We start from the raw sequence: 109667 nt of genomic DNA, 5'->3' as shown, positions 1-109667 counted from the left end.
CGCAGCGGCTCGCCGGTTTCATCCGCCACCAGCGGCCGGTCGCCATCGCCGTCGGCAGAAACGATGGCATCCAATCCATGTTCCGGTGCCCAGCCTTTCATGAGGCGGATCGTCTCGGCCGAGACCGCTTCGGTATCCACCGGAATGAAGCTTTCGGAGCGGCCGAGCGGCACGACGCGCGCACCGTAATGGGCAAGAACCTCACCAAAGAGATCGCGCGCGACCGTGCTGTGCTGATAGACGCCGACGGTGAGGCCGGCAAGGCTGCCTGATGGCAGCAGCCCCTTGTTGCGTTCCAGGAACAGCGCCTCTGTCTCCACCGTGCGATTTTCTGCGGTGGCTGGCGCTTCGTCGAGCACGGAATCGCCGATCGCCAGGGCTTCCTCGCTGATCGCCACCTCGTCACGCTTGTCGATCTCGCCGTCCGGCCGGTAGAATTTGATGCCGTTGCGGTCGGCGGGGATATGCGAGCCGGTGATCATCAGCGAGGCCGCTTTCAGCTGAAGCCCGTAAAGCGCGAGCGCCGGCGTCGGCAAGGTGCCGCAGTCGATCGGTGTCAGGCCTGCACGCTTCAAGGCACCGATGCAGGTGGCGGAGATGACCGGGCTCGATGCGCGAAAATCGCGGCCGACGAGGACGGGATCGCCTGATTTGGCCCGGCCGCTCTTCAGCAGATAGCGGGCAAAGGCCGTGGCATAGAGAGCGGATGCCCGTCCGATGAGGTCTGCGGATAGGCCGCGAAGGCCGCTGGTGCCGAATTTCAAGCTGCTCACAGGCAATCTCCCTTGCAATGATCGGGCTGTTATGGAGCAAGCTGCGCCGACGATCAACTGATCGCGAGCAGTTGCCGGCGAGGGCCGGTAGCACTGGTTTTGCCTTGTCTGCGACCCCAGATAGGTAACAGCTGCTGCGAAAAGGATGTGGTTCCGCCGCAGAGTGGATAGGAGTTTATCATGACTGTTTTCGGCAGGATCGTGCCCGGATGTGTTCTCGCACTCGCCTTGCTGGCGCAGGCGGATTTTGCGGCTGCCGCTTCGAATTCCCCGAAGATCGTCATTCCGCCGCGCAGCACGAATTCCGTCATCTGCGATTCCCGTGGCTGCTTCGGCTTCGGGGAGCGGCAGTTTTACACCCGCCCCGGCCAGCCACTTCCGATTACGCCGCCCTATACGGGAGGCGTGAACCGCTACGACGCTCCGCGAATTCAAATTCCGCCGCGTGAAACCTATACGCCGCCGAGGACGGTCTATCCTTCGCCGGCCCAGCAGCGCACGCGGCATCAAACATGGTGCGCTGAGCGCTACCGGACGTATAATCCCGGCACCGACCTCTATTCCACGATCAATCGCGGCTTCCAGCCGTGCCGCGCGCCCTTCGACTGACGGTTCACAGGCGCAAGCGTCGTTTTAGCTTTCCAGTGATGCGCGATCGGTATGGCCGAGATCGCGTTCCGGGTCGATGACATCGCGCACCCGCCGCTTCAGCTCCTTCGGCCCGGGGAAGCCCCCGTCGCGCTTGCGCTCCCAGAGGAGCTCGCCATCGATGCGGATTTCGAAGACGCCGCCGGTGCCCGGTATCAGCGCCACTTCGCCGAGACTGTCGGTAAAGGTCTGCAAGAGCTCCTGCGCCATCCATCCGGAGCGCAATAGCCAGTTGCATTGGGTGCAATAGAGAATGGTGATCCTGGGCTTGTCGCTCATCACAGAGTCCTCGTTGTTTGCTGACATTTATGCTCAACTTTAGCTGGCTGCAAGCTATACCCTTGCCTCTCCCGTCGCCTCATGCTCATCTCTCCCGGTAACATGTTCGGGATCATCGCAATGCGCGTCGCCATTATCGAGAATATGAAGAATACCCCGCTCGGCGCTCTCGGCATCGCGCTCGAAGAGGCGAAGGCTGAGATCGAATGGTTCCGGCCATGGAACGGCGAAGCGCTGCCCAGGGATACGGTGTCCCATGATGCGATTGCCGTGCTCGGCGGCGAGCAGAGCGCCCGCGACGATCACACCCATCCTTATCTGCCCGAACTGGCGCAGCTCATGCGTCGCTTCGAAAGCGAGGACAAGGCCGTGCTTGGTATTTGCCTCGGCAGCCAGATTCTCGCGCGCGCCTATGAGGCGGAAAATCTTCTCGGCACTGCCCATGAATTCGGCTGGAAGACAGTGGGCGTTACCAACGAAGGCAAGGCGGATCCCCTGCTCGCCGGTGTCGGCGACGACTTCACCATCTTTGAATGGCATTCCGACACCTTTACCTTACCGGCCGGCGCCACGCGCCTCGCGACCAACGGCGTGACACGGAACCAGGCCTTCCGCATCGGCCGCGCGACCTATGGCACGCAGTTCCACTTCGAAGCCAACGCCGCCGTGGTCGACCGCTGGCGCGACGAATTCAAGGCGGTTATCGAGCGCAAGGAGCCCGGCTGGCTGGAGAATTATCCGGAGCTTGTCGCCAAGCACGCTGCCGCGGCCGAGACGGCCGGTCTTGCCATCGCGCGGGCCTGGGTGCGCACGATAGAAGCACAAATGGAGTTTCAGCAGGTCGCGGAAGCCTAAGGATTTCGGCGGCATACATCAGAGCCGGATGATTTTAGGTCTGTTCGACCTAAAATCTGAATCCGCTCTAGAATCAAAGAAGTAGAGCGTGATGTCGTCCGAAAACCGCCTACACTTTTCGGCATCACGCTCTAATTACGCGCTGCCGGCAGATGGGTCGTGATGCGCCGTGCAAGCAGATTTTGAAATGGGAGGAGATGACATCATGAGCACGCTGGAACTTCCTTGCGACGGCAGCTGCCGTTGTGGGCAGGTGCGGTTGAAGATCAATGCCAAGCCCTTGCTGACCATGGCCTGCCATTGCACAGGCTGCCAGCGCATGACCGCCGGCCCCTATTCGCTGAGCGCCGCCATTCCCACGGAGGGTTTCGAGGTGACGGAAGGCGAGCCTGTCATCGGCGGCCTGCACGGCGATGTCATCCATCACTATTTCTGCCCGCATTGCATGAGCTGGCTGTTCACGAAGCTGGACGGCGTCGACTGGTTCGTCAATGTCCGCGCCACCATGCTTAACGACGTCAGCTGGTTTACGCCCTTCATGGAGACCTGGACGAGCGAAAAGCTGCCCTGGGTGACGACGCCGGCCAAGCACAGCTATGCAGCACTCCCGGCGATGGAGGAGTATGAGGGACTGATCGGGGAATATATGGGGCAGGGGTGATCAGCCGCCCCTGGTTCGTGTCAGAATTGTCTGTATTTCGCCAAAGGGAGGCCGTGTTTTTCGACGTAGGCGTTTGCTTCCGCAATCGCTTGCTCGTTTTCTTCAAGCCACAAACGTTCGCGTTCGACTCTGCTGTCGCGAGTCGTTTCATCTTTCGCAGAGCATGAGGGGTCGGGTTTCTTATCCCTCACTCGTCCCCCATCTTCAGCGCGGCGATAAACGCTTCCTGCGGGATTTCGACCTTGCCGAACTGCCGCATGCGCTTCTTGCCTTCTTTCTGCTTGTCGAGCAGCTTGCGCTTGCGGGTAGCGTCGCCGCCGTAGCACTTGGCCGTCACGTCCTTGCGCAGCGCCTTCACCGTCTCGCGCGCGATGATGCGCCCGCCGATGGCGGCCTGGATCGGGATCTGGAACATGTGCTGCGGGATCAGGTCCTTCAGCTTCTCGCACATGACGCGGCCGCGTTTTTCGGCGGCGGAGCGGTGCACGAGCATGGACAGCGCATCCACCGGCTCGGCATTGACGAGGATCGACATCTTGACGAGATCGCTCTCGCGATAGTCGGTCAGGCTGTAGTCGAAGGAGGCATAGCCCTTGGAGATCGACTTCAGGCGGTCGTAGAAGTCGAAGACGACTTCGTTGAGCGGCAGATCGTAGGTGATCATGGCGCGATTGCCGACATAGGTCAGCTCGGTCTGGACGCCGCGGCGGTCCTGGCAGAGCTTCAGGATCGAGCCGAGATAATCGTCCGGAGTCAGGATCGTCGCCTTGATCCACGGCTCGCGGAATTCGGAAATCTTGACGACGTCGGGCATGTCGGCCGGATTGTGCAGCTCGATTTCGGTGCCGTCGGTCATGGTCAGCTGATAGACGACGGAGGGAGCCGTCGCGATCAGGTCGAGATTGAATTCGCGCTCCAGGCGTTCCTGGATGATTTCCAGGTGCAGCAGGCCGAGGAAGCCGCAGCGGAAGCCGAAGCCGAGAGCGGCGGACGATTCCATTTCGAAGGAGAAGCTGGCGTCATTGAGGCGCAGCTTGCCCATGGCCGAGCGCAGGTCTTCGAAATCGGCGGCATCGACCGGGAAGAGGCCGCAGAACACGACGGGCTGAGCCGGCTTGAAGCCCGGCAGCGCCTGGGCGGTCGGGCGCTTGTCCTCGGTGATGGTATCGCCGACGCGGGTATCGGCCACTTCCTTGATCGAGGCGGTGATGAAGCCGATCTCGCCGGGGCCGAGGCTGTCGACGGCGACCATCTTCGGCGTGAGAACGCCGACACGCTCGATCTGGTACTTCGCGTCCGTGCCCATCATGCGGATGGTCTGGCCCTTGGTCAGCGTGCCGTCGATGATGCGCACGAGAACCATGACGCCGAGATAGGTGTCGTACCAGCTGTCGACCAGCAGCGCCTTCAGCGGTGCCTTTTCGCCGCCCGCGCTCTTCGGCGCCGGCAGCCTGTTGACGATGGCTTCCAGCACGTCGGGAATACCGAGGCCGGTCTTGGCCGAGATCAGCACGGCGTCGGAGGCGTCGATGCCGATCACTTCCTCGATCTGATCCTTGATGCGGTCGGGTTCGGCCGCCGGCAGATCGATCTTGTTGAGGACGGTGACGAGCTCGTGATTATTGTCGATCGCCTGATAGACGTTGGCAAGCGTCTGGGCTTCCACGCCCTGCGACGCGTCGACGACAAGCAGTGATCCCTCGCAGGCCGACAGCGAGCGCGAGACTTCATAGGCGAAGTCGACGTGTCCGGGCGTGTCGATCAGGTTGAGGATATAGGTCTCGCCATTGTTGGCCTTGTAGTGCAGGCGCACCGTCTGGGCCTTGATGGTGATGCCGCGTTCGCGCTCGATCTCCATATTGTCCAACACCTGCTCCGACATCTCGCGTTCGGCAAGGCCGCCCGTCGTCTGGATCAGGCGGTCGGCCAGCGTCGATTTGCCGTGGTCGATATGGGCCACGATCGAGAAGTTGCGGATATGCGAAAGCGGAGTGGTGGAATTGGTGCTCATGCGCGCCATATAGCAGCGCCGCCCCGCGCCGCAAAGCGGAAAAGCAAGGCTTTGGCGGCTATCTTCACGTTATGTTAGCCTTTTCCGGCCGGCCATCGATGAACGTCAACGCATACTTGATTCCATCATGTAATCGTGTATTTCTCATATAGTAGAATATCGGGATGCGAGGCACATAATGGCGGATGACGATCTGGAACTGGCGATCGGCGCGCGCATCAAGGAGTTGCGGATCGCCCGCGGCTTGACGCTGGATGAGCTCGCTAACGCCTCGGCCGTCAGCCGCGCGATGATCTCGCGCATCGAGCGCGCGGAGGCGAGCCCGACGGCCTCATTGCTGTCGCGGCTTTGCGCGGCGCTCGGCCTTTCGCTTTCCGCCTTTTTCGCCGAGGAGGACGAGGAGGTGTCGCCACTTGCCCGCCGCGATCAGCAGGCGATCTGGCGCGATCCGGGATCCGGCTATGTCAGACGCGCGGTGTCGCCACCGGCAACTGAATCGAAAATCGACGTCGTCGAAGTCATCTTCCCGGCTGGTGCGCGCGTCATCTTCCCGCCGAACACCGCAAGCCTCGGCATGACGCAGCATGTCTGGCTGTTCGAAGGCGAGATGGAGGTGACGCACCGCGATGTCACCCATCGTCTGATGCCTGGCGATTGTCTTTTCATGGGCGTCGGTGATGGCCACGCTTTCCATAATCCCGGCGAGGGTTCGGCGCGCTACAGCGTCATCCTCGATCGCGGCCGTTCGTAGCTATCCAAGGACCTTTTCATGCCCGACATTCTTCTTCTCTCCGCCACCGATGCTCGTGCCGCCCTGCCGGATCTTTGCGATGTGCTTGCCGATTGCGTCAATGGCGGCGCTTCCGTCGGTTTCATGCAGCCTTATGGGCCTGCCGATGCGGTGCCTTACTGGCAGAGTGTTGCTGAAAGCGTCGAAAGCGGCGCGACGCTGCTTCTGGTCGCTGTCATCGAGGGTAAGGTGGTCGGGACAGTGCAGGTGGGCGCAGCGCAGATGCCGAACCAGCCGCATCGCGGCGATCTGAAAAAGCTGCTGGTGCACAGGTCCGCCCGGGGGACGGGCCTTGCCCGTCTCCTGATGGAGGCGGCGGAGCGCGAAGCGATCAGCGTCGGCAAGACCTTGCTCGTACTCGATACCGCGACCGGCAGTGATGCGGAGGCGATCTATCCGCGTCTCGGCTGGCAACGCGTCGGCGTCGTGCCGGATTATGCCATGTGGCCGGAGGGCGGGTTTTGCGACACGACCTTCTTCTACAAGCGCATCGCCGCCTGAAGGGGACCGCTCAGGCAGAGAAGGCCGCAATGGCCTGCCTTAATGTCGAGCCCGATGTCCATTGCATCGCTTTCCAGCCGACTTGCCGCGCGGCCTCGATATTGACCTCCACGTCGTCGATGAAGCCGATTTCGCCGGCAGCAAGCCCCACTCGCTCCGTCGCCAGCCGGAAGAATTCGGCGGCGGGCTTCTGATGGCCGAAGGCGGCCGAATAGAAAATGCCGTCGAAGCGCGAGGAGAGCCCGAGTGTCTCCATCAGATAGGCGGCGCGCATATGCTCCTGGTTGGTCGCAAGGAACATCTTCGTTCCGCCGGCACGCAGTGTGGCGAGATCTTCGAGTAGGCCGTGATCAAGGCGAGAATCGTTTTCGAACCAATAATCGATCAGGGTTCGGGCGCTGAGATGGGGCGCGATTTCGCTGAGAACCTCCGCTAGCCTCGGTTCGAGCGCATCGCGGCCAATGACGATGTCAGGCCAATAGGTTTTGAAGAACGCCTCCTGAAGTACATCTAGCGGCAGGCCGAGATCGCGTTCCAGATGAGTGAAAAGCGGCAGCCCGTCGCTCGGCCGGCCGTGCACCAGGACGCCGTCGACATCGACCATCAGGAGTTTCATGCTGTGCCCTCGGTTCATCGGATGCAGGAAGGTGCGGTCGTTTGCAGCGACGTTCAAGACCGCATCCCGCCCTTTTTTCTCCGGCGCGATGCATGTAAGCCTTCGTGTCATCAGGATAACCAAGCCGATAACGGAGGAGGCGACGATGCGGGTCATTTACTCTGAGGATCATAAGCTCAGGGATGCCAAGACCGAGCTGCATGACGGCCAGCTCGTCACGCCCTTCGAAGCGCCTTTCCGCGCAGAGTGGATCCTTGCCGCCGTCAGGGAGGCCGGCTTTGCCGATGTCGTCGCTCCCGAAATCCATGGGCTGGAGACGGCGCGCAAGGTCCACGATCCGGCCTATCTCGATTTCCTCGGCATGGTCTGGGAACGCTGGGTCGCCGCCGGGTACAAGGGCGAGGCCATCGCCAATTCCTTTCCCGTCCGGCGCACCAGCCAGCGCGTGCCTGACAATATCGTCGGCATGATCGGCCATTATGCCAACGCCGCCGATACCTCGATCACCAAGGGGTCCTATGAGGCGGCGCTCGCCTCCATGCGCTGTGCTCTGACGGGGGCCGACTGGCTCCACGCCGGTAATCGTTTCGCTTTCGCGCTTTGCCGTCCGCCCGGCCATCACGCAGGCTTCGATCTCTTCGGCGGCTATTGCTTCATCAACAATGCCGGCGTTGCCGCACAGCGCCTGCGCGATCATGGCGCGGCGAGGGTTGCCGTGCTCGATGTCGATTTCCATCACGGCAACGGCACACAGGACATATTCTACAGGCGGGGCGATGTCTTCACCGCCTCGCTGCATGGCGATCCCATCCATGCCTTTCCCTATTTCCTCGGCCATGCCGACGAAGAGGGTGAGGGCGATGGACTTGGGACCAACCGCAATTACCCCATGCCGCGCGGCACGCCTTGGGAGATCTGGTCGGCAGCGCTCGACGATGCGCTTTCCCGCATCAAGGCGTTCGGTGCGGAGGCGATCGTGCTCTCGCTCGGCGTCGACACGTTCGAGCGCGACCCGATCTCCTTCTTCAAACTGACCTCGCAGGATTTCATTCGCATGGGCGAGCGCGTCGCCGCCGCGGGACTGCCTGTTCTCGTCTGCATGGAGGGCGGTTACGGCGTGCCCGAGATCGGCCTCAACGTCGCCAATGTGCTGAAAGGCCTCGAAGCCTGAGACGGTCTTGCATCAAAACGCCTGATCGCAGCATGAAAAGTTTGAATTTGCCAGCAAACGGCCGGGCTTCTACAAACGCCGCCTGATTGGGGGAGGTCATGGACCAGAAGCTTGTCGAAAGCGGATCGGATGGCGGCGCGGCGCTGATGCCGCATCCGGATGTTGCGCCATCAACCGGCAGCATTGCCGCCGGCGTGCTGATGTGCGTCATGTCGATGGCGTCAATCCAGTTCGGCTCGGCCCTGTCCTCCCCGATCATCAATGCCTATGGGCCGGTCGGCGCGACATGGCTGCGGCTCGTCTTCGCGTCGGCCGCACTGGCGATCATCGTCCGTCCAAAGATCATGAGCTACAGCCGCTCGCAATGGCTCGGCGTACTGGCGCTCGGCACCGTCTCGGCGCTGATGACGACCTCCTTCTTTTCGGCGATTTCGCGCATTCCGTTGGGTCTTGCCGTCGCCATCGAATTTCTCGGGCCTTTGCTGGTCGCAACCCTCGGCTTCGGGTTCAGCCGTCAGCTTCTCTGGCCGGTCTTTGCCGCCATCGGCGTCCTGCTGTTGGCCTATGATGGCGAGGAGTGGGTCGGCAATCTCCCCGGCATCCTCTTTGCCATCGGCGCGGGGGCAGGGTGGGCCTGCTATATCCTGCTGACGAAGAAGGTCGGCAATGCCTTTCAGGGTCTCGAAGGACTTTCCATGTCGCTGCTGGTTGCAGCGGTCGTCTCCACGCCCTTCGGCTATGCCTCCGCTGTTCCCAACCTGACGGCTTTCGGTCTCCTCGAAATAGCCGGACTGGCGCTGCTCGTTCCGCTCCTTCCTTATGTGCTGGAAATGGTGGCGCTCCGGCGCATGCCGACCTCATCCTTCGGCATTCTCATGAGTCTCGAACCCGCCATCGGCGCCTTCGCCGGCTTTATCATCCTGTCGCAACCGATGACGCCATCGCAGATGTTCGGGACGGCGCTTGTGGTGTCTGCCAGCATCGGGGCGACGGTGTTCGCTACGAAGGGTTGATTGGCGGCTGGAGGGGTGTCGTCTAGCACCCTGTTTTGAGTTTGCTGGGCATGCGTGCACCCCATGAGCGCAAAACCGAGATGATCGCCCATCAACCCTGCCGAGCCTGACCATTCGCTGCGCACTTCGGATCGATCATATCCTCTGCCGACCCGCGGGCTTTGTTTTCTCCCATGATTCTCGCCAGAATATAGAAGCCATGCTCGCCGTCCGGCAATGTCGAGCCGAAGACGCCGACCACGACGTTTTCCATATTGGAGCGGGCTCCATCCACGCCGTCCGCGACAAGTTTCAGCGGGTTCAAGTTCGAAAGGTCGTCGGTCGCCTGGAATGTCGCCCACCAGCCGGCCTTGGTCTTCAAGCTGGTAAACCCGACGCTGCCGATCTCTGTGGCATGGGCCTTCAACAGAGCGCGAAAGCGGGGCGTCTCGCATCCCATGTGAATATGCAGCCGGTCCTGAGTGCGCCAATTGGCGGCATTTATCGCCAGTGCGAAATTCCGCGGCGAATCCTTCCAGGCGGGCAATCCAAGTCCGTCGGCTCGCTCTTTCCACGCCGCATCGAAATAATTCGGGGCGCCCGCCGCAAGAAGGCGGGGGTCCTCGATCCCTGGCACATCGGCGAGCGGCGCAAGAATGGTTCGCTCCTTGTCGGCCGGCTCGCGAAGAACGGCGTAGGAAGATAGCGGACCTTCCGCACGGACGACTTTGAGGCACGGATAGGGCGACCCCGTCAGGGCAGAGTTGACCTCGCAGGCTCTAACGACCAGCCCCAAAGCAGAGCGGCTGGCGAATGAGCTCATGACGACGACGGCGATAACGAGGGAAACAGAGAGAACGACGAGCCGGTGCTTCATGTGCGATGTCGATTTCCTACTGGGGAGCAAATCATTCCCGAAACCTGCCTTTCATGACACCTTACCCTATCGCGCACATTGATATTTCCAGAAGTGCCGGCTGGCAAAACAGAAAATGTTGAACTTGTAATCGCGAATGGACCGCCTGCGGCGCAGCTTGCCGTGACGATGGCACAGAGGTCGGCAGCATCGGGCCGCGCGAGGTGCTCTAAACGGTCTTCCTCGCGGGATCATCCAGTGCCGGATTGTAGAAGAGCGAGAGCGTCAAGCTCTTGGCGATGCGTTCGGCGGTTGCCATGAACCAGTCCTTTGCTTCCGCCGACGGTGCGATATCGGCAAGCGTCTGCGAGAAAAGCGCCAGCCATTCCGGAAAAAGCTCAGCCGCCATGCCTTCGACGCCGAGATGCGCCTGAACCGGCTTGCCGCCATAGGCACCGTTCTTGAAGGCGACCGACGACCAGAAGCGCTTCATCTTTTCCATATGGTCCGGCCAGCGCCCGGCGAGACGTCCATCGAATACCGGCCCTAACCGGGAATGCGCCTGAACGCGCCCATAGAATGTATCGACCAGCCTGTCGATGAAGGCGGCATCGATGCCCATGCGAGCCATCTCCACCTCGGCCTTTTCGCGGATGCCGGCAAGATGCGCGGCGCGAGCCTGTAGTTCCTGTTCCATCATCGTCTCTAGGTGCGCCGACGGAATATCGCGGCGACCAGCTTTCGCTCCCCTATGTATGCAATTCGCTGTCATAACCAAGCCGTCATGCAAGCGTTGCGGCATTCTGTCAAAATCATCTCACGATTTGCCACCGATTTTTGCCGCAGGCCGCGAATTCTCCGACACGATTTACGCCTCTCATGGCGCCTCCGCGCTTGACCCGCGCCGTCACCCAATTTAGATTTAGAATAATTCTAAATTTATGGGGTTGCTCCGATGCTGTTAGGCTTATTCCGCCCGTCGAAACGTTCCTTCACCTCTCTGTCCGAGCAGGAGATCCTCGCCATCGCCATCGCCGCCGAAGAGGATGATTCGCGCATCTATCTCGCCTATGCCGATATTCTGCGTCCCAATTTTCCCGAGTCGGCCAAGGTCTTCGAGGATATGGCCGAGGTCGAGGATACCCATCGCAAGACATTGATCGACATGCATCGCCAGCGTTTCGGCGAGCGTATCCCGCTCATCCGGCGCGAGCATGTTCGAGGATTTTACGAGCGCAAGCCGGATTGGCTGCGCAAGAACCTCTCGCTCGATGCCATGCGCGATGAAGCCGAGGCGATGGAGCAGCAGGCCTATCATTTCTATGTCGAAGCCGCCAAGCAGGTTTCCGATGCCTCGACGCGGCAGCTTCTCGGCGACCTGGCGCTGGCCGAGCAGGGCCATGAAGACGTTGCCCGCATGCTTGGAGACAAGCATACGCCGGAGACGGTCAAACAAGAGGAAGACGCGCAGGCGCGCCGCCAGTTCGTGCTGACCTATGTGCAGCCGGGCCTTGCCGGCCTCATGGATGGCTCCGTTTCGACCTTGGCGCCGATCTTTGCCGCCGCCTTCGCCACGCAGCAGACATGGCAGACCTTTCTCGTCGGTCTTTCGGCGTCCGTCGGTGCCGGCATCTCCATGGGTTTCACCGAGGCGGCGCATGACGACGGCAAGATCTCCGGCCGCGGCTCGCCGATCAAGCGTGGCCTTGCCTGCGGCATCATGACCGCGCTTGGCGGTCTCGGCCATGCGCTTCCCTATCTCATCCCGCATTTCTGGACCGCGACGATCACGGCTGCCGTCGTCGTCTTCTTCGAGCTTTGGGCCATCGCCTTCATCCAGAACAGATATATGGAGACGCCGTTCCTGCGCGCGGCCTTCCAGGTCGTGCTTGGCGGCTCGCTCGTGCTCGGCGCCGGCATTCTGATCGGAAATGGGTGAGGCATGGGCGATGTTTTGTCTCCCGGGTAGGGAGAAGATAGTCCATCATCACGAAATGTTAAAATCCGGAACGCCTTCCGCCGCCGCCGGTTAGCAACACGAGGCCGCTCTTGGCCTCGTCTGCAAACCAAAGGAGATGATCCAATGGCAAACCAAGGTGGAACCCACGAGCAGCATGTGAAGGCTGGCCAGCAGAGCCACAAGCGCATGGACAACGACAACACCAGGAATGCTTCGTCCACCAGCTCCCGCGAGCAGCACTCTGGCGGCTCCCGGGGCGGCACCCACGAGCAACACGTCAAAGCGGGCCAGCAGAGCCATAAGAACAATTGACGTTCGTGGTGACGACCAATTCGTCCTTATCGCAGAGTAAGGAGCGTTCTTGCCACATGATGAAAAGCGAAAGGCCGGTCCGATGGGCCGGCCTTCCTGCATGACGAAAATTGCTTTTGCGCTTATTTGACGGCGCCGACCAGAACGTCGTTGCCATTCTCGATGGTAACCCAGCGCCCGGCATTGAAGCTCGCTTGACGCTTCAGGTAGGAATAGGGGGTCTTGTTCCAGACCTTGATCTGGTCCTCAAGGTTGTCGAGGATATAATCGCCCTGCTTGGTACGCAACGTCAGCACCGCATGGCCCTCGCCATCCGGCTTGCGCACCACTGTCATCAGCAGGTTCGAGGCGGAAATGCCGCTCTGGATCAGGAGCTTGCGCTTCAGCAAGGCAAAATCCTCGCAATCGCCGGCGGTCTTCGGATATTCCCAATATTCTTCCTGGCCGTAGACTTCCATGTCCGTTGCCGGCTGGACGGTCTTGTTGACGCGGAGGTTGATCTGGGTGACCAGAGCCCAGGCGGCGGCGTTCATGTCGGCGGGGCCGGCATTGCGGGTCGGGCCGCATTCGTCGGTATGCCTCTGGCAGAAATCGTAGTGCCCGATCGGCTGGGAGGTCACGTTGCCAACCGTCATCGAAACGCTCTGCTGAGGCGCCGGCACCGCCGACGACGACATCGCAACTATAGCAGCGAAGGCAATCAATACGCCCTTAATACGCACGCCCACTGTCCTTGTATCGTCCCTGCATTTGTTAACAAATTGTTAATGTAGGGGGGCGTGGGAAGTCAATCGTTACTTAAGTGTTAACGGCGGAACCGGCTCACATGGTTAATTTCGGCACAATCCAGAGGATAGTTGCCACAATTCCATGCCTCTTATGATTTTGGGCGCGTGCGCGGAAATAGCCCCGGCAGCGAGGCGCGCCTGCGGCAATTCGCTCGTATCTACTTGTTATTATGGCGTATTATGCAGAGCCAATGCCTCGGCGACATCAAGCATGCGCTCCAGATCCTGGGGACGCGACAGGCGATGGTCGCCATCGCGCACAAGCGTTAACACCACATCGTCTGCCGGCAGGTGCTCGACGAGCTTTAACGAATGCGCGAAGGGAACGTCGGCATCCTGCATGCCCTGCAATATGTGCACCGGGCAGCCGGTCTCGACGATGCCGGTCAGCACGCGATTGGCGCGGCCGTCCTCGATAAGGGCGCGGGTGAAGATGTTCGGCTCGGGGCTGTATTCCGAAGGCTCCTCGAAATAGCCGCGTTCCTCCAGCGATTGCCGTTCGACATCGGAAAGATTGGGTTCGATGAGATCGACGGTAAAGTCGGGGGCGGGCGCGATCAGCACAAGGCCCGCAACGGGAACCGCCTTTTTCCGTTTGCGCAATTCCTGGATGACCCGGAGCGCGATCCAGCCGCCCATCGACGAACCGACAAGAACGATCTTCTTCGGCTTGGTATGGTCGATGACGGCAAGCGCCTCTTCCAGCCAGCGCGAAATCGTGCCGTTGGTGAACTTGCCGCCGGATTGGCCATGGCCGGAATAGTCGAAGCGGATGCAGCCGAGCCCGAGCCGCGCCGCCAGCGCATCCAGCTCCACCGCCTTGGCGCCGCTCATGTCGGATCGATAGCCGGACAGCCAGACGAAGCTGACGTTCCTGGCGCCCTTGCCGGCACCGCGTTGGACGACGGCGATCTGGCGCTCGTTCTCGCCCGTGCCGACGGGAAGGAAGGTCGGTTGAATGGCTGTGGCTGTCTCGGACATGAAAAGCTCCCGGATTTTCTGCCCTATAGAACAGATTCGCGTTTGCGTGACCCGAAAAATCCTCGATCTTTGCGCAAGGGTTTCTATATTATCCGGGAGCGATACTGTGTCCTTGGCGCATCTTGGGCCGCGCGACATTCTATTGACATGCAGGAGGTGCTTTTTTCCTGCTGTCATGCTATTGACTTCAACACAGCTTTTACGACATTTCCGTCAGTTGCGCCGACGGGGAGCGAGAGGCTGCAGCTATCCGAAACAATTCGTGGAGAATACGACCATTCGCAGACCCTTTAAAACCGATGCGCCCGTAAAGGACGGGCCACGTTCCAACAGGGAAATCCGCATTCCCAAAGTTCAGCTCATTGCAGCTGACGGCGCGAATATGGGTATCGTCGCGACGGACCAGGCATTGAGAATGGCAGAGGAGGCCGGTCTCGATCTGGTAGAGATTTCCCCCAATGCTGAACCGCCTGTGTGCAAGATCCTCGACCTGGGCAAGCTGAAATACGCGAACCAGAAGAAGGCTGCCGAGGCGCGCAAGAAGCAGAAGATCGTCGAAGTCAAAGAAATCAAGATGCGCCCGAACATCGACACCCATGATTATGAGGTGAAGATGAAGGCGATCGGCCGTTTCTTCGAAGAAGGCGACAAGGTGAAGGTGACCTTGAAGTTCCGTGGCCGCGAAATGGCTCACCAGGAACTCGGCATGAAGCTTCTTCAGCAAGTCAAGGAAGACACGCTCGAGATTGCCAAGGTGGAAGCCGAGCCCAAGCTCGAAGGCCGCCAGATGATGATGGTGCTTGCGCCGAAGTGAGGCGCAGGTCGGAGTAAGAGGTCGGAGCCGTCCATTGGGCGGCTTTTTCCTTTTTCGGTCTGGTTGCGCATTGTCATCGATCTGAAAAGATTCACGCGCTCGGCCCGTTGCACTTCAAGGCAAGTGCGGTTATAAGCGCGCGTCCGAACTGACCGGCAGGGCATGCCGTGGCAGTTCAGAATGCTGGCGGAGCGGTTCGTCACCGTATCCGCAGTTCAACAACAAACGCTCCGGCACCTTGTTGCAGCCCGGCCTGTCCGGATCTGTGGGAAGGGCTTTTAAACAAAGCGCGCCAGGAAGCATCGAAGGAGTAGCAAAATGCCCAAGATGAAGACGAAGTCCTCTGCCAAGAAGCGGTTCAAGATCACCGCATCCGGCAAGGTCAAGGCAGCCGCTGCTGGCAAGCGCCACGGCATGATCAAGCGTAGCAACAAGTTCATTCGCGATGCCCGCGGCACCATGGTTCTCGCAGAACCGGATGGCCGTAAGGTTATCAAGAACTACTTGCCGAACGGTCTCTAAGACTATTCGTAACGCTATAGACTAAGGAGATCATGATATGGCACGCGTAAAAAGAGGCGTTACCGCCCACGCCAAGCACAAGAAGGTTCTGAAGGCAGCCAAGGGCTTCTACGGCCGCCGCAAGAACACCATCCGTACCGCCAAGGCCGCCGTCGACCGTTCCAAGCAGTACGCTTACCGCGACCGCAAGGTCAACAAGCGCAACTTCCGCGCCCTCTGGATCCAGCGCATCAACGCTGCCGTCCGTGAACATGGCCTGACCTACGGCCGCTTCATCGACGGCCTGACGAAGGCTGGCATCGAAGTCGACCGCAAGGTCCTCTCCGACATGGCGATCCATGAGCCGGAAGCCTTCGGTGCACTCGTAGTAGCCTCCAAGAAGGCTCTCGAATACCTTAAGGAAGCAGGCACGAAGAACGAGTTCGAGGCTACTGTCGGCTAAGGCCCGCCTTCGAGACATTTTTGTGTCAAATTTGTGAAACCCGCGCTTGTGTAACCAGCGCGGGTTTTGTATTTTTCAGAATACAATCGATTTGCAATGATCACCTTGGGGCTTCCCGGTATCGGGGCAGGTGAAGTTGTTGACCAGACAACGAAATTAAATTCCATACCCAATCTCAATGGCAAGGATATCGAGACCTTGCTGACCGTGCTGGTGAACGGATCGAGGCGGGTCGAACGCGTTTCTCTCTCGTCATGCGGAGCGTGGATCAAGCGATACGGCACGGAAAAGCCGTCGACTTGGCGCCATTTGCAGGCCATGTTTTCGCGCATCGTCCCGATCGCTTTCCTGCGTCCTTGCGCCTATTTGTCTCCACGGCAAATGGCGGAGCGGGAAAGGCGGCGCATCGTCCTGTTCAAGGAGCGAGGTATTGCCGTTCCGGACGTTCTTTATGCCTCGAATGGCGCGATCGTGCTTGCCGACGCAGGCATGACGGTGCAGCAGCGCCTATGGCAATTGAGGGATGGCGATCCCGCCGCCCATGATGATCTCATGGTCGTCTGCGCCGCGGAGCTTGGCCGGCTGCATGCCAAAGGCCTTTGCCACGGCCGGCCCTATCCGCGTGACATGTTCTTCGTCGGCGACCGGCTCGGCTTCATGGATTTCGAGGAAGACCCGCAGACTGTCATGCCGCTCGAGGTGGCGCAGGCCCGTGACGTCTGGCTGCTCTTTCTGCAGATCGCCACCGGCGCCCGCTTTGGCCTGCAAACGCAGAACAGGGCCTATGAAGCCTGGTTCGAGCACGCGCCGGCGGCCGCGCGTGTCGAGCTTCAGCGCATGATTCGCTTTCTTGGCGGTTTTTTGTTCCTTGCCCGGTTGATTGGCCGCGTGCACATGGGTAGTGATCTCCAGCGCTTCATCGTTGCCACAAGCTTTCTGATGCATGCGTTCACCAATTATTCCGTGGACTGAGTGCCCGATGGCCGTGGTCCGCAAGGCAGGACCAGATGACGGAACTTGTAACGCTTGAAACCCAACTCATGGCCGAAGTGGCGGCTGCGACCGACGAGCAGTCGATCGAGGCCGTCAGGGTCGCCGCGCTCGGCAAGAAGGGCTCGGTTTCGGAACTGTTGAAGACGCTGGGCTCGATGTCGCCGGAAGAACGGCAGACGCGAGGCGCTGCGATCAACGCGCTGAAGAATTCCGTCACCGACGCGATCAATGAACGCAAGGGCGCGCTACGCGACGCGGCGATCGAGGCGAAGCTGAAGGCCGAGACCGTCGATGTCAGCTTGCCGGTCCGCTCCTCGCCGGCCGAACGCGGCCGCATTCACCCGATCAGCCAGATCGTCGACGAAATCACCGCCATCTTCGGCGATATGGGCTTCTCGATCGCTGAAGGTCCCGATGTCGAGACCGATTACTATAATTTCACGGCGCTGAACTTCCCCGAGGGACATCCGGCCCGCGAAATGCACGACACCTTCTTCTTCCAGCCGGATGAAAAGGGTGAGCGCAAGGTGCTGCGCACGCACACCTCGCCGGTGCAGATCCGCACCATGGAAGCGCAAAAGCCGCCGATCCGCATCATCATCCCCGGCAAGACCTACCGCCAGGATTCGGACGCCACGCACTCGCCGATGTTCCATCAAGTCGAAGGCCTCGTCATCGACAAGACGGCAAATGTCGCCAATATCCGCTGGGTGTTGGAGGAATTCTGCAAGACTTTCTTCGAGGTCGACAATGTGACGATGCGCTTCCGCCCGTCCTTCTTCCCGTTCACGGAGCCCTCTTTCGAGGTCGATATCCAGTGCGACCGTTCCGGCCCGATCGTCAAGTTCGGCGAAGGCACCGACTGGATGGAAATCCTCGGCTGCGGCATGGTGCATCCGAATGTGCTGCGCCATGGCGGCCTCGATCCGGACGAATACCAGGGCTTTGCCTGGGGCATGGGCCTCGACCGCATCGCCATGCTGAAATACGGCATGCCCGACCTGCGCGACTTCTTCAACGCCGATGTCCGCTGGATGAACCACTATGGCTTCCGCCCGCTCGATATGCCGACTTTGTTCGGCGGTCTGAGCGCGTAAGGAAGGGATAAAGCACATGAAATTCACACTCTCCTGGCTGAAAGAGCATCTGGAAACCGACGCCACGCTCGACGAGATCTGCGCACGCCTGACACAGATCGGGCTGGAAGTAGAGGAGGTCGACGACAAGGCGGCGTTCAAGCCCTTCGTCATCGCCAAGGTTCTCTCGGCCGAAAAGCATCCGCAGGCCGATCGCCTGAAGGTGCTGATGGTCGATACAGGCAGCGGCGCGCCGGTTCAGGTCGTCTGCGGCGCGCCGAATGCGCGTGCCGGCCTCGTCGGCGCCTTCGCGGCTCCCGGCACCTATGTCCCTGGCATCGACGTGACGCTCGCCATTGGCAACATCCGCGGCGTCGAGAGCCGCGGCATGATGTGCTCGGAAAAGGAACTCGAAATTTCCGACAGCCATGACGGCATCATCGACTTGCCCGAAGATGCGCCCATCGGCACCAGCTTTGCCGCCTATGCCGGGCTTGACGATCCGATGATCGAGATCAACCTGACGCCGAACCGCCCGGATTGCACCGGCGTTTACGGCATTGCCCGCGATCTCGCCGCGTCCGGCCTCGGCACGCTGAAGCCGCGCAGCACGCCGCCCTTTGCCGTTGCTGGCGAAACGACGACCGAGCTCAAGATCGATCTGGACGATGCGCGCCTTTGCCCCGGCTTTGCGCTGCGCCTCGTGCGCGGCGTCAAGAACGGCCCGAGCCCGAAATGGATGCAGCAGCGGCTGCTCGCCATCGGCCTGCGCCCGATCAGCGCGCTGGTCGATATCACCAACTACATGACCTTCGATCAGGGCCGGCCGATGCACGTCTTCGACGCCGCCAAGGTCAAGGGCAATCTGGTCGTGCGCCGCGCCAGGGACGGCGAAACCGTGCTGGCGCTGGATGAGCGCGAATACAAGCTCAACCCCAGCAATGTCGTCATCTCCGATGACAACGGCGTCGAGTCGATCGGCGGCATCATGGGCGGTGAGCATTCCGGCTGTGACGCGAACACCACGGACGTGCTGATCGAGTCGGCCCTCTGGGATCCGATGAACATCGCCAAGAGCGGCCGCGGCCTCGGCATCATCACCGATGCGCGCTATCGTTTCGAGCGCGGCGTCGATCCGGAATATATGGTCCCCGGCCTTGAGCGCACCACGGAGCTGGTGCTTGCCTCCTGCGGCGGCACGGCTGCCAGGGCGCGCGTCGAAGGCTACAAGGGTTATGAGCCTAAGGTCGTCGATTTCCCGCTGTCGGAAGTCAAGCGCCTGACCGGCCTCGAAGTCTCGGCCGATGAGAGCAAATCCATCCTGGCGAAGCTCGGCTTCTCGGTCTCCGGTTCGGGCGAGCGCATTTCTGTCACCGTTCCCTCCTGGCGTCCGGATGTCGACGGCAAGGCCGATCTCGTCGAAGAAATCATGCGCATCCATGGCGTCGACAACATCAAGCCGCAGCCGCTCACAAGCCATGCCGCCGTCAACGGCAAGATCCTGACGACGCTGCAGATCCGCACGCGCACGGCCAAGCGCGCGCTTGCCTCCCGCGGCATGCTGGAAGCCGTCACCTGGTCCTTCATCTCCGAAGATCAGGCCAAGCTCTTCGGCGGCGGCTCCAATGCGCTGAAGCTCGCCAACCCGATCGCATCAGACATGTCCGACATGCGTCCTTCGCTGCTGCCGGGCCTGCTGTCGGCGGCGCAGCGCAATGCCGACAAGGGCTACGGCGACGTCGCGATCTTCGAAGTCTCCGGCACCTATGAGAACGACACGCCCGAGGGCCAGCGTCGTGTTGCCGGCGGCATCCGCCGCGGCACGGCAACGCTCGCCGGTGCCGGCCGTATGTGGTCGAACGCCGCCAAGGGTGGCGGTAAGCCGGTCGATGTCTTCGATGCCAAGGCCGACGCATTGGCGGTGATGGAAGCTTGCGGCCTGCCGATGGGCAATATCCAGATCGAGCAGGGTGGTCCCGCCTGGTATCATCCGGGCCGTTCCGGCACCATCAAGATGGGTCCGAAGGTCGTGCTCGGCTATTTCGGCGAATTCCATCCGAAGACGCTGGAAGCGCTCGACGTGTCAGGCGCTCTTGCCGGCTTCGAAGTCTATATCGATGCCATGCCCGAGCCGAAGAAGAAGGCGACCCGCACCAAGCCGGCGCTGGAGCTTTCTCCTTTCCAGGCCGTCAAGCGCGACTTCGCCTTCGTGGTCGATAAGTCGGTGGAAGCCGGCGCCATCATCCGCGCCGCCGTCGGCGCCGACCGCAAGCTGGTAACCGGCGTCAACGTCTTCGACATCTTCGAGGGCGCGTCGCTCGGCGAAGGCAAGAAGTCGATCGCCATCGAGGTGCAAATCCAACCGGCCGAGCGCACGCTGACCGATGAGGATTTCGAGGCGCTGACGCAGAAGATCGTTGCCAATGTGACGAAGTCGACGGGCGGGGTGCTGAGAGCGTAATCGGTCGCTGCCGAGTTCGCGGAGAGCTCGGCACCCCCCTCTGTCGCTATCGCGACATCTCCCCCACAAGCAGGGCAATCACATATGAAATGAGGTCGTTGCTGCGCATTCCTTCTCCCCTCTGGGAGAAGGTGCCGTCAGGCGGATGAGGGGGGCCAAGAGCGGGAAAGTCCATGCATTTAAAGCGGCCGGCCCCCTCATCCGACCCTTCGGGCCACCTTCTCCCCGAGGGGAGAAGGAACGGCGCCAGAGGGGGGTATCAAAGTCTCGACATACGCGGTGTAGCATCATCTACCGATGCAGATGATAAACCTTGTTCACCACACTCCAGCGCCCATCGATCTTCACCAGTGACAGATAGTCCGAAAACCGCATCCCGGCGAATTCGTCGACGACCTTGACGCTTGCGGCATCGCCTTCGATGTCGATCAGCTCGATCTCCATCAGCGGTATCGTGCCGGGCGGGGCGCTGCCTTGCTCGACGATGGCGGCAATGAATTCATCCCGCGTCATCCATTCCACCGCGCCCTGATAATTGCCGATGATATCGGCCCGCGGATGGAACGCCTTGCGCAGCGCCGGCTCGTTCGCGAATGCCATGCCATCGACATAGAGATGAACAACCGCACGGATTGCCTGCTCTTCCGACATCTCGTCATTCCTCGTTTGAGTATCCGATAAACTATCACAGGTGGGTCTGGCTCGCAAAACTCGCGGCTGAAGTCGACCTATTCCACGAAAACCCGCACGCTCGCCGCGCGTCCCGCCGCATCGATGACGGTCAACGTCGAATATCCCGCACCGTCGGGCGTCCACTGGTTGGTACGGCGGCGCGACATGTCGGGCAGCGGCTTGCCGTTGGCGAGCCAGCGGAACGGCGCCCGTCCGCCCTGCAGCTTCAGCGCCAGCGGCGCGATCTGGTCATTGCCGCTGCTTGCGCCGAGATCGACGCGGGCCCCTTCCGGCGGATAGACGATCTGCGGCGCCGGCTCGCGGCTGGAGGCGGCCAGCAGCCCGGCGGCGGTGACGGAAAAGCGCCGCTGGCTGATCGGCAGCTCGGTCGGCGCGATGCGCACGGCGCCCATGGGAGCCGAAGGGAAGGGGGTTATGGCAACGCCCGATTTGGCGAAAGCCTCGAACAGGATGGGAGCGGCCGAAACATAACCCGCCAGCCCCGGCACGGCGCCATTGTCCGGCCGCCCGACCCAGACGCCGAGCACATGCGCGCCGTCATAGCCGATCGACCACGCATCGCGGTTGCCGTAGCTGGTACCGGTCTTGTAGGCGATGCCGAGCTGCTTGCTGCCGCGCGGCGCGATGATATCGGAGAGAATATCGGTGATGTTCCATACCGCGATCGGCTCCATCAACGGTTCGCCGTCGATCGGTCCCGGCTGATCTTGTATGCCATCGCCGATCCGCATCGCCTTGCCGCGATTGGCGAGCCCGGCATAGAGCTGCACGAGGTCCTTCAGCGTCACGCCGACGCCGCCAAGGCCGATGGCTAGACCAGGCGCTTCGTTCGGCGGCAGCTTCGGCTTCACCTCGGCGCTGCGGAAGCGCACCAGCAGCCGCGTCGGGCCGACGGCATCGAGCAGGCGCACGGCCGGCACGTTGAGCGAAAGCTGCAGCGCCTGGCGGACGCTGACGTCGCCTTGATAGGTCATGTCGAAATTGCGCGGGCGGTAGCCGTAGAAATCGGCGGGGCGGTCCTCGATGATTGTTTCCTGCGCCACATAGCCCTGCTCGAAAGCGAGGCCGTAGATGAAGGGCTTCAGCGTCGAGCCGGGCGAGCGCAGCACGCGGGTCATGTCGACCCAGCCGGCGCGGGAGGAATCAAAATAATTGGCCGAGCCGACTTCGCCGATGATCTCGCCGGTTTTGGCATCAGCCATGATCATGGCGACCGATACTTTCGGCCCGAGCCGGATTGCCGCCGCATCCGCTACGGCCTCCAAGCCCTGCTGCACATCGCGCCGCAGCGTTGTCTTGTGCTGGATGATGCCGGGCTGCTTCCGGAGCGCCAGTTCGGCCAGATGCGCGGCATAGGCCGGCAGCTGCCGCCGCTGTGCCGGAATAGGAGACAGCGAAGCCCGTTCCGCTTCCCCTTCGCCGATCACTGTAGCAACGGCTGCGCGCTCGAGCACGCGATGGCGGGCGGCCTGGGCGGCGGCGAGGTTGCGGTCCGGCCGTCGCCTTTCCGGCAGCTGCGGCAGGGCGACGAGCAGGCCCGCCTGCGCGACCGTCAGGTGCTTCGGCTCCTTGCCGAAATAGGCAAGGCTCGCAGCGCGCACGCCTTCCAGATTGCCGCCATAGGGTGCATGTGTGAGATAGAGATCGAGGATCTCTTCCTTGGTCAACCGCCGCTCGATCTGGATGGCGCGAACGACCTGCAGAAGTTTTGCCGTCAGGGATCGTTCGCTGCGCGGTTCGATCAGGCGTGCCACCTGCATGGAGAGCGTCGAACCGCCTGAGACGATGCGGCCATGCGTGACGAGCTGCAGGAAGGCACGGCCGATCGCCATCGGGTCGATGCCGTGATGATCGTAGAAGCGCCGGTCCTCATAAGCGACCAGCATGTGCAGATATTGCGGATCGACATCGGCAACGCTGGTCTTCAGCCGCCAGCGCCCCTCGGGCGTGGCGAAGGCGCGCAGAAGATCGCCATTGGCGTCGAGCACTTCGGCAGAGACCACACGAGCATTATCCAGCGGCGGCGGATAGGCGTGGTCTGCAGCTTCCAGGCCGAAGACCAGAGCCACCGCCGTCAAGACGGTGGCTCCAAAGCCGATCGCAATTTTCCACCGCGCCTTCATGGCTGTTTCTTACTGCTGGGCGCCCAGCACCTCCATGCGGCCCATCGCCGTGCGGGCCGAGAACTGCGGACGATACATGTCCTCGACGCTTGCCGCCGGATGATCGTAGACGCCGGGGGTCACGGCACGCACGACATAGGCGAAGGTCAGGTCACGATCGGCGCCGGAGTTCTGGTCGAAGGCTGCGACGAAGCGGTCGTTGCGGAATTCGACATGAGCGGGCTGAATTTCGCTGAGCCAGTCGAAGTTCGAAAGCTGGGCGCTGTTGACGATGCTCGGATTGTCGATCTCGAAGCCGGCGGGCAGCAGATCGGTCACGAGCAGGCGTTGCGGCCAGTCATTGTCCTCGGTCACATGCAGCACGACGACATAGCGCTCGTTCTGCTGCGCCTGGCTGACATTCGCCTCTTCGCCATCGAGCGTGTAGTACTTGCGCTCGATCTTGAAGCCGCTGCCGCCGGCCGGCAGCGGCGCAACCGGAGCCGCGACAGTGGTCACGGCAGCCGACAGCGGCTGGCGGGTGGTGTTGGTGACGGTCAGCGGATGGCCCATCAGCGCATCGCCCGACATCTGGGCCATGTAGGTGCCACTATGGGCAGCGCCGTTGACGTCGAGCGTCAGGCCATCATCGCCGTTCTGCAGGGCGCGGGCGGCGAGAAGCATCCAGGTCTGTTCCTGCGTGCTGGTATATTTCTTGGTCTGCCAATCCTTGGCGACGACGCTTGCGAGCTCGGGAATGATCGGCGGCACCGGGCGGCTTTCGGCGGCAAGCGCCAGCACGGCGGCACCGTCGCGCAGCGACGAACCGTAATCCGAGCGGACGAAGCTGACCTTGGTGACCGCCGCCTTCTGCGACATCTGCAACGAGTCCACGAAGATGTTGCGCGAGCGCTGTGCATCCCCATAGAGCGCGAGAGCCGCGGCCAGGTGCGCCTTGGAGAGCGGCGTCGGGAAGTCGTTCAGCATCGTGTCGGCGTAGTAGCGCAGATCGCTGATCGAGGCCTTCTTGTTGCGCGCCAGCACATAGAGCGCATAGGCGATCTCGTTGCCGTTGTCCTTGACGTTGGTATTGGCGCTCAGCGCATTCTGGAGGTTTTCCAGCGCCTGCACCATGGCCTGATCCGGCACGTTGTATTTCTGCTCGCGAGCGCGGGTCAGGAAGTCGGTCACATAGGCGTCGAGCCAGAGGTCGCCCGAGCCGGGGCTCCAGAGGCCGAAACTGCCGCTCGAGGACTGGTAGGACATTTCGCGATAGATGGCATCCTGCACGCGCTTGCGGATCTCGGTATCATCGGCAAGCCCGTTTTTGATCGCCATGTCGCTGAAATAGAGCAGCGGCAACGCGCTGCTCGCCGTCTGTTCCGCGCAGCCGTAGGGATAGCGGCTGAGGCTCATCAGCAGCGCCGGCACGTCGAAGGCGCTGGAGCGGCTGACATTGACGCTGACCGAGGCGCCGGGCAGCACGCTGTCGGCGAGAAGGTCTGAATTGACGGTCAGGCTCTTGCCGGGCGCGAGCGCGATGACACGCCGTTCGGTGACCGGCAGCTGCGCCGGGCGAACGGGGATATCGACCGATTGATCGAGCGACATGCCAGAGGCATTCGACAGCTTGATCGAAACCGTGCCGTCGCCCGGCTGCCCACCGGTCAGCGGCAGCGTGATGTTGTATTTGCCACCGGCCTGCAGGTTGACCTTCTGCTGGGTGGCGCTCGCATCCACGGTCACGGCGCTGTTGCCCGTGACGGCGAGCGTGTATTCGCCGGCGGGAGCGTCTGTGTTGGCGACGTCGAGACGCAGGTTGGCGTTGTCCCCGGGGGCCAGGAACTTCGGCAGGCTTGCGGTGACGACGACCGGATCACGGATGATCACGTCCTGCGTCGCGTGGCCGACGCCGGCCTTCGACCAGGCAACGGCCATCAGGCGTGCCGTGCCGTTGAACTGCGGAATGTCGAAGCTGACATTGGCCTTGCCATTGGCATCGAGCTTGATCGGACCGGAGAAGAAGGCGATCAGCTTTTCCTTCGGCGGGCTTGCCTGCAAGGCCGCCTGTCCGCCGTCGCCGCCGGTGCGCAGCTTGCCGGTTGCGCCGAGCGAGCCATCGATCAAGCGACCGTAGATGTCGCGGATTTCAAGGCCGAGCTGGCGCTGGCCATAATACCAGTCATCCGGCGCTGGCGGCTGGTAGCGGGTCAGATTGAGAATGCCGACATCGACGGCGGCGATGGTGACATAGGCGTCCTCGTTGGCGCCTGCGCCGGCGACCTGCAGGCCGATATCAAGCGGCTGGCGCGGCAGCGTCTTCTGCTGTGCGTCGATCTTGACCTGCAGCTTGCGCTCGCCGGGATCGACCGGCGCCCATTTGATGCCGATGGCGCGCATCGGCATGCGGCTTTCCTGCGCTTCGCCGGGACGGAACAGTGTGGCCGTCAAGTATGTGCCGGCGCCCCAGTCGGCGGTCACCGGAACATCCACTTCGCCGCCATTGGCGCCGATATCGGCATTGGTGACCGAGATCAGGGTTTCGGAGCCGGCCGTCACCATCAGCTGGCCGGCATAGCGCGAGGTCACCTTGAGCTTGGCGGTATCGCCGACACGGTAGCTTTCCTTGTCGAGCGCGATTTCAAGCGCATCCGGCGTTTCCGTCGAGGTAGAGGCGACATACCAGCCGGCATTGAACTCGATGCTGGATTCCGGGCCGTTCGCATCGGCGGTGGATACTTCGAGACGGTAGCGGCCCCAGGTGACGGGCATGGAAATCGCCGCGCCATCGGTCGTGGCATTGACTGTGCCGACTGCCACCTGCTTGGTGGACATGATCGGCTCGAACTTCCAGCTGCTGCCGTCGCGGTACCATTGATAATTGCGCTCGACGCTCAGCAGCTTCCAGGTCAGGCCCTGCATCGCCTGCTTCTGGCCGTTGGCGTCGACGGCGATGACGTGGAAATTGCCGACGGTATTTTCGCCGAGATCACCGTCGAATTCCGGCTTGATGCCGATGCGCGGCCCATCCGCCTTGACGGGCAGCGTCAGCGAACGCTCGACGGCGCGGCCGCCGGCTTCCTGCATGCGCACCGTGATATTGGCGTTCAGGAGCTGTGTGGTCGAAGGCGTGTCGTTGATCGTGACGTTGAAGGTGGTCTTGCCGTTTTCGTCGAGCGCCTGCAGGTCTTCGAGCGGCACTTGCGTGCTTTCGGCCTTGCTGTCGCCGCTGCCGCTGTCCTCGTCGTCATTGTTTGCGTTTGCCTTGCCGGCACCCTCGTCGGCGAGGCCGAACTGATAGCCCTTATAGGCGTCGCTCTGGCGCGTCGGCTTCAGCGTCACTTCGCCTTCCAGATTGAGGCCGGCGGCCGGCGCACCATAGAGGTAGCGTCCGTCGACATTGACCGGCGTCGGCTGGCCGACTTCGATTTCCTTGGCGTCGCTCTTCATGTCGAATTCGATGCGATCCGGCACGAAGTCGTCGACGAGGAAGGTCTGCGAGCCGATGGAGGAGCCCTTCGGGTCGGTATAGATATTCATCGTCCAGGTGCCGCGCATCGAGGTCTGCTGCAGCGGCAGGTCGACATTGTAGCCGCCGAGCTTGCCGCCGTCGGTGATGATGCGGCGATCCTCGACGCCATCCGGGCGCAGGAAGACGAAGGTGAGCGGCAAGTTTTCGACTGCCGTCGAGCTGACGTCGCGGGCAAGTGCGGAGGCATGCACCGTCTCGCCGGCGCGGTAGATACCGCGTTCCGTCCAGGTCAGCAGGTCGATGGCGCCCGGCGCGGTTCTGCCTGATACCCCGCGGTCGGAAAGATCAAAGCCGGCGCGCGTCATGTCGAGGAAGACATAATCCTGATCGCCGTTCTCAGCGGTGATGACGGCCGGCGTCATGCCCGCCGTGCCGCGCATCAGGCCGGCGCTGAAGGTGGCGCGGCCATTGTCGTCCGTCTTCGCCGTGCCGAGGATTTCATTGTTCTTGGCGAGAAGTTGCAGCTGGATACCGGCGAGCGGCTTGGCGCTGCCGAGCGAGCGGGCGAAAACATTCAGTCCGTCGGTGCCGGCATAAGTGGTGACGCCGATATCGGAAACCATGAACCACTGCGTCGCCTGCGGGTCCCACTCATGGCCGCCGCTGTCGGGCGCGACCGCCGTCAGCACATAGACGCCGGGCTTGCGCTTGGGCAGCACCTCGTCCACCGGGAAGCTGGTCGCGACTTCCCTGTTGAGTTCCTGCTTGATCTCGATCGAACCCTGCCAGACCAGCTCGCCATTGGTGTCCTGGACGGTTTGGGCGCTGTAGCTGTCCATCTGCGTCAGGAATTGCGAGCCGTTCAGCAGCTGCGGGATATTGCGGTCGCCGATGCGGTAGAGCTTGAGATTGGCCGTATTGGCGTTGACCGAAACGATCGGAATGCCGCGGCGTGCCGTTGAGGGCAATACGAAATTGTCGCCCGTAAAGCGCAGCGAAGCCGTGCGATCCTTGACATAGACATCGACATTGACCTGCGAGGCGAGGTTTTCCTCCACGGAGGAGGGCAGGCCGGCGCGCAGCGAAATGCGGTAATGCTGGCCGAATTCCAGGCCTTCGACGCAGATCTGGTTGTCCTTGGCATCGACGCCCTTCGGTGCTGCCCCATTGACGGTGACGAAGGGGGTATAGTCGGCGCCGCTCTTCACCAGCTTTTCGGAGAACTGCACGCAGGCGCGCGGCGAGGCATTGTCGTTGTCGAGCGTATTGCCTGTCACGCGGAAGCCCTGGCGTGCCAGAAGATCGTTATAAGCCGCCTGGACGGCGGCCGAGCTGACGAGATTGAGGCTCGCCTTGTAGGCGTTAAGTGCGGGGCGATAGTTCTGCGCATTCTTCAGCGCCTCGGCAAGCACGGCCAGCGAATCGGCGCGGCTACTCGTCGTGCGGGTCAGCTGATAGCCGTTGAGCGCGGCATAGGCGGCGCGCGTGGCGACGGAGGTGTCGTTCGCAATCGTGTTGGCGGCGCGCGCCAGCTCGATCCACAGATCGCCATTGTCGGGATTGAGCGAAAGCGCGCCCTGGAAGGCGTTCAGGGCATCGTTGACGTTGCCGGAGGTCAGCTCGATACGGCCGAGCGCGATCAGGCTTTCGACGCCCTGGCCTTTCAGCTCATTGCCGAGCGTCAGCGTGCTTTTCGCGTCGCGCGCGCTCTGGACGAAATTGTCGGAAAGGAAGGAAAGCGCAGGCGCCGCGCCGATATCCGGTTCGCTGGTGGCAGCCGTCTCGACGATCTTGCCGGCGATCGCGCCGGGGAAGCTGTTCAGCTGGTTGAAGTCCGACTTCATGAAGCACCACTTCACCTTGGGATTGTAGGTGAAGGCCTTGCAGGACTTATCGCCGATGCAGGAGGCGGAGCACTGGTCCAGCGTCACGTTCTGCTCGGTGCGCAGATCGAAACCGAAGTAATCGCCGTCCTTCGTGGTCACCACCTGGCGCTTGACGTCGGCGGCGGCCGAAGGGTTCAGAGAGGCGAAAGTGGCGAGAAGAAAAGCAGAGAAGCCGAGAAACGCGCGCTTAGACATAGGTCCCCCCAACGCTGTCCGTTTTTGATGGCGGCAATCTTCAAATTTCGAACCCGTTTGTCAACCGAGCGTCGAGCTACTGCTTGAGCTTCGCGCCTATGACGATCAACCTAGAAGTTTGAAAAAGCCTGCAATTCAGGCGATTCACATGTTCGGCAGCCCTTCGTTGATGCTTCATTTTTCTTTTCGGTTCCAAAATGACACCGGCCTCGATGGCCGATGTCTTCGCCTGGGCAGGAAAGGCAGCCCGTTTGTCATATGTTCGTCATCGCCAGGGAGGCATCGGTATACCGCTTGCCGGCGACCGTTTCGGGCGAGATGATGCCGCCGAGTTCCTTCAGCTCCTGCGGCGACAGCGCGATATCGGCAGCCGCCGCATTCTGCTCGAGATGGTGCAGCTTGCGCGCGCCGGGGATCGGCACGATATCCTCGCCCTGATGCAGCACCCATGCGAGCGCCAGTTGTGCGGCCGTGACGCTCCTTTCCTCGGCAAGCGCCTGCAGTCTCGCAACCAATGCCGTATTGGCATCGAAGTTTTCGCTCTGGAAGCGCGGCAGCGAGCGGCGGAAGTCATCGGCGGCCAGATCGTCCGTCTTGTGGATCGCACCGGTCAGGAAACCGCGGCCGAGCGGGCTGTAGGGCACGAAGCCGATGCCGAGCTCGCGGCAGGTGGCAAGCACATCTTCTTCCGGATCGCGGCTCCACAGCGAATATTCGCTCTGCAGGGCGGCGATCGGATGCACGGCATGGGCGCGGCGGATGGTGGCGGAACCAGCTTCGGAAAGGCCGAGCGCCCGTACCTTGCCCTCTCTCACCAGTTCTGCCATGGCGCCGACCGTGTCTTCGATCGGCACGTTCGGATCGACGCGATGCTGGTAGAAAAGGTCGATGACATCGGTGCCGAGCCGTTTCAGCGAAGCTTCGGCGACTTCCTTCACATGTTTGGGCCGGCTATCGACGCCGATCATGGCGGCCGGACCGGATTTCGTATGGTCGAGCTTGAAGCCGAATTTGGTGGCGATGACCACGCGGTCGCGAACCGGCTTCAGCACGCGGCCGAGCAGCTCCTCGTTGGTAAAGGGGCCATAGGTTTCGGCGGTATCGAAAAAGGTGACGCCGAGTTCGACGGCGCGATGGAGCGTCTTGATGGATTCGGCCTCGTCGGCGGCGCCGTAGGCAAAGCTCATGCCCATGCAGCCGAGCCCAACGGCGGAAACGGTGAGATCCTTACCAAGCCTGCGGGTTTTCATGGTGTGTTCCTCTTGAGACGTATGGGAGCGGCAGTGGTCGAAGCCCGCTGCCTGCACGCTCAAGTTAAGGTTCTGGATAATGAATGAAAATCCATGCAAATCCTAACGGGCTGTTCTATAATTTAGATCAATGAACAGAACGCAACTCTCCCAACTCACGGTTTTTGCCGCCGTTGCCGCCCATCGCAGCTTCCGCGCTGCCGGCAAGGAACTGTCGATCGCACCTTCCGCGGTCAGCCATGCCGTCTCCAGCCTCGAGGAAAGCCTCGGCGTGCGGCTGCTTGCCCGCACCACGCGCAGCGTGCTGCCGACCGAGGAGGGCCAGGCGTTGCTTCAAAGGCTGGCGCCGGCCCTGGAGGAAATCGATATCGCGCTGGAGGATACGCTCGCGACCCGTGGCCGCCCGGCGGGCACGCTGCGCATCACCGCCCCGCGCTTTGCCTCGGATCTGCTGATGGCGCCGCGGCTCGGCGATTTCCTCAACACCTATCCCGACATCACGCTGGAGATCGCCAACGAGGACGGCTTCAGCGATATCGTCAAGGAGGGCTTTGACGCCGGCATCCGGCTGGAGGAGAGCATCGAGGGCGACATGATCGCGGTAAAGGTCTCGCCTGACATCCGCACGGTCATTGCCGGCTCCCCGGCCTATTTCGAGAAGAACCCGAAGCCGCTGCATCCGCGCGATCTCGTTCATCATCGCTGCATCAAGCGGCGATTTACCGATGGCTCGATCTATCGCTGGGAATTCGAGAAGGATGGCCACGAGCTGGTCGTTGCCATCGATGGACCCTTGATCGTGATCGAGGATCGGCTCGGGGTTCTCGCGGCCGTCAACGGTGCCGGCCTTGCCTACCTGTTCGATATCCGCGTGCAGCAGGAACTGGCCGAGGGCAAGCTCATCCGCGTGCTCGAGGACTGGTGCCCGCCCTATCCCGGCTTCTGCATCTACTATCCGAGCCGTCGGCAGATGCGCCCGGCGCTCAGAGCCTTCATCGATTTCTTCAAATATACCGGGCCTTAGACCGTTCGAAATTGCGTTGGAACAAGCAATGCACGACTGCTGACAGAAATCGGGTGGCGGCGATGCCATAACTCGTCTCGACTGATCGGATGGTTTCAGAAAGGGATTGCCGCGATGAGAAAACCGGGATCGATGAAGGGGCTTGAGGATCTCGGCCGTGTCCGGCTGTCGAAGAATTTCTTCTTTCGGGATTTCCTGCATTCGGAAATATCAGATTTCTATCGCATTCCCAATATCCCCGAAGACCCCGATCTCGCGATCGAGACGGGCCGCAGGCTCTGCGAGGAATTGCTGGAGCCGCTGGAGGCAACCTTTGGCCGGCTACATATCCGCTCCGGCTATCGCTCGCCCGAGGTCAACGCCTTCGGCAACAAGAACGGGCTGAACTGCTCGACCAATCCCCACACTGCAGCGCACCATATCTGGGACATGCGTGATCTCGACGGCTGCATGGGCGCGGCCGTCTGCATCGTCGTGCCCTGGCTGATCGACCACCACGGTCATGAAGGCGACTGGCAGAAGCTCGCCTGGTGGATCCACGATCATCTGCCCTATGCGTCGCTCTGCTTCTTCCCGAAGCTATGGGCCTTCAATATCCAGTGGCACGAGCGGCCGATGCGAACCATCCAGAGCTATGTCAGCCCACGCGGCATGCTGACCAAGCCGGGCATGGCCAATTGGGAGGGCGATCATTCCGCCCATTATGAGAGTTTCCCGAAGCTCAGAAGTTGATGCGATAGCGAATATGCCCGTCACTCTCGACGTAGCTGTCATAGAGCTTGCGGGCGGTCGCATTGCCTTCTTCGGTGTGCCAGTAAAGACGAGCCCAGCCGTTCTTCTTGCAGAGCGCGACGAGATCGTCCAGAAGCGCCCGGCCGACGCCGCGGCCCCTGGCGCTTTCATCAACGAACAGGTCTTCCAGATAGCAGTCGGGTGCGCGCACCCAGGTGCCCTCATGCGTGATGCAGAGCGTGAAGCCCTTCATTTCACCGTCGACCTCGGCCACGCGCATGAAGATGGCCGACGCCGGATCGAAGACCCGGCGCCATGTCGCATCGGTGATGTCGGACGCGATGGTGACGCCGTAGAAGGCCAGATATCCGTTCCATAGCGCGCGCCAGCGCGCCTCGTCTTCGGGCCTGGCATCTCGGATTGTCACGGTCATAGGCCCATCCTTGTTTATTTGGCCTCTATCTATTCGCCGGCTGCGTCGAGCAGGCGCATGGCGTCATCGGAAAGCGAAAGCTTCGCCGAATTGATTAGCGCGTCGAGCTGGCTGAGGCTAGTCGCGCTGGCGATCGGAGCCGTGACGCCCCGCTTGCGCAACAGCCAGGCAAGCGCGATCTCGGCGGGTTTCGCGCCGGTTTCGGCGGCAACCTTGTCGAGCGCTGCGAGAATGCGCAGGCCCTTGTCGTCGAGATAGGCGGCAACCCGGTTCTCGCGTGCCCGTCCCTCGGTATCGGCCTTGGTGCGGTACTTGCCAGTCAGGAAGCCGGCTGCGAGGCTGAAATAGGTGATGACGCCGATCTCTTGCCTGACGCAGAGGTCCGCCAGCGGTCCCTCGAAGCTGTCGCGGGCATAAAGATTATATTCGGGCTGCAGCACGTCGTAGCGCGGCAGTCCCGCCTTGGCGGCGGCATCGAGCGACGCCTGCAGCTGCGTCGCATCGAGGTTCGAGCAGCCGACATGGCGGATCTTGCCCTGTTCCTTCAGCTTGGCATAGGCGGCGAGCGATTCCTCATGCGGCGTCTCGGGGTCCGGCCAGTGCGACAGGTAAAGGTCGATGTGATCGGTCTGCAGCCGCTTCAGCGAGGCCTCGGCCGCCTCGATGATATAGCCGGCCTCGAGGCCCTTCTTGTCCGGACCCATCTCCGATCCGACCTTGGTGATGATGATGGCTTTGTCGCGCGAAACGCGGCCCTGTTTCAGCCATTTGCCGATGATCTCTTCGGAATCGCCGCCCTTGTTGCCGGGGACCCAGCTGGAATAGACATCGGCGGTGTCGATCGTGTTGAAGCCGGCGTCGAAGAAGGCGTCGAGCAGTGCGTAGGAGGTTTTCTCATCGGCCGTCCAGCCGAAGACGTTGCCGCCGAACACGATGGGGGCGACAAACAGATCGGTTCGTCCAAGCTTGCGCATGTCCATGATATCTCTCCAAATCACTTGAGGGGCAGGTCGGCGAGCGGGCGCCGGCGCGAAGGGATAAGGCAAGGCTAGCGGCCTTTCGCGATGAACGCCACAAACGATTTCTTTATTCCGCCGCCGAACGCCGATAGTGGCTTGGCGGCAGCGCGTTGTATTTCGACCAGACGCGGCGCATGTGCCGCGGCGATGCAAAGCCGGATTTCTCCGCCACGCCCTCCATGTCCAGCCGCGAATTGGCGAGCACGTCGCGCGCCAGCGTGACCCGCATCAGGTTGACATAGGCCGTGACAGACAGGCCGGCATGCTCCTGGAACAGCCGGGAAATATGGCGCGCGCTCATCGCGCCGATGCCGGAAAGCTCGGAGAGCGACCAGCCATGGGCGGGATCGGCCATGATTGCATCCTGAACACGATGGATAGCGGGGTGCACATGGTTGCGGCCGCTGAGCCAGGGGGAAAGCTGCGGCTCGGCGCCCGTCCTTCGCATGTAGACCACCATGTGCCGGGCAATCGTCAGCGCCGTCACCGGCGAAGTCAGCTTGGAGGCGAGATGCAGCATCAGGTCTGTGCCTGTGGTGATGCCGGCGCTCGAATAGCGGTCCCGGTCTTCGACATAGAGCCGGTTGTCGAGAACCCTTGCCGTCGGCGCATGTTCCCGAACTTCGTCGAGGCAGGCGGCATGCGTGGTGCAGGCATAGCCGTCCATCAACCCGGCGCGGGCGGCGAGCACGGCGCCGGAGCAGATGGTGACGAGAGTGATGCCCGGCCGGATCGCACCTCTCAGCCAGCTCGCAAGCTTGGCAAGTTCCGGTTCGATATCCTCGGCATCGTCGGGCGGCGTGATGCTGCCGGACAGGATGACATAGGCGCCGTCGGGAATGTGATCGGGCAATGGCTTTAGATCGGCAAGCATCAGCCCGACCGAAGTCGTCTGCGCTGACTGGGCAGCGATAAACTGATAATCGAACAGGACGTCGTCCTGTTCGATATTGGCGCGGCGCAATACCTCCACCGGTCCGGCCACGTCCATCAGCAGCGTATAGGGCGGCAGAAGCACGTAAACGGGAATGGTCCGCCGATGGAGGCGTCGGTCGCTTTGCGTCATGCGGCACTCCGGATCGATGCGCCGGCAAGCGCCTCTTCGACGGTCGCAATGCGGGCGAAGCGGCCAGACAGCACCAGCTCGCTGCGCTTCTTGATATCATCGGCGCTGAAGACCGTGCCCGAGGCATGCGTCATCGGGAAGGTCAGCGTCGCCTCTGTGACGTAGTCGACCTCATAGTCGAGATCGGATGCGTGCCGGGTGGTCGTCTCGCAGCATTGTTCCGTGCGGATACCCGAAACGATCACCCTGCGGATGCCGTTTGCCACCAGCCAGACATCGAGGCCGGAGCCGACGAGCGCCGAATGGCGACGCTTGTGAAATACGGCATCGGCCTCCAGCGAGATTTCATCGAGCTTGCGAACGAAGCCATTCTTGAGGCTGAAATGCGCGTCGCTATCCTCGACATGGAAAATCTGTACGACGGGAATTCCCTTTGCCTTGGCGCCGTCGATCAGAGCCTGCAGGCGGTTGGTGAAAACAGGCAGGTCGTCCGTTTGCCAATAGGGACGCTGGCGAAAGGATTCCTGGACGTCGATGACGAGCAATGCGGTATTAGCGTGGGACATTTTCGTATCTCCTGTGCTTGAAGGATAGCCGAGATTAGGCATCGTTTTAAAGCTCCGAAAGCCATCTGACAGACAGAAAGAGGACAAATACGGACATGCTGCGGAGGTTGTCGTGCCGCCGCGTTCGCGCCTACGCGCCGTCTCTGGCGTTGCGCCTTCGGCAAGGGCCGAATAAGGTTGGCGCCGGTTTCGTCCAGAGCGGAACGCCCCCGTTTCGCTTGCCCCACCATGTTCACCAAGGATCCCGCCGGAGGGCCATGTCGCGATCATCGTCATGCGCCCCTCTGCTTCGGGACGATGTTTCAGGAGAGAGATCATGCTGCGTTTCGGAATTCTGTCGACGGCGAAGATCGGCCGCGATCTGGTCGTGCCTGCCATTCAGGATGCGGAAAACTGCGTCGTTACGGCAATCGCCAGCCGTGATCTCGCCCGTGCCCGGCAGATGGCCGACCGTTTCTCCGTGCCGCATGCCTTCGGCTCCTATGAGGAGATGCTCGCCTCCGATACCATCGACGCCGTCTACATTCCCCTGCCGACCTCCCAGCATGTCGAATGGACGATCAAGGCCGCCGAGGCCGGCAAGCATGTGCTCTGTGAAAAGCCGATCGCGCTCAAGGCGGAAGAGATCGACAGCCTGATCGCCGCCCGCGACCGCAACAAGGTTCTGGTGACGGAAGCCTATATGGTCACCTATGCGCCGGTCTGGCGGAAGGTTCGCTCGTTGCTCGCCGATGGCGCCATCGGCCGCTTGCGCCACATCCAGGGCGCCTTCACTTATTTCAACCGCGATGCGGGCAACATGCGCAATATTCCGGAACTCGGCGGCGGCGGTCTGCCCGATATCGGTGTCTATCCGACGATCAGCACCCGTTTCGTCACCGGCCGCGAACCCCTGCGCATCCAGGCGGTGACGGAGCGTGACCCGGAATTCGGCACCGACATCTACTCCAGCGTCAAGGCAGACTTCGGCGACTTCGAGCTCACTTTCTATATCTCGACGCAGATGGCCAACCGGCAGGTCATGGTCTTCCATGGCACCGAGGGCTTCATCGAGGTGAAGTCGCCCTTCAATGCCGATCGCTATGGCGCGGAAGAGCTGGAACTGACCAATCGCGGCCATTCGGAATCGCAGATCTTCCGTTTCCCCGACAGCCGCCAGTACAGGCGCGAGGCGGAGGCTTTCGCCTCGGCCGCGCTCGGTCAAGGTGCGGAGGTCGTATCGCTGGAAAGCTCGAAGCTCAACCAGAAGGTCATCGACGCCATCTATCGCGCCAGCGAGAAAGATGGCTGGGAGCCGGTCTGATAGAATTTAAGGGTTTTGCCGGTGGCGGAAGACGAAGCGTGAATAGCCGAAGAAGCTGAACGCCGTTGCCGCCGCCGAAGCAAGCGTCAAAGCGATGATCGGTCGCAGCGCCGGCTCGGCCATCAGCAACGAGCTGAACAGAGCATAGTTCAAGAGGGCCGAGGTCAGGCCGACCGAACCGTAGCGGAAGCCTTCCGCCGCCAGCGAGCGTTCGGATCGGCCGAAGGTGAAGTTACGGTTGATGAACCAGGTGGCAAGCAGCGCACTCGGGATCGAGACCGCCCGGCCGACGAAGGGGCCGAAGGGCGTAAACCACAGCAACAGATGCAACACGCCGGCATCGACGACAAAGCCGACGCCGCCGGCGATCAGGAAGCGAAACAGCTTCTTCATGCAGCCTTGGCCCTTTTCTTCCGGCTTGCCGGCTTTTCGAGCTCGGCCATGTAGACCGTCCGATCGTCGCCGTTTTCGCGGGAAGCCGGCTTGGCGAGACTCATATAGTGGATGCGCAGCTGTTCCGCGCGGGCGCGGGCGAGCGAATCGAGGATCAAGCCGGCCGTGAACAGCATGAAGGCGATCATCGTCAGCGCCACGGAAAGCACCCAGGTCGGCATGCGCGTCACCAGCCCGGTTTCGAAATATTCGACAAGGACCGGAATGCCGAAACCGACGCTGAGCTCCATGGCGACGGCGCTCAGGATGCCGAAGAAGGCGAAGGGCCGCGTTTCCTTCATCAGCATCGCGAACATCCAGAGAATCTTGCCGCCGTCACGAAAGGTGGAAAGCTTGGAGTGTGAGCCTTCCGGCCGCCGGCCGTAGTCGAGTTCCAGTTCGCTGACGGGCAGCTTCAGCCGCGATGCATGCACCGACATTTCGGTCTCGATCTCGAAGCCGCCTGACACGGCCGGGAAACTTTTGACGAAGCGGCGTGAGAAGGCCCGGTAGCCGGAGAAGATATCGGTGAAATCGGCACCGAAAATGGTGCGATAGAGCCAGTTGAAGATGCGGTTGCCGAAGGCATGACCCTGCCGTCCGGCATCGCTATGGACGTTGCGGCGGGTGCCGACGACCATGTCGGATCCCTCGGTCAGCAGCGTGCGGATCAGCTCTTCGGAGTCCTCGGGCGCGTAGGTGCCGTCGCCATCGGCCATAAGATAGATATCAGCCTCGATGTCGGCGAACATGCGCCGCACCACATGCCCCTTGCCCTGCCGGCGCTCGCGCACCACGGTCGCGCCCGCGAGCATGGCGTGCAGCGCTGTGCCATCGGTCGAATTGTTGTCGTAGACGTAGACCGTCGCCCGCGGCAGCGCCTTGCGGAAACCGCGCACGACGTCGCCGATCGTCGCAGCTTCGTTGTAGCAGGGCAGAAGAACGGCGATGCTCAGCTTCTCATTCCACATGGTCTTGGCCGGTTGTTCCTACGCATAAAATCAAGTTGAGGCCTGATGGACGATCCGGACGAGAGCTTATCCCGCTGGCTGTTAATAAGACCCTATGGCTGCGCAATAAAAATGGCGGGATCCCGGCTCTGCGAAAAACATTATCGTGATGAATTCGGCGGCCCACAGGCGCTTTACTGTTTTTTGATGCGCAGCCACTAGCGTATGGCCTCGAATATAATTCCAACTGGGGTTCATCGATATGGCGCAAAGCTTGGCAATGCCGCCCGAGGCAGCCGGAGCGGCGGAGAAGACGGCGTCGCGATACTGGTCTCATCCTGCCTTGGTCGCGTTCATCTATGCCGTCGTCGTCATCATCGCGCAGCTCGTCATTCATCGTAACCTCACGGACTATGTCGGCCCGGACAATGACGACGCCATGCGTCTTGTCGAAGTGCGCGACTTTCTCGCCGGTCAGGGTTGGTTCGACATGATGCAATATCGTCTCGGCCTCGAAGGCGGGACGCTGATGCATTGGTCGCGCTTCATCGATCTGCCGATCGCAAGCCTCATCCTTTTCTTCCGGATCTTCTTTTCGCCGGAAGGCGCCGAAGCGGCGGCACTGACCGTCTGGCCGCTCATGCTCATCCTGCCGTTGATGTTCTTCATGGGCCTTGCAGGCCGCCGCATCGCCGGCGCGGAAGGCATGCATTTCTCGCTGATCCTGACCTCGCTGTTCGTGGTCATCTCGCCGCGCTTCGTGCCGGGCTCCATCGATCACGACAATGTCCAGCTCGGCCTTGTCGCCCTCACTGTCGCCATGCTGGTCGATGAGAGCTATCGGCCGCGCAACTTTGCCATCGCCGCCATCGCCCTTGCCATCCAGCTCGGCATCGGCGCGGAGACGACGCCCTTTGTCGCCGTCGCCTGCATGTCGGTCGCCTGTTTGTGGACCTGGAAGGGTGAAGACTTCGCACCTGCTGCCAAGGCCTTTGTCCTGACGCTGACGATTGCCGTCAGCGCGGCCTTTTTCTCGCTGGTGCCGCCGCGCCTCTATTCGACCGTTACCTGCGACAATCTCTCGCTTGGCTTCTACGGCATCACCAGCGCCGGCTGCGTCGGGCTTCTCCTATCGGCGCTCTTTGCCAGCCGTCTGTCGCGGCCGTGGCGCATTGCGGTCTTGCTGGCCAATGGGACGTTCGTGTTTGCCACCACCGTTGCGCTCGCGCCGCAATGCCTGCGCAATCCGCTTGCCGATCTGGATCCGATGTTGGTGGATGTCTGGCTGAGCAAGGTGACCGAGGCACAGTCGATCCTTTCGATGGCCCGCCGCGAGCCGGATACGCTCGGCGCCTTCTATGCGACGGGCTTCCTGGCGATGGTCGTTTGTGCATTCCGCATCCTGCGAGGCAATCGATCAGGCCTGCACGCAGTGTTGATGGCTCTGGTCGCCGTCAATTGGGTGATCGCGCTTGTGCAGGTGCGCGGCGCGGAATTCGCCAACCTGCTGGCCATCCCACCTTTGGCCCTATTGATCGCTGAATTCAGGCGCAATTACATGGCCGATACGAAAAACCTGCGATCGGCCTTGCTCTACGTGGTTGCGGCTCTCGTCTCCGTCCCAGCCGTTTGGGCCATCGGGGGTGCGCTTGCCAGCAAGCGTCTCAGCAACAGCCTTCTCGTCGCAGAGCGCGCCAAGGCCGAGGAGACTGCCGATTGCGCTTCCAAGGCGGCATTGGCGCCGATCTCCAGCCTGGAACCCGGCGTGATCGTATCGGCTTCCAACATGGGCGCGCCGCTGCTTCGCTTCGCGCCGCATCGGGCTCTCTCCGGCCCTTATCATCGCGATCAGGCCGGGATGCTGGCCGAGCTGCATATCGCCCTTGCGGAACCGCGGCAGGCGGAGGCGCTTCTGCGCGAGGCGAAGGTAACCCTGCTTGCTTTCTGCAAGAACGATCCGCAGGTGGAACTGCTGTCGGAGATGAAGTCGAAAGGGCTCTATGCTCAGCTCGGCGCAGGCCATGTGCCGGCCTATCTGGAGCCGATCCCGGCCCCGGCAGATGCGGCGGTTCGCTTCTTCCGTTTCAAGCCGCGGGAGTGACCTGGAGCATGTCGCGCGGCGTTGGGCGGCGATAGTGACAGACGCGACATCGGGAACGTGAAGCGCGAGGCGCGAATCTGAAAGATAGCCACGCGCCTCAGGCGCGGCGTTGCTCCATCATGTCCGCCGTAATCAGAAAGCCGATGAAGCCTAGATTGTAGCCGCCGAGCGCGATGAACAGTGTCGTCAGCGGTGGCGGAACGATTGATATCGCGACCGTCGCCATGAAGGCGATGCTCACCAATGCCACGCCGAGCAGCGCGCCGATCGTCGTGCGCTGCAGGCCGGCGGCAATACCGATGATCGTGGCGGTCGCGAATATCATCGCTCCATATCCTCTTTACCAAGAACCTGTTTGCACAGGTTTACGCATGGATGGCTAAAAAAGGCTTTGCCAGCAGGGTTAACGTTTCATGAAGCGATAGGCTCCGCGCCCTTTATGGGACATGCAAAGGAGGCGGCAGTACCTTAAATATGCGCACAATCCGTTCCTTCGATCGATTCAGACTTAAGGAGTACGCACCAGGCTCCGCATTTACCGCGGCATCGGGTAGAAGGAGGACATGAGCAGCTTTTTTGAGAATGATTCGCCTTCGAACCTGACGGAATATTCCGTCTCGGAATTGTCCGGATCGATCAAGCGCACGGTCGAAAATGCGTTCGACCAGGTGCGCGTGCGCGGGGAAATCTCCGGCTATCGCGGGCCGCATTCCTCGGGCCACGCCTATTTCTCGCTGAAGGATGACCGCTCCCGCATCGACGCGGTGATCTGGAAAGGCACATTTTCCAAGCTGAAATTCCGTCCCGAGGAGGGGATGGAAGTCATCGCGACCGGCAAGGTGACGACCTTCCCGGGCTCGTCGAAATACCAGATCGTCATCGAGACCCTGGAGCCCGCCGGCGCGGGCGCCCTGATGGCGCTCCTCGAGGAGCGCAAGCGCAAGCTCGGCGCCGAAGGCCTCTTCGATCCCGAGCGCAAGCGCCGGCTCCCCTTCATGCCTGATGTGATCGGCGTTGTCACCTCGCCGACCGGCGCCGTCATCCGCGATATCCTGCACCGCATCTCCGATCGTTTCCCCGTGCATGTGCTGGTCTGGCCGGTAAAGGTGCAGGGGGAGGGTTCCGGCGACGAGGTAGCGAACGCCATTCGCGGCTTCAATGAATTCGCACCCGGTGGGCCGATCCCGCGCCCCGACGTGCTGATCGTCGCGCGCGGTGGCGGCAGTCTCGAGGATCTGTGGAGCTTCAATGACGAGGCCGTCGTCCGCGCTGCCGCCGCCAGCGACATCCCGCTGATCTCGGCCGTCGGCCACGAGACCGATTGGACGCTGATTGATTATGCCGCCGACGTGCGCGCGCCGACGCCGACGGGTGCCGCCGAAATGGCCGTGCCGGTCAAGGCCGAACTGGAGGCGCAGCTTGCAAGTTTTGCCGCCCGGCTGCAGGGCGGAATGACGAGACAGATGGATCAGCGGCGGCAGGCGGTGCGCGCGCTGCTACGCGCCCTGCCTTCGCTCGATCAGATCCTGGCCCTGCCGCGCCGCCGCTTCGACGAGGCTGCCGCCGGTCTCGGCCGTGGGTTGGAGCTGAACACGCTGAACAAGCGCCGCTCCTTCGAGCGCATGGCCTCGCAGCTGCGGCCGGATATCCTGTCGAATCGGATCGCGGAGCGCCGTCAGCAATTGGGCGAACGGATGACCCGCGCCGAGCGGACCATCGAGCGTATGCTCGACCGTTCCCGCGCCCGCATCGAACGGGCCGATGCCGTCTTTGCCACACTGCCATCACGCCTCGAGGCGCAGACAGGCCGCGCCCGGGATCGCCTCGGCAATCTCGTCCGTCACGCCGATACCGCCATCCGCCATCAGCTGGCCCGCGCCCGCAGCGAGCTGGTGGCGCAGGAGCGCATCCTGCAGTCGCTCTCCTACAAGAATGTCCTGAAGCGCGGCTACGCCGTCGTGCGCGACGAAGACGATCGTCCGGTTTCGCTGGCGGCGGCGCTTTCGACGGGTGCTGCGATCTCGATCGAATTCACGGATGGCCGCATCGGCGCCGTCACCGGCGATGATGCCGCGCCGCCGTATTCGACCACGTCATCATCAGGCGCTCCGCCTGCAAAGAAGCGCGCGACCAAGCCGACTGAGCCTGCCGCTCCGCCGAAACAGGGAAGCCTTTTCTGATGCGCATCCTGCTGGTGCTGGCCCATCCGCTGGAGGATAGCTTCGCCGCCGCCGTAGCGAAGCTTGCGCAGGAAACGCTTGCTGCCGGCGGGCACGAGGTTGACCTGCTCGATCTCTATCGCGAGGGCTTCGATCCCTGTCTTTCAGAGGCCGAGCGGCGCGGTTATTTCGACCAACCCTATGATACGTCCGGCGTCGATGCCATCGTCTCGCGCCTGCGGGCGGCCGACGGGCTGATCCTGGTCTTTCCGCAATGGTGGTTTAATTTTCCAGCCATTCTCAAAGGCTTTTTCGATCGCGCTTTTGCGCCCGGTGTTGCCTTTGCCCACGATCCGGCCGGCGGGCGCATCGTGCCGCAACTCACCAATATCCGCCTGTTTTGGGCGCTGACAACAACCGGCTCGCCCTGGTGGATCGTGCATCTCTATATGGGCAATCCGGTGCGGCGCCTGCTGAAACGCGGCATCGCCGCCTTTTGCGCCAAGCGGCTGAATTTTCGCATGCTGGCGCTGCACGACATGGACCGCGTCACCGAAGCCGGACGCAAGGCGCATCTCGCCCGCATCAGGAAAGCCCTGACGACGATCTGAGCTCGGGCATTCTGTCAAAAAAATGCCGCGGCAAGAGTACCGCGGCACGATAGCGTCGAAATGTCCGGGCGTCCCTACGCCCACTCGCCCTTGCGCATGACGGGCACGCGCGAACCATCCGCATTAATGCCATTGATATCGACCTTGTCGGAGCCGATCATCCAGTCGATGTGGATCAGGCTGGAATTGCCGCCCTGTGCCTTGATCTGTTCCTGGCTGAGCGTGGCTCCATTGACGAAGCACTTGGAATAGCACTGGCCGAGCGCGATATGGCACGAGGCATTTTCGTCGAAGAGCGTGTTGTAGAACAGGATGCCGCTCGCCGAAATCGGCGAGGAATGCGGTACCAGCGCCACTTCGCCGAGTCGGCGCGCACCTTCGTCGGTGTCGAGCACCTTGTTCAGCACTTCCTCGCCACGCGTCGCCTTGGCCTCGATGATCCGGCCGCCTTCGAAGCGCACCTGGATATTGTCGATCAGCGTGCCCTGATGCGATAGCGGCTTCGTCGACGAGACATGGCCTTCGACGCGCAGCGCATGCGGCGTGGTGAAGACCTCTTCCGTCGGAATGTTCGGATTGCAGGTGATGCCGTTCTTGGCCGTCGAGGCGCCGCCATGCCATTCATGGCCGTCCGCCAGGCCGACGGTCAGATCGGTGCCCGGTCCCTGAAAGTGCAGGGCGGCGAAGCGCTGACCGTTCATCCATGCCGAGCGCTTGTGCAGGGTGGCATTGTGCTCGGCCCATGCCGCGATCGGATCTTCGACATCGACGCGCGAGGCAGAGAAGATCGCCTTGGCGAGCTTGGCGACGGCGATTGCTTCCGGATCGTTCGGGAAGACCAGCTTCGCCCAGGAGGCGTTCGGATAGGAGACGATGTTCCAGTTGGTGTCGAAGTTCGAGATCTTTTCCAGCGCCGGCTTGTAGGCGGCAGAATTGGCGCGGTTTGCGCGCGCCACCTTGTTCGGGTCCTGATTGGACAGCAGCATCGGATTGTCGCCGGCAATGGCAAGACGCGCCGTGTTGTTGGAGAAGGCCTTGGCCATGCCCTCGTAAAGCCATGTCGCTGCGCGGTCGAAGCTCACGTCCTGGCCGTATTCATAGCGGGCAAGCGTCGTCTCTTCGTCCGAATAGAAGGTGGAGACGAGACCGGCGCCGGCCTTGTAGGCCTCGCGCGTGATCAGCCGCACCAGCGGCATCGCCGCGACAGGCGCCGTCATGAGCAGATCCTGACCGGCCTGCAGCTGCAACCCGACCCTTACGGCTACTTCCGCAAGCTTTTCCAGCTTGGCGTGATCGACGGGATGATGGTTGGGGGAGGCTGATGTCATGACGAAACCTGCTTGGCTGATATCGAAAGAATGGTCAGAAGACTTAGACCGGTTTGCTGCGAAATTGAAGGCGGTTTGTCCGACTTTGGGAAATCATCAGGCAATCAGCGACGCGGCCTTGGCCTTGAGCGCGGTCAAGGCATCCTGCGGGTTCAACCGCACCTGCAGGCCACGCTGGCCACCGTTGATATAGACATAGGTCTCGGTCATCGCCTGCGCCTCGATCGCCGTCGGAACGATCTTCTTCTGGCCGAAGGGGCTGATGCCACCGACATGATAGCCCGTCAGGCGCTCTGCATCGACGGGCTTCATCATGGCCGCCGACTTGCCGCCGAAGGCTGCGGCGAGCTTCTTCATGCTGACTTCGTGGTCGGAGGGGACGACGGCGCAGACCGGCTTGCCGTCCACCTCCGCCATCAGCGTCTTCAGCACGCGATGCGGCTCTTCGCCGAGTGCTTCCGCCGCCTGCAGGCCGACACGCTCCGCATTCGGATCGTAGTCATAGGCATGCACCGTGAAGGCGACTTTCGCCTGGGTCAGCACTTGCGTCGCGCGGGTCGTTTTTGACATGGACTTATCTCTAGGCGGCCTTGCCGAATGCTGCCGCATAAATATCGGGCTTGAATCCAACCAGCAATTTGCCGTCTGCCTCCAGCACCGGACGCTTTATCATCGAGGGCTGCGCCAGCATCAGCGCAATGGCCTTGTCCTTCGAAAGGTCAATTCGATCCGCTTCCGGCAGAGCCTTGAAGGTGGTGCCGGCGCGGTTGAGCACGACTTCCCATCCCGCTTCCTTCGTCCAGCGCTCCAGATGATCCCTGTCGATGCCGACGGCCTTGTAGTCGTGGAAATCATAGGCGATGCCGTGGCCCTCGAGCCAGGTCCGGGCCTTCTTCATCGTGTCGCAGTTCTTGATGCCGTAAATGGTGATCGTCATGTCGAATCCGTCTCTTGCTGTCCGGTAGGGCATAGCACGCGAATGAAGCGCGGTGAAAGCCGGCCGGGTGGCCAGGCCGTTCCCTCGTCCATTGCATAGATCAGTCTTCCAGCGTTCCCGGCTTGCGGGTGACGGAGCTTGGCTTATCGGAGCCGATCTTCATCAAATCGCCGCGACGCCGCACCAGCCGGTCGGAGACGCGGGTCACGATCAGGCCTGCCTGCGGCGCGCGGACATCGATGGTTCCATCCGGCATGCCGGGCGCGGTGATGATGGTCGCCAGCAGATCGCCTTCTGCGACCCGCTCGCCGATATTGCGATGGAAAAGCACGGTGCCGGCCTGCGGTGCGCGGATCATCTCCACATTGTCGAGCGGCACGGCCGGGCCATCGAACGCGCCGGGCCTCACGCTTTCATCCTGCACTGCGCCGCGCGCGGCCAGGAAGCGCCAGAGCCCCGCGGCATCTTCCTTTGCCATCTCCGGATAGACGTCGCGCGTGCCGCGCAATTCGACCGTCACCGAAAGCTTGCCCGGCAGCCTCGCCTTCTTTCCCCCGGGTACTTCGTATTTCCAGGCGAAGCTCACAGCCTCCTCGAAGGCCGAGCTTTCGCCATCCGACAACAAAACGGCATCCATCCTCAATACCGCGGCAAGATCGGAAGCCTCGGGCCAGAAGGCCTCGTCGATATAGGCATATTGCAGGGATTCGTCGTCGCAATGGAGATCGATCACCAGATCGGCGCCGAGTGCCATGTGGATCAGCTGGCGCTTCAGCCGGTCGACAGCGGGATAGCGTTCCAGGTTTTCGATGAGGAGATCACGGTCGCGGACCGAAATCAGCGGGAAATCGCGGTTGAAATTGGTGCGTGAGCCCAGGTCGAAACGGCCCTGCATCTCGCCGAAGTGCGATTGTGCCGCGCCGATCGGGTTGGCATGCGGTACGACGACGATATCGCTCAGAATGGTGCCTGCCGCTTCCGCCTGCCGCAGGCGCTCGCAGAGGAAATGCACCAAGGCCGTGCCCGGCAGTTCGCCGGCATGCAACGCCGCCTGAATATAGATCTTCGGCGCATCGCCCTTGCTGCCGGCAAAATGGAGAACCGGCAGCCGCCAGGCGATCCCGGGAGTGTCGCCTTCGATGACGATTTCGGTGACGTTCATGGGCGGGCCTCCTGCTGGTCATGATGAGAGACGCATACCAAGCCTTGACTGCGGACCGCAACCGTTTGTCGTTGCGCGCCGGAATCAGGATTGTGGCGAACGGCGAAAAATGGCTTCAGTGGTTGCGGTTTCCGCGCAGGCAGAAGCTCAGGATCAGGCCGAGCAGGACCGCGCCGACCCCGAAGGAGAAGGGCGCGGCATAACCCAGATGATCGGCAAAAAGGCCCGCGATCGGTCCGGTCGAGCCGAGCGACACATCGAGAAAGATCGAATAGAGCCCGAGCGCGACGCCGCGGTTCTGCGGCGGGATGCGCTCCATCGCTTCGTTTCCGAGTGCCGGAAAGACAGGCGCGAAGCCGGCGCCCGCCAGCGCCGCGCCGATGATGGCAACGGTCGGGGAGGGCGCAAGGGCAAGCGCCACCAGGCCGACGATCTCGATGACAAGGGAGATGCGCACCAGCGGCAGGCCGCCGAAACGTGCGACTGCCTGCGCAAGGCCGAGGCGTACGCCCATGAAGGCAAGGCCGAAAGCACTAAGGGCGAACGAGGCGCCTTCCCAGTTGCGGCTATGAAAAAACAGCGCGACGAAGGCCATGACGACACCGAAGCCGCTGGAGGCGAGGGCAAGGGCGACGCCATATGGCGCCACGCGGCTCAAGACCTGGCCGGTACCGATGCCCTTTTCCTTCACGCCCGGAACGGGCGGACGAGTCTGTGCCAGCAAGAACCCGGCGACGGCAAGGACGATGGTGACGACGCCGATGGTGAAGAAGCCGTATTGGCCCTGCAACCATGCACCGAAAGGTGCGGCGAGCGCAATGCCTCCATAGGTGGCGATGCCGTTCCACGAGATGATGCGGACGGTTTCGCGCGATCCCATCAAACCGATCGCCCAGGTGATCGCCGCGGTGCTCACCCAGCTTTCGCCGATGCCGAGCGCCAGCCGCCCGGCAAGCAGAAGGGCAAGGCTCGCCGTAGGCACATGGACCGCAAATGTGGAGGCGATCGTCAATGCGCCTGACAGGCCGTAGGCAAGGAAGCCGAGAAAGACCGAACGGCGCGGCCCGTATTGATCGCAGAGCCGCCCGACCTGGGCACGGCTGACGATGGTCGCCACATATTGCGTGCTGACGGCGATGCCGGCCCAGACGACGCCGAAGCCGAGGCCACTGTCGACATAGGTGGGCAGAACCGCGAGCGGAAGGCCGATGGCGGCATAGCCGAAGAATGTCAGTGCGACGATCGACAGAAGGGATAGGGTCGAGGCGGACCGGATGGTCTGGGAGGCAGTGTTCACGGGATATCGCCTGCGGACATCGATAACGATGTCCATGCTGTTTGCCACGAAGGAACGGGGTTCGGTATCGGATAGCCATGACGGTGGCAGCCGGAGGCCGTGCATCGCCACGGACAATCGGTATCAGGCAAAGGCGGGCATGGTCAACGAATTGCTGCCTTGCAGCAAAAGCCATTGACGGGATGAATTGAGTGTGCGTGGGAGCTGAAGCCGAGCATTGCGAAAGCGGGGCCGGTTTTGCAGGCCCCGCTTGAAAGGCCTTACATCGTCAAGACGACACTGGCCGTCGTTCGTCCCGCCTCAAGATCGGCATGAGCTCTCGCCGCATCCTTCAGCTCGTATTCGGCGCCGATCGGGTTGACCAGTCCGGCCTGCAGCGCCGCCATCAGCGCGGTCGTGCCTTGGCGATAGAGCTCTGGATCGTTGGCATAGGTCAATACGCTCGGGCGAGATAGGCCGATCGCGCGGGGAGCGGTCAGCTCCTCTATCTGGATCGGCGGAATGGGGCCGGCCGCCTGACCGAGGCTTGCGACCATTCCGAAAGGACGGACGGCGGCAAAGGTCTGCGACAGCATGGTGCCGCCGATGCCGTCGATGGCGAGATGCACGCCTCGGCGATCGGCAATGCGGCGCGTTTCCACGACCCAATCCTCGGCTGTGTGCAGGAGAACCACATCGGCTCCGGCCTCGTAGGCGAAGCCAACCTTGGCTTCGGAACCGACCGTCGCAATGACGTTCGCGCCGATCCGCTTGGCAAGGCGCGTGACGAGCTGGCCGAGGCCGCCCGCTCCCGCGTGAACCAGCACCCATTCGCCTGCTTTCACGGGATAGACCTTTTGGAGCACCATATGCGCCGTCAGTCCGCGCAGCATGGTGCTGCCGGCGACGCGCTCGCTGACGCCATCGGGCAATTTCACCAGACGGGCGGCCGATAACGTGCGCACCTCGGCATAGCTGCCGAGCGGATGGCCGATATAGGCGACGCGGTCGCCCGCCTTCAGCTCGTTGACGCCGGGACCGAGGGCCTCGACGATGCCGGCGCCTTCGAAGCCGAGCACGCTCTGACCGGGCGGCAGCGGGTAGAGCCCGGAACGGACATAGATGTCGACGAAGTTGACGCCGGAAATGCTCTGGCGGATCCGGACCTGGCCGGGACCCGGCTCGGTGGCGGGGAGATCGACGACTTTCATGGCCTCGGGTCCGCCCGGGCCGGTAATGGCAATCGCTAGGGGCATGCTGAAGTCTCCTTTCGGGAGATCTTTGACCATAAACATCGACCTGAATAAATTCGGTATGAACTCACCGCATCTGTGCAATAATGCACCGATGATCGACTGGCAGGACCTTCTTCACTTTGCCGCCCTCGCGCGAACCGGCTCGCTTTCCGCAGCGGCGCGGGAGCTTGGCGTGGATCACGCAACGGTTGGCCGCCGCATTGCCGCACTGGAGCGTTCGCTCGATCTGCGCCTGATCGACCGGCGGCCGCGTACCTCGCCGCTGACGGCCGACGGCCGCGCCATTGCCGAACTGGTGGCGGGGATGGTGGAGAATGTCGAAGCGATCAGGCGCTATTCAAAGAGCGCCGTCGCCGGGCTTTCCGCGGCGGTCAAGGTCAGCGCGCCGCCGTCGATCGCGGCCCATCTTCTTGCCCCGAAGGCGGTTCTCTTCCGCGAAGAGCATCCGGACATTACCCTGACGATTGCCGGCGTCACCCGCCGCGCCGCGCTCAACTACGGGGAGGCCGATATCGCCGTGCGCATGACGCGGCCGGAGGAGAGCGATCTCCTGGTTCGGCGTATCGGCGTCATTCGCTTCGGCCTCTACGCCATTCCGGCCGTGGCGCAAAAGCCCGAGGCGGATTGGGTCTTCATCGGTTACGACGCGGCAATGGAGCATCTGACGCAGCAGACCTGGCTTCGAAGCCTGCTGGAAGGCCGCCCGATCGTGTTTCGCGCCACCGATGTTTTCGGACAGCTGGAGGCCGCCCGCGCCGGCCTCGGCGTCGTGGCGCTTCCAACCTTTTTGGGCGACAGCGAAGTGGAGCTGACGCGCCTGCCGGCGGCGGTTCCCTCCCCCACACGGGACCTCTGGCTGGTCACTTATCCTGATCTGCGCCGGTCGCCGGCCATCCGCGCGGTGATGGATTTCGTCAGCGACATCGTCGGCGGAAGCTGTCCGTTGCGCAGCGCGGAGGCGGCTGCGTAAGACCGGTTACGACCTGTATTTTCCTGTTGCAGCCCGGCGGCGAATCTCTATCCATGGGTGGATGGGCCATACCTATAGTCGGTGACCGATGACGAAGCTGGGCAGTTGGTTCGTGGTGGATAGGGCGGATCTCGTCGCGGGCGTATCGGTCGCCGGACTGATGTTGCCGGAAGCGGTCGCTTATGCCGGTATTGCCGGTCTGCCGCCGCATCGGGCCATTCTCGCCGGCATTGCCGGATGTCTCGTCTATGCCCTATTCGGCCGCAGCCGCTTTGCGATCGTCTCCCCCACATCCTCCTCGGCCGCCATTCTCGCCGCAACGTTGGCGGTGGTTCCGGGCGATGCCACGGTCAAGGCGGGCCTTGCCACGGTTGCCGTGGCGCTTGCCGGCATTCTGTTCGCCGTTGCCGGCGCATTGCGCCTTGGCGGCATCACCGGCTTTATTTCACGGCCCGTGCTGCGCGGCTTCGCGCTGGGACTGGCAATCACCATCATCCTGCATCAGCTGCCGATCCTGGTCGGCGTGCCCGTGCAGGGTTCGAACATTCTCACCTACACCGCAGCACTCTTCGGCGCGGCCCTGCAATGGAATCCGATCAGCGTTGCCGTCGGCATCGTCGCACTGGCGGCATTGCTGCTGCTGAAGCGGCTGCCGGGCATTCCCGGCGCTTTTCTCGTGCTTGCCGCGGGCATCCTCGCCTCCTACCTCTTTGGCCTGGAGGGCCATGGCGTCAAGCTGGTCGGGGCAATCGAGATCCTGCCGCAATGGCCGTCGCTGCCGGATGCGGGCTGGGCCGCCTATTCGCGCCTGGTGCAGTTCACGGTACCTCTCGTGCTCATCCTCTTTGCCGAATCCTGGGGCACGATGCGGGCTCTGGCGCTGCGCTACGGCGAGACGCTGGAGATCAACCGCGAGCTTGGCGCGCTCGGTGCCGCGAACATTGCCAGCGCCATCGTCCAGGGCATGCCGGTCGGCGCGGGATTTTCGGCCGGCTTCGCCAGCGAGGCAGCGGGGGCGAAGACGCGGGCGACCACCGTCTTCGCGGCGATCGGCCTTGCGATCCTGATTGCCTGCGCCGGGCCGCTCGTTGCGCTTCTGCCCGAGCCGGTGCTGGCCGCCGTCGTGATCGCGGCCCTGACCCATGCGCTCGACCCCAGCCCGATCCTGCGTCTGCGCCGTCTCCATCGCGATTTTTACGTGGCGTTGGGCGCTGCTGTCGGCGTGCTGGCTTTCGGCGTCCTCAACGGCATGCTGCTGGCGATCGCCCTTTCGCTCGCGGCGATGATGCACCGCCTGGCTTCGCCGCATGTCGCTCGCCTCGGCCGGCTGAACGACAGTCATGACTTCATCGATGTCGGCAGGCATGACGATGCCTCCGAAATACCCGGTATTGCCATCTGGCGCCCCGGAGAAACCCTGTTTTTCGGCAATGCCGATACGATCTTCAGCGAGATCCTGTCGGGCAGCCGCGGCGAAACCGGCTTGCAGGCGGTTATCCTCAGCCTGGAGGAGAGTTCCGATATCGACAGCACCGCGATGGACGCCCTGATGGAGTTCGACGGCGTCATGCAGCGCAGGGGTCTACGCGTCCAGTTTGCCCGCGTGCATGACCGCGTCCGCGATCTCATGACGGCCGCCGGTGTTGCCGACGTCGAGCACCGCTGCAGCTTCAGCGTCGACGATGCCGTGACGGCTGTGATGAATGGCAATCAGCCGAAGGCTTGAACATGCCGCTCAGTCGCGCAGCGTCCAATAGCAAAGGTGCTGATGGATTGAGTGACCCTGCAGGCTGTTGATGAGGACGAAGTCTTTCGCAGTCCAGCTCACCGGTTCCTCAAGCACGATGTCGGGAACGAGCCGGCCTTGATAGAGCAGCGTCATATGCGGTTCGACAGGCTTTTCTTTCGCCGGTGTAATCCCGGTGAGTCGCATGGCATCGACCAATTCTTGGTAGATCGCCTTGAGTTCGGCGTTCCCATCCTTGTTCCATAGAACAAGTGCGCGATTATCGCCATTGCCGAAACTGACGGCCCGATCGAAAACCACGGGGCAGGATGGCTTCCTAACCCTCGAGGCTGCTTCCATAGCCGCAAACGCCGCCTCCTCCGGCAGGCAGCGAAACGAGCCGATCGTGTAGAGCGTTACATGGAGGAGATCAGCGCTTCGTGGCTTCGCGAAAAAACGGTATTGCCGATGGAAGTTGCCTGCAAGCTTATGGCTCCGTGCGGCAGTTACCGGATCGGGAAGGATTGCAAAATAGAGTTCGCTGATTGGTCCTCGATCGCTTGATGGCTGCGTGCCGCCATGCGACCCTCCGCCGAGATTGAGCGAGAGCTGCCCGTTGCTCTTCTTCATGGGATCGCTACAAAGCCGTACCGCTTTGCCTCCTCCTGTGTTTGGACCGCAAGGGCAATTGCCAAATCAAGAACAGATCATGAACATTTGCGCCGATGGAGCTTTTCGGCCGTAAGCTTCTCAAAAAACGATCGAATAAAAGGCCGGCTTGATCCGTTCATTCCAGGTTCGGGCTTTCGCGCCCATTCTCACCAACAAGGAATGACAGCCATGTTCACCAGATCAGTCTTTTCGGCCATTTTTCTCGCTCTCATCGGCCTTGGCATCCCTTCTTGCTCCACCACGGGCAACAGCGGTTCCGGCAGCGGCATGACACAGAATTCCGCTCCGACCGGCGGCGGATACTGACACCTGCCTGCAATTGTCTCACGCTCGCTCCGCTGTCGCCAAAACGGTGGCAATTGCCGATCTTTGCAAGAATCGGGTTGAATTCGACGGTCCCGAGGACGATTTTCATAGCAAGTGGAAACACAGGAGCTTGCGTCATGAATGAGAGAACGCAGAACTATCTGATCTTCGAAACCGCCGGCGGCTTTTGCGGTATCGCGTGGAGCGATGTCGGCGTCCTGCGCTTTCAATTACCGACGAAGGATGCTGCAGCCACCGAACGCCTGCTGTTGCGTCGCCTGTCGAATGCGCAGCCCGGCACGCCGACGCCGGAGGTTGCGGAGGCGGTCGCCAAGGTGAAGCGTTATTTCGCGGGCGAGGAGATCGACTTTTCGGGCGTCACGCTCGACCTCGGCGAACAGGATGCGTTTTTCAGGCAGATCTATGACGCTGCCCGGCAGGTCGGTTGGGGTCATACCACCACTTACGGAACGCTCGCCAAGCAGCTTGGCGCGGGGCCGGAGGCCGCGCGCGATGTCGGCCAGGCCATGGCCAAGAACCCGGTGGCGCTGATCATCCCCTGCCACCGCGTTCTGGCGGCCGGCGGCAAGATCGGCGGTTTTTCGGCGCCTGGCGGTTCGAATGCCAAGGCGCGCATGCTGGAGCTGGAAGGCGTTCAGCTCGCGCCACCAAAGCCGGTGCAGCAGTCGCTCGGGTTTTAAGCGACCGAGCCGGACGAAAGGTTTCACCTGTTCGCTCTATTCTTCCGATGCCCGGCGGGCGCGGGAAAACAGCAGCGTATTCTTTTCGTTCAAGCGGATCGGCTTGGGATCGTGATAGCCAGCCTTTTCGGCGACACGGATCGAGGCCCTGTTATCGGGCGAGATCAGACAGACGCTGCGATCAAATCGCGGCTGCTCGTCGAGCCAGGCAAGGGCGGCGGCGAGCGCCTCCGTGGCAAAGCCCTTGCCGTGCGCCCACGCCGACAATGCCCAGCCGGCCTCGGGAATACCCTTGATCGGCGGCTCCATCACCCGATGAAAATCGGCAAAACCGAGATCGCCGGCATATCGGCCCGACGATTTCTCGCGGATTGCCCAATAGCCATGTCCCAGCAGTGGCCACAGGCCATGATAGTGCAGCATCCGCATCCATGACTCCCTGGAAGTGGATACGACATTGCCGAAAATATGCTTCACGACGAGAGGATCGCTCCACATGCCGGCAAGCGGTTCGAAGTCATCGACCGTATGCCCCGTAAGAATGAGCCGTTCCGTTTCCAATCGCGGCGGGGAGAGCGTGGGTTTCATTCAGGGTCACTCTTTGGGTCTGGCGTCGGGAAATCTGCTGCAGGCGTCCGGCGAGGACCTTGCGCCTTTGGGTTTAATTTTATTCATACCCGAAATCCCACAAAGCGTAGTGACCGGATCGCGGCCCTCCCGTCGCGTCATGCCGCTTGTTCCAATGTTTTCTTCCGCCATAGAATTGTGAAGGCGAGACCATGGTTGACGAGCAGCAATGGCACGTAAAGCGCGGGTATATAAATGGCGGCGCCAAAGAGGCCGGGATTTCCGATTCTCGTTATGCCCAAGTAATAGGCGTTCAGAAGATCCATGGTTCCCCAGATATTGAATATCCAGACAATTGGAACGGCGATCGGCCACCGCCAGGAAAGTGCGGCCATTGAAACAAGCGCAAGAACGGCTGCGATGAGGTCGCCCCATCCAACTTGATTGGCGAAATCCGAACTCAACTCCGGCGATACGAATCCGGATACCAGAAAGTTCATCCCCAAAAACCTGAACGCATGGAAAGCCGCGAGAAGTCTCAGCGCCTCATAGCGCGGCATGGTACCAACCGCTGGCCAAACATAGACGTAAGCCACCACCGAACTTGTCAGAAAGGCGCCGGCGACGCTGAGAACGAATGGAAGATTGAAGTCCGGTGGCATACTCGGATTCCCTTATGTTTGTGGATATGTTTCGATATCTGCGGGTGCTTAAGGGTTAGCCGCGAGCAAGCGGAGCGGCCAAAGCGGGCCGATTGCGATGTATTCGTGGTCCATGAGATCTTGCCTGGCTAAGGGCAGGTCCTCCATGATTGCTTGCGCCTCTGCGACATCCCTGCAATCCAGCAGGAAGATGGCTCCGCGCCCGTCGCCCCGCGAATACCATTCGCGAATCTTCCCACTTAAATAGAGCAGCACCGTTTGCTGGATTTCAGCGGGCATGACGGTCATGACTTGTTCACGTGTGACGCCCGCCTTCACAGTAAGGATGGCCATTACACCGGTGGTTGTGGGTGAGATGGCCTGTGTCTGGGCAGGGGTTGGATGGGTCATGGAAGCAGCTCCTGTGAGAGTGGGTCAGGAAGGCGCTACAAATCGTTTTTACGGTCTCGTTTCGGCGACGTCCTGATTGACAGCTCAAACATAAGCCCGCTTTTCACGAGCGACTATTCTCGATAATGTCGACGAGTTATGAAGCAGAACTTCACAGTCAGGCAGGGGGCCCTCGATGGCGTCGAGGCCTTTCTGAGTGTTGCCCAGCACCGCAGTTTTCGCAAAGCGGCTGCGGCGCTCGGGGTAACGCCTTCGGCAATCAGCCAGGCGGTGCGGGCGCTTGAGGCGCGTATCGGCGCGGCACTTTTCATCCGCACGACACGCAGCGTCAGCCTGAGCGAGGCCGGCGAGCGATTTCACGCGCGTGCAAAGCCCGCTTTCGAGGAGCTCATCGCCGCAAGCCATGGCGCGCGCGACCTTGGGCAGCGGCCCGCCGGACTATTGCGCCTCACGGTGCCGCAGGCGGTGGTGCCGATCCTGCTGGAGCCGCTGATCGCATCTTTTTGCCAAGCCTATCCCGAGATCGAGGTGGAGATCGCCGCAAGCGCGGACCTGGTCGATATTGCCGCCGAAGGGTTTGATGCCGGCGTCCGGTTCGGCCAGTTCATCGCCGCGGACATGGTTGCGGTTCGGCTGACCCCGCCCTTTCCCTTCGTGGTCGTCGGCAACCCCGAATATCTGCGCCGGCAGGGAAGACCCGAGCGTATCGACGATCTGCGTCAGCATGCCTGCTTGCGAATGCGCCGCTCAAACGGGTCGATTGCGCCTTGGTCCTTTGTTGACAGCAACAAGTCGATCGAAGCGATCGTCTCAGGCCCGCTGATCGCCCACGATTTTCCCACCATTCTTGGTGCGGCCGCGGAGGATATGGGGCTCGCGCAGGTGCCCGAGCCGATCGCCGCCCGCCTGATCAAAGAGGGCAAGCTCGTGCGTGTTCTGGAGCCATTCGCACCCATGGCCCCCGGCATGTTTCTCTATTATCCCAGCCGCCATCAAATGATGCCGAAATTGCGAGCCTTCGTCGACCACATCAAGCACCGCAAACCGTAAGGCTGCGCGTATCGAGAAGGAAGACGTCATGCAATATTCGGTGTCTTCCCGGATGGAAGGCAGCGCAGTTGCCCGCATTCCCACCCGATCATCTGGATAGGTTCTAACGCTTTGTTATTACCTTGCTTTGGAACTAAAGGTCGTGCGAGATCGTTTATCTTGAACTTTGATACGACACTAACGTCGTACCCGGCCGGCTGGGATAAGCGGCGCTCTTGAGGAGTATCTCATCATGAAGATTTCGTCCGGATTTCGTTCAGTCGCAGTTGCCGCCATCGCCGCCGCGGGAATTGGCTTTGCCAGCGCCGCGCATGCCGATAGCGGCACGATCCGTTTTGCTGTCTACAAGGCGGCCTTTTTCGTGGGTGGTTCCGGAGGCGAGGGCACATTGACCTTCCACGGCCGACGCTATCCCGTCACGATCGGCGGCATCTCCGGCGGCCTCGCCTTCGGTGCCTCCAAGACCTATTTCAGTGGTACGGTTCGCCACATTCGCCGCGCCCAGGATGTCAGCGGCGTCTACGGTGCAGCGGGCGGCGGCGGCGCCGTCGGCAAAGGCGCCCAGATGATCGTCATGACCAATGACAAGGGCGCCCAGCTCGAGCTCACAGGCCGGCAGGTCGGCCTGCAGGTCAATGCCGATATCAGCGGCATGAGCATCAGGGTGAAGTAAGGGCTACTCCGGCGGTCATTCCCCGGATGGGCCCGATTTGCTGAATTGGCGATCGGGCACGTCCGGGATTCATGCCGGCCGATAGATCTGCGCCACCACGCCGCCCGGGAAGGCCTTCGAGTCTGTCAGCTTGAGAGGCATCGGCGCGGCAAGTTCCGAGAATAGCGGCAGGCCTTTGCCCAGCGCCACGGGGTCCACGCCGAGCACAAATCGGTCGACCAGCTTCTCAGCGATCGGGCTGCGGGCGAAGCTGACCCCGCCATGGGCGATGATCGGCTCGCCCCCTTGGGCTTTCAACTTCGCGACTTCTTCCGTCAGGTCACCGCTCACCACATAGGCTGCCGCCCAACTGTCTGCGCCGGGTTGCCGCTCGGCAGATTGGGGGCTCCCCCGCATGGGCGCGGGCTTCATTAAGCGCTGCCGTCGGGTACACGCTCTTCAGGATTGCCGGTCCCTGTCGCGAGCAGGGCGCTCGGCGTCGTGCACGGAATCGACTGGATGGCGCGCGAAATTGGTTTTGACGCAACTATGAGAAAATCACGGGCCGACGAGTTCTGTGCCGTGACACGACGACACTATTTTCAGATCGCAGCATTCGACCGACATTGATCGGCTCCCTCACAAGCGGCGGACGCGGGAGGTGAGCGAGGAACCCAAGATTTCTGGCTTACGGAAGCAGCGCCAGAGCGATCCGATCGGCGGCAGCCACGACGATCAGCGCGATCGCCAACGCCGGCCAGCCGACATAGTTCAGAATCAAGGCCGCGCCCGCAAAGAATCCGGCTTCAAGCATCAGTCGTCCGGCCGGTCCGATTTCGTATCTCCGCTTTGGGGAGAGGAACCTACCCCAGACGACGGCGCCCGCCGCGCAGAATACTATTCCCAACAGTGCTTGCACCACCAATGGCACTGCCAGATGCGCGGCCAATGCGGCAAGTGACGCAAGGATACAAAGTTCAAGGGCAAACCTTATGCCAAGCGCGATCGCTTTCATTGTTCCCCCATGTCGGTCAAACGATTGTTCATAGTCTGCCGGGTGGCAGATGGCATCATCATATCCGCGATCCCGCAGATCACTTTGTGGCAACACCTAAGTCCCGGGTAGCTGGCTTCGTCATTCGTTCTCTGCCCTAAGCTTCGGCAAACTCGATCAATGGGCGCATGTTCTCCCTTCCTTCGCAGCGCGATATTCGACACCCGGCGATTCCCTCGCTGCCTCCATCATGCTCCTTGCAGGACGACCGGCCCAGTCATGAGTTTCAATCGGATTCCGAGGCGTCTCCAATGATCCACGGGCAGGCATAATAGTCTTCGATGCGGTCGATGACGCGGCCGGCGACATGGACGCGAACCGGCCACGCGACTTCCCACCGATCGCCTCTCTGGAAGAGCACGAAGAGGACAGGCTCTCCGTCGATCGCCCCGAGCTCCATGGTCCACCTCTCTGGGTTTCGCTCGTATTCGGCGAAATAGATGGAGTTCGTAAGCAGGCCGTCGAAACAGTCGGCGACCCGCAACCGAGCATCGGCGCTGGTCAGGCCCCGCACGCCATCCCAGTCATGGCGATTGAAGAGGTCAACATAGCGCTGCAAGAGCTGCGCGGTGTCAGGATCAAGCGGATGGTTCGGCTCGCCGGTAGGTTCTGCGGGCAAGCCGGCGAGCTTCGCCCGTCCACGGGAGAGCGCGGATTTGACGCCGCCAACCGTCGAGTCCACGAGTTCCGCAGTCTCCTCCAGCGAATAGTCGAACACATCCTTCAGGAGCACGCAGGCGCGTTCCTTGGGCGGCAGGTGGCCGACCAGCCGTTCGATGGCGCGATGTGCATCGGTCGTCGCGGGCTCCGCAGCAACGACGCCGATGTCGTCCGAATAGGCGCTCTCCGCGCGCTCGCGCGCATTGCGCCGCCTCAGAAAGTCGATGCAGCGATTGTGAGCGATGCGAAATAACCAGGGTTTCAGCCTGTGGGCGTCATCGAGGGTCTCGATCTTCGTGTAGGCCTCGAACAGTGTCTCCTGCATGAGATCCTCACCGTCGAGCCGTGAGCCGGTCATGCGGGCGCAGTAGCGATGCAGTTGAGCGCGGGTGTCCGATACCGTCTCCAGGAAGGCTCGATACCGCGCGTCGAATAGGCCGATCGGTCGTTCGGGCATGTCCTTCACCTGCCACATCTTAGCGCCATTGAGGATGGGTGAGGACCATGAAGGCGGACGAGCTCATGGTCAACGTCTTCAAATACGTGCTTGCCCTCGCCGACCATCTTGGGGATCGCCCAAATTCGGCACTCATCGACAGGGCCTGCGGTGTGCAGGGTCGGATCGAGGCTGGAGATCCTGTCCTTTGCGATGTTGCCGCCCGGAGGTTGTTTGGTCTTTGCGAGCTCGGCTGCCAGGCCGCCCTTTATCAACGGCGCGTTCCACGCCATCGCCTTGAGCATCCGGGAGGCGATGAGCTTCTTCGTGCCACCGAGGCGAGTTGCGTATCTGCCACCTTTCGTCCCCGGAGGCGAGACCAAGCTGGTCACTTTCAATTTGCGAGTCATGCGACCTCCTGACTATCACTGCGTGTTGCCGCGGTTGCCGTCAGGCCGAGTTTGGGGCGAACCCATTGTGCAAACCGCTCTATCGCGTCGTCGGCTTCGGGAGCGCGGCCGGCCATCATCTGGAACGAGTGCAGCATCCCCGGAAATACATCCAAGCGCACCTCGACACCGGCGGCCTTCGCACGGCCGGCGAGCGCCCGGCTGTCGTCGAGAAGGCTTTCGTCTTCGCCCGCTTGCAAATAGATCGGCGGCAGGCCCTCGAGATCGGCAAAGATTGGGCTGACGAATGGATGTCGGGCATCGGTCCCTGCGAGCACTTGCGATGCCAGCATATCCACGGTCGCCTTCTGGAAGAAGGCATCCTTCTTGCGGTTAGCTTCGTAAGAGAGCCCGCTCGCCGACAGATCATGCCAGCCAGAGATACTGAGGATCGCGGCCGGCAGCGGACGTCCCGCATCACGCAGTTTCATAGCGGCCGCAATGATCAGGCCTGCGCCGGCGGAATCGCCTGCACCTATAGTGTGCTTCGGTTCGATACCCTGCTCGGCCAGCCACTCGAACGCGGCCACGGCCTGCTCGATTTGACGCGGAAACTTGCTCTGAAACGAGTAGTCGTAAGTGGCGAGCAAAGCGTGACAGCCAATCGCCTTGGCGAGGTGAGCGACCATCTTGCGATGGGTCCAGATCGATCCGCCAACATAGCCGCCGCCATGCAGGTAAAGCATGACCCGGTCTTTGGCCGCCAGTTTTGGCTGAATCCACAGCGCGGTTTTGTCGCCGAGATTCGTTTCGACGTAATCGACGCCGCCCGGTTCTGCCGTCAAAACAGACCACTCGGAGACTTCCGGCGGCAATTCTCGACCGCTGCCCCAAGCCTCCGCAAGCGTTTCGTAGTGTATCTTGTTCGCTGAGCTCTGTTTGCTGTTCATTGCCACGCTCCAATTCGTTGAGGGGGGCGATACCGAGGAACGACCGCCCATGAACAGCTAAGACGGACGGGTCCAGCAAAAGGATACGCCGCCGGCGGATGCGACGCCTCAACGATGGCGGGTACCCCGAGCTTGGGTGCAAGCCTGGAAGGCTGGCCTGCGCGGATTCGCGGACTGAACATCGCCGCTTCAAGCGATCGCAGCGCGGCTTCCGACCGGATTGCGGCAGGCGTCGCCGGCGACCTGCCGGGCGTCAGTCGCGCGATATGGACAGCCCCGCGAGAAGCGGAGCGTACGCGGCGAGCCTGCGGGATACGAACTCCGTGAAGAGCCGGACGCGCTTCGTCTTGCGTGTCTCCCCCTGTGTGAGAAGCCAGAGCGTTCCGTACATGTGCAGGTCGGTGCCCGGCACCCTCACCAGTAGGGGGTCGGCATCTCCGACGAAGCACGGCAGTGTCGTGATCCCGAGCCCTTGCCGTACAGCCGCGATCTCTGCCGCGGCGTCCGTGACCCTGAAGGGAACCCCCGTGGTACGAATCTCACCCTCGCTGGCCCAATCCGGAATGCCATGCATGCTTATCACGATCCACCGGATGGGATCAGACGCGCCCGCACGCCATGCGGCCAGTCGATCGCGAGACATGTAGACGCCGCCGAACAGCTCCGGTCCCTTCAAGCCGTGAAGATTGAGCGGCAGGGTTTTGCGGTCGTAGACGACGCGGATCGCGACGTCGGCTTCTCGGTTGGTCAGATTTGCCAGCTCCCCGGACGATAGGATTTCCATCTCGATATCCGGATGCAGACGCGCGAAATCGGCGAAGTCCGGCATGAGCAAGTGTGTCGCGAGGATCGGTGTCAATGTCACCCGCAGAAGCCCGCGCACGCTCTGGTCGCGCCCGAAGACGCGCGCCTCCAGCTGGTGCGACGACGCTTCCATTTGGTTCGCGAGCTCAAGGACCTCCTCGCCCGCGGCTGTCAGGCGGTAGCCCGAAGGCAGCTTTTCGAACATCTGCGCCCCGAGGCGGTCCTCGAGCTGTGCGATGCGTCGCAGCACGGTCGAGTGGTTCACTCCGAGGCGCTCGGCGGCAGCCCGCACTGAGCCTCCGCGCGCCACGGCAAGAAAGTAGCGAATGTCATCCCAGTCGATCATGGTGCAATCCGGCACCACACGGTGCGCTTTCCAAAGCCGGCATCTAACGCATCGTACAGCAGTACAGGCAGTCTTCATAGCTTATGTCGACAAGCGTGGCCCCAATTCCCAACAGCGAACACCGATCGTCACGGCCGGCGTCAGTCGTCCAGCCGGATGGATTTTGCACCACCCATGTGCGCGCTTTCGCACTGAACAACTGATGCCGGCGGACCCATTTCGAGGGTCTCGGGGACATCCCCGAACGACCAAAGGCGGAGCCTGGAAGGAGAAGTCATGGGAAAGCTAGACGGTAAAGTTGCAGTCATTACGGGTGGATCGAGCGGTATGGCGCTCGCGAGCGCCAAGCGGTTCGTTGAAGAAGGCGCCTATGTTTTCATCACGGGCCGGAGACAGGAGGCGCTGGACGAGGCCGTTAAGCTGATCGGCCGGAACGTGACCGGCGTGCGCGGCGACGCGGCCAATCTCGACGACCTCGACCGTCTGTTCGATACGGTCAAGCGGGAAAAGGGCAAGATCGACGTCCTATATGCAAGCGCCGGCACGGGCGAAGCCGTCCCACTGGGCGAGATTACCGAGCAGTATTTCGACGCGACCTTCGGCCTGAATACGCGCGGCACGCTGTTCACGGTGCAAAAGGCGTTGCCGCTGTTCAAAGATGGCGGATCGATCTTCATGACCGGATCAGTTGCTTCGGTGAAAGGTTTTCCTGGTTACAGCGTATATGCGGCGAGCAAGGCGGCGTTGCACGCATTCGCACGCGGATGGCTCAACGAGCTGAAGGGCAGGAATATCCGGGTGAACGTGCTGCACCCCGGGCCTATCGCCACGCCGATGCAGGACCAAGTCCTCACCGAGGAGGCGAAGCGGATGTTCGAATCCCTGATCCCGCGGGGAAAGATGGGTCGTCCTGAGGAAATTGCGGCGGTCGCACTGTTTCTTGCTTCAGACGATTCGAGCTTCGTGAATGGGGTGGAGTTGTCTGTCGACGGCGGCTTCTCGGCTATCTGAAAAATCGCGCCGGATCGCGGGAAGCGGCTGACCGGCGGCAACCAGAGTGTCCGTGGTGAAACGACTTCCGTGCTGAACGGTCCGCCCGGCTCGCGGAAGTCGTTCACGGCAGGACGTCCACGCAAAGGTCGCCACACAGCGGAACGGATAACCCAGCGCCGTTGAAGGCCGGGGAATCAATATCTGCACGGATTGGAGAAGTATTATGATCTATGCAATTGTAGGATTCGGCAAGATAGGCCAGGCCCTCGCCCACGCCTTCGCCCGTAAAAACATCGAAGTGGCCGTCGCGAGCCGCCGACCGCCCGAGGCGCTAGCGCCGCAGGCTCGGGCGATTGGACCCACGGTCGTCGCCAAGTCGCTGCGGGATGCACTCGAGGCCGACACAATCATCCTGGCGGTCCCGTTCGGGGAGCATCGCGAGGTTGCGAAGGCGCTGCCGAGCTGGAAAGGCAAGACAGTCATCGACGCGACGAACGCGTTTCCGGTGCCTGAGGAGCTGGACGGCCTCCCGTCCTCCGCCTTCGCCGCGAAGGCGTTCACCGGCGCCAAGCTCGTGAAAGGGTTCAACCATCTGATTGCGGCCACCCTGGCTGCCGATCCGATCGTCGAGAGCGGTCACCGGGTCGTCTTTCTGTCGAGCGACGACGAGTACGCGACCGCTCCCGTGGCGGCATTAGCCAAACAACTCGGGTTCGCACCGGTCGAGCTGGGAAAGCTCAATGAGGGTGGCGCGCTGGTGCACGCGCGCGGCCGCACTTGGGGCCAGCTCATCTTCCAGGATCTGTTCAAGAAGGAGCAGTAATCGAAGGCGTATAGGCGCTGTTCGTAGAGCGGCAAGACACTCGGCGGAGCCCAGATCCCCAGGTCGCTAGAACCTATCGGTTGCTATCGATGGCCTGGGATTCGCCCGGGTGTCTTCTGCTATCCGCTACTACTCCACGGTACGCCTCGTCATTCCCACTCGATTGTCCTAAATCTAGTTAGACCATTGATATAGCCTAGTTTTTTTATTCGTTGCCGCGCAAAAAGCCGACCCATGGACCGTCAAAACGTTACAGTTTTGATTTCAAAGGGAAAAATAGCACGAAAACTTTTTGTGCGGTTTCGGCATCTATCGAAGTTGATCGCCTTTCCGGAGCCGCTGACCGGCCAAAGACGCCCCTCAGGGGAGAGGGGGCCTGCGTTCCGTGGCACTGGCCCGCAACCCTCAGAATATGATAGCCCGCGGCAACCGGAGAAGGGAATCTGTGTTCTCAAACTAGCATCGACTGCTGGGCGGAGATGCCCGCAATAGCGCCTTGCCATGATGCCGTGGTGACCGAGGGCATGAGGGGGTTGGCGAGGTCGCCGGCGGCGTAGATGCCGGGCATGCTGGTTTCGCGGCGCTCGTCCGCCTTGAGAGCAATGCCAAGGGGTGTATCGACCGTGGCGAGGCCCAGTGATTCATGCAGGCTTGCGGACGGCTTGTTGCGCGGATGCGCGAACAGGATGTCGACAGTGACATCGGGGCCGGTATTGAGCTTGACGGTGGCATTATGGCCCCCATGACGGGCGATCTCGGTGATCCGGCCATCGACGACAGGTATGTTGCGGCGCGCCACATCGGCCCGGATATCGGGCGGGATGTCGTGACCATCGGCAAAGACCGTCAACCTGTCGGTCCAATCGTGGAACAGCCTGACCTGATTGTGCGACTGCGGGCCGGACCAGACGAGGCCCCAATGCTGGCCAGCGACTTCAAAGCCGTCGCAATAGGGACAGGGCACGATGGACGTGCCCCAGCCTTCGGCAAAGCCCGTCACGTCGGGCATCTGGTCGGCGACGCCATAGCTCAGGATCAGGCGGCGCGCCTTAAGGCTTTTGCCATCGCCAGTGAGGACGGAGAAATCGTCGATGGCGCCGGAGACGCTGTCGGCCCGGGCACTGACCAGCCTGATCGTGGGATAACGCGCCAGCTGCTGCCGCGCCTCTGCCAGGATGTCCAGCGGTGGCTTGTGATCGTGGCCAAGCAGGCCATGCGAGTGGCCGGCGAAGCGATTGCGCGGCAGGCCGGTATCGAGAACGGTGACCTTGCGGCGGGCACGGCCGAGCTGCAGAGCGGCTGCGAGGCCGGCAAAGCTGCCGCCGATGATGATGACGTCATCCATGTGGATGGGGAAACTTGATTTAGAGGACATGGTTAAAACCCACCCATTGGCTTGCGCATTTTGGATACTATATGGTATCGTAATTCAAGAATAACGATACTGTCAAGGACTGGAATTGTCGTGACCGAAAATAGCCAGGGCCGGCGCGGCCGGCCCGCCAACGAGGCGCTTGGCCAAACCATAGTCGACGCCGCGGGCGAACTCTTTGCGGAACTGGGTTTCCAAGCAACAACATTGGACAAGGTCGCCCAGCGAGCGAAGATATCCAAGCTCAGCATTTATCGGCACTTCGAGAACAAGGAGGCCCTGTTTGGCGCGGCGTTTGCGGCCCGCTGCCATCAGTTAATACCACAGGCCCTTTTTGAAGGTGTCGACGGTTCGGCAGAAGGTCAGCTCATGGCAGTGGGATCATCACTGCTTCGCACGCTGTTGCGCCCGGACGTCCGCAATGTCGAAGCCATGGTCATGGCCGACGTCACGAGTCAAAAGTCGCTGAGCAAGCTCCATTACGAAGCCGGCCCCGCCCATATCATAGCCCAAATCGAGGCCCTGTTGCGTCAGTTGCACGCGAAGGCGGTTCTGAACGTGCCCGATCCTCTCCGGTCTGCCCGCTTGTTTGCCGCGCTTTTTAAAGGCTCCGATCTCCTGATTATCGCACGCTTCGATGAGGCGAGAGCAGAGGACGACAACGAAATCGAATCCTACTGCCGGTCGGCCGTCGCCATGTTCATCGCCGCGCACGGTGGCAGCGACCACGCGGGCGGATAGGCATTTGATTGCTCCAGGCAGCTTGGCCGGGACCGTCGTCCAGGCGCGTCGCCATATTGGGCCGGCGCGCGCTGCCGAGCTTGCACAGATCGCGGCACCTCATCTTTCTCTCAACGATAAAAAGACGCTCGCATCTACCGCGGTCCAAGCTCCCGCCTGGATGAGGTCGACGCTTCTCCCCATCGCAGATTCGGCAGCAGTCGGGACAACATTTGATAGGTGATGCGACGGTGCCATCCGACGATATGTGATCAGGTCCGGAACATCGATCGGTACCGCAGCCAAAGCTGAAACTATGTATGTCGATAACTAAAGTACCGTCAGCGCGGAAATGTCATGCCACGGCGAATTTTCGTTATATATTTCAAAGCGTTGACACGCAAAAAAAGTACCGTCAAACCCTAAAAACGAATGACGGTACTTTTTAGAATGCTCTGTCGGATACGAAAACACCGTCAAAAGTACCGTCAGAATGATCTGCTACAAGCTGCGAGCCGCGCCAGGTGCTCCGCTAAGCTTAACGATTTCAATGACTTGATAGATTTATCAATCTCATTGATAATGTGCCCTGAATTACTCCCACTCAATCGTGCCGGGCGGCTTCGATGTCACGTCGTAGACCACGCGGTTGATGCCGCGGACTTCGTTGATGATGCGGGTCGCGGCGCGGCCGAGGAATTCCATGTCGTAGTGATAGAAATCGGCCGTCATGCCGTCGACGGAAGTCACGGCGCGCAGTGCACAGACGAATTCGTAGGTGCGGCCGTCGCCCATAACGCCGACGGTCTGGACCGGCAGAAGCACGGCGAATGCCTGCCAGATGGCGTCGTAGAGGCCAGCCTTACGAATTTCGTCAAGATAGATGGCGTCTGCCTCGCGCAGGATCTCCAACTTCTCGCGGGTGATGCCGCCGGGGCAGCGAATGGCAAGGCCCGGACCGGGGAAGGGGTGGCGGCCGATGAAGCTGTCGGGCAGGCCGAGCTCCTTGCCGAGCGCGCGCACTTCGTCCTTGAACAGTTCGCGCAGCGGCTCGACGAGCTGCATCTTCATGCGCTCCGGCAAGCCGCCGACATTGTGGTGCGATTTGATGGTGACCGAGGGACCGCCCGTGAAGGAAACGCTCTCGATAACGTCGGGATAGAGCGTCCCCTGGCCGAGGAAATCGGCGCCGCCGAGCTTCTTGGCTTCCTCTTCGAAGGTCTCGATGAAGAGGCGGCCGATGATCTTGCGCTTGGTTTCGGGGTCGGAAACACCCTCCAGCTCGCCGATGAAGCGGTCGGAGGCATCGACATGCAGGAGATGCAGATTGTAGTGCTCGCGGAACATGGCAACGACACCCGCCGCCTCGTCCTTGCGCATCAGGCCGTGGTCGACGAGGATGCAGGTCAGCTGGTCGCCGACGGCTTCGTGGATCAGCAGCGCGGCAACCGAGGAATCGACGCCGCCGGAGAGTGCGCAGATGACGCGCTTGTCGCCCACCTGATCGCGGATCGCCTGAACCGCCTTGGCGCGATAGGCCGACATCGACCAGTCGCCCTTGATGCCGGCGATGTTGTGAATGAAGTTGCCGATCAGCTTGGCGCCGTCGGGCGTATGCACCACTTCCGGATGGAACTGCACGCCGTAATATTTGCGCTTCTCGTCGGCGATGAAGGCGTAAGGCGCGTTCGAGGAGGTGGCAACCACTTCGAAGCCCTCGGGCAGCGCGGTCACGCGATCGCCATGGCTCATCCACACCTGATGGCGCGAACCGTTCGACCACAGGCCTTCGAAGAGGGCGCAATCCTTGTCAACTTCCAGGAAGGCGCGGCCGAATTCGCGGTGATGTCCGCTTTCGACCTTGCCGCCGAGCTGCATGCACATGGTCTGCTGGCCGTAGCAGATGCCGAAGACCGGGATGCCGCTGTCGAAGACGATCTGCGGCGCCCGGGGCGAGCCTCCATCCACGGTCGAGGCCGGGCTGCCGGAGAGGATCACGGCCTTCGGCTGCAGCCGCTTGAAGCCGGCTTCGGCGGATTGGAAGGGAACGATTTCGCAGTAGACGCCCGCTTCGCGCACGCGGCGTGCGATAAGCTGCGTCACCTGGCTGCCAAAATCGACGATGAGAACGGTGTCTGGATGTGCTGTCTGGGTCATGGCGAGCCTTTAATGAAAAGCGCTTTCCCTGGCAATCGGGCAAATCACGCAAGAGCCGATTTTATTGTCCCGATTGTCCTCGATTCCTGTCGTTTCCAGCCTTTTAGAACCAGAATACGCCGTCTTCCAGCGCGGTAAACAGCCCGTCAACGGCGTAGGACAGTTTACGGTCTATGACGTGCAGATATTCCGTCCAGTCGGAAATGTGCTGCAGCTCGACCTGGCCGTCGGAAATGCCCCGCAGGCCGATCAGCGGCAGGCTGTAGATCTGGCAGGCGCGCAGCACCGCGAAGGTTTCCATATCGACCATGTCGGTGCCGATGCGCTCATAGGCTTCCGTGCCGGAGACGATATTGGCGCCCGTCGAAAGGCTGCCCTCTGCCATAGTCGGGATGCGCAACGGCAGCTCGATCGTCGCGGGCAGGTCGAGAAAGGGCGTGCGGCCTTTTTCGAAGCCGAGCGGGGAGGCATCCATGTCGCGGTAGGAAACGGAGGTGACCTGATAGACTTCCGTTTGTTCCAGCTTGGCGGAGCCGGCTGAGCCGAGCGAAACCACGAGATCGGGCAGGTCGCCCTGTGCCTCGAGCTGCGCAAAGGCGCGGGTGAGCGCGATGGCCGCCTCGACCGGGCCGACGCCTGTCATCAGCGGATCGATGCGCGAGCGCAGGAAGGGGCCGTATTCGGCCTCGGCCGCCATGACGAACAGGATCGATTTGCCCGATACCCGCTTCAATTCGAATTTCATCCGCTAATTCCCTCTCTGCCCCGGATGACCATCATCGTTCCTGTCATCGAGGCAATCAGTTTGGCCGGTCCGTCGCCGATGGCGTAGCCGCGGCCGTCGGCGACGATGATCGTCGTGCCGGGCTTGGTGACGTCGCCGCGGAACAGGAAGCGCTCGCCGCGCCCCGGCGACATCAGGTTGACCTTGAATTCGATGGTAAGGATGGATGCTGAAGGGTCGATGACGCTGTAGGCGGCAAAGCCGCAGGCCGAATCCAGCGCCGCGGCAATGATGCCGGCGTGCAGGATGCCGTGCTGCTGCGTCAGCTTCACATCGAACGGCAGCTCGATTTCCACCGTGCCATGTTCGACGCGCGTCAGTTCCGCGCCGATCGTCGCCATCGCCGCCTGCCGCTCGAAGCTCGTTCGGATGCGGGTTCGAAAATCGCCGCTGGTCACCGTGTCATCTGGCCCTGTCATGCCGTCCCCTTTCGCGGGTGCGAAATTGGCATGGAGAGGCCGTTTGGACAAGGGTTATCCGGTGGAAAAGCGGAAGCGTCCCGGCCTGCCTTGCCGACATCGAATTTCCACGATCGGATCACCATGCTATCCCAAGCAATGAAGCTTATCGCGAGGGCTTAGATGACGACGATCCTGCAATCGGTAACGGCCTACGAGACCTGGATGCGGGCGCAGCTCGGCGCAGATCTTGTGGAAGGGGGGCTGGCGAAAAAGCACAAGCTGATGAAGGGCGACAGCTTCTCTTTCCTGCGCGGCACCTATTGGCGCTGGGCCGAGACCATCCTCGACATTTATCCCGACCTCAAGAATGCCCCGCAGCTACTGGCGATCGGCGATACGCATCTCGAAAATTTCGGCACCTGGCGCGATGATGAGGGAAGGCTCGTCTGGGGCGCCAATGATTTCGACGAGGCGGCCGTCATGCCCTATGCGCTCGATCTCGTGCGTCTTGCGGTGAGCGCGATCATGGCGGGCGGTCAAGACGGACCGACGCCGCGCATCGTCGCCGACAGCATTCTGGCAGGCTATCGCCGCGGCTTGCGGCAGCCGTCTCCCGTCGTTCTCGAGCGCGATTACAAATGGCTGCGCAACGCCGTGCTGCTGCCCAATGCCGAGCGCAAGGCTTTCTGGGAAAAATATCGCAGCCTGCCGCCGGCGACCGATCCCGTGGCGGATCGCTATCTCAAGGCGCTACACAAGGCATTGCCGGATCCGGTGACAGCATTCGAGCCGAAGCCGCGTCTGGCCGGTACCGGCAGTCTCGGTCGTCCGCGCTTCGTCGCCTATATCGATTGGCGTGGCGGGCCGGTATTGCGTGAGGTCAAAGCCTTGCTGCAATCCGGCTGGTCGCTGAAGCACGACCCGTCAGACAAGACGATCCGCACGGGGATCATCGCCGGTGGACGGGCGCGTTCGCCCGATCCGCGTTATCAGGTCGCCGGAACCCTATTGGTGCGCCGCCTGTCGCCCAACAGCCGCAAGATCGAAGTCGACGGCGATGCGCAGGTGCTGCTGTCGCCCGACATGCTGGATTTGATGGGCTTCGAGATCGCCAATTGTCACGCCAACGATGCTTCGCTCATCCCAGGCATTCTTGCCGATCTCGATGCTCGAAGATCTGATTGGCTGCGCGCGGCGGCCAAGGCGGCCACCGTCGCGGTCAGTGCGGAACAAGCCGAATTTGCCAGGAAGGGCTGATCCGGCCAGGAGATCGATCAATGCCCGGCGGCTTCCCGGATCAGGCGGGCGATCGTATCGGGATGCGAGATCAGTGAGAGATGGCCGGCCTTCACTTCGATGGTCTTGGCGCCCATGCGCTTGGCCATGAAGCGCTCCAGATCCGGATTGATCGTCCTGTCTTCGGTGGAAACAGCGTACCAGCTTGGCTTGCTGCGCCATGCGGCCTGGGTGGTCTTGCCCGTCAGCAAGGCCTTTTGGAAGGGCTCCTGCACAGCGTAAAGCACCTCTGCCTTGGCTTTGGGCAGGTCGCCGGCGAAGTCGCGCAGGAAAGCTTCCTCGGTCAGCCGCCCTTCATCGCCATCGAAGACGATGCCAGCCGAGGCGGGCGGGGTCGGATATGTCTTGGCGAGCGCCGTATAATCCTCGCCGGCATCCGGTGCGCGGGCCGCGACATAGACGAGCGCGGAAACCTTCGGATGCACGCCGGCTTCGGTAACGAGCATGCCGGAGAAGGAATGGCCGACGAGAACGGTCGGGCCGTCCTGGCGATCGAGAACACGCTGCACTGATGCGACCGCTTCGGGAAGGGTCGTCAACGGGTTCTGCACCGCCGTGCAGTTCAGCCCCTTGGCTTGCAGCCGGGCAATGACCTCGGTCCAGCAGGAGCCGTCTGCGAAAAGTCCATGTGCAAGGACGACGTTGCGGGCCTTCAATGGTGCAGACTTGGCCGCACCTGAGGCCGGAGCCAGGTTGCTGGCGGCCATGCCGCGCGCGGAAATGAGGGAGGCGGCGGCGCCGGCAACAATGGCGGTCGAGAAATTCCGTCTGGTCATCATCATCATCGTGATCCTTATGGTGTTGAGGATAAATGGGCAGCAGAAAGCCATCCGCGCCGAATGTCGGAACGGTGAAGCTTCTGAAATCTTGTATGTCTTAGTGCGGCATCTGACCGAACAAGCGGATCAAATATGACCGATCCTGTATTCCGGTTCAGCGTCGAGATTACCTTGTGTATGCAAAAGCGAGGCTGCTGATTGCTTTTGTATTCTAACTGGCGTTTTTAGTCAATAATTGGATGCGTAACGGTTGCGTGATTGCCTATCTGTATGCAGAAATAATGGGCGGGGGATGTTTTTGCATACAAGCCTTGGTCAGTCCCGGAGTGCTGGGAGTGATGGATGGGTTAGCGTGACGCGGCTGAAGAACGCGAGTTATTGTCCGACCGTATTCGTAGCGTGAAGCCATCATGCAGGTCATCGCGGAGGGAGACGGAGAAATGGCGTCGCGGCGCATGCGGGCGCATATGCTGAATGCGGCGACGGCGTTGCGGCGTTTCATCGAAGCCGGCAAGCTTGCCTAGGCCAGGTCAGCCAACGATCAGCTGCGGGCGATGCGCACGATGTGCTGGTCCCAGGCGACATTGCTGTGCTCGCCGAGGAAATCGCCACCATAGGAGGAAACGGCAAAGCCATGGCGGGCTGGCGCGATGCCGGCCGCATCCACAATGCGTTCCACCTTCAGCACTTTGCCGGTCTTCGCGTCCAGCGTCACCGAGGTCCCTTCGATCGGCGACGTGACGCCGACGAGGTTTTCAGCGCGATTGACGGCGATAGCGCCGACATAATTGCTGAGCGCCCGGGTCGTCTCATCGGGCAGGGTGACGAAGGTCAGGTCCTCGCCCCTCGCGAAATGGCCAACGAGCGGCGGCAGGTCGTTGCGACGGCCCTCATACTGGCAGGCAAACCAGACCCGGCCGCTGGCATCGATGTCGACATGACGGGTCGAGACCTGGGCATATTGCGGCGGCAGGATATGTTTCTCGATCAGCCGACCGGTGGCCGCGTCGATCAGCGTCAGAGACGGTTCCATATGGTCGAGGTTGAGCTTGGTGCGTCCGAAATCCGGATGCGTCTCGATGCCGCCATTGGCGACGATCAGGAACCGGCCATCGTCCGAAACCGTCATGTCGTGCGGGCCGACGCCATAGGTCTCGTACTCGCCGATGCGGGCAAAGCGATTGCTGCTGTCATAGAGCCCGATGATGCCGCGATTAGTGTCGAAATCATTTTCGCTGGCATAGAGCAGCTTGCCGCTGGGCGAAAACGTGCCATGCCCGTAGAAGTGCCGGCCCTCTTTGGCTGATATGACGACCGGCTCGGCCTTGTTCCAGGGATCGAAGATCATCGCATAGGTGCCGGGCCGGCGCGCGAAGGCGACGGTCTTGCCGCTGGCCTTCGAAAAGGCCATGCCATGGGCGCGCGCGGGCAGGGCGACCTGATCGATGATACGGCCCTGTTCGGTCACCGTCGCCACGGCAAAGGAGCCGTCGGCGGCGCGGATGCCGGAGGCATAGACCGCGTCGGCCCGCTCCAGTGCCATCAAGGCACTGGGCTTGAGCGCCGCGAGGAAGGTCAGCCCCGCCGCCTTGACGAAAGCTCTCCGATCGATGAGGCCGCTGCGCATCGCGCTCAGTCTCCATCTGCGAAGGAGAAGCCGGCCGAAAGGCCGATGGCGCCGCCGTAGTCATCGCTGAAGCTGGTGGCGAGGTCGCGGCTGACGGAGAGCAGCTTGTCGATCTTGGCGCGCTCCGCATCGTTGCCGATGGCCGCCTCGATATCCGGATTGATCGTTGTCGCCGTCGTCGCAAGCTCGTTCAGGAGGGCGTCGATCTTGGTGGCGACGGCGCGCTTGTCTGATGGCAGCAGGCTTGCCATGTCGGCCTTTTCCCAGAGCGTCTTCAAGCCTTCGATATTGCCTGATAACGAGGTCCAGGTGTTGGCCGAGCGCCAGTAGATCGCCATCTTCGGCCGTGCTGCCGCCGGGTCGCCCTTATAGAAGGTTTCCAGCCGCTGGTCGCGGACATTGGCAGCTCCATGTACGAGGATGCCCAGCAACGCCGTCACGGCCTCCTTGTTGTCCATGAAGTCATCGCTGGACTTGCCGGGAAACTTCCAGGATTTCTGCACGCCGTCGGCAGCATCCCATTCGTCGGCGATTTCCTTGGCCGTGTTTTCGATATTGCCGGCAACTGCCGTGCCATAGCGGCAACGGAAGCTCTGCTTGTCCTTGCCGAGAACGTCGGAACCGTTGCCGAAGAGCACATATTCCAGCGCCGTCATGCTCATGAGCGCCACGCTCTTGCCGGCGACGGCCTCGACGGTCGTATCCTGCTCGTTCGCTTTGGCGATCAGCGCCTGCACCTGCTTGAGGCCGACCCCCTTGCGGTCGGGGTAGAAGAGGATGTGTTCGAAGCGGTTCTTCTCGATGACGGGGCCGGTATCGACGATCTCGATGCGCGACCAGCTTTTCACCGTATCACCGAAGGCTGATTTGGCACTGGTGAGCGTCGCGTCCGTGGGGTCGGCACAAAGCGCCTTCATTGCCGCCGTCAGCTTCGATGCGGAGCCGTGCATGGCGCGATAGCCAGGGCGGATGACGTCGTCCACCGTCTTCTGCAGGGTGGCCGGCACCGCCGCTTCGTTCAGGCCAGCGCCATTGGTCGCCGTGTCCTCGGCATGGGCAGGCAGGGCCGCAACGGTAAGCAGAAGGGTGGCGGCGAGGCGTTTCCAGTGGCGCATCAAAGAGACTCCAGAAAGTTGATGAGGGCTTGCCGATCGTCCTTCGAAAGACCGGCGAATGCATTGCGGGCTTTTTCCGCCTCTCCTCCATGCCAGAGGATGGCTTCGGTCAGTGTGCCGGCGCGGCCATCATGCAGATAAGCTTGCCGGCCGCTCACCGTCTGCGTCAGGCCTATACCCCAGAGCGGCGGCGTGCGCCAATCGCGACCGGATGCCACGCCCACCTGCTGCCCATCGGAAAGGCCTTCACCCATGTCATGCAGCAGGAAATCGGAATAAGGCCAGATCAGTTGGAAGGCCTGCGGAGAGTCCTTGCCATCGCTGCCCTTGAGATTGTCGCGGGTCACGAATTTCGGCGTGTGGCAGGCCGCACAGCCGGAGCGGTAGAATATCTCCTTGCCGTGCAGCACATCGGGAAAGCTCGCCTTGCGGCGGGCCGGCACGGCGAGATTTTCGGAATAGAAGGTGACGAGCGGAAGGACCGGATCCGGCGCTTCCGTATCGCCCAGCCGCTTCTGCACGCCGTTCGGCATGGCGAGGCAGCGCGGTTCCCTGGACGTGCAATCGCCATAGGCGTTCGGCCGGTCCGGCGTCGAAATGCCGATATCGGCCGAGAAGGCATCCGCAACCTGGTCGCGCACGGTGGCGTTCTGGGCCTTCCAGCCAAAACGGCCGAGCGCGATCTCGCCAGTACGGTGATCGCGGACGATGGCGGGGCGGCCGCGAATGCCGGTGCCTTTCTTGTCGTCCGGGTCGGCATTGGCAAGGATGTCGGCATCCGCAATGGCCTCGATCAGGCCGAGGCCGATCATCGGCGGTGCGATGCGCGCCGAAATCGTCGTCGTCGGGTCGAGCGGCCCATCGGCCAGGTCGCTCACACCGTATGTCGGCTTGCGCAAGGTTACGGTCTCACCGCCCGCAAGCGTCACGGTCTCCACGCTATAGCTGACCGTCACCTTGCCTTCGGCGGCAAGCCCGGGCACGGCGAGATCCTGCAGTTGCGCCCCATAGGTGGAGTCCGGAAAATTCAGCGCATGGAAATCCCTGATCGCCTGCCCCTCTTCCGGCATGACGGCGGTCCGTGCCAGGCGCAGGACCATCGAGGTCGCGGCCGTTGCGGCGACATCGGGCGGATGGCCGCGCCCGTCACGGACGTGACAGCTCTGGCAGGAACGGGCGTTGAACAGCGGTCCCAGCCCGTCGGAAGCCTGCGTCGAAGAGGGAGCCGAAACCCAGAGCTTGCGGAAGAGGGCGTTGCCGAGATGGAAATCCTGTCCGCGCTCCGAGCTCAGATTGGCCGAGGGCTGCGAGAAGATATCGCGGCCGACGGGATCGATCGAGGTCAGCGCGCCGCCCTGCATCGCCTCATAGGGTTCGGCCTTTGAGAAATCCGCGGTCGCGCGGGTCACGTCGTGTACCCGCTTCAGCTGTTCGGCGGAAAGATCGGTACGAACAGTCGGAAAGTCGAGAATACCGGCAGCGGCCAGGGTGATCGAAAAAACCAAAAAACCCGCGGCTAGGGCGGGCAGCAGGGCGCGGTTGGCCGGGATGTTTGTCATGAGTATCGGGGTGGCAGCGCCGTGTGGCGCTGCCACCATCCCTTATTACTTCTTGAAGACGGCGTTAGGATTGTCCAGGCTGTCCGAACCTTCAAGCTTGATCGTGCCGAGATCGAGTGCGGCAATGACGCGCTGAATGCTCTTCGTCTGATCGAGCAGGCCGTCGATAGCCTTCTGAACCGTGGCGTTGCCTTCCTTGTTGCCCTCGCCGATCATCTGGTCGTATTTTTCGACCGTCTCGCCGCGATGCACCAGCGCCTTCATGGCGGCGAGCGTCGTGTCGAGCTTGCCTTCCATTTCCTTGTCGAGTGCTGGATCCTTGGCCTTGACCAGATCGTGCAGCGACGGACCCTTCATCTTGGTGCCGTCGGCGCGAGTGTAATTGCCGGTATAGGCCGCAGCGATGCCCACGGCGTCGCCATTGTGTTCGTTATAGGTATTGTCGGAGAAGCAATCCTGCTCTTCTTCCGGATCGTGCAGCAGCAGGCCGAGCTTCATGCGCTCGCCGGCAAGCTCGCCATACGAGAGCGAGCCCATGCCGGTCAGGATGGCGGTGAGGCCAGCCTTCGGATCGGCTTCGAGATGCTTGGTCGCTTCGCCTTCCGGCGTCCACTTTTCAGTCATGTCCTGCAGATCCGCAACGAGCAGCGTCGAGGCGGACTTCAGATATTCGGCGCGGCGGTCGCAATTGCCATGCGTGCAATTCTTCAGGTCATAGTCGGTTGCCGGGCGTTCGCCGGCGCCCGGTCTGGTGCCGTGCAGGTCCTGACCCCAGAGCAGGAATTCGATGGCGTGGTAGCCGGTCGCGACGTTGGCCTCGACACCGCCAGCCTGATGCAGCGTGCCCGACAGGAATTCCGGCGTCAGATGCGAAGCGTCGACATCCTTGCCGTTGATCTTGATCGTCTTGTTAGCGATGACGTTGGCGACATAGAGCGCGTTCTCGTCGCTTTCCGTGCCGTAGGAGGCGTCGACATAGTCGATCAGGCCTTCATCCAGCGGCCAGGAATTCACCTTGCCTTCCCAGTCGTCGACGATCGGGTTGCCGAAGCGATAGACTTCCGTCTGTGCGTAGGGAGCGCGAGCCTTGATCCAGGCCGCGCGCGCCGTCTTCAGCGTCTTGTCGCTCGGGTTGGCAAGCAGGGCATCGATCGCCTTGTCGAGCGTCTTCGCAGTCGTCAGCGAGTCCTGATATTTGGCATGAGCAAGCTCGGCATAGTGCTTGAGAACGGCAGCCGGTTCAGGGGCGGCGGCAAGGGCGGGCGGGCCGGACGCAACGGTTGTGGCAACGGCCACCGCGAGCACGGCGCCAAAATTGATCTTAAATTTCATGTTCCTCTCCTGGTGACGGCGGGGGCACCGTCAAAAACTTGGCGTTTTGTGTCATGTATGAAAAATAAACTTGTGTCAAACGCTCTAGTTTAGAACGGTTTTAAGGCTGGCGCTGATGAATATCGGCCCTGAGAGTGGGATCGAGCGTCGAAAAAGCAGAATCCGCCCGGCGTCGGTCACGGGCGAATTGATTTAGCCTTATCCCTTCCGCTTCAGGCGGCAGAAGAAGAAGCCGTCCGTATCGGTGGAGGCAGGTGTCAGCGTGATGGTTCGGCCGTCCGAGGATAGCGGCTGCGGCGTCTCCCTGCCGAACAGCTTTTCCCAGGAACTCAGGGCTTCGACGACCTCGAAATCCGGATTGAGGCTGGCAAAACGGTTAGCCTGCGCTTCGTTTTCTTCCGGCAGGACCGAACAGGTGACGTAAAGGAGAGCTCCACCGGGGCGGACGAATTCGCTGGCCTGGGTCAGAGCTTCCTGCTGCTGGCTGGTTCGCTCGTCAAGGTTCTTCTGCGTCAGCCGCCATTTCGTGTCGGGACGACGGCGCCATGTGCCCGTACCGGTGCAGGGGGCATCGACGAGAACCTTGTCGAACTTGGCGCGCAGCGCCAGCAAGGCATTGCGTTCGTCATGGACCTGAACGTTGCGGGTTCCGGCCCGCTTCAGCCGCTCGATGATCGGCGCCAGCCGTCGGCGATCGCTGTCATAGGCGTGGACCTGACCCTTGTTGTGCATGGCGGCCGACATGGCGAGCGTCTTTCCGCCGCCGCCGGCGCAATAATCGAGCACCTGATCGCCTTCCTCGGGCAGGACCAGATCGGCGACGATCTGCGAGCCCTCGTCCTGCACCTCGAACCAGCCCTTCTGGAAGGAAAGCTCGGCGGTGACATTCGGCAGGCGCGATGCGCCTTCACCAGCGGGAATGCGGATGCCGAAACGGGCGATCTTCGATGCCTGCGCGCCTGCTCGTTCCAGCGCCTTCACGACCTTGGCGCGATCCGCCTTCAGGGCGTTGGCGCGAAGGTCGAGTGTGGGACGTTCGGAAAGAGCCTGCGCCTCGGAGAGCCAGTCATCGCCGAATGCGTGCTGGAATGAGGTCTCGACCCATTCGGGAATATCGCCCTGGATGTGAAGCGGAGCGTCTTCGAGCTTGCGGGCGGCAAAGGCCGCCAGCGCCTCGGCACTCGGCGCTTCGGGGGCAAATTTATCGCCGTCGAGTTCTGTGGCCAGCGTCTCGGGGGTCAGTCCCCATTGGCGAAAAAGCACGGCATGGGCAAGTGCCGAGGGGCTGTCGTCACCCATCAGCCAGGCATGGGAGAGCCGCATGCGCAGAGCGTCGTAGACGATGTTGCCGATCGCGGCCCTGTCGCCGGAACCGGCGAAGCGATGGGCAAGGCCCCAATCCTTCAGGGCGTCAGCCACCGGTCGCTTGCGCGCTTCGATATCGGCAAGAACTTCGATGGCCCCCTGCAATCGGCCGCCCAGACGCATTCACACTCTCCTGCTCGCGCACCGCCCCGAACTCAGCGGAGTTTACCGGGAAGCGTTGCGCCCTATCAAAATCGCTGACGCCTCATCAATCCGCGCGAAGAATACACATGGCGGCGGATTATTGAGACGTCCCAACCGCGTCGTAGCCGCGATTGACGGAGAGAGCAAGCGTCGCGCCGAAATGCCTGATGGTTCCGGCTTGATCGAGCGATTACTTCGAGGCGACGACGTCGTAGCAAACCTTGGCGGTGCCGGAGGCAACCATGCCGATATTCTGTGCTGCGGCGCGCGAGAGATCGAGAACGCGGCCGTGAATGAAGGGTCCGCGGTCATTGATGCGAACGACGACGCTACGACCGTTGTGCTTGTTGGTGACCCGCAGGCGCGTGCCGAAAGCAAGCGAGCGATGGGCTGCAGTAAGATTTCCGGAACTCATGCGTTCCCCGGAAGCAGTTTTGGAGCTTCCGCCATACCAGGAAGCGCCCCCGCATCCGGCGGATGCAGATGCCGGTGTCGAAACGACAGCAATGGAGGCAGATATAGTTGCGGCGATTGCCAAAGAACGTGCGATTTTCTTCAAACCAATTTTTCCCTCAAGCTATTGAACTTGCGCCCTGGGTAGGCGGCGGGGGCTTAAATCCGGCCAAAAATGGCGAAAAAGTGCCTCTTTCAATCACGGAATATTACATGGTGTAACATTTGCGGATCAAAGCAAATACCAGGACTATTCGGGGACTTTGCTTGGTTCTGGAAAAAACCTAATAAAATCAGTTAAAAATGGAACGATTTTTCTCGCGGTCATGCTGCATCGCGAAAGATCACGAAAATCGGAAAAATAATTTTCCGGCTTTGCCATAATTGCTGCCGCATTTGTGCAATTTTAGAGGTCGTTAACCATAAATGCGGAGTAAATTGAACTAGCCAAGCCGGCTAAGTAGGAATTTTCGTGCGATTTTCTCTGTGCGGAGAGCGGCAGTTTAGCCGCGCCAGCGTCCGGACGACCAGAGTTCGGCAAGCGACATGCGGTATTCCGGATAGCGGAAGGCGAAGCCGAGTGAACGCAACTTCTTGTTCGAAACGCGCTTGTTCTCGCCATAGAAGGAGCGCGCCATCGGCGTCAGCTCGGCTGTCTCGAAAGCCTGCTCCGGCGGCGGCTCGACACCCATGAGCCGGGCGGCCTCGGCAATCACATCCTGCGGCGGCGCCGGCTCGTCGTCGGTGACATTATATATGCCGCCGACCTTGCGATCGGACAGGAAGCGGGCGCAGGCGCCGATATCCTCGACGCGGATACGGTTGAACACCTGGTTCGCCTTGATCAGCCGCCGCGCCGTACCCTTTTCCAGATTGCAGAAGGCATTGCGGCCGGGGCCGTAGATGCCGGAAAGCCTGAGCACGGCGACGGGAAGATCGAGCCTGATGCCGGCGCGCAGCCAGCCATCTTCCGCCTCGACGCGCTCGACGGAGCGGTCCGCGATCGGATGCAGCGAGGTCTGCTCGCTGACCCAGGCGCCCTTGTGATCGCCATAGACGCCGACGGTCGAGAGATAGCAGATCCATTCCAGCTTCGGCATCAGCGCTTTGAGATTGAGCTGCGCCAGCCGCAGCAGCGGATCGCCCGCTTTCCCCGGCGCGATCGATTGCACCAGATGCGTCGCTGTGGTCATTGTCTCAGCCAGAGCGGGGTCGAGCGTCTCCCCGTCGAAGACAAAGGCCTCGATGCCTTCCTTCGTCAGCAGCTCCGCCTTGTCGGCGGAGCGGGTCGTACCTGTGATGCGAATGCCGGAGCCGGCGAAAGCCTTGGCGATCGCCGTTCCGGAATAGCCGCAGCCGAAAATCATCACATGCATCATAGAACTCCAGCCAATGTCCATTCCGCGCGAACCTCTTCGTCCGCCTCGTCATCTCTTTCTGCCGCAAATGCACGGAACTCGCCAGCCGTCATCAGCTGCGATAAGGCCCAGACGGCCATTCCGCGCACGACGGGCGAGGGATCCGCGGCCAATTCGCGACATCTTTCTATAAAGGCGCGCTCGCCGGAATTGCCGGCCGCGATGAGGACATTGCGGATGAACCGGTCGCGGCCGATGCGCTTGACCGGCGAGCCGCTGAAGAATGCGCGGAATGCCACGTCGTCGAGATCAAGAAGGAAGGCGATCGATGGCTCCTTCAGGTCTTCCCGTGCCACCAGCTTCATTTCCGAGGCGGCGCTTGCGAACTTGTTCCATGGACAGGCGGCAAGACAATCGTCGCAGCCATAGATGCGGTTGCCGATCAATGGTCGAAGCTGCGGATCGATCGGCCCCTTGTGCTCGATGGTCAGATAGGAAATGCAGCGGCGCGCATCGAGCTGGTAGGGCGCAGGGAAGGCGGCGGTTGGACAGACGTCGAGGCAGGCCCGGCAGGAGCCGCAATGGTCGATCTCGGGCTGATCCGACTCGAGATCGGCCGTGGTGAACATCGAGCCGAGGAACAGCCAGGAGCCGAAGGCGCGGCTGACGAGATTGGTGTGCTTGCCCTGCCAGCCGAGACCGGCCGTGGCCGCCAGCGGCTTCTCCATGACCGGCGCGGTATCGACGAAGACCTTGACGTCCTCCTTCGAGCGCGCGGCAAAGCGGGTGGCGATTTCCTTCAGCCGTCCCTTGATGATGTCATGATAGTCGCGGTTTCGCGCGTAGACGGAGATCGCAGCCTTGTCCTTTTTCTCCAGGATGCCGCGCGGATCTTCATCAGGCCCATAGTTGAGGCCGAAGACGACAATGGAGCGCGTCTCGCTCCAGAGCACGCGCGGATCGCTACGCCTTTCGCGCGTCTCCTCCATCCAGCCCATGGTGCCGTGATGGCCCTTGTCGAGAAACTGGCCGAGCCGGACAGCGGCCTCGGGAATGGCGTCCGGTTTGGTGATGCGACAGAGATCGAAGCCTTGGGCGCGCGCTTCCTCCCGCAGGAAAGCCGTCAACGTGCTTCTGCGCTTGTCCGCTTTTTCCGTTTCGCAATCATCGGGCATACTGGGCCCTCGTCATAGCAATTCCAGGAAAAGTGCGTTAGCGGGTTTCTATTCGGAATCGCGTGAAAAAAGTGATCTAGAAATCCAGATCGGCGTAGTGCGAAACCGGAGTGACACCGCGCACGCGCTCCGCCAGGATCGGTCGGAAGGACGGGCGCGACTTCAGACGCTGATACCATTCCTTGGCGATCGGCGATTCCGTCCAGTCGATTTCACCCAAATAATCTAGCACGGAAACCGAGGCTGCGGCGGCAAGATCGGCATAGCTGAGCCGCTCGCCGGCGAGCCACTGACGGGAGCCCGCGAGCCAGGACAGATATTTCATGTGCTGGCGGATATTGCCGCGCGCCATGCGCATTACCTTGGAATCGGGCGCGCCGCCGCCCTGCTCGGCGGTCATCTGCAGCTTGAACACGCGCTCGCGCGTCAGCGGACGGGTGACGTCCTGCTCCATCTTCTGCATGAACCATTCCGTCAGCCGGCGGATCTCGGCGCGCTGGAACGGATCTTCGGCCAGCAGCCGACGATCGCGCTTCAGAACACCGTGCGTCTCGTCGAGATATTCGGAAATCACGGTCGCGCCACAGAGCGCCCGCATGCTGTCATCGACATAGACAGGCAGGGTGCCGGCGGGGTTGAGCGCCAGGAAGTCGCGTCGCTTTTCCCAGGTCTGCTCCTCGATCAGTTCCGTCTGATAGCCGTATTCGGTCAGGATCAGACGAACGAACCGTGAGGAGGATGACATCGGATGGTGATACAGCGTCGGCATTGGTACTCGGGTGTTTCTGATTGATGCTACGGAGTTTTGGTCGCTATTCTGCGACCCTAGTCATTTGTCATCGGTTGAAGCTATAGGATCTTGGCCTAGTTTGCACAAGCGAATCGGGCCGCCCGGCCGTTTGACAAAGGACACGATATGGCTGAACAAATTATTATCGCGCTGGTTTTGGGCCTCGTGGAGGGGCTTACGGAGTTCATTCCGGTCTCCTCGACGGGCCATTTGATATTGCTCGGACATTTTCTCGGCTTCAAGGAAGCCGCTACTTTCGATGTTTTGATCCAGCTCGGTGCGATTCTCGCCATCCTGCTTGTCTACTTCAATCGGCTCGTCCAGATCGCCAAGGCACTGCCCGTCAGTGTCAAGGCCCGCCACTTCGTGCTGGCCGTCCTGTTCGGCTTCCTGCCGGCCGCCGTCATCGGCGCTCTCGCGCATGATTTCATCAAGACCGTGCTGTTCGACTCGCCGAAGGTCATCTGTATCTCGCTGATTCTTGGCGGCATCGTCCTGCTTGTCATCGACAAGATCGAGTTCAAGCCGAAATACACCAGCGCCTATGAATTCTCCTGGCCGATGGCAATCAAGATCGGTTTCTTCCAGTGCCTGGCCATGATTCCCGGAACCTCGCGTTCCGGTTCCACCATCGTCGGCGCGCTCCTGCTCGGCGCCGACAAGCGCTCCGCCGCCGAATTTTCCTTCTTCCTCGCCATGCCGACAATGGCGGGCGCCTTTGCGCTCGATCTCTGGAAGAGCCGTCACGATCTGAGCATGGATCAGGGGCTGCTGATCGTCGTCGGCTTCTTTACCGCCTTCATCTCGGCGCTGTTCGTGGTGCGCGCACTGCTCGATTTCGTCTCGCGTCGTGGCTACGCCCCCTTTGCATGGTGGCGCATCATCATCGGCGTACTCGGCCTGATCGGTCTTTACACGATCGGCTGAGGCGCATCGCCTGACGTCAAGATACCGAAGAACACGAAGGCCGGTGAGAACCGGCCTTTTCCGTGCCCGGTCAGTTCGAAGAGGACGTGTCGATAGAGCCCGTGGTGCAGGGATCGACGCCGTAGGTCGGCGCACATTCGCCCTTTACCGAGGCGATGCTGCCGCGGGCTACGAAAGAGCCGGCGAGAATCACCAATGCCGCGCACGCAAACAAAAGCGCGATAGACTTGCCCATCGAAAAATGCCTTTCCGCAGAAGTGTGAAGCGCGCCGCAGACCGGTTCATTGTCCAAGCCTGAGACGCGCGGCTGTGTTAGTCAGTGAGATGAGCAATAGCAATAAATGTTCATGTTAAATTTGACGTTAATGCTACTATTTCCACAGTGCGTCTTTTAGGCAACGCTAAGCTGTGAATGAGAGCGGGATTGCGGGGCACACACAAGCGTTTACCGCGGCATTCGAACGATAAAAAACGCCGCTCGGCAGAGCCGGCGGCGTTTTGAATTTCACTGAATTGCCGAATCGTCAGGCAGCCTTGCCGGAACCGGTGAACTGACCCTGCCGACGATAGCGGACGAGATAGGACGGCAGCACGGAGGCAAGCAGCGTCGGCAGCAGGCCGATGCCTTTCAGCGTGCGTCCTTCCGTTTCCGCCTGCTTGGAAACCACGTTGTCGCTCTTCAGCAGCGTGACCTGATCGGAAGTGATCGGCGGGGTGATGAGCGGCACCAGCGAAGCGACCGAGCCGATCAGCGAGGCGATGCCGAACGGAATGGAGACGAGCGACTTCTTCCGGTTGATGACGGCAAGCGTGGTCTCGAGACATTCGCGAAAGGACAACACTTCCGGGCCGCCGAGTTCATAGGTCGTGCCGGCCTTCAGCTTGCCGTCGACGCTACGGGCAACGGTCTCGGCGATATCCTGGACATAGACCGGCTGGAATTTCGTCTTGCCGCCACCGATCAGCGGCAGGAAGGGTGCCGTGCGCGACATGTCGGCAAATTTGTTGAAGAAGCTATCTTCGGGGCCGAAGACGATCGAGGGGCGCAGGATGATTGCGTCCGGCTTGATCGACAGGATGGCGGTTTCAGCGCGAGCCTTGGTGCGGGCATAGGCCGAAGGCGAATTGGCATCGGCACCGAGGGCGGAAATATGCGTCAGCGATGCACCGGCGCCGCGTGCGGCCTCAGCGATCGCCTTGGCGCCGAATTCCTGCACGGCGTCGAAGGTGTTGCGGCCGCTTTCGGCGAGGATGCCGACGCAGTTGACGACATGCTGCGCGCCTTCGACCGCACGGTCGATCGAGTTGCGGTAGCGCACATTGGCCTGGACGATCGAAATCTGGCCGAGATTGCCGAGCGGCTGCAGGAAGCCGGCAAGATCGGGACGGCGCACGGCAACGCGGATGCGATAGCCGCGCTTGGCGAGCGCACGCACGACATGCCGCCCGATGAAGCCCGATCCTCCGAACACGGTAACGAGCGGTGGGAGGTTGGACAGGGTCATGGCAGGCTCCTCGAAAGGCTTTGATTGGGCTGATCTGGTTTCGTCTTAGCCGATCCGGGCGCCGAGGTGAAGTGCTATCGCGCTGCGTTGCGGCGTCGCGTTTTCAAAGGGTTTAAACCCCTTCGACGACGACCATTTCAGCATCCGCCACCTGCTGCCGGATTTTGGCGGCGATCTGGTATTCCGGCGAATTGTAGCAATCGACGGCGTGCTGCAGCGACGGAAATTCGATGACGACATTGCGGCCGCGCGCCGGTCCCTCAAGCGGCGTGAACGCACCGCCGCGCGCGAGGAAATTCGCGCCGTATTTCTCGAAGGCCGGCTTCGCGGCGGCGACGTAGTCCTTGTAGCGCTCGGGGTCGCGGACATCCACGCGCGCGATCCAATATCCCTTTGCCATGTTTTCCTCCCTGCGTGTTTCGGTATCTTAGAGCGCGGAGTCCATCTCGGCGAGGATGGCGCGTGCGGCCTCCTTCGGATCGATCGCCTTGACGATTGGTCTTGCGACGACGAGGTGGCTCGATCCGGCCTTGATGGCGTCTGCCGGCGTCATCACCCGCTTCTGGTCGCCTTTGTCGCTGCCGGCTGGCCGGATGCCAGGGGTCACCAGCGCCATGTCAGGCCCGATGATCTTGCGGACGGCGGAGGACTCCTCCGCTGAACAGACGATGCCGCCCATGCCGGCGAGATGCGCCTGTTCGGCCCGGCGCAGCACTAGCGTATGCGGATCATATTCATAACCGGCGGCGATGAGATCCCCTTCGTCCATCGAGGTCAGCACGGTGACGCCGAGCAGGCATAGGTCGGACCCCTTGGCAGCCTCGACGGCCGCCTTCATCGCTTTCGGATAGGCGTGCAGCGTCAGCATCGACATGCCCATCTTGACGATATTCTCCACGCCGGAGGCCACCGTGTTGTCGATGTCGAGCAGCTTCATATCGAGGAAGATCTTTTTGCCGCTGGCGGCGAGATCGCGGGCGAACTCCAGCCCGCCGGCAAAGGCGAGCTGATAGCCGATCTTGTAGTAGAGGATGTCATCGCCGAGGGCGCCGACCACTTTTTCGGCCTCCTGAAGGTTTGGAACATCCAGTCCAACGATCAAGCGGTCGCGTGCGGTCATCTCAAGCCCATCCCATCCAATCTTCCATGGGTGTCCAGTCGCATGAGACGGCGCGCTTCGCAAGATCGAAACAGAAAAGATTGCCGCCGCCCGGCGGCTGGTCGCCCTGGCGCGCGATCGGTTTGCCCTCGAGGTGGCATTTCAGCAGCGTGCCGACGCCGCCATGGCCGACGAATGCGATCGGCACCTGCGGGTCGTGTCGTGCGAGAACGGCGTCGACATGGGAGACGATCCTTGCCTGCGCGTCGATGGCACGCTCCCAGCCCTTGAAGCTTTCATGCGGATGGGCAAAGAACCAGTCGGCCGCCTTCTCGAACTCCGGTGGGGCCAGGAAGCCCGTGGCGCTGCGGTCGTTTTCATGCATGGCCTCGATGATTTCGATCGGCGCGCCGCTTGCCGTCGCCAAAGCTTCGGCCGTTTCGATCGCCTTGCGTTCGCCGCTGGAGACGATCAGGCCAAGCTCGCGTGCCCAAGGTCGGCTCGCCGCCAGCCGCGCCCGCTCGGCGCCTATTTCGGACAAGCCCCACTCCGGCACAGGCACGGCAGGGTCGATGCGCACCTGCGGGTGCGTAATATAAAGAGCGTACATGGAATTGTCCCAGCGATTGCCTCAGCCGCGGCTGTAGACCCAGAGCTGGGCCGGGGGAATGTTGCGGACGATGAAGTCGTAGTGGCGGATATGGTAGCGGTCCGGCTTGGCGATGATCGGCGAAACCGGCCCGTAGGAGATCTGCACTACCGGGCGGCCTGGCGGCATGCGGTCCAGCAGGCTTTCCAGCAATGCGACGCGCGCCTTCATCGGAAAATTGAGGAGAGGGATACCCGACACGACAGAATCGAAGGTCTGGCCACGCAGCACGCCAAGCGTCGTATCGAGATCGAAGGCATCGCCATTGATGAAGTGGACGCCGGGGTAAAGCTTGACGAGATGATTGTAGAAATCGGTCGAATATTCGACGGCGACGAGATTTTGCGGCTCGACGCCGCGTGCCAGGATCGCCTTGGTGATGGCACCGGTTCCCGGCCCGAGCTCCAGTACGGGCAGGCCGGATTGCGTGTTGACGACGCTCGCCATCTTGCGGGCTGTAATCGATGAGGTGGGAACGATCGACCCCACCGTCTTCGGCCCTTGCATCATGCCTTTGAAGAAACGGATCTCCTCGTCGAACTTCTTGCCCAGCCGTTCCTTGAGACGCAGCGCCATGTTCTCCCCCACCAGATGTTACGGTCGCGACTTACATATCGCTTCTCTAAAATCTTGCAATGCGATGACGCAATAACAAGAGAAAATGTCGCAATTCACAAAGGATCAAATAAAAGCGCCCTTGCGTTGTATAAACGCATGAAAGGGCGCTTTGGTTTCGCTGAAGCCGGGTGATTTTAGGTCTGTTCGACCCAAAACCATCCTGCTCATGAATCAAAAAAGTGGAGCATGATATCGTCCGAACTCCCCTCACACTTTTCAGCATCATGCTCTACACGCGCATCGGCATCAGCACGTAAAGCGCGTCGTCGCCGGCCGTGTCGCGGATGAGTGTCGGCGAGCCGGCATCGGCCAGCAGGAACACGGCAGAATCGCCCGAAAGCTGCGCGGTGATATCAAGCAGGTACTTCGCGTTGAAGCCGATTTCCATCGGATCCATTTCGTAGCCGACAGCGACTTCTTCCGTCGCGCTTCCCGAATCGGGGTTGTTGACCGTCAGCAGTAGTTGCCCGTCCGACAGTGCCAGCTTTACGGCGCGGCCCCGCTCCGACGAAATCGTTGATACGCGATCGACAGCCTGTGCGAAGCTCTGGCAATCGACGCGCATTTCCTTGTCGTTGTTGGCCGGGATGACGCGCTGGTAATCGGGGAAGGTGCCGTCGATCAGCTTCGACGTCATGACGATCGAGCCGATCGTCAGGCGGATCTTGGCGTCGGAGACTTCGACGGTGACCATCGTGTCCGGCGCGTCAACCAGCTTCTGCAGCTCGCCGACAGTCTTGCGCGGGATGATGATGCCGGGCATGCCTTCGGAGCCGGAAGGAGCGCTGACATCGGCACGGGCCAGACGATGACCGTCCGTGGCGACGGCCCTGAGCTTCAGATCGCCGCCGCTCTCGATCGTATGGAAGAAAATGCCGTTCAGGTAGTAGCGCGTCTCTTCGGTGGAAATCGCAAACTGCGTCCGGTCGATCAGCATCTTCAGATCGGCGGCCTTCAGCTTGAAGGAGTGGCTGAAGCTGCCGGCGGTGAGATCCGGGAAGTCTGATTCCGGCAGGCATTGCAGCGAGAACTTCGAACGGCCGGAGGCGACCGTCATCGAGCTGCCGTCGGTGTTGGTGGCAAGAAGCACTTCCGATCCGTCGGACAGCTTGCGCACGATGTCGTAGAGCAGATGCGCCGGTACGGTGGTGGCGCCGGGCTGCTCGACATTGGCGGGCGTCGCCTCGGTGATTTCGAGATCGAGGTCGGTTGCCTTCATGTCGAGGTTTGTACCCTCGGCTTTCAGCAGCACGTTGGACAGGATCGGGATCGTGTTGCGACGCTCGACCACGCGATGCACGTGGTTCAGCGACTTCAGGAGGTTCGACCGCTCAATTGTAATACGCATGGATGCTACCGCTTTCGACCGTGACTTGCCGGGCGGCCCGAGGCGCCCGAGCGACATGTTTTCGGACGAGGCCCGAAAGATTGGACAGGCAACTTGGCAGACTTCTCCATCCGAATGCAAGAGGCATAGGCGATTTGCCAGGCGGCAATTCGACATTTCGTCGACAATGCTCCACAGGAATTGCACCGCTCTTGCCGTCCGCCTGCGCCTCGCCCATAAAGGCGGTTTATCCGAAGTGAATTCAGGACCGGCATGACCGAAGAGCAATCAAGCGGCGGGGCGCGCAGTTTCCGCCTGCATAACAACCAGATTCCGGCCCGCCCCCTCGGACCGGCGCTCTATCTTGTCGCCACACCCATCGGCAATCTCGGCGATATCACGCTGAGGGCGCTGGAGACGCTGGCCGGCGCTGACGTGCTGGCCTGCGAGGATACGCGCGTCACCCGCGTCCTGCTCGATCGCTATGGCATCCAGAACAAACCTTATGCCTACCACGAGCATAATGCCGATGAGGCCGGACCCCGGCTGCTGCAGGCGCTGGAAGCCGGCCGATCGGTGGCGCTGGTCTCCGATGCCGGAACGCCGCTCGTCTCCGATCCCGGCTACCGGCTTGCGGTTCAGGCGATCGAGGCGGGATACAAGGTCGTTCCCATTCCCGGCGCCTCGGCGCCGCTTGCGGCCCTCGTCGGCTCCGGCCTGCCGAACGATGCCTTCTTTTTTGCCGGCTTCCTGCCCGCCAAGGACAAGGGCCGACGCGATCGCCTGGCAGAACTTGCGAGCGTCCCCGCGACGCTCATCTTCTTTGAATCACCGCATCGCATTGCCGCCACGCTTGCCGCTGCCGCCGATGTGCTCGGCGGTGAGCGGGCCGGTGCCGTCTGCCGAGAGCTGACCAAGACCTTCGAGGAATTTCGCCGCGGCACGCTTGCCGAACTCGCGGCATTCTATGAGGCCGTTGACAATGTAAAAGGCGAGATCGTCTGGCTCGTGGGCCCGCCGGCGGAAAGCGTTGCCACCGAAGCCGATGTCGATGCCATTCTGGCCGATCTTGCCGGCACGCTGCCGACGGCCAAGGCGGCAGCCGAGGCTGCGCGCTTGACCGGCTTGCCGCGCAAGGATCTTTATCAGCGCCTTCTCGACATGAAAGAGCGCCATGGCCGATAGGGGGCCTGACGCAGGCGAAAGGCTGAAGCGGCAAAAGGCCTGGCGACGCGGCCATGCCGCCGAATATTTCGCGGCGGCCTTCCTGATGCTCAAGGGCTACCGCATCCTGGCCATCCGCCATCGCACCAAGCTCGGCGAAATCGATATCGTCGCGCGCAAGGGCGATCTCGCCGTCTTCGTCGAGGTCAAATCGCGGCGCGGTGCGCGGGAGGCGATCGACGCTGTTTCCTTCTCCTCGCAGAACCGCATCCGCGCCGCCAGCGATCTTTGGCTGGCCCGGCAACCGGATTTCGCCCGCCTGTCGCAACGCTACGACATCGTCGCCATGCTGCCCGGCCGCTGGCCGCGGCATTTTCCGGATGCTTTTTGAGCACGACGTTACAGGACCGTCATAAAATCAGCCTATTGCCGGGCGACCAACCCAAGCGATTTTCCGCCGGCGCTCATCTCGTTTCGACAGGCCCCATCATGATCCGCAACACCGTCTCCCCTTTCACCGTTCCCTCGCAGGAGGAGCGCAAGAGCTTCGTCTTGCTCGAAAAGACCCCGGCCGTTCACGCCGCGAAGCTCTCATCGCTCGCCTGCCTGAATACGGTGCGCATCGGCGGGGCTGATGCGCAAATCGAGGCCTTGTCCTTCCCGTTTACAGTCGCTGCGTGGAATCTCGAGCGCTGCCTGTTTCCTGAGGAAAGTGCTGCCAAGCTGCGGGCGACGGGGGCGCCGCTGATCCTGCTGTCGGAAATGGATCAGGGCATGGCCCGCACCGAGCAACGCGACCCGACCGCTGTTATCGCCGATGAGCTCGGTATGAACCATGCCTATGGCGTCGAGTTCCTGGAGCTCAGCCTCGGCTCGGAAATCGAGCGCTCCTACTGCCGCGACGATTTCAACGAAAAGGGCTTTCACGGCAATGCGCTGATGGCCGCCGTCGCCCTGAAGGATGCTTTCATGATCCGCCTGCCGGGCGAGGCCGTCTGGTTCAACGATAGCAACGAACAGCCGCGCATCGGCGATCGCTGTGCTCTTGGCGCCATCGTCGCAACGGAGGCCGGTCCCATCGTCGCTGTTTCCGTTCACCTCGAAAGCGTGGCGACCGCTGCCTATCGCGAGCGGCAGATGGCGGCGCTGATCGATGTTGTCGAAGCCTTCGCACCAGGCCTGCCCATCCTGATCGGCGGCGATCTCAATACCGGCAACCACACCGGCGGCGATTACTCGACCGATACGCTGTTTGCCATGGCCGAGGGTTGCGGCTTCGAATGCCACGGCGGGCCGCTGGATCAGACGAGCACACGCCCGAGCCTGATCACGCGCTTTCCCGATCGCACCATGAAGCTCGACTGGTTCATCACCCGCGGTTTGAAGATCGGCGAAAGCCACCTTGTTTCCTCCCTCAATGAAGAGGGCAAACCGCTATCCGACCATGACATGATCGTCTGCACGATCGAAGGCTTTTCGGCCTGATCGCTGCAATCGTTAAAATGCGCTGGGTTTCATGAACCGCGCCGTTACCGCTTCCATGCGATGAGATCGCAGACGCGCATGGAATTTTGGGGGATTGCATGGTCTTGAAACTGATGTTGACGAGCATGGCGGCCTTTGCCGCGCGTGCCGTCCCGGCGGTCGTCGCGCTGCCGCAATCGAAAAGCTTCGTCGCCGGCGCCAGCGCCGAGATGGAAATGAAGCCGTCGCCGATCGAGCCCTCCTGGATCCTGGCGGGCAATCCGGTTGCCCGCATCGCCGAGCATTCGCGTGGGCAGGACGATGCCGCCATGACGGCGCTGTGGGATTGCACCGCCGGCGAATTTCGCTGGTATTTCGGCTGGGACGAAACGGTGATGATCCTCGAAGGCGAAGTGCATATCACCACCGAAGACGGCGTCGAGCGTACGCTCAGCGCCGGCGACGTCGCCTATTTCGCCGGTGGCACCTGGGCGACATGGCGCATCGACCGCTATTTGCGCAAGGTCGCCTTTTTACGCAGGCCGTTCCCGAAGCCTTTGAGCATGGCGTATCGGCTGCGCAACTTCGTCCGCCAGGGCGGCGCGCAGGGCCTCGCCGCCTGAACCGATCAGCCTTGACGGAAGCTATTGAATAGCCGTTGCGTTTGAATGCGGGCCGACCTACATCTGTCCGCAAATTCGAGCGAGGGCTGACTATGGCTGGTATCAAGAATGTTGCGGTCCAGATGGACCATGTGAAGAGCATCAACATTGCGGGTGACTCGACCTTCGCCATGAGCCTCGAGGCACAGAACCGCGGCTACAAGCTCTTCCACTATACGCCCGAGCGGCTGAGCATGCGCGACGGCAAGATCTATGCCTCCGTCGAGCCGATGATCCTGCGTGACGTTAAGGACGATCACTTCGAGCTCGGCGAACCCGAGCGCGTCGATCTCTCGACCATGGACGTTGTTCTGCTGCGCCAGGACCCGCCATTCGACATGGCCTATATCACCTCGACGCATCTCTTGGAGCGCATCCATCCGAAGACGCTCGTCGTCAATGATCCGGCCTGGGTGCGCAATTCGCCGGAAAAGATCTTCGTCACCGAATTTGCCGATCTCATGCCGAAGACGCTGATCACCCGCGATCCCGCCGAAATCCGCCGCTTCCGCGATGAGATGGGCGATATCATCCTGAAGCCGCTTTACGGCAACGGCGGCGCCGGCGTCTTCCACTCGACGCGTGATGACCGCAATCTCTCGTCCCTGCTTGAGATGTTCGGCCAGCTCTTCCGCGAGCCCTTCATCGCCCAGCAATACCTGCCTGACGTGCGCAAGGGCGACAAGCGCATCATCCTCGTCGATGGCGAAGCCGTCGGCGCCATAAACCGCGTGCCGGCCGAGCACGACGCCCGCTCCAATATGCATGTCGGCGGTCGCGCCGAAGCCACCGAGCTGACGGCGCGCGAACAGGAAATCTGTAAGCGCATCGGCCCGGCCCTGAAAGAGCGCGGCTTCCTGCTCGTCGGCATCGACGTCATCGGCGACTATATGACCGAGATCAACGTCACGTCGCCGACCGGCATCCGCGAAGTCAAGCGCTTCGGCGGCGCCGATATCGCCAGCCTGCTCTGGGATGCGATCGAAGCCAAGCGGGCCTGATCGGCAGTTCCCCGCCATGCTTTCCAGCTGATCAATAGCCTTCACCAGGCATATCGATGATTTCGACATGCCTGGGTGAAGCTTTGTTCGTTTATTGTTCTTGTTTCATTCTTTGTCTTATGCCAGATTGCAACCCGAAGTTTGCTGATCGGGGCACGTAACGGCAAACGGGTTCGGTGACGGGGGATAGGGCATGGTGGCGCGCGTCAGTACGGTTGCGTTTCAGGGTATCGAAGGCGTACCGGTAGAAGTGCAGGTGATGATCGCGCCGGGAAAGGTGCTGATGCATATTGTCGGCCTGCCCGACAAGGCAGTCGCCGAAAGCCGGGAGCGGGTCCAGGCGGCGCTGCACGCCTCCGGCCTTGCCTTGCCGCCGAAGAAAGTCACCGTCAATCTCGCGCCGGCGGACCTGCCCAAGGAGGGCAGCCACTTCGATCTTGCGATCGCACTCGGTCTGATGGCGGCGCTTGGCGCGATCCCGGCTGATGCCCTGTCGTCCTATACCGTCATCGGCGAACTCAATCTCGACGGCACGATCGCACCGGTTGCCGGCGCGCTTCCCGCGGCGATCGCCGCCAATGCCATGGGCAAGGGGCTGATCTGCCCGGCCGAAAGCGGGCCGGAAGCAGCCTGGGCCGGCAAGGAGATCGACATCCTGGCGCCACGCAGCCTGATCGCGCTCGCCAATCATTTCCGTGGCACCCAGGTCCTGTCACGGCCGGAACCGTCCGTTCGCTCCAATGCTGCCAATCTGCCCGATCTTGCCGATATCAAGGGGCAGGAAAGTGCCAAACGCGCCTTGGAAGTGGCGGCGGCCGGCGGGCATAACCTGCTTTTCGTCGGACCTCCCGGTTCCGGTAAGTCTATGCTCGCCTCTCGCCTGCCGTCAATCCTGCCTCCATTGTCGACAACCGAATTGCTTGAGGTGTCGATGATCCATTCGATCGCCGGTCAGCTTTCCGGCGGCAAGCTCTCCGATCGGCGGCCCTATCGAGCGCCGCATCACTCAGCCACCATGGCGGCGCTTGTCGGCGGCGGCCTGCGCGCCAGGCCGGGGGAAGCATCGCTCGCCCATCACGGCATTCTGTTCCTCGACGAGCTGCCGGAATTTTCGCCACAGGCACTCGATGCGCTGCGTCAGCCGCTGGAAACCGGAGAGTGCGTTATTGCCAGGGCAAACCACCGTGTCTCCTATCCGGCCGGCATCCAGCTCGTGGCGGCGATGAATCCCTGCCGCTGCGGCATGGCCGGCGAACCGGGCCACACCTGCGCCCGTGGACCACGCTGTGCCAGCGATTATCAGGGCCGCATTTCCGGCCCCTTGCTCGATCGTATCGATATCCGCATCGACGTGCCGGCGGTATCGGCCGCCGATCTCATCCGGCCGACAGCGGCCGAAAAGAGTGCCGATGTCGCGCTCCGCGTCGCCCGTGCCCGTGAACGGCAGCGGGAACGTTTCGAAAGGGCTGGCGTGAAGAACGTTTCGACCAACGCCCGCTGTTCGACCGCGATGATCGAAACCATCGCCGAGCCGGACGCTGCCGGTCTGCAGTTGCTGCGCGATGCGGCAGAGAAAATGAAGTTCTCGGCCCGTGGCTATCATCGCATCCTCAAGGTGGCACGCACCCTTGCCGATCTCGACGACAAGGCCGACCGTCGGGCGCATCCATCTCGCCGAAGCCATCTCCTATCGCATTGCCGGCGAGCGGTTGGTTGCGCATGCCTGAATGAAAAAGGGGCGCCGAAGCACCCCTTCCAATTCAATCCGATGGCGGGCTCTCAGCCGCCAAGGCCCTCGAACAGCGCCGTCGAGAGATAGCGCTCGGCGAAGGAGGGGATGATGACGACGATGTTTTTGCCCTCGTTTTCAGGACGCTGGCCGACCTTGATGGCTGCTGCCAGCGCCGCGCCGGAGGAGATACCGACAGGCACGCCTTCGAGCTTGGCCACGAGACGGGCATGCTGGAAGGCCTCATCATTGCTGACGGTGACCACCTCGTCATAGACATGGGTGTCGAGGATCTTCGGCGCAAAGCCGGCGCCGATGCCTTGGATCTTGTGCGGGCCGGGATTGCCGCCGGAAAGAACTGGCGAATCCGTCGGCTCGACCGCAATGACCTTGATATCGGCCTTGCGGGCCTTCAGCACCTGGCCGACGCCGGTGATCGTGCCGCCGGTGCCGATGCCGGAAACGAAAATATCCACTTTGCCTTCGGTATCGTTCCAGATTTCCTCGGCCGTCGTCTTGCGATGGATTTCCGGGTTGGCCGGATTTTCGAACTGCTGCGGAATGACCGCATCCGGTAGGGTCGAAGCCAGTTCTTCCGCCTTGGCGATGGCGCCCTTCATGCCCTTCGGTCCCTCGGTCAACACCAGTTCGGCGCCGAGCAGCGCCAGCATCTTGCGGCGTTCGATCGACATGGTCTCCGGCATGGTGAGGATCAGCCGGTAACCCTTGGCGGCGGCGGCGAAGGCGAGCGCGATGCCGGTATTGCCCGAGGTCGGCTCGATCAGCACGGTCCTGCCGGGGGCGATCTTGCCCTGCGATTCCAGACTCTCGATCATGGCGACGCCGATGCGGTCTTTCACGGAGGCGATCGGATTGAAGAATTCAAGCTTTGCCAGGAGGTTGGCCTTGACGCCCTTCTCCTTCGCCAGCTTGTCGAGACGGACGATCGGCGTGTCGCCGATGGTCTCGGTGATCGAGGTATAGACGCGGCCGCGACCGGGTTTGCGGGTGTCGGACATGGGTAGCTCTCCCTACATTTGAATTATGCAGTGACAATAGGATCAAACGCCTGCGGAAACCAGAGTGCGCGCCCTTTGTCGCCGCGTCGACCGTGAGAAAAGAATCTCTCACGGCCCTTCTTTGGGGATGTTTATTTCAGGCTGCTCGCGCCGCGATGAAGGCAGCCGTTGCGGCGAGGATACTGGCCGCAGCCCTGTTCAGGAACTGCAGCGCTCTCGGCTTCTTGAGGAAAGTCCGGGCTCGCGAGGCGAGCAGCATATAGGGAACGAGTACGATCAGAAGAACGATAAAGGTTGCCGCCATCAGGATCGCATATTCCCGCAGGCCGATGCTGCCGATGTCGATCAGAGTCGGCACCAGCGCGACATAGAAAAGCATGGTCTTGGGGTTGCCGAGCGTCACCAGCAGGCCCGAGAGAAAGGACATCCCGGCACCGTTCGATTTTTTGGCGGCGATATCGGTGGCGAGCAGGCCCGCCGTCCAAAGCTTCCAGGCGATATAGCCGAGATAAAGCGCGCCCGCGATCTTGATGACGATGAACACCTCGGTGAACGCCTGCGCCACGAAAGCAAGACCGAGAACGACCGCCGTCAGGTAGATGGTGTCGCCGAGCACAAGGCCGAGGCCCATGAAGAAGGTCTCGCGGAAACCGGAGCCGAGGGCGCGCGCCACGATCGCCGTGATGCCGGGGCCTGGAATGGCCGCCGCAACGAAGAGCGCGCCGCAATAGGCGAGCAGGGACGCAAGCGTCATGGCCATTTCCTCCTCAGATGGTGCCTGCTCTACCGCACCACCTTTGCGGTTTCAAGCGATTGCGCTGGCGCTGCGAACATATTACCAAGGCGTTGACGGCGCGTCGAAACCGCTTTGCCCAAGGATATCATGTCTTCCGCATTGCTCCTGATCGATCTTCAGAACTCCATCCTGACCGGCCTTGGCACGCCGGAGCGTCAGCCTGATATCGATGCGGCGCTGGAGGCGGTCGTCGCCAAGCTCGCGGCACTGAAGCACAAGGCGCGTGCCGCCGGCATCCCCGCCTTCATCGTCCAGCATGACGGCAGCCCGGGGCATCGCCTGGTCAAGCGCAGCGAAGGCTGGCAGCTGCGCCGGGAAATCGCGCCCGAAGCCGGCGATGTCGTCGTGCACAAGACAAGTTGCGATTCCTTCTTCGAGACGGATCTGGAAGCGCGCTTGCAGGCGCGCGGCGTCACTCATCTCATCGTCGGCGGCTGCATGACGCAGTTCTGCGTCGATACGACCGTGCGGCGTGCCGTTTCGCTCGGTTTCGACGTCACGCTGGTCTCCGACGGCCACACCACGGCCGATATGGGCAAGCTCACCTTCGAAGACATTGTCACCCACCACAATATGCTGCTTGACGGCTTCGATGCCGGGCCGCATGAAATCAAGCTCGCTGTTTCCAGCGAAATTCTTTTCTGAAGATCTTCCCGCCGCCGGAGGCTTTATGCCGCATCTGACCAGTATGATCACCTTTGCCCTGATCGCTCTCGGTATGGTGCTGACACCCGGACCGAACATGATCTATCTGGTGTCGCGCTCGATCTCGCAAGGGCCGGTAGCCGGGCTGATCTCGCTCGGCGGTGTGGCATGCGGCTTCCTCTTCTACATGCTGTCGGCAGCACTCGGCATCACCGCCTTCGTCTTCGCCGTTCCCTTCGCCTATGATGCTCTGCGGCTGGTGGGCGCTGCCTATCTTGCCTGGCTCGCCTGGAATGCGCTGAAGCCTGGCGGCCGTTCCGCATTTCAGGTGCGCGAACTGCCGAAGGACAGCACACGCCGGCTCTTCTCCATGGGGCTGGTGACCAGCCTGCTGAACCCGAAGGTCGCGATCCTTTATTTGTCGCTGTTGCCGCAATTCATCGATCCCGCCGCCGGCAGCGTCTTCACTCAATCGCTTGTTCTCGGTTTTGCGCAGATCGTCATTAGCGTGACATTCAATGCCATCTTCGCGCTCAGCGCAGGCTGGATCGCGATGTTCCTCACCCACCGCCCGTCCTTCGCCCTGGTGCAGCGCTGGCTGATGGGCACGGTGCTGGCCGGGCTCGCCGTACGAATGGCTTTCGAAGCGCAGCGCTGATGCGAGGCGTGTCGCAAGCCGTCACCGCGGGTCTTCTGGCGCTCGCCTCGCTCGCAAGCTTCGCGCCGCCCGTTTCGGCAGCGGAGGCGGGAACGCGGACGATCGTCTTCATGCGTCATGGTGAAAAGCCGGAAGCGGGTCTTGGCCAATTGAGCTGCCAGGGGCTTAACCGGGCACTGGCGCTACCACCGGTGCTGACAAAGCTCTTCGGCAAGCCCGCGGCGATCTTTGCGCCCGATGCGTCGAAACGGAAAGAGGATTCCGGCGCGTCCTACGATTATATCCGCCCACTCGCGACCATCGAGCCGACCGCTATCGCCCTCGGCATGCCGGTCGATACCAGCTTCGGCTATGAGGATATCGACGACCTGAAAGCCGAGCTGAAGAAGCCTGATTATGCCGGCAAGCTGATCTTCGTCGCCTGGGAGCACAAGCAGATAGTCAATCTCGCCCGCCAGCTGATGAGTGAGAACGGCGGCGATGCCGGTGCGGTGCCGAAATGGCACGGCAAGGATTTCGACAGCCTCTATGTGCTGCGCATCGGCGGGAGCAAAGCCGGATCGGCGGTTACGTTCGAAAAAATGGCGGAAGGCCTCGACGGCCAGCCGCAGGCTTGCCCGCAGCCGGCCAAATAATCTTAGAACACGGGCCGCATGAAGCTGCGCTCATAGCTGACGATGCAGCGCGTTTCCTCGCCATAGGCGAAGGCGGCCTGGCATTCCGCATCCTCGGCCATCTTGAGCCGATATTCCTCATAGGCGGCAAGGCTCGGAAAGCTGAACAGCGCCAGCGCAATGTTGTTCGTGCCTTCGTGCGGCATGAAATAGCCGTGATGGGTGCCGCCCAGCCGGTTGACCAACGGAATCCAGAGCTTGGCGTAGTGTTCGAACTGGGCGAGCTTGTAAGGGTCGATCGTATAGCGCAGATAGCAGGTGATCATTCGGCGGTCCCCTTTGAAAGACGATCGTTTCTATGACGGGGCAGGGAGATCGTCCAGCCTAGATTCATGCCGGCAGCGGCTCCCAGGATGATGATCGCGCCGGCGATCTGTGCCGCGCCGAGCACGTGGCCGAAGGCAAAGCGATCGACCACGATGGCGGCGATCGGATAGATGAAGGACAATGCGCCGGTCAGATGTGTCGGCAGCTTCTGGATGGCGCCATAGAGCAGCACATACATCAGGCCGGTATGAACGACGCCCATGGTGACGAGGATCGACCATCCGCCGGCATCCCGCGGGGCCGCGGAGAAATCGGTAAAGGGCGCCAGCATCAGGATACCTGTCGAAACCTGGATGAGCGCGATCAGATGCGGCGGCGTACCCTTCAGCCATTTCGCCGCAATCGCCGCCAGCGCATAGAAGAAGGCCGCGCCCAGCGAAAGCAGGATACCGATCGCATAGCTTCCGGCACCCGCCGCCTCGGCGGGCTTGCCCTCGACGATGACAGCCATGCCGGCAAAGGCGAGGAGCAGCCAGAAGAGCTTGGTGAAGGTGATCCGCTCGCCGAGGAACAGCGCGCCGAGCCCCAGCAGCATGAAGGGCTGCGTATTGTAGACGGTCGTGGCGATGGAAATGGAGGCGTGCGAGTAGGCAGCGAACAGCAGCAGCCAGTTGAGAACGATGGCGATGCCGCCGCCGACCGCGATGGAGAACCTCTTGAGATTGAGGATGCCAGGGCGGATCAGGCCCATGGCCGCGCAGATGACGAGCAATGTCAGCGCGCCGAACAAGCAGCGCCAGAAGACAACGCCGGTCACGGCCTGCCCCGACATCAGCACGAACCATCCGATCGTTCCTGAAATCAGCATCGCCGCCGTCATTTCCATCGTGCCGCGTCTTGTCTCGTTCATTTGTCTTCGCTCCCGCCTATCGAAGCCAATCATATTGCGGCACGAGCGTGGATAATATAGATTTAATGAGGGGAGAAGATTTAGTTACCTAATTAAATGAGGCTGAACAATGGGTGTTCCTAACGCTTCCTTGGATCTTGATGCGATCGACCAACGGATGCTGGAGGCGCTGGCGCGCAACGCCAGGATATCGCTGAAGGAGCTTGCGGAAGCTGCCGGTCTTTCGTCGCCGAGTGCGGCCGAGCGGCTTCGCCGGCTTGAGGAGCGCGGCATCATATCAGGTTTTACGGTCGATATCGCGCCCGAGGCGATCGGCTATCCCTTGCAGGCAATCGTCCGCGTCAGGCCTCTGCCCGGTCAGCTCCATGTCGTCGAGCGGATCATTCAGGAGACGCCGGAATTCATCGAATGCGACAAGGTCACCGGTGACGATTGCTTTATCGGGCGGCTGGTGGTGCGCTCGATGGGCGAACTCGATGGGATATTGGACAAGATCACCGAACGTGCCGAGACGAACACGTCGATGATCAAGGCGACGCCGGTCAAGCGACGGTTGCCGCCGCTTTCCCGCTAGGGCAATTCCAGGAAAAGTGCGCAGCGGTTTTCCGTCCGGAATTGCGGGATGCAATAAGCTAGAGCCGCTTGACGGCTCTAGAATTCCGCCATCGGCGAAAGCATGAGCGGCCCTATGATCTCGTCGGCCGCTTTGCCGCGTGCCATCAGCACCGTGTAACCCTCATAGGGTTCCGGCGACACCTCGCAATCCAGCCGATCAGGCGAAAAGCAGATCTCGATGCGCTCGGGTTCGACATCAAGCGCCGACAGGATCGTCGCCAGAGATGGAACGGCCGTTCCCGCAATATCGAGAAGCCAGAAAGTCGCACCGTCAAACGTCCAGGCAATGACCGCGTCATCCCCGAGTGCCGTCAAGCGGATCGCGGAATTGAAGCAGGCATTCAGCAGAAACATCTCCATCTGCCTGACAACGGCAAAGCGGGCGGAGACCGGCTGCCGGCTCTGCAGGAGTGTCTTGATGAGACGCAGATCATCAGGCGCTTCCAGGGAGAGCTGCCGGGCAGTCAACTCGGACTTCTGCAGCTTTGGCGTTCGGGCACCGAAGATATGCTGTGGCAGGCTGCGAAAGCCGTATCGCTCATAGAGTGCAGGCTTGTCGGTAAGCAGGAGATCGAGTTCGCAGCCCTCGGCGGCGGTTCGATCAAAGGCGCGTTGCATGAGATCGCGGTAGAGGCCGCGCTCGCGCCATTCCGGCCGGACCGCGCCGGATTGATAGCCCGCCGCCTTGATGGCACGGCCATTGATGATCATCGGCATGGAAAAGGCGCTGAAATTGGCGACGCAGCGCCCCTCGCCATCGAAATAGCCTGATGGCATGCTTGTCGGGTCCGGGCCACCGAACGAAGCCTGCAGGTCGACATCGATCGAGAACGTATCCTGCAGCAAATCAACGAGCGCACCCCAGGCGGAGGGATCGCCAAAATAATCCTGACGCAGAGTCAGACCATACCGCGTTGCAAGCTCCGTCATCACACGCCGGTCGAGCCGAAGCCGCCGGCGCCGCGCTTGGTTTCGCTCGCTTCGGTCGTCTCTACGATGCGGGCCTGGGTAACCGGCGCGATGATCATCTGCGCGATGCGCATGCCGCGGGTGATCTCGAAGGGCTCTTCGCCGAGATTGATCAGCAGCACCTTCACTTCACCGCGATAGTCGCTGTCAATCGTGCCGGGGGAATTCAGGCATGTGATGCCGTTCTTGAAGGCGAGGCCGGAGCGCGGGCGGATCTGTGCCTCGAAACCGTCCGGAACTTCGAAGATGAAGCCGGTGGGAACGAGCGCGCGCTTGCCGGGAAGGATCGTTAGCGTGGCCTCGTCGTCAACGGCGGCGCGCAGGTCCATGCCGGCTGCACCTCGGGTCTCGTAGGCAGGCAGCTCCAGGCCCTCGCCATGCGGCAGGCGGATGAGGTTCAGGGTCGGGCTGATATCGGTGTGAATGGTCATGCGGCATTAGTTTGCGCGCGAACGCCCGAGGTCAATTGCATTTAGGGCTTTGAGTCGCTAGATACGGCGCCAATTCACAGGATTCACACGCATGGCCGAAAGTCTCGCCGAGGCGGTCTCCCGCCGCCGCACATTCGCTATTATCGCTCACCCGGACGCGGGCAAGACGACGCTCACCGAAAAGCTGCTGCTTTTCGGCGGCGCCATTCAGCTTGCCGGCGAGGTCAAGGCGAAGAAGGACCGCATGCAGACGCGGTCCGACTGGATGAAGATCGAGCGCGAGCGCGGCATCTCGGTTGTCACATCGGTGATGACCTTCGAATATGAAGGCAACGTCTTCAATATTCTCGATACGCCCGGCCACGAAGACTTCGCCGACGATACCTATCGCACGCTGACGGCCGTCGACGCCGCGGTCATGGTCATCGACGCCGCCAAGGGCATCGAGCCGCGAACGCTGAAACTGTTTGAAGTTTGCCGCATGCGCGACATCCCGATCATCACCTTCATCAACAAGATGGACCGCGAAAGCCGCGACCCCTTCGAGATTCTCGATGAGGTGGAAGAGAAGCTGGCGCTTGATACAGCGCCGATCACATGGCCGATCGGTCGCTCCAAGACCTTCTGCGGCTCCTATCATCTGGCATCCAATACCGTTCGTGGTTCCGATACCGAGGTCACCGCAACCCCCGTCAATGGCCCGCGGACCGTCGCCGACAGACTGCCGGAAAACGAGCGCAAGGCCTTTATCGACGAAACGGAACTTGCAATCGAGGCGTGCCGGCCGTTCGACCGGGAATCGTTCCTTGAGGGACATATGACGCCGGTCTTCTTCGGCTCGGCGCTGCGCAACTTCGGGGTGCGCGATCTCATCAACGCGCTTGGCGACTTCGCGCCGCCGCCACGCGACCAGGTCGCCGATATCAGGACGGTTCACGCCACCGACGACAAGATGACGGCCTTCGTCTTCAAGATCCAGGCCAACATGGACCCGAACCATCGCGACCGTATCGCTTTCGCGCGCATCTGCTCCGGCAAGCTGGAGCGCGGCATGAAGGCCCGGCTGTCGCGCACCGGCAAGCAGCTCGGTCTCACCGCGCCGCAGTTCTTCTTCGCCTCGCAGCGCCAGCTCGCCGATACCGCCTACGCCGGCGATGTCGTCGGCATCCCGAACCACGGGACGCTGCGCATCGGCGATACGCTGACGGAAGGCGAATCCCTCGTCTTCCAGGGCGTGCCGAACTTCTCGCCGGAAATCCTCCGCCGCGTGCGCCTCGAGGATGCCATGAAGGCGAAGAAGCTCAAGGAAGCCTTGCAGCAGATGGCCGAAGAGGGCGTCGTGCAGCTCTTCTCGCCCGAGGACGGCTCGCCCGCCATCGTCGGTGTGGTCGGCGCGCTGCAGCTCGACGTGCTGAAGGAGCGGCTGATGGCCGAATATGGCCTGCCGGTCTCCTTCGAAATGTCGCGCTTCTCCGTCTGCCGCTGGATCTCGGCCGATCAATCCGTCGATCTCGAAAAATTCGTCACCCAGCGGCGCGGCGATATCGCCCGCGACCTCGACGGCGATCCGGTCTTCCTCGCCCAGGACGGCTTCTCTCTGCGCTATGAAGCGGAACGTTATCCGGCTATCAAGATGGTCGCCATCAAGGAATATCACGCTGTCAAGGCGGCGTGATATCAAGGATGTTGCAGCCACAGGCAACCGGCCTGTGGTTCATAATGCTATTGTTCCGCTGCTGCATTCATCAGTTCCGCGTAACGAGCCTCAGTGACTTCATCCAGCGGAAACATGCATTCGACCCTCAGCTCCTGCGTCGTGATCATCTGCGCGGTGCCGACCGTCGTGATCAGCGAGAAAAATCTCAGGATATGCCCGTCCTTCATGAAGGACAGGGGGATGAGCGGCGCATTTTCGATCGTCGGTGACGTCTGCCATTCGGCATTCACATTGGGGTAGGCGAGCAGGCTATCGATGAGCTCCTTCGTCCGAGCATCGATGACGCGGCCGACGGATTCGCGGAAGACGCGTCTCAAAAGGCTTTCGGCCGTCTTGTCCCAGTCCGGAATGAAGGGCCGCATGCCCGCGGGGTCGAACATGAGATGCAGGAGATTGCGCGGCGCCGGGCGTGCGGCCATATCGACGAACCGGCCGAAGAAGCGAAGGGTCGCGTCATTGGTCATCAGGACATTCCAGTAGCGGTCCATCACAACAGCCGGAAACGGCTCATGCTGACGCAGCATGCGCTTGAGGGCGTTGATAACCCCTGCATTTCCCGATCGTCAAAGCTTCCTTCCGAATAGATCGGCGCATAACCGGCAGCGAGCAGCAGTGTGTTGCGCTCGCGGAACGGCACGTCCAATGCGTCGGCGAGACGTAATACATTCTGGCGGCCGGGCGTGCTCCTGCCGCTTTCGATAAAGCTGATCTGACGCTGCGAAATGCCGGTGTCGAGGGAAAGCTCGAGCTGGCTTTTGCCGCGCGTATCGCGCCATGCGCGCAGCTGCGGGCCGAGTTCGTTTGGCATTCTTGGATTCAAACCGGAAGAATTCATCCTGCAAAGGCCTCTGCGCGTCGTTCGTTTATTGTGGCGGGGCGTTGTTCAGCCGCCCCGCCAGCTCAATTCTTATGAGAAGGCAACAGGGCCGACCGATCCATACCAGTGCCGCACTTTGGTCGGATCGGCCTCGTCCATATAGAAGAAGTGCGTCATGACCGGTTTGACCACCGTTTGCGTTCGGTCGTCGGGTGTCATGGTCACGGTCCCCCGGAACACCTTCAGCGATCCGGCGTCCCAATATTCGATGACATCATGCAATGCCGTGAAGCCGGTGTCGATGAAGGCGCGCAAGTTCTGGCGAATGGTGTCGCGCCCGTTCCAGTCGGCAATACCGAGATTGCAGGTGGCGTCTTCCGCGAGGCAATCGAAGCCGTCGCCGAAGGTCTTGTCGTCAATCTCCCGCCAGAAGGCGAGTAGCCATTGCGGGGCGTCTTTTTTGGTGAATGACATCGTCGTCATGGATTTCTCCTGAGCCTGCCGTTGGAATGACGCCGTGGCCGTCGACGTCATGCCGGGTGAAGGCTCTCTTTGGTTGAAGGGCTGAATAAGCTCCTCCTGCAAGAAGATGGTCTTTAAATACGCCGAGACGAATGCCGTTCTCAATTACATCAGATGTAATGAAGACCCGTCGATTACGCCTCAAGCCGACGTGATCGGTTCGAATGCGTTTCGTTTTGGAATAGTGCCTTCGCGATGTTCCATCCAATATAGCGCTATGCCATAGTGCCGCCCCGAGGTCCCCTGGAGCAGAACGAGCAGCTTTTATGATGAAATTTTTTGCGGTTCTCGCGCTAGCCTTCGTCGGCTTGTTGCCGGCCGTGGCCGAAGCGCGGGTTATCACAGACGCGGCCGGCCGCACGGTGTCCGTCCCGGACAAGATCAACCGCATATTGGTAGCCGGGCCGCCCGCCACCGTACTCGTCTATGTGCTGGCGCCCGAGAAGTTGGTTGGCTGGGCGCATGCGCCCGATGATGCCGCCAAGGCTTATCTGATGCCATCGGTGCGGTCGCTGCCGTCAGTCGGACGCCTGACGGGCAAGGACGGCACCATCAGCGCGCAGGCCGTCATGGACGCCAAGCCCGACATCATTCTCGATGCCGGCACGGTCGATCCCACCTACAAGGCGCTGGCCGACAAGGTGCAGAGCGCGACGGGCATTCCCTATATCCTCATCGACGGCAGCTTCGCCCGCACCGCAGATACGCTTCGTGACGTCGGCGCCCTGATCGGCGTCGAGGACCGCGCCAACAAGCTGGCTGATTATGCGGATTCGGCGATCAAGGACCTGAACGAGAAGCTCGCGACCCTGCCGAACGATCCGCGCCCGCGCGTCTATTACGGCCGTGGTGCCGATGGCCTGGAAACCGGGCTCTCCGGCTCGATCAATCTTGAGATCCTTGATGCAGTCGGCACGATGAACGTCGCCGCCGCCGCCGGCAAGGGTGGTCTCGCCAAGGTGACCGTACAACAGGTCGTCGGCTGGAATCCGGATATCATCATCGCCGAGACCCCTGCTTTCGCCGCCTCGGTGAGGAGCGATCCGCAATGGGCTGGGATCAAGGCCGTCAAGGACGGCAAGATCTTCGTGCCGCCGTCCTTGCCCTTCGGCTGGTTCGATTCGCCGCCCGGCGTCAACCGGCTGTTCGGCGTGCGCTGGATGGAGAAGCTGCTCTATCCAAAACTCTTCCGCAGCAATTTTTCCGACGACGTGAAGCAATTCTACAAGCTGTTCTATCAGGTCGATCTGACCGACGATCAGCTGGCGGCACTGCTGAAGGGCATGAAATAATCGCTCTGATAAGGAAAGCGCTGATGGTCCGGGAAAACGAAATTCGTGAAAACGAAGTGGCCGTCGAGCCGCCCTCGGGGTTGGATGCCGGTCTCACCTTCATCGGCCGCATCTCCACGCCGTGGACATCGCGCATGGAAACGCCGCGCCAGGGACGGCATGACGGCCCCATTTGCCGGATCGAAATCTTCGAGCCCTGGGTGGCGGCGCTGCAGGGGGTGGAAGCCTTCGAGCGGCTGGAAGTTCTCTATTGGCTGGATCGTTCCAGAAGGGATCTCGTGCTGCAGAGCCCGGCCAGCAGCGGCAAGGTGCACGGTACCTTCTCACTGCGCTCACCGGTTCGGCCCAATCCCATCGGCACATCCATCGTCAAGCTGGAAGCCGTCGAGGGCGCCGTGCTGCTGGTGCGTGGCCTCGATTGTCTTGACGGCACGCCGCTGCTCGACGTGAAACCGGATCGCACGCTGTTCAAGCCGATCGCGCCGCCGCAGCCCGGAGATTTCCAGACCGGCGACGGCGAAACGGCGCATTATTGTCAGAAAAGTTAGTCGACAGCGACCATGACATCGGATGCCTTGATGACAGCATAGGCGGCGGAGCCGACCGTCAGGCCCAGTTCGTCGACTGCCTCGTTGGTGATCGAGGAAGTGACGATCGAGCCGTTGCCGATATCGATGCGGACATGCGCTGTTGTCGCACCCTTGGTGATTTCGACGACCTTGCCCTTGAGGCGGTTTCTCGCGCTGATTTTCATGGATAGTCTCCCTTGTGACGGTGCGACCCTATTGCGTCGACCGTCGGTGGGCTACCGAATTCTGTTCGTTCCTATTCGCCCCGCGGATAGCGTTGGTTTTCCTCCAGCACGTTGAGGTCCATGTGGTTGCGCATGTACCGCTCGGACGCCTTCTGCAGCGGCTGATAGTCCCAGGGATAATAGGCGCCATTACGCAGGGCAGTGTAGACCACCCATCGCCGCGCCTGGCTTTCGCGCACGGCGGAGTCGAAGCTTGCAAGGTTCCAGCGCTCCATGGCCCGCGCCGTCAGCCTTTTCAGCGTTTCGGCATGAGCAGGGTCATTAGCCAGGTTGGTCAGCTCCTTCGGGTCCGCCTCGATGTCGAAGAGCATCGGCGGATCTTTCTCGCAAAGCGTTAGCTTGTAGCGGCCGTCACGTAAGCCCACGAGCGGCGCTTCGGAGCCTTCGGCGGCATATTCCATCGGAACGGCGCTGCGGCTTCCCGTGTCGAGAGCGAGCGGCGTCAGGTCTTCGCCATCGGTCCATCGACGCAGCGATGCGATGTCTATCCCGGCAAGAGCTGCCAGCGTTGGGGTCACGTCGAGCGTCGAAACCGGCTGATCGATCCGCTTCGGCTGCCAGCCGGGGGCTGATATCATCAGCGGCACGCGGGCAGAGCCCTCGAAGAAGTTCATCTTGAACCAGAGGCCGCGCTCGCCGAGCATGTCGCCATGGTCCGAGACGAAGAGGATGATGGTGTTATCGGCCATGCGGCCGCGCTCGAGCGTTTCCAGTATTTCGCCGATCTTCTCGTCGACATAGGAAATATTGGCGAAATAGCCACGCCGCGCCCGGCGAATCTGTTCCGGCGTGATGTCGAAGGCGGTGTGATCGCATGCCTTCATCAGCCGCTGCGAATGCGCGTCCTGCTGTTCGAAGGGGATTTCGCCGATTTCGGGGTCGAGCGCCGGGCAATCCTCATAAAGATCCCAGAAGCGTCGGCGCGCGACGTAAGGGTCGTGCGGATGCGTAAAGCTGACCGTCAGGCACCAGGGCCGCTCGTCTTGTCTGCGTGAGAGATCGTAGAGCTTGCGGTTCGCGTGATAGGCGACCTCGTCATCATATTCCATCTGATTGGTGATCTCGGCAGTGCCGGCCCCGGTGACCGAGCCGAGATTGTGATACCACCAGTCGATGCGCTCGCCGGGCTTGGTATAGTCAGGCGTCCAGCCGAAATCGGCGGGATAGATGTCGGTCGTCAGCCGCTCTTCGAAGCCGTGCAGCTGGTCCGGGCCGACGAAATGCATCTTGCCCGATAGCGCTGTCTGATAGCCGGCGGCGCGCAGGTGATGGGCAAAGGTCGGGATGTCGGAGCAGAATTCGGCGGCATTGTCATAGACGCGGGTGCGGCTCGGCAACTGCCCGGACATGAAGGAGGCCCGCGCCGGCGCGCAGAGCGGGCTTGCCGTATAGCTGTTGGCAAAGCGCACCGAGCGCTTCGCCAGAGCCTTCAGGACCGGCGCATGTAGGAAATCGGCCGGGCCGTCGGGAAACAATGTGCCGTTGAATTGATCGACCATGAGGATGAGGATATTCGGGCGGGACATTTGAGCGTCTTTCTCGGAAATTGGAGCATGATGCCAAAAAGTGTGAGCGGTTTTCGGATGACATCATGCTCTACTTTTTTGATTCTAGAGCGGATTCAGATTTTAGGTCGGTTCGACCTAAAATCATCCGGCTCTAGAGGCCAATGGCGGCTTTGACGGCATCGCGGCCGGGCTTGCCGTCGATAGTGGTGACATCAGTAAGCCAGGGCATCAAGACATCCGGATTCGCCTTCAGCCAGGCGGTCGCCGCGTCCTTGGCGCTCTCACCGCCGAGGATCGACCCCATCAGCGAATTCTCCATTCCGATGTCGAAGGTCATGTTATGAAAGAGCTTGGCGGCATTCGGGCATTGGGCCGCCCAGCCGGTGCGCGCCAGCGTGTAGACTTCGGCCCCGCCGTAATTCGCGCCGAAATAGGCATCGCCGCCGGCGAGATAGGCGATCTTGAACCGGTCGTTCATCGGATGCGGCGCCCAGGCGAGGAAGACGATCGCCTGCTTGTCCTTCGAGGCGCGCTCCACCTGCGACAGCATGGCCTGCTCGCTGGATTCCACCAGTTCCCAGCCTTTCAGACCGAAGTCGTTGGCATCGATCATTTTCTGGATATTGGCATTGGCGGGCGCACCCGGCTCGATGCCGTAGATCTTGCGGTCGAAATCGTCGGCATGTTTCTGCAGGTCGGCGAAGTCCTTGATGCCCTTGTCGGCGACATAGGTCGGCACGGCAAGCGTGAACTTCGCGCCCTGAAGGTTGCGGTTCAGCACCTCGACGGCCTTTGCCTTGTTGAGATCGTCGACGAATGCCTTCTGCGCGGGCATCCAGTTGCCGAGGAATACGTCGATCTCGCCTGTTTTCATCGCTTGGTAGCCGATCGGCACGGAGAGGGTCTTGATGTCGGGCTCGTAACCGAGGGCGCTCAGCAATACGCCGGTCACGCCGTTGGTCGAGGTGATGTCGGTCCAGCCTGGATCCGAAAGATGAATCGTCTTGCAGCTGTCGCCATCGGCCTGGGCGATGCCGGCAAAGGAAAGAACGGAAAGAAGAGCGCCGGCCGCCAGCCGACCCATTGCAGACATGCGCATGACGATGGTTCCCTCTTGTTATTGGATTATTTTATTGAACATCACTAGAGTTCCCGCTGTGAAGCAGGCATTTTTCGATGGATGCCAAAAGGAAATTTTATGGCTGAACGTGTCGTCGATCTTGGCTGGCTGCGGATTTTCCTGGAGGTGGGGCGCTCCGGCAGCCTGTCCGCCGCCGCCTCGGCGCTTGGCCTCACCCAGCCGGCCGTCAGTTATCAGGTTCGCCGCATCGAAGAGCAGATGGGTGTCGCCCTGTTTCGCCGCCAGCATCGCGGCGTCGTGCTTTCGCCGGAGGGGCAGCGCCTGTTCGAGATCGCCGAAAAGGCGGTCGGCGGTGTCGATAATCTGGTGCGCAGTTTCCGCGCCGAGGCGGAGCGGCCATCCGTTCGTCTGCGCACGGACTATGCCTTTTCCGCCCTGTGGCTGATACCCCGCATGCATGCGTTCCGGCTTCTCCACCCGGAGGTGGATATCCAGATCGTCGCCACGCAGCGGCTGGATCGCGGCGGGCCGGAGAGTGGCGATATCGCCGTCTTCTTCGGCACGCGCAGCGAATTCGGTCCGGCAGCCAGTTTGCTGTTGCCGGAAAAGGTCGTGCCGATCTGCACCAGGGGCTTTGCCGAACGTCACGGCCCGTTCACCGATCCCTCGCAGCTTGCGGGCACCACGCTCGTCCATCTCGATTCGGAGATGCCGTCGCCATGGTTCGATTGGGAGAGTTATCTTTCCGCCTTCGGTATCGCTCGGGATGCCTATGCCGGTCGGGGCGACCTGCGCTTCAATACCTATTCGCTCGTCGTGCAGGCTGCGCTCAGCGAACAGGGTGTTGCCATCGGCTGGATCGGTCTTGTCGATTCGCTACTTGCCGCCCGGACGCTGGTGACGGCCGGCCCCGTGCTGGAAGCGCCTGCCCGGGGTTATTGGCTGCTGCCGCCATCGACGCCGAACCCGCATGCCGAGCAACTGGCGCTATGGCTGCTCGCCGAAGCCGCCGCCGGCTAATAATCCGGTTCTATTCCGCCGTGAGATCGGCAAGAAACGTCTCACACCAATGCGATACGTCATTCTCAAGCAGATAATCCATCATGCCGCGCCAGCGTTCCTGTCGCTCCTGCAATGGCATGTTGATGCCGCGCGCCAGCGCATTGGCGGTGCCGTCGACGTCATAGGGATTGACCAGCAAGGCGCCCTTCAGCTTGCGTGCCGCCCCCGCAAAGCGCGATAGCACCAGCACACCTGGATTTTCCGGGTCCTGTGCCGCGACATATTCCTTGGCGACCAGGTTCATGCCGTCGCGCAGCGGCGTCACCAACCCGACTTTCGCAAGCCGATAAAGGCCGGCCAGTATTGGGCGGCTGATCGAGCGGTTGATATAGCGGATCGGCACCCAGTCGACCGTGCCGATCGCGCCGTTGACCCGGCCGGCCTGTTCCGCAACCGCATGCTGCATCGCCTCGTATTCCGGCACTTCGGAACGCGATTTCGGGGTGATCTGCAAGTAAGTGACGCTGCGTTGGTGGGCCGGATTGTTGGTGATGAAACGCTCGAAGGCATCGATACGCTGGGTAATGCCCTTGGAATAGTCGAGCCGGTCGACGCCGAGGATCAGGTCGCGGCCCTCGATGCTTTTGCGCACTTTCTGCACCATGCTGTGCGATGCGGCCTTGCGGGCGAATTCGGCAAAGCCTGCCGTCTCGATACCGATCGAATAGGCGCCGCCGCGAAAATCATGGCCG

At 61.6% G+C, this 109667-nt stretch carries 113 protein-coding genes and 3 pseudogenes (2 of these 116 cut by a window edge); 47 read left to right on the top strand and 69 right to left on the bottom strand.

What is annotated here, in order from left to right; genetic code table 11:
- Nucleotides 1-773, bottom strand: partial view of a phosphomannomutase gene (locus tag HGP16_RS17945; RefSeq protein ID WP_168841360.1) — the 5' portion only. The gene continues 658 nt to the left of window position 1, outside the view; only the first 773 of its 1431 coding nucleotides appear in the window; the start codon lies at nt 771-773; its stop codon lies off the left edge, out of view.
- Between the two features lie 180 nt (nt 774-953).
- On the opposite strand from HGP16_RS17945, the gene HGP16_RS17940 reads away from it, so the two are divergent.
- Nucleotides 954-1382, top strand: a complete 429-nt coding sequence (locus tag HGP16_RS17940) for a BA14K family protein (protein ID WP_168841359.1) — start codon at nt 954-956, stop codon at nt 1380-1382.
- A gap of 24 nt (nt 1383-1406) precedes the next feature.
- On the opposite strand, the gene HGP16_RS17935 is transcribed toward HGP16_RS17940, so the two are convergent.
- Complete coding sequence (locus HGP16_RS17935; protein ID WP_168841358.1) at nt 1407-1700, bottom strand: SelT/SelW/SelH family protein; 294 nt, start codon at nt 1698-1700, stop codon at nt 1407-1409.
- Nucleotides 1701-1820: 120 nt separating this feature from the next.
- On the opposite strand from HGP16_RS17935, the gene HGP16_RS17930 reads away from it, so the two are divergent.
- The gene (locus HGP16_RS17930) at nt 1821-2555 is read left to right on the top strand and encodes a type 1 glutamine amidotransferase (protein WP_168841357.1); all 735 of its coding nucleotides are present in this window, start codon (nt 1821-1823) and stop codon (nt 2553-2555) included.
- A 205-nt stretch (nt 2556-2760) separates the two neighbouring features.
- The gene (locus HGP16_RS17925) at nt 2761-3216 is read left to right on the top strand and encodes a GFA family protein (RefSeq protein ID WP_168841356.1); all 456 of its coding nucleotides are present in this window, start codon (nt 2761-2763) and stop codon (nt 3214-3216) included.
- A gap of 20 nt (nt 3217-3236) precedes the next feature.
- Here the strand turns inward: HGP16_RS17925 and HGP16_RS34555 are convergent, their stop codons facing one another.
- Both HGP16_RS34555 and lepA read right to left on the bottom strand, forming a co-directional pair.
- Nucleotides 3237-3407: a type II toxin-antitoxin system CcdA family antitoxin gene (locus tag HGP16_RS34555; protein WP_168841355.1), complete on the bottom strand. Its 171-nt coding sequence runs from the start codon at nt 3405-3407 to the stop codon at nt 3237-3239.
- Nucleotides 3404-5236: a translation elongation factor 4 gene (gene lepA / locus HGP16_RS17915; RefSeq protein ID WP_168841354.1), complete on the bottom strand. Its 1833-nt coding sequence runs from the start codon at nt 5234-5236 to the stop codon at nt 3404-3406. The genes HGP16_RS34555 and lepA overlap by 4 nt, the downstream gene beginning before the upstream one ends.
- Nucleotides 5237-5405: 169 nt before the next feature.
- Between lepA and HGP16_RS17910 the strand changes: the two genes are divergently transcribed.
- Nucleotides 5406-5978 carry a helix-turn-helix domain-containing protein gene (locus HGP16_RS17910; protein ID WP_168841353.1) on the top strand — a complete coding sequence of 191 codons (573 nt, stop codon included), beginning with the start codon at nt 5406-5408 and terminating at the stop codon, nt 5976-5978.
- Nucleotides 5979-5996: 18 nt separating this feature from the next.
- Nucleotides 5997-6518: a GNAT family N-acetyltransferase gene (locus tag HGP16_RS17905; RefSeq protein WP_168841352.1), complete on the top strand. Its 522-nt coding sequence runs from the start codon at nt 5997-5999 to the stop codon at nt 6516-6518.
- A 10-nt stretch (nt 6519-6528) separates the two neighbouring features.
- Here the strand turns inward: HGP16_RS17905 and HGP16_RS17900 are convergent, their stop codons facing one another.
- Nucleotides 6529-7134 carry an HAD-IA family hydrolase gene (locus HGP16_RS17900; RefSeq protein WP_168841449.1) on the bottom strand — a complete coding sequence of 202 codons (606 nt, stop codon included), beginning with the start codon at nt 7132-7134 and terminating at the stop codon, nt 6529-6531.
- 145 nt (nt 7135-7279) lie between these two features.
- Between HGP16_RS17900 and HGP16_RS17895 the strand changes: the two genes are divergently transcribed.
- Entirely contained in the window at nt 7280-8305 is a 1026-nt protein-coding gene (locus tag HGP16_RS17895; RefSeq protein ID WP_168841351.1) for a histone deacetylase family protein, read from the top strand.
- Between the two features lie 98 nt (nt 8306-8403).
- Nucleotides 8404-9318, top strand: coding sequence for an EamA family transporter (locus HGP16_RS17890; protein WP_205926607.1), 915 nt, complete (start codon nt 8404-8406; stop codon nt 9316-9318).
- A 91-nt stretch (nt 9319-9409) separates the two neighbouring features.
- On the opposite strand, the gene HGP16_RS17885 is transcribed toward HGP16_RS17890, so the two are convergent.
- Nucleotides 9410-10174, bottom strand: a complete 765-nt coding sequence (locus HGP16_RS17885; RefSeq protein ID WP_168841350.1) for a CDP-diacylglycerol diphosphatase — start codon at nt 10172-10174, stop codon at nt 9410-9412.
- Between the two features lie 208 nt (nt 10175-10382).
- The gene (locus tag HGP16_RS17880; protein WP_168841349.1) at nt 10383-10850 is read right to left on the bottom strand and encodes a group III truncated hemoglobin; all 468 of its coding nucleotides are present in this window, start codon (nt 10848-10850) and stop codon (nt 10383-10385) included.
- Nucleotides 10851-11108: 258 nt separating this feature from the next.
- Between HGP16_RS17880 and mbfA the strand changes: the two genes are divergently transcribed.
- Together mbfA and HGP16_RS17870 are read left to right on the top strand one after the other, a co-directional pair.
- Nucleotides 11109-12092, top strand: coding sequence for an iron exporter MbfA (mbfA, locus tag HGP16_RS17875; RefSeq protein ID WP_168841348.1), 984 nt, complete (start codon nt 11109-11111; stop codon nt 12090-12092).
- A gap of 144 nt (nt 12093-12236) precedes the next feature.
- The gene (locus HGP16_RS17870) at nt 12237-12425 is read left to right on the top strand and encodes a hypothetical protein (RefSeq protein ID WP_168841347.1); all 189 of its coding nucleotides are present in this window, start codon (nt 12237-12239) and stop codon (nt 12423-12425) included.
- Between the two features lie 122 nt (nt 12426-12547).
- Here HGP16_RS17870 and HGP16_RS17865 read toward each other — a convergent pair whose 3' ends face one another.
- Together HGP16_RS17865 and HGP16_RS17860 are read right to left on the bottom strand one after the other, a co-directional pair.
- A complete protein-coding gene (locus tag HGP16_RS17865) occupies nt 12548-13147 on the bottom strand; it encodes a transglutaminase-like cysteine peptidase (RefSeq protein ID WP_168841346.1) in 600 nt (199 codons plus the stop codon).
- A 234-nt stretch (nt 13148-13381) separates the two neighbouring features.
- The gene (locus HGP16_RS17860) at nt 13382-14194 is read right to left on the bottom strand and encodes an alpha/beta hydrolase (protein ID WP_168841345.1); all 813 of its coding nucleotides are present in this window, start codon (nt 14192-14194) and stop codon (nt 13382-13384) included.
- Nucleotides 14195-14471: 277 nt separating this feature from the next.
- Between HGP16_RS17860 and infC the strand changes: the two genes are divergently transcribed.
- The 6 genes from infC (at nt 14472) to pheT (ending at nt 20502) form a co-directional block, all read left to right on the top strand.
- Nucleotides 14472-15008 carry a translation initiation factor IF-3 gene (infC, locus tag HGP16_RS17855; RefSeq protein ID WP_184363066.1) on the top strand — a complete coding sequence of 179 codons (537 nt, stop codon included), beginning with the start codon at nt 14472-14474 and terminating at the stop codon, nt 15006-15008.
- A gap of 318 nt (nt 15009-15326) precedes the next feature.
- Nucleotides 15327-15530: a 50S ribosomal protein L35 gene (gene rpmI, locus HGP16_RS17850; RefSeq protein WP_012759782.1), complete on the top strand. Its 204-nt coding sequence runs from the start codon at nt 15327-15329 to the stop codon at nt 15528-15530.
- 37 nt (nt 15531-15567) lie between these two features.
- Nucleotides 15568-15972 (top strand): 50S ribosomal protein L20, encoded by a 405-nt coding sequence (rplT, locus tag HGP16_RS17845; protein ID WP_168841344.1) that lies wholly within the window; start codon nt 15568-15570, stop codon nt 15970-15972.
- Nucleotides 15973-16068: 96 nt separating this feature from the next.
- Nucleotides 16069-16944 (top strand): serine/threonine protein phosphatase, encoded by an 876-nt coding sequence (locus tag HGP16_RS17840; protein WP_205926605.1) that lies wholly within the window; start codon nt 16069-16071, stop codon nt 16942-16944.
- Nucleotides 16945-16979: 35 nt separating this feature from the next.
- On the top strand, nt 16980-18062 hold the full coding sequence (gene pheS, locus HGP16_RS17835) for a phenylalanine--tRNA ligase subunit alpha (protein WP_168841343.1): 1083 nt from the start codon (nt 16980-16982) through the stop codon (nt 18060-18062).
- 16 nt (nt 18063-18078) lie between these two features.
- A complete protein-coding gene (gene pheT / locus HGP16_RS17830) occupies nt 18079-20502 on the top strand; it encodes a phenylalanine--tRNA ligase subunit beta (RefSeq protein WP_168841342.1) in 2424 nt (807 codons plus the stop codon).
- A gap of 291 nt (nt 20503-20793) precedes the next feature.
- Here the strand turns inward: pheT and HGP16_RS17825 are convergent, their stop codons facing one another.
- The 4 genes from HGP16_RS17825 to HGP16_RS17810 form a co-directional block, all read right to left on the bottom strand.
- On the bottom strand, nt 20794-21153 hold the full coding sequence (locus HGP16_RS17825; protein WP_168841341.1) for a nuclear transport factor 2 family protein: 360 nt from the start codon (nt 21151-21153) through the stop codon (nt 20794-20796).
- 77 nt (nt 21154-21230) lie between these two features.
- Complete coding sequence (pbpC, locus tag HGP16_RS17820) at nt 21231-23318, bottom strand: penicillin-binding protein 1C (RefSeq protein ID WP_168841340.1); 2088 nt, start codon at nt 23316-23318, stop codon at nt 21231-21233.
- A gap of 9 nt (nt 23319-23327) precedes the next feature.
- The gene (locus HGP16_RS17815; protein WP_168841339.1) at nt 23328-28850 is read right to left on the bottom strand and encodes an alpha-2-macroglobulin family protein; all 5523 of its coding nucleotides are present in this window, start codon (nt 28848-28850) and stop codon (nt 23328-23330) included.
- 254 nt (nt 28851-29104) lie between these two features.
- A complete protein-coding gene (locus HGP16_RS17810) occupies nt 29105-30100 on the bottom strand; it encodes an aldo/keto reductase (RefSeq protein ID WP_168841338.1) in 996 nt (331 codons plus the stop codon).
- A 130-nt stretch (nt 30101-30230) separates the two neighbouring features.
- On the opposite strand from HGP16_RS17810, the gene HGP16_RS17805 reads away from it, so the two are divergent.
- Entirely contained in the window at nt 30231-31124 is an 894-nt protein-coding gene (locus HGP16_RS17805) for a LysR family transcriptional regulator (protein WP_168841337.1), read from the top strand.
- Nucleotides 31125-31238: 114 nt separating this feature from the next.
- Nucleotides 31239-31856: a hypothetical protein gene (locus tag HGP16_RS17800; protein WP_168841336.1), complete on the top strand. Its 618-nt coding sequence runs from the start codon at nt 31239-31241 to the stop codon at nt 31854-31856.
- Here the strand turns inward: HGP16_RS17800 and HGP16_RS17795 are convergent.
- The 4 genes from HGP16_RS17795 to HGP16_RS17780 form a co-directional block, all read right to left on the bottom strand.
- Nucleotides 31846-32289, bottom strand: a complete 444-nt coding sequence (locus HGP16_RS17795) for a GNAT family N-acetyltransferase (RefSeq protein WP_168841335.1) — start codon at nt 32287-32289, stop codon at nt 31846-31848. The genes HGP16_RS17800 and HGP16_RS17795 overlap by 11 nt on opposite strands.
- Nucleotides 32290-32318: 29 nt before the next feature.
- Entirely contained in the window at nt 32319-33269 is a 951-nt protein-coding gene (locus tag HGP16_RS17790) for an aldo/keto reductase (RefSeq protein WP_168841334.1), read from the bottom strand.
- 106 nt (nt 33270-33375) lie between these two features.
- Nucleotides 33376-34374, bottom strand: coding sequence for a GlxA family transcriptional regulator (locus HGP16_RS17785; RefSeq protein ID WP_168841333.1), 999 nt, complete (start codon nt 34372-34374; stop codon nt 33376-33378).
- Nucleotides 34371-34940 carry an isochorismatase family protein gene (locus tag HGP16_RS17780; RefSeq protein WP_168841332.1) on the bottom strand — a complete coding sequence of 190 codons (570 nt, stop codon included), beginning with the start codon at nt 34938-34940 and terminating at the stop codon, nt 34371-34373. Before HGP16_RS17780 ends, HGP16_RS17785 begins: the two co-directional genes overlap by 4 nt.
- Before the next feature lie 316 nt (nt 34941-35256).
- Between HGP16_RS17780 and HGP16_RS17775 the strand changes: the two genes are divergently transcribed.
- Nucleotides 35257-36243 (top strand): Gfo/Idh/MocA family protein, encoded by a 987-nt coding sequence (locus tag HGP16_RS17775; RefSeq protein WP_168841331.1) that lies wholly within the window; start codon nt 35257-35259, stop codon nt 36241-36243.
- Nucleotides 36244-36249: 6 nt separating this feature from the next.
- Here HGP16_RS17775 and HGP16_RS17770 read toward each other — a convergent pair whose 3' ends face one another.
- Together HGP16_RS17770 and HGP16_RS17765 are read right to left on the bottom strand one after the other, a co-directional pair.
- Entirely contained in the window at nt 36250-36636 is a 387-nt protein-coding gene (locus tag HGP16_RS17770) for a GtrA family protein (protein ID WP_168841330.1), read from the bottom strand.
- Nucleotides 36633-37646, bottom strand: a complete 1014-nt coding sequence (locus HGP16_RS17765) for a glycosyltransferase (RefSeq protein ID WP_168841329.1) — start codon at nt 37644-37646, stop codon at nt 36633-36635. The genes HGP16_RS17770 and HGP16_RS17765 overlap by 4 nt, the downstream gene beginning before the upstream one ends.
- 241 nt (nt 37647-37887) lie before the next feature.
- On the opposite strand from HGP16_RS17765, the gene HGP16_RS17760 reads away from it, so the two are divergent.
- Entirely contained in the window at nt 37888-39726 is a 1839-nt protein-coding gene (locus tag HGP16_RS17760) for a hypothetical protein (RefSeq protein WP_168841328.1), read from the top strand.
- Nucleotides 39727-39823: 97 nt separating this feature from the next.
- Here the strand turns inward: HGP16_RS17760 and HGP16_RS17755 are convergent, their stop codons facing one another.
- The gene (locus HGP16_RS17755) at nt 39824-40051 is read right to left on the bottom strand and encodes a homogentisate export protein (RefSeq protein WP_168841327.1); all 228 of its coding nucleotides are present in this window, start codon (nt 40049-40051) and stop codon (nt 39824-39826) included.
- A 238-nt stretch (nt 40052-40289) separates the two neighbouring features.
- Here HGP16_RS17755 and xseA point away from each other — a divergent pair, with 238 nt between their 5' ends.
- Together xseA and HGP16_RS17745 are read left to right on the top strand one after the other, a co-directional pair.
- Complete coding sequence (gene xseA / locus HGP16_RS17750) at nt 40290-41906, top strand: exodeoxyribonuclease VII large subunit (RefSeq protein WP_168841326.1); 1617 nt, start codon at nt 40290-40292, stop codon at nt 41904-41906.
- Nucleotides 41906-42496 carry an NAD(P)H-dependent oxidoreductase gene (locus HGP16_RS17745; RefSeq protein WP_168841325.1) on the top strand — a complete coding sequence of 197 codons (591 nt, stop codon included), beginning with the start codon at nt 41906-41908 and terminating at the stop codon, nt 42494-42496. The genes xseA and HGP16_RS17745 overlap by 1 nt, the downstream gene beginning before the upstream one ends.
- Before the next feature lie 74 nt (nt 42497-42570).
- Here the strand turns inward: HGP16_RS17745 and HGP16_RS17740 are convergent, their stop codons facing one another.
- From HGP16_RS17740 to HGP16_RS17715, 6 genes are all read right to left on the bottom strand, one after another.
- A complete protein-coding gene (locus HGP16_RS17740; RefSeq protein ID WP_168841324.1) occupies nt 42571-43824 on the bottom strand; it encodes an aminopeptidase in 1254 nt (417 codons plus the stop codon).
- 96 nt (nt 43825-43920) lie between these two features.
- Nucleotides 43921-44394, bottom strand: a complete 474-nt coding sequence (gene ybaK, locus HGP16_RS17735) for a Cys-tRNA(Pro) deacylase (RefSeq protein ID WP_168841323.1) — start codon at nt 44392-44394, stop codon at nt 43921-43923.
- A 10-nt stretch (nt 44395-44404) separates the two neighbouring features.
- Nucleotides 44405-44761 carry an ArsC family reductase gene (locus tag HGP16_RS17730; protein ID WP_168841322.1) on the bottom strand — a complete coding sequence of 119 codons (357 nt, stop codon included), beginning with the start codon at nt 44759-44761 and terminating at the stop codon, nt 44405-44407.
- Between the two features lie 100 nt (nt 44762-44861).
- Nucleotides 44862-45923 carry a succinylglutamate desuccinylase/aspartoacylase family protein gene (locus HGP16_RS17725; protein WP_168841321.1) on the bottom strand — a complete coding sequence of 354 codons (1062 nt, stop codon included), beginning with the start codon at nt 45921-45923 and terminating at the stop codon, nt 44862-44864.
- Nucleotides 45924-46038: 115 nt separating this feature from the next.
- Nucleotides 46039-47220 (bottom strand): MFS transporter, encoded by a 1182-nt coding sequence (locus tag HGP16_RS17720; protein WP_168841320.1) that lies wholly within the window; start codon nt 47218-47220, stop codon nt 46039-46041.
- Between the two features lie 260 nt (nt 47221-47480).
- On the bottom strand, nt 47481-48455 hold the full coding sequence (locus HGP16_RS17715; RefSeq protein ID WP_168841319.1) for a quinone oxidoreductase family protein: 975 nt from the start codon (nt 48453-48455) through the stop codon (nt 47481-47483).
- Nucleotides 48456-48480: 25 nt separating this feature from the next.
- On the opposite strand from HGP16_RS17715, the gene HGP16_RS17710 reads away from it, so the two are divergent.
- Nucleotides 48481-49425 carry a LysR family transcriptional regulator gene (locus HGP16_RS17710; RefSeq protein WP_246703519.1) on the top strand — a complete coding sequence of 315 codons (945 nt, stop codon included), beginning with the start codon at nt 48481-48483 and terminating at the stop codon, nt 49423-49425.
- An 88-nt stretch (nt 49426-49513) separates the two neighbouring features.
- Nucleotides 49514-51151 carry a SulP family inorganic anion transporter gene (locus HGP16_RS17705; protein WP_168841318.1) on the top strand — a complete coding sequence of 546 codons (1638 nt, stop codon included), beginning with the start codon at nt 49514-49516 and terminating at the stop codon, nt 51149-51151.
- A gap of 9 nt (nt 51152-51160) precedes the next feature.
- Here HGP16_RS17705 and HGP16_RS17700 read toward each other — a convergent pair whose 3' ends face one another.
- Complete coding sequence (locus HGP16_RS17700; protein ID WP_168841317.1) at nt 51161-51781, bottom strand: 2'-5' RNA ligase family protein; 621 nt, start codon at nt 51779-51781, stop codon at nt 51161-51163.
- A 210-nt stretch (nt 51782-51991) separates the two neighbouring features.
- On the opposite strand from HGP16_RS17700, the gene HGP16_RS17695 reads away from it, so the two are divergent.
- Complete coding sequence (locus HGP16_RS17695) at nt 51992-52129, top strand: hypothetical protein (protein WP_168841316.1); 138 nt, start codon at nt 51992-51994, stop codon at nt 52127-52129.
- A 137-nt stretch (nt 52130-52266) separates the two neighbouring features.
- Entirely contained in the window at nt 52267-52830 is a 564-nt protein-coding gene (locus tag HGP16_RS17690) for a methylated-DNA--[protein]-cysteine S-methyltransferase (protein WP_168841315.1), read from the top strand.
- A 36-nt stretch (nt 52831-52866) separates the two neighbouring features.
- Here HGP16_RS17690 and HGP16_RS17685 read toward each other — a convergent pair whose 3' ends face one another.
- The 3 genes from HGP16_RS17685 to HGP16_RS17675 form a co-directional block, all read right to left on the bottom strand.
- Complete coding sequence (locus tag HGP16_RS17685) at nt 52867-53418, bottom strand: GNAT family N-acetyltransferase (RefSeq protein ID WP_168841314.1); 552 nt, start codon at nt 53416-53418, stop codon at nt 52867-52869.
- A 137-nt stretch (nt 53419-53555) separates the two neighbouring features.
- Entirely contained in the window at nt 53556-54059 is a 504-nt protein-coding gene (locus HGP16_RS17680) for a hypothetical protein (protein ID WP_168841313.1), read from the bottom strand.
- Between the two features lie 48 nt (nt 54060-54107).
- On the bottom strand, nt 54108-54449 hold the full coding sequence (locus HGP16_RS17675; protein WP_205926603.1) for a hypothetical protein: 342 nt from the start codon (nt 54447-54449) through the stop codon (nt 54108-54110).
- A 138-nt stretch (nt 54450-54587) separates the two neighbouring features.
- On the opposite strand from HGP16_RS17675, the gene HGP16_RS17670 reads away from it, so the two are divergent.
- Nucleotides 54588-55499, top strand: a complete 912-nt coding sequence (locus HGP16_RS17670) for a LysR family transcriptional regulator (RefSeq protein ID WP_168841312.1) — start codon at nt 54588-54590, stop codon at nt 55497-55499.
- Nucleotides 55500-55731: 232 nt separating this feature from the next.
- Entirely contained in the window at nt 55732-56172 is a 441-nt protein-coding gene (locus HGP16_RS17665) for a hypothetical protein (RefSeq protein WP_168841311.1), read from the top strand.
- 69 nt (nt 56173-56241) lie between these two features.
- Here HGP16_RS17665 and HGP16_RS17660 read toward each other — a convergent pair whose 3' ends face one another.
- From HGP16_RS17660 to HGP16_RS17635, 6 genes are all read right to left on the bottom strand, one after another.
- Nucleotides 56242-56502 carry a dihydrofolate reductase family protein gene (locus tag HGP16_RS17660; protein ID WP_312862928.1) on the bottom strand — a complete coding sequence of 87 codons (261 nt, stop codon included), beginning with the start codon at nt 56500-56502 and terminating at the stop codon, nt 56242-56244.
- Nucleotides 56503-56839: 337 nt separating this feature from the next.
- The gene (locus HGP16_RS17655) at nt 56840-57166 is read right to left on the bottom strand and encodes a DUF2568 domain-containing protein (protein WP_168841310.1); all 327 of its coding nucleotides are present in this window, start codon (nt 57164-57166) and stop codon (nt 56840-56842) included.
- Between the two features lie 265 nt (nt 57167-57431).
- Nucleotides 57432-58322 (bottom strand): RNA polymerase sigma factor, encoded by an 891-nt coding sequence (locus HGP16_RS17650; protein WP_246703518.1) that lies wholly within the window; start codon nt 58320-58322, stop codon nt 57432-57434.
- 5 nt (nt 58323-58327) lie between these two features.
- The gene (locus HGP16_RS17645; RefSeq protein WP_168841308.1) at nt 58328-58711 is read right to left on the bottom strand and encodes a hypothetical protein; all 384 of its coding nucleotides are present in this window, start codon (nt 58709-58711) and stop codon (nt 58328-58330) included.
- Nucleotides 58708-59640: an alpha/beta hydrolase gene (locus HGP16_RS17640; protein WP_168841443.1), complete on the bottom strand. Its 933-nt coding sequence runs from the start codon at nt 59638-59640 to the stop codon at nt 58708-58710. The genes HGP16_RS17645 and HGP16_RS17640 overlap by 4 nt, the downstream gene beginning before the upstream one ends.
- A gap of 253 nt (nt 59641-59893) precedes the next feature.
- Nucleotides 59894-60790, bottom strand: a complete 897-nt coding sequence (locus tag HGP16_RS17635) for a LysR family transcriptional regulator (RefSeq protein ID WP_168841307.1) — start codon at nt 60788-60790, stop codon at nt 59894-59896.
- 276 nt (nt 60791-61066) lie between these two features.
- Here HGP16_RS17635 and HGP16_RS17630 point away from each other — a divergent pair, with 276 nt between their 5' ends.
- Together HGP16_RS17630 and HGP16_RS17625 are read left to right on the top strand one after the other, a co-directional pair.
- Entirely contained in the window at nt 61067-61801 is a 735-nt protein-coding gene (locus HGP16_RS17630; protein ID WP_168841306.1) for an SDR family NAD(P)-dependent oxidoreductase, read from the top strand.
- 205 nt (nt 61802-62006) lie between these two features.
- Nucleotides 62007-62606 carry an NADPH-dependent F420 reductase gene (locus HGP16_RS17625; protein WP_168841305.1) on the top strand — a complete coding sequence of 200 codons (600 nt, stop codon included), beginning with the start codon at nt 62007-62009 and terminating at the stop codon, nt 62604-62606.
- A 451-nt stretch (nt 62607-63057) separates the two neighbouring features.
- Here HGP16_RS17625 and HGP16_RS17620 read toward each other — a convergent pair whose 3' ends face one another.
- Nucleotides 63058-63951: an NAD(P)/FAD-dependent oxidoreductase gene (locus tag HGP16_RS17620; RefSeq protein WP_168841442.1), complete on the bottom strand. Its 894-nt coding sequence runs from the start codon at nt 63949-63951 to the stop codon at nt 63058-63060.
- Nucleotides 63952-64071: 120 nt separating this feature from the next.
- On the opposite strand from HGP16_RS17620, the gene HGP16_RS17615 reads away from it, so the two are divergent.
- Nucleotides 64072-64719, top strand: coding sequence for a TetR/AcrR family transcriptional regulator (locus tag HGP16_RS17615; RefSeq protein ID WP_168841304.1), 648 nt, complete (start codon nt 64072-64074; stop codon nt 64717-64719).
- A gap of 573 nt (nt 64720-65292) precedes the next feature.
- Here the strand turns inward: HGP16_RS17615 and guaA are convergent.
- The 3 genes from guaA to HGP16_RS17600 form a co-directional block, all read right to left on the bottom strand.
- The gene (gene guaA, locus HGP16_RS17610) at nt 65293-66855 is read right to left on the bottom strand and encodes a glutamine-hydrolyzing GMP synthase (protein ID WP_168841303.1); all 1563 of its coding nucleotides are present in this window, start codon (nt 66853-66855) and stop codon (nt 65293-65295) included.
- Nucleotides 66856-66958: 103 nt separating this feature from the next.
- Entirely contained in the window at nt 66959-67600 is a 642-nt protein-coding gene (locus HGP16_RS17605) for a 5'-methylthioadenosine/S-adenosylhomocysteine nucleosidase (protein ID WP_168841302.1), read from the bottom strand.
- Nucleotides 67597-68058, bottom strand: coding sequence for a PaaI family thioesterase (locus HGP16_RS17600; protein WP_168841301.1), 462 nt, complete (start codon nt 68056-68058; stop codon nt 67597-67599). Before HGP16_RS17600 ends, HGP16_RS17605 begins: the two co-directional genes overlap by 4 nt.
- A 162-nt stretch (nt 68059-68220) precedes the next feature.
- On the opposite strand from HGP16_RS17600, the gene HGP16_RS17595 reads away from it, so the two are divergent.
- Nucleotides 68221-69297 carry a DUF2252 family protein gene (locus HGP16_RS17595; RefSeq protein ID WP_168841300.1) on the top strand — a complete coding sequence of 359 codons (1077 nt, stop codon included), beginning with the start codon at nt 68221-68223 and terminating at the stop codon, nt 69295-69297.
- 17 nt (nt 69298-69314) lie between these two features.
- On the opposite strand, the gene HGP16_RS17590 is transcribed toward HGP16_RS17595, so the two are convergent.
- Nucleotides 69315-70118: an alpha/beta fold hydrolase gene (locus tag HGP16_RS17590; protein WP_168841299.1), complete on the bottom strand. Its 804-nt coding sequence runs from the start codon at nt 70116-70118 to the stop codon at nt 69315-69317.
- Between the two features lie 398 nt (nt 70119-70516).
- Here HGP16_RS17590 and HGP16_RS17585 point away from each other — a divergent pair.
- Nucleotides 70517-70639, top strand: a pseudogene (locus HGP16_RS17585) (GntR family transcriptional regulator); the annotation flags it as partial.
- Nucleotides 70640-70656: 17 nt separating this feature from the next.
- Here HGP16_RS17585 and HGP16_RS17580 read toward each other — a convergent pair.
- The 9 genes from HGP16_RS17580 to HGP16_RS17540 all read right to left on the bottom strand — a co-directional run bounded on the left by HGP16_RS17580 (nt 70657) and on the right by HGP16_RS17540 (nt 81012).
- Nucleotides 70657-71742, bottom strand: coding sequence for a DUF1513 domain-containing protein (locus HGP16_RS17580; protein WP_168841298.1), 1086 nt, complete (start codon nt 71740-71742; stop codon nt 70657-70659).
- 5 nt (nt 71743-71747) lie between these two features.
- Nucleotides 71748-72857, bottom strand: a complete 1110-nt coding sequence (locus HGP16_RS17575; protein WP_168841297.1) for an imelysin family protein — start codon at nt 72855-72857, stop codon at nt 71748-71750.
- Nucleotides 72857-74416 (bottom strand): di-heme oxidoredictase family protein, encoded by a 1560-nt coding sequence (locus tag HGP16_RS17570; protein WP_168841296.1) that lies wholly within the window; start codon nt 74414-74416, stop codon nt 72857-72859. The genes HGP16_RS17575 and HGP16_RS17570 overlap by 1 nt, the downstream gene beginning before the upstream one ends.
- Nucleotides 74417-74461: 45 nt before the next feature.
- Nucleotides 74462-75748: an imelysin family protein gene (locus tag HGP16_RS17565; protein ID WP_168841295.1), complete on the bottom strand. Its 1287-nt coding sequence runs from the start codon at nt 75746-75748 to the stop codon at nt 74462-74464.
- Between the two features lie 198 nt (nt 75749-75946).
- Nucleotides 75947-77236 (bottom strand): RsmB/NOP family class I SAM-dependent RNA methyltransferase, encoded by a 1290-nt coding sequence (locus HGP16_RS17560; protein ID WP_168841294.1) that lies wholly within the window; start codon nt 77234-77236, stop codon nt 75947-75949.
- A gap of 211 nt (nt 77237-77447) precedes the next feature.
- On the bottom strand, nt 77448-77816 hold the full coding sequence (locus tag HGP16_RS17555; RefSeq protein ID WP_168841293.1) for a septal ring lytic transglycosylase RlpA family protein: 369 nt from the start codon (nt 77814-77816) through the stop codon (nt 77448-77450).
- A gap of 397 nt (nt 77817-78213) precedes the next feature.
- Entirely contained in the window at nt 78214-79086 is an 873-nt protein-coding gene (locus tag HGP16_RS17550) for an SDR family oxidoreductase (protein ID WP_168841292.1), read from the bottom strand.
- The gene (gene queG, locus HGP16_RS17545) at nt 79086-80243 is read right to left on the bottom strand and encodes a tRNA epoxyqueuosine(34) reductase QueG (RefSeq protein WP_168841291.1); all 1158 of its coding nucleotides are present in this window, start codon (nt 80241-80243) and stop codon (nt 79086-79088) included. Before queG ends, HGP16_RS17550 begins: the two co-directional genes overlap by 1 nt.
- A 76-nt stretch (nt 80244-80319) precedes the next feature.
- A complete protein-coding gene (locus tag HGP16_RS17540; protein ID WP_168841290.1) occupies nt 80320-81012 on the bottom strand; it encodes a glutathione S-transferase family protein in 693 nt (230 codons plus the stop codon).
- A gap of 147 nt (nt 81013-81159) precedes the next feature.
- On the opposite strand from HGP16_RS17540, the gene HGP16_RS17535 reads away from it, so the two are divergent.
- The gene (locus tag HGP16_RS17535) at nt 81160-81960 is read left to right on the top strand and encodes an undecaprenyl-diphosphate phosphatase (RefSeq protein ID WP_168841289.1); all 801 of its coding nucleotides are present in this window, start codon (nt 81160-81162) and stop codon (nt 81958-81960) included.
- 70 nt (nt 81961-82030) lie between these two features.
- Here the strand turns inward: HGP16_RS17535 and HGP16_RS17530 are convergent, their stop codons facing one another.
- The 7 genes from HGP16_RS17530 to dnaN all read right to left on the bottom strand — a co-directional run bounded on the left by HGP16_RS17530 (nt 82031) and on the right by dnaN (nt 87236).
- Nucleotides 82031-82195, bottom strand: coding sequence for a hypothetical protein (locus tag HGP16_RS17530; protein ID WP_168841288.1), 165 nt, complete (start codon nt 82193-82195; stop codon nt 82031-82033).
- A gap of 289 nt (nt 82196-82484) precedes the next feature.
- Nucleotides 82485-83465, bottom strand: coding sequence for a complex I NDUFA9 subunit family protein (locus HGP16_RS17525; RefSeq protein ID WP_168841287.1), 981 nt, complete (start codon nt 83463-83465; stop codon nt 82485-82487).
- Nucleotides 83466-83577: 112 nt separating this feature from the next.
- On the bottom strand, nt 83578-83865 hold the full coding sequence (locus tag HGP16_RS17520) for a DUF1330 domain-containing protein (RefSeq protein ID WP_168841286.1): 288 nt from the start codon (nt 83863-83865) through the stop codon (nt 83578-83580).
- Between the two features lie 27 nt (nt 83866-83892).
- Nucleotides 83893-84585, bottom strand: coding sequence for an orotidine-5'-phosphate decarboxylase (pyrF, locus tag HGP16_RS17515; protein WP_168841285.1), 693 nt, complete (start codon nt 84583-84585; stop codon nt 83893-83895).
- Between the two features lies 1 nt (nt 84586).
- On the bottom strand, nt 84587-85174 hold the full coding sequence (locus tag HGP16_RS17510; protein ID WP_168841284.1) for a histidine phosphatase family protein: 588 nt from the start codon (nt 85172-85174) through the stop codon (nt 84587-84589).
- 21 nt (nt 85175-85195) lie between these two features.
- Nucleotides 85196-85789 carry a phospholipid N-methyltransferase PmtA gene (gene pmtA / locus HGP16_RS17505; protein ID WP_168841283.1) on the bottom strand — a complete coding sequence of 198 codons (594 nt, stop codon included), beginning with the start codon at nt 85787-85789 and terminating at the stop codon, nt 85196-85198.
- A 271-nt stretch (nt 85790-86060) separates the two neighbouring features.
- Nucleotides 86061-87236 (bottom strand): DNA polymerase III subunit beta, encoded by a 1176-nt coding sequence (gene dnaN / locus HGP16_RS17500; protein ID WP_312862927.1) that lies wholly within the window; start codon nt 87234-87236, stop codon nt 86061-86063.
- A 195-nt stretch (nt 87237-87431) separates the two neighbouring features.
- Between dnaN and rsmI the strand changes: the two genes are divergently transcribed.
- The 6 genes and pseudogenes from rsmI to HGP16_RS17470 all read left to right on the top strand — a co-directional run bounded on the left by rsmI (nt 87432) and on the right by HGP16_RS17470 (nt 93176).
- Nucleotides 87432-88343, top strand: a complete 912-nt coding sequence (gene rsmI, locus HGP16_RS17495) for a 16S rRNA (cytidine(1402)-2'-O)-methyltransferase (protein WP_168841281.1) — start codon at nt 87432-87434, stop codon at nt 88341-88343.
- On the top strand, nt 88333-88713 hold the full coding sequence (locus tag HGP16_RS17490; RefSeq protein ID WP_168841280.1) for a YraN family protein: 381 nt from the start codon (nt 88333-88335) through the stop codon (nt 88711-88713). The genes rsmI and HGP16_RS17490 overlap by 11 nt, the downstream gene beginning before the upstream one ends.
- Nucleotides 88714-88811: 98 nt before the next feature.
- Nucleotides 88812-89807 (top strand): endonuclease/exonuclease/phosphatase family protein, encoded by a 996-nt coding sequence (locus tag HGP16_RS17485; protein WP_168841441.1) that lies wholly within the window; start codon nt 88812-88814, stop codon nt 89805-89807.
- A 98-nt stretch (nt 89808-89905) separates the two neighbouring features.
- The gene (locus HGP16_RS17480; protein ID WP_168841279.1) at nt 89906-90409 is read left to right on the top strand and encodes a cupin domain-containing protein; all 504 of its coding nucleotides are present in this window, start codon (nt 89906-89908) and stop codon (nt 90407-90409) included.
- A gap of 92 nt (nt 90410-90501) precedes the next feature.
- A complete protein-coding gene (gshB, locus tag HGP16_RS17475) occupies nt 90502-91449 on the top strand; it encodes a glutathione synthase (protein ID WP_168841278.1) in 948 nt (315 codons plus the stop codon).
- A 193-nt stretch (nt 91450-91642) separates the two neighbouring features.
- Nucleotides 91643-93176: pseudogene (locus tag HGP16_RS17470) on the top strand (YifB family Mg chelatase-like AAA ATPase).
- Between the two features lie 52 nt (nt 93177-93228).
- On the opposite strand, the gene cysK reads toward HGP16_RS17470, so the two are convergent.
- Together cysK and HGP16_RS17460 are read right to left on the bottom strand one after the other, a co-directional pair.
- Nucleotides 93229-94197, bottom strand: coding sequence for a cysteine synthase A (gene cysK, locus HGP16_RS17465; protein WP_168841277.1), 969 nt, complete (start codon nt 94195-94197; stop codon nt 93229-93231).
- Nucleotides 94198-94333: 136 nt separating this feature from the next.
- Nucleotides 94334-94951 carry a LysE family translocator gene (locus tag HGP16_RS17460; RefSeq protein WP_168841276.1) on the bottom strand — a complete coding sequence of 206 codons (618 nt, stop codon included), beginning with the start codon at nt 94949-94951 and terminating at the stop codon, nt 94334-94336.
- A 129-nt stretch (nt 94952-95080) separates the two neighbouring features.
- Here HGP16_RS17460 and HGP16_RS17455 point away from each other — a divergent pair, with 129 nt between their 5' ends.
- The 3 genes from HGP16_RS17455 to HGP16_RS17445 are packed head-to-tail and all read left to right on the top strand — an operon-like array spanning nt 95081 to nt 96931.
- Nucleotides 95081-95638, top strand: coding sequence for a cysteine hydrolase family protein (locus HGP16_RS17455; protein ID WP_168841275.1), 558 nt, complete (start codon nt 95081-95083; stop codon nt 95636-95638).
- A 25-nt stretch (nt 95639-95663) separates the two neighbouring features.
- Complete coding sequence (locus HGP16_RS17450) at nt 95664-96296, top strand: LysE family translocator (RefSeq protein WP_168841274.1); 633 nt, start codon at nt 95664-95666, stop codon at nt 96294-96296.
- Nucleotides 96296-96931, top strand: a complete 636-nt coding sequence (locus tag HGP16_RS17445; RefSeq protein WP_168841273.1) for a hypothetical protein — start codon at nt 96296-96298, stop codon at nt 96929-96931. Before HGP16_RS17450 ends, HGP16_RS17445 begins: the two co-directional genes overlap by 1 nt.
- A gap of 2 nt (nt 96932-96933) precedes the next feature.
- On the opposite strand, the gene HGP16_RS17440 is transcribed toward HGP16_RS17445, so the two are convergent.
- Both HGP16_RS17440 and HGP16_RS17435 read right to left on the bottom strand, forming a co-directional pair.
- Complete coding sequence (locus tag HGP16_RS17440; RefSeq protein WP_149632832.1) at nt 96934-97236, bottom strand: NIPSNAP family protein; 303 nt, start codon at nt 97234-97236, stop codon at nt 96934-96936.
- Entirely contained in the window at nt 97233-98147 is a 915-nt protein-coding gene (locus HGP16_RS17435) for a DMT family transporter (protein ID WP_168841272.1), read from the bottom strand. The genes HGP16_RS17440 and HGP16_RS17435 overlap by 4 nt, the downstream gene beginning before the upstream one ends.
- Before the next feature lie 109 nt (nt 98148-98256).
- Here HGP16_RS17435 and HGP16_RS17430 point away from each other — a divergent pair, with 109 nt between their 5' ends.
- Nucleotides 98257-98721, top strand: a complete 465-nt coding sequence (locus HGP16_RS17430) for an Lrp/AsnC family transcriptional regulator (RefSeq protein ID WP_168841271.1) — start codon at nt 98257-98259, stop codon at nt 98719-98721.
- Between the two features lie 77 nt (nt 98722-98798).
- Here the strand turns inward: HGP16_RS17430 and HGP16_RS17425 are convergent, their stop codons facing one another.
- Together HGP16_RS17425 and dut are read right to left on the bottom strand one after the other, a co-directional pair.
- The gene (locus tag HGP16_RS17425; RefSeq protein WP_168841270.1) at nt 98799-99692 is read right to left on the bottom strand and encodes a GNAT family N-acetyltransferase; all 894 of its coding nucleotides are present in this window, start codon (nt 99690-99692) and stop codon (nt 98799-98801) included.
- Nucleotides 99692-100162: a dUTP diphosphatase gene (gene dut, locus HGP16_RS17420; protein WP_168841269.1), complete on the bottom strand. Its 471-nt coding sequence runs from the start codon at nt 100160-100162 to the stop codon at nt 99692-99694. Before dut ends, HGP16_RS17425 begins: the two co-directional genes overlap by 1 nt.
- A gap of 91 nt (nt 100163-100253) precedes the next feature.
- Between dut and HGP16_RS17415 the strand changes: the two genes are divergently transcribed.
- A complete protein-coding gene (locus tag HGP16_RS17415) occupies nt 100254-101837 on the top strand; it encodes a peptide chain release factor 3 (protein WP_149632836.1) in 1584 nt (527 codons plus the stop codon).
- Between the two features lie 47 nt (nt 101838-101884).
- Here the strand turns inward: HGP16_RS17415 and HGP16_RS17410 are convergent.
- Both HGP16_RS17410 and HGP16_RS17405 read right to left on the bottom strand, forming a co-directional pair.
- Nucleotides 101885-102687, bottom strand: a pseudogene (locus HGP16_RS17410) (helix-turn-helix domain-containing protein).
- A 99-nt stretch (nt 102688-102786) separates the two neighbouring features.
- Nucleotides 102787-103179, bottom strand: coding sequence for a nuclear transport factor 2 family protein (locus HGP16_RS17405; RefSeq protein WP_168841268.1), 393 nt, complete (start codon nt 103177-103179; stop codon nt 102787-102789).
- 305 nt (nt 103180-103484) lie between these two features.
- On the opposite strand from HGP16_RS17405, the gene HGP16_RS17400 reads away from it, so the two are divergent.
- Together HGP16_RS17400 and tsaA are read left to right on the top strand one after the other, a co-directional pair.
- A complete protein-coding gene (locus tag HGP16_RS17400; RefSeq protein WP_168841267.1) occupies nt 103485-104510 on the top strand; it encodes an iron ABC transporter substrate-binding protein in 1026 nt (341 codons plus the stop codon).
- A gap of 23 nt (nt 104511-104533) precedes the next feature.
- Nucleotides 104534-105058, top strand: coding sequence for a tRNA (N6-threonylcarbamoyladenosine(37)-N6)-methyltransferase TrmO (gene tsaA / locus HGP16_RS17395; RefSeq protein ID WP_168841266.1), 525 nt, complete (start codon nt 104534-104536; stop codon nt 105056-105058).
- Here tsaA and HGP16_RS17390 read toward each other — a convergent pair.
- The 3 genes from HGP16_RS17390 to HGP16_RS17380 form a co-directional block, all read right to left on the bottom strand.
- Entirely contained in the window at nt 105055-105264 is a 210-nt protein-coding gene (locus HGP16_RS17390) for a molybdopterin-binding protein (protein WP_120662771.1), read from the bottom strand. The genes tsaA and HGP16_RS17390 overlap by 4 nt on opposite strands.
- 71 nt (nt 105265-105335) lie before the next feature.
- Nucleotides 105336-106850 (bottom strand): choline-sulfatase, encoded by a 1515-nt coding sequence (betC, locus tag HGP16_RS17385; protein WP_168841265.1) that lies wholly within the window; start codon nt 106848-106850, stop codon nt 105336-105338.
- Between the two features lie 133 nt (nt 106851-106983).
- Nucleotides 106984-107931, bottom strand: a complete 948-nt coding sequence (locus HGP16_RS17380; RefSeq protein WP_409526847.1) for a choline ABC transporter substrate-binding protein — start codon at nt 107929-107931, stop codon at nt 106984-106986.
- A 99-nt stretch (nt 107932-108030) separates the two neighbouring features.
- On the opposite strand from HGP16_RS17380, the gene HGP16_RS17375 reads away from it, so the two are divergent.
- Nucleotides 108031-108933 carry a choline sulfate utilization transcriptional regulator gene (locus tag HGP16_RS17375; protein ID WP_168841264.1) on the top strand — a complete coding sequence of 301 codons (903 nt, stop codon included), beginning with the start codon at nt 108031-108033 and terminating at the stop codon, nt 108931-108933.
- 10 nt (nt 108934-108943) lie between these two features.
- Here HGP16_RS17375 and otsA read toward each other — a convergent pair whose 3' ends face one another.
- Nucleotides 108944-109667: the 3' portion of an alpha,alpha-trehalose-phosphate synthase (UDP-forming) gene (gene otsA, locus HGP16_RS17370; RefSeq protein WP_168841263.1), read on the bottom strand. The gene runs 653 nt beyond the window's last position; the window shows 724 of its 1377 coding nt (coding positions 654-1377); its start codon lies beyond the right edge, outside the window; it ends in the stop codon at nt 108944-108946.

This window comes from Rhizobium sp. P40RR-XXII, from assembly GCF_012641405.1.
GTDB lineage: Bacteria > Pseudomonadota > Alphaproteobacteria > Rhizobiales > Rhizobiaceae > Rhizobium.
Note: the sequence above shows the minus strand (reverse complement) of the source record. Positions and strands in the feature narration are given on the sequence as shown.

What these genes read in the sequence shown, in the direction of transcription:
- HGP16_RS17790 (WP_168841334.1), bottom strand. Translation starts at nt 33,269, where the DNA reads ATGGACATGCGCAAGCTTGGACGAACCGATCTGTTTGTCGCCCCCATC.
- HGP16_RS17930 (WP_168841357.1), top strand. Translation starts at nt 1,821, where the DNA reads ATGCGCGTCGCCATTATCGAGAATATGAAGAATACCCCGCTCGGCGCT.
- HGP16_RS17645 (WP_168841308.1), bottom strand. Translation starts at nt 58,711, where the DNA reads ATGACTCGCAAATTGAAAGTGACCAGCTTGGTCTCGCCTCCGGGGACG.
- HGP16_RS17570 (WP_168841296.1), bottom strand. Translation starts at nt 74,416, where the DNA reads ATGACAAACATCCCGGCCAACCGCGCCCTGCTGCCCGCCCTAGCCGCG.
- HGP16_RS17525 (WP_168841287.1), bottom strand. Translation starts at nt 83,465, where the DNA reads ATGACCCTGTCCAACCTCCCACCGCTCGTTACCGTGTTCGGAGGATCG.
- HGP16_RS17770 (WP_168841330.1), bottom strand. Translation starts at nt 36,636, where the DNA reads ATGAAGAAGCTGTTTCGCTTCCTGATCGCCGGCGGCGTCGGCTTTGTC.
- HGP16_RS17390 (WP_120662771.1), bottom strand. Translation starts at nt 105,264, where the DNA reads ATGAAAATCAGCGCGAGAAACCGCCTCAAGGGCAAGGTCGTCGAAATC.
- HGP16_RS17655 (WP_168841310.1), bottom strand. Translation starts at nt 57,166, where the DNA reads ATGAAAGCGATCGCGCTTGGCATAAGGTTTGCCCTTGAACTTTGTATC.
- gshB (WP_168841278.1), top strand. Translation starts at nt 90,502, where the DNA reads ATGGCTGGTATCAAGAATGTTGCGGTCCAGATGGACCATGTGAAGAGC.
- HGP16_RS17810 (WP_168841338.1), bottom strand. Translation starts at nt 30,100, where the DNA reads ATGAAAACCCGCAGGCTTGGTAAGGATCTCACCGTTTCCGCCGTTGGG.
- HGP16_RS17490 (WP_168841280.1), top strand. Translation starts at nt 88,333, where the DNA reads ATGGCCGATAGGGGGCCTGACGCAGGCGAAAGGCTGAAGCGGCAAAAG.
- HGP16_RS17445 (WP_168841273.1), top strand. Translation starts at nt 96,296, where the DNA reads ATGCGAGGCGTGTCGCAAGCCGTCACCGCGGGTCTTCTGGCGCTCGCC.
- HGP16_RS17700 (WP_168841317.1), bottom strand. Translation starts at nt 51,781, where the DNA reads ATGAAGAAGAGCAACGGGCAGCTCTCGCTCAATCTCGGCGGAGGGTCG.
- HGP16_RS17870 (WP_168841347.1), top strand. Translation starts at nt 12,237, where the DNA reads ATGGCAAACCAAGGTGGAACCCACGAGCAGCATGTGAAGGCTGGCCAG.
- HGP16_RS17715 (WP_168841319.1), bottom strand. Translation starts at nt 48,455, where the DNA reads ATGCCCCTAGCGATTGCCATTACCGGCCCGGGCGGACCCGAGGCCATG.
- HGP16_RS17630 (WP_168841306.1), top strand. Translation starts at nt 61,067, where the DNA reads ATGGGAAAGCTAGACGGTAAAGTTGCAGTCATTACGGGTGGATCGAGC.
- HGP16_RS17740 (WP_168841324.1), bottom strand. Translation starts at nt 43,824, where the DNA reads ATGACATCAGCCTCCCCCAACCATCATCCCGTCGATCACGCCAAGCTG.
- HGP16_RS17510 (WP_168841284.1), bottom strand. Translation starts at nt 85,174, where the DNA reads ATGTACGCTCTTTATATTACGCACCCGCAGGTGCGCATCGACCCTGCC.
- HGP16_RS17815 (WP_168841339.1), bottom strand. Translation starts at nt 28,850, where the DNA reads ATGTCTAAGCGCGCGTTTCTCGGCTTCTCTGCTTTTCTTCTCGCCACT.
- rpmI (WP_012759782.1), top strand. Translation starts at nt 15,327, where the DNA reads ATGCCCAAGATGAAGACGAAGTCCTCTGCCAAGAAGCGGTTCAAGATC.
- HGP16_RS17435 (WP_168841272.1), bottom strand. Translation starts at nt 98,147, where the DNA reads ATGAACGAGACAAGACGCGGCACGATGGAAATGACGGCGGCGATGCTG.
- betC (WP_168841265.1), bottom strand. Translation starts at nt 106,850, where the DNA reads ATGTCCCGCCCGAATATCCTCATCCTCATGGTCGATCAATTCAACGGC.
- HGP16_RS17705 (WP_168841318.1), top strand. Translation starts at nt 49,514, where the DNA reads ATGACGAAGCTGGGCAGTTGGTTCGTGGTGGATAGGGCGGATCTCGTC.
- HGP16_RS17375 (WP_168841264.1), top strand. Translation starts at nt 108,031, where the DNA reads ATGGCTGAACGTGTCGTCGATCTTGGCTGGCTGCGGATTTTCCTGGAG.
- HGP16_RS17600 (WP_168841301.1), bottom strand. Translation starts at nt 68,058, where the DNA reads ATGACAGGGCCAGATGACACGGTGACCAGCGGCGATTTTCGAACCCGC.
- ybaK (WP_168841323.1), bottom strand. Translation starts at nt 44,394, where the DNA reads ATGTCAAAAACGACCCGCGCGACGCAAGTGCTGACCCAGGCGAAAGTC.
- HGP16_RS17825 (WP_168841341.1), bottom strand. Translation starts at nt 21,153, where the DNA reads ATGTCGGAAGAGCAGGCAATCCGTGCGGTTGTTCATCTCTATGTCGAT.
- HGP16_RS17535 (WP_168841289.1), top strand. Translation starts at nt 81,160, where the DNA reads ATGGCTGAACAAATTATTATCGCGCTGGTTTTGGGCCTCGTGGAGGGG.
- HGP16_RS17895 (WP_168841351.1), top strand. Translation starts at nt 7,280, where the DNA reads ATGCGGGTCATTTACTCTGAGGATCATAAGCTCAGGGATGCCAAGACC.
- HGP16_RS17575 (WP_168841297.1), bottom strand. Translation starts at nt 72,857, where the DNA reads ATGCGCCACTGGAAACGCCTCGCCGCCACCCTTCTGCTTACCGTTGCG.
- HGP16_RS17450 (WP_168841274.1), top strand. Translation starts at nt 95,664, where the DNA reads ATGCCGCATCTGACCAGTATGATCACCTTTGCCCTGATCGCTCTCGGT.
- HGP16_RS17785 (WP_168841333.1), bottom strand. Translation starts at nt 34,374, where the DNA reads ATGACGCAAAGCGACCGACGCCTCCATCGGCGGACCATTCCCGTTTAC.
- HGP16_RS17425 (WP_168841270.1), bottom strand. Translation starts at nt 99,692, where the DNA reads ATGACGGAGCTTGCAACGCGGTATGGTCTGACTCTGCGTCAGGATTAT.
- HGP16_RS17925 (WP_168841356.1), top strand. Translation starts at nt 2,761, where the DNA reads ATGAGCACGCTGGAACTTCCTTGCGACGGCAGCTGCCGTTGTGGGCAG.
- HGP16_RS17780 (WP_168841332.1), bottom strand. Translation starts at nt 34,940, where the DNA reads ATGTCCCACGCTAATACCGCATTGCTCGTCATCGACGTCCAGGAATCC.
- HGP16_RS17460 (WP_168841276.1), bottom strand. Translation starts at nt 94,951, where the DNA reads ATGACGCTTGCGTCCCTGCTCGCCTATTGCGGCGCGCTCTTCGTTGCG.
- HGP16_RS17805 (WP_168841337.1), top strand. Translation starts at nt 30,231, where the DNA reads ATGAACAGAACGCAACTCTCCCAACTCACGGTTTTTGCCGCCGTTGCC.
- HGP16_RS17605 (WP_168841302.1), bottom strand. Translation starts at nt 67,600, where the DNA reads ATGAAATTCGAATTGAAGCGGGTATCGGGCAAATCGATCCTGTTCGTC.
- HGP16_RS17680 (WP_168841313.1), bottom strand. Translation starts at nt 54,059, where the DNA reads ATGCCACCGGACTTCAATCTTCCATTCGTTCTCAGCGTCGCCGGCGCC.
- HGP16_RS17935 (WP_168841358.1), bottom strand. Translation starts at nt 1,700, where the DNA reads ATGAGCGACAAGCCCAGGATCACCATTCTCTATTGCACCCAATGCAAC.
- HGP16_RS17550 (WP_168841292.1), bottom strand. Translation starts at nt 79,086, where the DNA reads ATGCATGTGATGATTTTCGGCTGCGGCTATTCCGGAACGGCGATCGCC.
- tsaA (WP_168841266.1), top strand. Translation starts at nt 104,534, where the DNA reads ATGGTCCGGGAAAACGAAATTCGTGAAAACGAAGTGGCCGTCGAGCCG.
- HGP16_RS17840 (WP_205926605.1), top strand. Translation starts at nt 16,069, where the DNA reads ATGATCACCTTGGGGCTTCCCGGTATCGGGGCAGGTGAAGTTGTTGAC.
- HGP16_RS17675 (WP_205926603.1), bottom strand. Translation starts at nt 54,449, where the DNA reads ATGACCCATCCAACCCCTGCCCAGACACAGGCCATCTCACCCACAACC.
- HGP16_RS17430 (WP_168841271.1), top strand. Translation starts at nt 98,257, where the DNA reads ATGGGTGTTCCTAACGCTTCCTTGGATCTTGATGCGATCGACCAACGG.
- lepA (WP_168841354.1), bottom strand. Translation starts at nt 5,236, where the DNA reads ATGGCGCGCATGAGCACCAATTCCACCACTCCGCTTTCGCATATCCGC.
- HGP16_RS17670 (WP_168841312.1), top strand. Translation starts at nt 54,588, where the DNA reads ATGAAGCAGAACTTCACAGTCAGGCAGGGGGCCCTCGATGGCGTCGAG.
- HGP16_RS17640 (WP_168841443.1), bottom strand. Translation starts at nt 59,640, where the DNA reads ATGAACAGCAAACAGAGCTCAGCGAACAAGATACACTACGAAACGCTT.
- rplT (WP_168841344.1), top strand. Translation starts at nt 15,568, where the DNA reads ATGGCACGCGTAAAAAGAGGCGTTACCGCCCACGCCAAGCACAAGAAG.
- pheS (WP_168841343.1), top strand. Translation starts at nt 16,980, where the DNA reads ATGACGGAACTTGTAACGCTTGAAACCCAACTCATGGCCGAAGTGGCG.
- mbfA (WP_168841348.1), top strand. Translation starts at nt 11,109, where the DNA reads ATGCTGTTAGGCTTATTCCGCCCGTCGAAACGTTCCTTCACCTCTCTG.
- HGP16_RS17405 (WP_168841268.1), bottom strand. Translation starts at nt 103,179, where the DNA reads ATGACGACGATGTCATTCACCAAAAAAGACGCCCCGCAATGGCTACTC.
- HGP16_RS17890 (WP_205926607.1), top strand. Translation starts at nt 8,404, where the DNA reads ATGGACCAGAAGCTTGTCGAAAGCGGATCGGATGGCGGCGCGGCGCTG.
- HGP16_RS17940 (WP_168841359.1), top strand. Translation starts at nt 954, where the DNA reads ATGACTGTTTTCGGCAGGATCGTGCCCGGATGTGTTCTCGCACTCGCC.
- HGP16_RS17560 (WP_168841294.1), bottom strand. Translation starts at nt 77,236, where the DNA reads ATGCGTCTGGGCGGCCGATTGCAGGGGGCCATCGAAGTTCTTGCCGAT.
- HGP16_RS17540 (WP_168841290.1), bottom strand. Translation starts at nt 81,012, where the DNA reads ATGCCGACGCTGTATCACCATCCGATGTCATCCTCCTCACGGTTCGTT.
- HGP16_RS17665 (WP_168841311.1), top strand. Translation starts at nt 55,732, where the DNA reads ATGAAGATTTCGTCCGGATTTCGTTCAGTCGCAGTTGCCGCCATCGCC.
- HGP16_RS17530 (WP_168841288.1), bottom strand. Translation starts at nt 82,195, where the DNA reads ATGGGCAAGTCTATCGCGCTTTTGTTTGCGTGCGCGGCATTGGTGATT.
- HGP16_RS17440 (WP_149632832.1), bottom strand. Translation starts at nt 97,236, where the DNA reads ATGATCACCTGCTATCTGCGCTATACGATCGACCCTTACAAGCTCGCC.
- pyrF (WP_168841285.1), bottom strand. Translation starts at nt 84,585, where the DNA reads ATGACCGCACGCGACCGCTTGATCGTTGGACTGGATGTTCCAAACCTT.
- HGP16_RS17755 (WP_168841327.1), bottom strand. Translation starts at nt 40,051, where the DNA reads ATGATATTCGCGACCGCCACGATCATCGGTATTGCCGCCGGCCTGCAG.
- HGP16_RS17620 (WP_168841442.1), bottom strand. Translation starts at nt 63,951, where the DNA reads ATGGATGACGTCATCATCATCGGCGGCAGCTTTGCCGGCCTCGCAGCC.
- HGP16_RS17725 (WP_168841321.1), bottom strand. Translation starts at nt 45,923, where the DNA reads ATGAACGTCACCGAAATCGTCATCGAAGGCGACACTCCCGGGATCGCC.
- HGP16_RS17760 (WP_168841328.1), top strand. Translation starts at nt 37,888, where the DNA reads ATGGCGCAAAGCTTGGCAATGCCGCCCGAGGCAGCCGGAGCGGCGGAG.
- HGP16_RS17565 (WP_168841295.1), bottom strand. Translation starts at nt 75,748, where the DNA reads ATGAAATTTAAGATCAATTTTGGCGCCGTGCTCGCGGTGGCCGTTGCC.
- HGP16_RS17455 (WP_168841275.1), top strand. Translation starts at nt 95,081, where the DNA reads ATGTCTTCCGCATTGCTCCTGATCGATCTTCAGAACTCCATCCTGACC.
- xseA (WP_168841326.1), top strand. Translation starts at nt 40,290, where the DNA reads ATGAGCAGCTTTTTTGAGAATGATTCGCCTTCGAACCTGACGGAATAT.
- HGP16_RS17695 (WP_168841316.1), top strand. Translation starts at nt 51,992, where the DNA reads ATGTTCACCAGATCAGTCTTTTCGGCCATTTTTCTCGCTCTCATCGGC.
- rsmI (WP_168841281.1), top strand. Translation starts at nt 87,432, where the DNA reads ATGACCGAAGAGCAATCAAGCGGCGGGGCGCGCAGTTTCCGCCTGCAT.
- pmtA (WP_168841283.1), bottom strand. Translation starts at nt 85,789, where the DNA reads ATGGCGCTGCGTCTCAAGGAACGGCTGGGCAAGAAGTTCGACGAGGAG.
- HGP16_RS17625 (WP_168841305.1), top strand. Translation starts at nt 62,007, where the DNA reads ATGATCTATGCAATTGTAGGATTCGGCAAGATAGGCCAGGCCCTCGCC.
- HGP16_RS17380 (WP_409526847.1), bottom strand. Translation starts at nt 107,931, where the DNA reads ATGCGCATGTCTGCAATGGGTCGGCTGGCGGCCGGCGCTCTTCTTTCC.
- HGP16_RS17590 (WP_168841299.1), bottom strand. Translation starts at nt 70,118, where the DNA reads ATGATGATGACCAGACGGAATTTCTCGACCGCCATTGTTGCCGGCGCC.
- dut (WP_168841269.1), bottom strand. Translation starts at nt 100,162, where the DNA reads ATGACCATTCACACCGATATCAGCCCGACCCTGAACCTCATCCGCCTG.
- dnaN (WP_312862927.1), bottom strand. Translation starts at nt 87,236, where the DNA reads ATGTCGCTCGGGCGCCTCGGGCCGCCCGGCAAGTCACGGTCGAAAGCG.
- pheT (WP_168841342.1), top strand. Translation starts at nt 18,079, where the DNA reads ATGAAATTCACACTCTCCTGGCTGAAAGAGCATCTGGAAACCGACGCC.
- HGP16_RS17745 (WP_168841325.1), top strand. Translation starts at nt 41,906, where the DNA reads ATGCGCATCCTGCTGGTGCTGGCCCATCCGCTGGAGGATAGCTTCGCC.
- HGP16_RS17800 (WP_168841336.1), top strand. Translation starts at nt 31,239, where the DNA reads ATGAGAAAACCGGGATCGATGAAGGGGCTTGAGGATCTCGGCCGTGTC.
- HGP16_RS17730 (WP_168841322.1), bottom strand. Translation starts at nt 44,761, where the DNA reads ATGACGATCACCATTTACGGCATCAAGAACTGCGACACGATGAAGAAG.
- HGP16_RS17880 (WP_168841349.1), bottom strand. Translation starts at nt 10,850, where the DNA reads ATGGAACAGGAACTACAGGCTCGCGCCGCGCATCTTGCCGGCATCCGC.
- HGP16_RS17910 (WP_168841353.1), top strand. Translation starts at nt 5,406, where the DNA reads ATGGCGGATGACGATCTGGAACTGGCGATCGGCGCGCGCATCAAGGAG.
- HGP16_RS17860 (WP_168841345.1), bottom strand. Translation starts at nt 14,194, where the DNA reads ATGTCCGAGACAGCCACAGCCATTCAACCGACCTTCCTTCCCGTCGGC.
- HGP16_RS17775 (WP_168841331.1), top strand. Translation starts at nt 35,257, where the DNA reads ATGCTGCGTTTCGGAATTCTGTCGACGGCGAAGATCGGCCGCGATCTG.
- HGP16_RS17485 (WP_168841441.1), top strand. Translation starts at nt 88,812, where the DNA reads ATGATCCGCAACACCGTCTCCCCTTTCACCGTTCCCTCGCAGGAGGAG.
- HGP16_RS17685 (WP_168841314.1), bottom strand. Translation starts at nt 53,418, where the DNA reads ATGAAACCCACGCTCTCCCCGCCGCGATTGGAAACGGAACGGCTCATT.
- HGP16_RS17650 (WP_246703518.1), bottom strand. Translation starts at nt 58,322, where the DNA reads ATGCCCGAACGACCGATCGGCCTATTCGACGCGCGGTATCGAGCCTTC.
- HGP16_RS17885 (WP_168841350.1), bottom strand. Translation starts at nt 10,174, where the DNA reads ATGAAGCACCGGCTCGTCGTTCTCTCTGTTTCCCTCGTTATCGCCGTC.
- HGP16_RS17905 (WP_168841352.1), top strand. Translation starts at nt 5,997, where the DNA reads ATGCCCGACATTCTTCTTCTCTCCGCCACCGATGCTCGTGCCGCCCTG.
- HGP16_RS17690 (WP_168841315.1), top strand. Translation starts at nt 52,267, where the DNA reads ATGAATGAGAGAACGCAGAACTATCTGATCTTCGAAACCGCCGGCGGC.
- pbpC (WP_168841340.1), bottom strand. Translation starts at nt 23,318, where the DNA reads ATGAAGGCGCGGTGGAAAATTGCGATCGGCTTTGGAGCCACCGTCTTG.
- HGP16_RS17480 (WP_168841279.1), top strand. Translation starts at nt 89,906, where the DNA reads ATGGTCTTGAAACTGATGTTGACGAGCATGGCGGCCTTTGCCGCGCGT.
- HGP16_RS17900 (WP_168841449.1), bottom strand. Translation starts at nt 7,134, where the DNA reads ATGAAACTCCTGATGGTCGATGTCGACGGCGTCCTGGTGCACGGCCGG.
- guaA (WP_168841303.1), bottom strand. Translation starts at nt 66,855, where the DNA reads ATGACCCAGACAGCACATCCAGACACCGTTCTCATCGTCGATTTTGGC.
- HGP16_RS17765 (WP_168841329.1), bottom strand. Translation starts at nt 37,646, where the DNA reads ATGTGGAATGAGAAGCTGAGCATCGCCGTTCTTCTGCCCTGCTACAAC.
- HGP16_RS17595 (WP_168841300.1), top strand. Translation starts at nt 68,221, where the DNA reads ATGACGACGATCCTGCAATCGGTAACGGCCTACGAGACCTGGATGCGG.
- HGP16_RS17580 (WP_168841298.1), bottom strand. Translation starts at nt 71,742, where the DNA reads ATGCGCAGCGGCCTCATCGATCGGAGAGCTTTCGTCAAGGCGGCGGGG.
- queG (WP_168841291.1), bottom strand. Translation starts at nt 80,243, where the DNA reads ATGCCCGATGATTGCGAAACGGAAAAAGCGGACAAGCGCAGAAGCACG.
- HGP16_RS17520 (WP_168841286.1), bottom strand. Translation starts at nt 83,865, where the DNA reads ATGGCAAAGGGATATTGGATCGCGCGCGTGGATGTCCGCGACCCCGAG.
- HGP16_RS17635 (WP_168841307.1), bottom strand. Translation starts at nt 60,790, where the DNA reads ATGATCGACTGGGATGACATTCGCTACTTTCTTGCCGTGGCGCGCGGA.
- HGP16_RS17795 (WP_168841335.1), bottom strand. Translation starts at nt 32,289, where the DNA reads ATGACCGTGACAATCCGAGATGCCAGGCCCGAAGACGAGGCGCGCTGG.
- cysK (WP_168841277.1), bottom strand. Translation starts at nt 94,197, where the DNA reads ATGTCCGACACCCGCAAACCCGGTCGCGGCCGCGTCTATACCTCGATC.
- HGP16_RS17400 (WP_168841267.1), top strand. Translation starts at nt 103,485, where the DNA reads ATGATGAAATTTTTTGCGGTTCTCGCGCTAGCCTTCGTCGGCTTGTTG.
- HGP16_RS17415 (WP_149632836.1), top strand. Translation starts at nt 100,254, where the DNA reads ATGGCCGAAAGTCTCGCCGAGGCGGTCTCCCGCCGCCGCACATTCGCT.